We start from the raw sequence: 115,343 nt of genomic DNA, 5'->3' as shown, positions 1-115,343 counted from the left end.
TTTACCCATGGCGCTTCCTGGAATCACAAGCAATGGGAGCCGCAAGTTCAGTTTTTTGCCGAGAGATATAAGACGATTGTTTGGGATGTCAGAGGGCATGGTTACTCCTCACTTCCGGAAGGAAAGGTTGACTCGGAAACGTTCAGCAAAGACTTAATAGCTTTGATGGATCACCTTGAGATAAAGCGAGCCGTGCTATGCGGATTGTCCATGGGTGGTCATATCTCCCTGCAAACCGCGATTCGGTTTCCTGAAAGGGTAGAGGCTCTTGTATTAATCGGTACTCCGTTCACCAACGCATTTAACTGGTTCGAAAAATGTTTTGTCCCCTTTAACCGTTGGTCTTCCCGGATGATCCCGATCCGGCTAACCGGTTGGATCCAGGCGGCCATGCTCTCGAAGTATAATCCGGATAACCGAGCATACATTGAGGAAGCATTCAATATGCTGACACAAGAGAGATGGCTGCGCTTATGGGATGCGATCACCCGGATGGAGAGCCGCGAGCATTTGGACCATGTACAATGTCCCGTTTTACTGCTTCAAGGCGAACATGACACCATGATCAAAAGGCAGCAGAAATATATGCACTCGAAAATAAGAAACTCGGAGCTGCACATCATTCCGAGAGCTCACCATGCAACGAATCTTGATAATCCGAATGCCGTAAATGAACAGATATCCAGGTTTTTAGTCAAGCATCGCAATGAATTTTGATCGTTCCCCCTACTTCGTCTAGATCAGTGCTCAAATTTCTTACCGAATTGAATATTTTATAGTAAAATAAAATTTGCCGGTTCAATTTAAGAGTAGAGTCAAAGACTCTATCGGGTGAGGAGTTATTAAGCACGTGAAAAAATTATATGCATCATGGTTCGGAAGCTACTGGAGCCCCTATCTGGTCATGGCTTTGGCAGGTATTCTCAGTGCGGTCTATTTTGGGATCACCAACACGGTTTGGGCCGTAACCGGAGAGTTTACCCGTCTTGGAGGCCATATTCTTGAATTCTTCGGGGTGGACGTATCGGACTGGGCCTATTTCGACCTTGTCCATATGAACGGAACGACTTGGACCCGAACCGATGGTTGGATCGTGTGGGGGATGTTTATTGGAGCCCTTATTACGATTTTGCTTAGCAACAACTTCAAGATCCGGATGCCGAGACAGAAGCGGCGGTATGTGCAGGGATTCGTGGGCGGCATCATAGCGGGCTTTGGAGCCCGTTTGGCGCTGGGCTGCAATCTCGCGGCATTTTTTACCGGTGTACCTCAGTTTTCGCTGCATTCCTGGATCTTTATCGTTGCTACGGCTGCGGGCACGTTCCTGGGCGCCAAGCTGGTCAATACGAGGTGGTGGAAAGGCAAGCCAGTTCTGAAGATGGGCGGTACAACGCCGATAGCTAAGACCGGGAAAAGCCGGCAGCCCCTTCTTGGAGCGGTTCTCGGTTTAGCGTACATAGCCCTCATCGTATATTTCTATGCCACTGGACGCACCATGCTTGGAACAGCCGCACTCTTCGGAGCGGCATTCGGAATCCTGATTGAGCGGGGGCAGATCTGCTTCACTTCCGCTTTCCGCGACCTGTGGATCAGCGGCCGGGCTACGATGACCAAAGCGATTGCCGTCGGCATGGCGGTCAGCTCTGTCGCTACGTTGATCATTATTCTTGTATACGGTTTAGACCCCATTACGAAAATTGCGGCACCTAGCACCTTTATCGGCGGATTGCTGTTCGGACTGGGGATCGTCATGGCCGGCGGCTGTGAAACCGGGATGATGTACCGCCTGATGGAAGGGCAGGTCGTGTTTTTGCCAGTGTTTATCGGCAACATTATCGGAGCTACCGCTTTGGCGTTTGCTTGGGATCACATGGGGGTATATAACCTGCTTGTGAAGAGTGGCGCGCCAGTCAACCTGATCACTGAGATGGGTCCGGCGGCTGCATTACTTGTAACACTGCTAGTACTCGGGGCCGGGTTCGCGGTCGCCGCATATTGGCAGAAGAACTACCGCTACGGCGTTGGATTCAAGAAAGGAGATGCAACTCATGTCCGTTGATTTCACACTGGATCTCCGGGGGGAATCTTGTCCTTACCCGGTCATTTACACCCTCGAAACACTGCGCGATATGAAAAAAGGGCAGACGCTTCAGGTCATTTCCGACTGCCCGTCCGCTTTCCGGAATGTGCCGGAAGAGGTCGTCAAGCACGGCTACAGCATGGCACAAGAGCCGGTCAAGAACGGCCAGGAATTCAGCCTCTTTATCCAAGTGTAAGAGAAATAACGCTAAATCAATGTTCAATAATGACGAAAGCCTCCCACATTCGACAGGGAGGCTTTCTCGTGTTATTAGCGGGACTTAATTCCCGAATAAGCTTTGGATCAATTGGCTGGCGAGGCCATAGCCCAAAGGGCGGACGGTTAGATGTTGCTTCCGAGCATCATCGACGAATAATCCGAGACCCGGTTTTCCTTCAACCCATCCAAAACAGCCTCACGCGTTGAATGGACCAGATAAACATCCCATATAAAAAGTCGAAACAGAACAATGATCGCAATGATGATGATAACGATTATGCCGTACCTCTTAGATTGAGTTTTCTCTTTGTCCACCTGAATGTCCGTTTGCTACAAATCTTTCCAATCATAGATATTGTTACCATACACAATACAATAATGGGTCCGTAAAGCTCATCATCGCAAGGCTCTAAAAGAGCCATTCCTCTGCTTATTAGGGATACGGGTTCATGATAGGAATCGTTAGGACATAAAAGCTTTTTTTGTTGGTGCAGCTGATGCGGACATCCGTGAATGCAAGCAGCAAAGCAATCGGGGGCCTACAGCTACACATGCATTGTCAACGTCAAGCGCTTTCTTTGTGCTGTACGACAAGAAGTGCCGGATGTATACTTTAGAGAAAAATTAGGTGGAGGGAGGTTAAGCAGGAGATGAATTCCAGAATCAGTAACCATCTATACTTACGCCGAGAGGGGGGAGCTCATGAAGCTGCAGGCGTCCGGGAAATCATCCACTTGGTTTGTGTATCAAAAAATCGTGATCGTATTTATCGTATTATTGCTGCCTCTCATTACCATGAGCCTCTGGCTCAACTTCAAAGGAATGTCCGTTTCCAAGGATGCGATCTTGGATTCTTCATTCGCGGGGGCCTCTTTTTACTCCAAACAGCTGGACAAAGAAATGTATTTTATCCGGAATTTGCAGCTGGAGCTGCTCAATGACCAAGATTTGCAGAAGCTGGGCTTTCGGGGCGGGACCCTGGATAATTATGAAGAGGTGGCGCTGATTGACCAAATCCGGGACCGGCTTGCCACGTTAACGGTATCGAGCGAATATGTTCTGAATGCCGGCGTTTATGTGGAATCCGTGGGAAAAACCATCTCAACCTTCTCCGGGGTTACCAATACGCCGAATGTTGAAATGGAGCTGATTTCATCGCTGCTTTCGGTGAAATCCAAGCCTTCGTTTTATCGAAGCGGCGACCGTATCTTTTTTATCGAAACAGAGAACAACGGCAAGATCTGGTCCTATATCGAAATAGCCAGGCCTAAGCTCCTTGAGGCTTTAAAAGAAATCGCCAAACTCTATCCCGAATCCGAGGTGCTGCTTGGAAATAAGGAGCTCGGCTCCATTCTGGCAACCGAAGCGGAACCAGCGCAGACGACAGGCATCCTGGCGCTCGCCGGCAGTGGAGATTTGAATAGCCTGGAAACGCCCACCAAGGGCAGCATGCATGGCGTTGACTATTTTATTATTCAAAATGACGTCAGCTCCCTCGGATTGGAGCTGATCATGTACGTAAACCAGAATGAAATTACGCGCCCGCTGAGCCAGTTTATTACTTGGTTTTACACGTTGTTTATTATTGCACTTATCGTGCTGATCCTGTATTCGTTCTCCGTCAATTTGATGATTCACAGGCCGCTGTCCAAGCTTGTCAAGGCGTTTCATATGATAGAGACCGATAATTTGGATATTACGATCGAATCCAAATCCAAGGACGAGTTCCACTATGTGTTCAACAGCTTCAACAATATGACCCTGAAGCTTAAACACTCCATCGAAGAAAATTATGAGCAAAAAATGGCGCTGCAGCTCTCCCAGCTTAAGCAGCTTCAATCCCAGATCAATCCGCATTTTCTATACAACAGCTTCTTTAATATTTACATGATGTGCAAAGTAAACGACGCGGAAAGCGCAGCAGAGCTATCGCAGAAGCTGGGGAGCTATTATCAGTACATTACGAGAAGCGGTTCGGACGATGTTCCATTCGTCAAGGAATACCGCCATGCGCTTGATTATTGCGATATTCAGTGCATCCGTTTCTCCAACCGGATTGCATACGAGGATGGAGGGCCGTCCGGAATTCCGCCAGCCTTTTCGGTTCCTCGGCTCATCATTCAGCCGATCGTGGAGAATGTGTTCGAGCATGCGTTCGTGGACGGCATGGACGATGGGAGGATCTATATCAACGCGGATTACCGGGATGGCAGGCTGCGGGTAACGGTGGAGGATAATGGGAGGATGGTAACGGATGAGCTGATCGCGCAATTAGGCGAAAGGCTGGGAGACGATTCCAAGCAAATGGAGAAGACGGGTTTAATGAATGTGCATAACCGACTTCGCCTTAAATACGGGCCCGAAAGCGGGCTGTTCATTTCGCGCAGTGTCTATGGCGGTCTTAAAGTAGAGCTGATCATAATCGACGTAAGTGAGGAGGCTTCGTAATGTATCGACTGTTGATCGTAGATGATGAACCGGTGATCACGAACGGTCTGGTTCAGTTATTTGAGGAAAACCCGGAATTTGAGCTGGATGTCCTTAAAGCGTATTCGGCCAAGGAGGCGCTTGCGATTGCCAAAAAGATGAAGCTGGATATCCTTGTCAGCGATATTCGGATGCCGCAAAAAAGCGGGCTTCAGCTGGTGGACGAGCTGATGTATTATTGGCCGATGTGCCGAATCATCTTTTTGACGGGATACAGCGAATTTGAATACGTGCACGAAGCGCTGCGCAAAAATGTGGACAATTACATCCTGAAAACCGAAGGCATCGATCCGATCTTTACTGCTGTCCAACAGGCTTGCCAGAGGCTTGATGAGGAGAATCGCCGCAGAGTACAGGAAGACAAGTTGAAGCAGCATGCAAAAATCGCCAGGCCCCTGCTGAAAAACGAACGGATGGAGCGAATCCTAGACGGGGAGCCGATCCGTGCACTATTGACCGATACGCGTTATGAAGGATTGGACTTTCGCATTTGTCCAGACCTGCCTTCGTTATTTGTGATGGGGTGCATAGACGAATCGGCGCATTCGGCATCCAGGGAGATGATCTCATCCATACAGGGGATATTTATGAATGATTTACCGTCCTCGTTTAGCTGCGAGCAAGCGGTTTATGAACGAACACTCATTTGGCTTCTTCAACCGGATGCAGAATTATTGGGCCGCTTCCAAGAAGGGGAGAGCGAGGGGACGATTTCGTGGAGCGGAGTCACGGGCTATATGAAAGGGATCCTGGAGTCTATACAAAATGAATGCGACGAATTGCTCGGGGTACAGGTATCCTTCGGAATTTCAGGGAACCTGAAGGAAGCGTGGGGGACGATCCGGGAGCAATACGCAACACTGCGGATGATCTTGAAGCAAAAGCAAGCGTTGGGTCAAAGCATGGTGATCACTGACATTTCGAAAGTCGGAGAACCGATTGGGAACACGGGCGAACAAGCGCGCCATCGCGAGGGTGATACGAAATCATTGGTCATTGCCCAGATTCAGAAATACATACAGGATCATCTGGCCGGGGATGTCTCCTTGACCGCGATCGCGCAGGAGGTGCATTTTAATCCATCCTACCTGTCCCGCTACTACAAGCAGATGACGGGGCAGAATTTGCTGGAATATATTCAGGCCAAGCGCCTTGAAGCAGCAATCGACTACATGCGGAACACGGACTTAAAGCTGCAGGAGATCGCTGCCCGGGTCGGTTTCGATTCGCATTCGTATTTCACGACGTTTTTTAAGCGGAAGATGGGCATGTCTCCTCAGGAATACCGCAGTTGACGGAGCCGGGTTATCGCGCAGCCTTGAAAACAAGTAAATAAATTGAAAGCTATGTAAAAATCTTAAAATTGATAGCGCTTTCTTCCGGCATATATAATTGGACCCAAGAAGTAAAGACCAAAGCAGTCTACAAACGATTCGAAGGGGGAAAGCCATCGACATGAAAAGAATCAAGCCATGGAAAATGATTTTGCTTGCCACATTGTCGTTATTTGTCATATCTGCATGTTCAGGTCAAGGTAAAGAGCCAGCAAGTTCCCAGCCGCAAACCGAGACCAAAGAAGAGGGCGGCACGGCGGCGGCTCCGCCTGATCCGTTGGGGAAATATCCCGAGACGGTAACCGTAACGGAGGTAATGGGCTTCAATCCGCCCGAAGATCCCCGGACGCCGAAGGGCATTACGCCGGAGCAGAATGCTTATCTTAAAGATTTGAAAGAAATGCTGAACATTGAAGTGAAATACAAATGGACGGTCCCATCCAGCCAATTTAGTCAAAAGTTCTCGCTTGCCTTGGCTTCTGGCGACCTGCCGGATATTTTGGAGCTGGACGGTAAAAATTTCGAAAAGCTGAAGAAGCAGGGGATGCTTGCCGATCTGACCGAGGCCTACAACGATTACGCATCGCCGACATTAAAGAAGTATATGGAGTCTGACGGCGGTTTCGCCATGAAGACGTATTCCCAGGACGGCAAACAGTTAGGAATCCCGGCTTTTGAGGACCCTTTCTTATCGACGCAGCTGCTCTGGATTCGCAAGGACTGGCTCGACAACCTGAAGCTTGAACCTCCTAAAACCATGGACGAGCTGGAGATGGTCGCCAAAGCATTTGTCCAGCAGGATCCGGACCAAAACGGCAAGAACGACACCTACGGACTCGTGCTGCAAAAGAATTTGTTCTTCTGGGGCTTTGACGCAAGAGGATTCTTCAACGGCTTTGGCGCGTATCCGTCCATGGGCGATGGTCAAACGGCATGGATTCAAGACGGCAGCGGAAAGCTGATTCCGGGTCTGATCCAGCCGGAGGTAAAAACAGCGCTTGGCAAGCTTCAATCCTGGTACAAAGAAGGCATCCTGGATAAAGAGTTTGCGCTCAAGGACGAGAACAAAGCGGTCGAGGACATTACCGCAGGCAAAGTCGGCATTTCCTACGGGGAATGGTGGTATCCGAACTGGCCGCTGAACCTGAATGTGGATAAAGATCCGAACGCGAATTGGATTGCCATTCAAATTCCTGGTTTAGACGGTCCGGGCAAATCGCTGGTGCCTAAAATCCGGGGTGACAAGGTATATGCGGTGAACAAGAAAATGAAGAACCCTGAAGCCGCTATCAAAATGATCAATTTCTATATTGAGATGGGGAATAAGGAGTATTTGAATCAGAACCAGGCAGAGAAGGGATATGTATACAACTGGTTCAGTCCGCGGATCTATAACCCTGCCCAGATCGAAACCATTTACACCGAAGTGAATAAAGCGCTTGAAGCGAATCAGACGGAAATTACGCTGGATGATGAAAATTACAAGAACGTCGCCGACGTCTTCAAGGCCACCAAGGATTACTTGGCTGGTGATACATCGAACGCGAGTAAAGGCGTGAACTGGGGACAATATTTCAGCCGTGCAGCGAAGGACGGCGGCTGGGGCTTGACCCGCCAGATCAAAGAAAAACAGGCGTTTGTCAACCACGAGTTCTACGGTCTTCCAACGGCCACGCAGGTGGAGAAGGGGGCCCAGCTGGATAAGCTTATGCAGGAGACCTTCACCAAAATTATTATGGGGTCTTCCGTGGATGAATTCGATAAGTTTGTTGCCAGCTGGAAGTCGCTTGGCGGCGACGAAATTACGCAAGAAGTCAATGATTGGTACAGCCAGCAAGCCGTAAAATAGTCGTTCCAAAGCGGGGAGGAGGCGTTACCGGTTACCGGCGCCTCCCCCCCGTTTTACAAATTCATAGAGCTTACGTTGCCATATCCTGAAATGTCCGGGAGGTCCAGCTGTGAGAACGCTGAAAAAAGAATACTTGCTTCATTTGATGTTGCTGCCCGGTGTTATCGTGACACTGATATACGCCTATGGGCCGATGGTAGGCCTGGTGATGGCGTTTCAACAATTTGAGCCGCTGTCCGGCTTCTTTCACTCCGAATTCGTTGGATTTGAAAATTTTCAGTACGTGTTCGGGCTGCCGGATTTTAAGCAGGTCATGTGGAATACGCTCGTCATTTCCGTATTTAAGATGGTCCTGCATCTGCTTGTGCCGTTAATACTCGCCCTGCTGCTTAACGAGGTCACCCGAAAGTGGTTTTCCCGGTTTGTGCAATCCGCCATTTTCCTGCCATTCTTCCTATCCTGGACGGTTCTCGGCGGCGTCATCATCGAATTATTCTCGCTTAGCGGTCCGGTAAACGGGTTACTGACCGCCTTTCATCTGGAGCCGATCATGTTCATGCTGGATAATGACTGGTTCCGTGGGATCATCATCGGCTCGGACGTCTGGAAGGGCATGGGCTATAACATGATCGTGATGCTCGCAGCCATCGCGGGGATCAATGCCAATCTTTATGAGGCTGCTGAGGTCGATGGTGCCGGAAAATGGAAGCAAATGCTCCATATCACGCTGCCGGGCATGGCTCCGATCGTGATTCTTCTTGCCGTGCTAAGCCTGGGGGGAATCCTGAATGCGGGCTTCGAGCAGATCCTGATTATGTATAATCCGACGGTTTATGAAGGCTCGGATATTATCGATACGTTCGTCTACAGGCTCGGCATGTTCAGCCAGCAATTCGGACCGGCGGCCGCCGTCGGGCTGTTTAAATCGGTCATTTCGCTTGTCCTGGTGTCCGTGACCTATTATGCGGCTTACAAATATAACAATTACCGGATCTTTTAGGCTGGGGGGAGAGAAATGCACAGACCAACGATGAGCAGAAGACTGTTTGTCTTGTTGAATACGCTGCTGCTTACGACGATCACTGTACTTGGCATTATTCCATTCATTCACTTGCTTTCGATTTCCTTAAGCTCGAATACCGCCGCCATGGCTGGTGAAGTGAAGCTGTGGCCGGTTGGTTTTAATGTAGATGCTTATCGGTACCTTGGAGAGAAAGTGGAATTCTTCCTCTCGTTCGGCGTTTCACTGGAGCGGGTCGTTCTGGGAACGGCTGTCAATATGTTCTTGATATTCATTACGGCATACCCGCTATCGAAATCGAAGGAGCAATTCAAGCACAGGACGCTTTATGTGTGGTTCTTTGCCATTACGATGTTTTTTGGAGGCGGATTAATTCCGACTTATATCACGGTTAAAAATACGGGACTGATTGATTCGATCTGGGCTTTGATTCTCCCAGGCGCGCTTAACGTATGGAATATGGTGCTGATGCTGAACTTCTTCCGGACGATTCCCAAAGAACTGGATGAAGCGGCTACGATTGACGGGGCAGGACACTGGCGGGTGTTATGGAGCATTTATCTGCCTGTATCCCTTCCGTCCATTGCGACCATCGGCTTGTTCACCATTGTGGGTCACTGGAATTCGTGGTTCGACGGCATCCTGTATCTCAACTCGCCGGAGAAATACCCGCTCCAGACGTACCTGTCGACATTGATTATGTCCATAAACTCGCAAATGACGTCCATCTCGATCGAACAGCTTAAGGCGATGGAGAATTTAAGCGAGAAAACGCTCCGAACGGCCCAAATCTTTATGGGTGCGCTTCCGATTATGCTCGTCTATCCGTTCCTGCAGAAATATTTTGTTAAAGGAATAACCGTCGGCAGCGTGAAGGAATAAAGCAGCGGAGCAAGCAGGAAGGGGAGAGCTATTATATGAAAAAAGTGTCGGTTGCATTAATCGGAGCCGGGCTTCGCGGAATCAATTATTTGGAGTATGCGCTGCAGCATCCCATGGAGCTCGAAGTCACCGCCGTGGCGGAGCCGGTTCGGGAGCGAAGAGAGAGCTTTAAGCATAGGCATTGGATCGACGATGCCAATTGCTTCGAGGATTGGGACGCATTTTTTGCCGCGCCCAAGATGGCTGACGCCGTCCTGATCTGCACCCAGGATAAGCAGCATTTCGAGCCGACGATGCGCGCGCTGCAGGCGGGATATCATGTGCTGCTGGAGAAGCCGATGTCGCCGGATCCGGAAGAATGCATACGGATGGGGGAAATGGCTTCAAAGGCCGGAAAGGTGTTTTCGATCTGCCACGTGCTACGGTATTCGCCGTTCTTTCGGACGCTGAAGGAGCTGCTGGAAGAGGGCGTGATCGGCCGCCTGATGTCCATCCAGCATAATGAAAATGTGGGATACTGGCATCAGGCACACAGCTTTGTAAGAGGGAATTGGCGCCGCAAGGATGAATCCAGCCCTATGATTCTGGCAAAGTCCTGCCACGATCTGGACATCTTGCTCTGGCTGGCGGATGCGGACTGCGTTCGGGTATCCTCCTTCGGTTCACTCACTCATTTTACGGCTGCCGAAGCGCCGGAAGGAGCGCCGCTGCGCTGTCTGGACGGATGCCCGGCGGCGGATGAATGTCTCTACTATGCGCCAAATCTTTATTTAACGGCGGATACGAACTGGCCGACATCTGCCATCAGCGACGACATGAGCTACAGTGCGCGGTATAAGGCGCTGCAGGAAGGACCGTATGGCCGATGCGTTTATCATTGCGATAACGACGTGGTTGATCACCAGGTGGTGAATTTAGAGTTTTCGAACAGCGTCACGGCAGCATTTACGATGAGTGCCTTTACAAGGGACGTGAGCCGGACGATCAAGCTGATGGGAACGCGCGGTGAGATCCGGGGGGCCATGGAAAAAAACGAAATCGAGATCATTCATTTTGGCAGCGGAAAGGTCGAAAGGATTTCCTTTGACGATATGGGCGGTCATGTCGGCCACGGGGGCGGGGACATGCGCTTGATCAAGGATTTTCTGAAGCTGGTCCGCGACGGTGGTCAAACGCAAGGGCTTACCTCGGCGGACCGCTCTGTGCAGAGCCATCTGATGGCCTTTGCAGCCGAGCAATCCCGAATCGAGGGATCGATTATTCGTCTTGAAGAGTTTCGACAGCGTTATACCGCCAAATGATTCACATAGAAATGACAAAATGCCGGTCTTTAAGATCGGCATTTTCATTATTAATCGTTGCTTAATCGTCTATCGACATGGATTGGTTAATCAATCGTAAGTGGCTGGTTCGTCAGGGATCGAATCCAAGGTATCGCACTTAACATCGTCCATCGCATGACCGGATTTTTCATCGTAAATCGTTTCATCATGGACTTCGATGCTTCAACCTCGTGGAATGCATATTTACTCATTTCGTGATAATAATTGTAGATCGCTGTTTCAAAATCCGCTTCCTGTTTCATCGCAGCCTCAAGCTTGTCGGCGAGGAGACCTGCATCTCGCAGGGCCGTGTTGCCCCCGTGCGATCCAGTAGGAGGCATGACATGGACTGCATCACCCATAAAAATAACGCGTGAGTTGGGCCAACGGGAGGGTTTCCTTCCAGCTTTGAATTTAACTCCCATCGTATAATCTACGTCAGCATGCTCGATTAGACGCCGGATCGCCGGGTGGAAGTCTCGCGAAACGTTTTGGGCCACCCGAAACAGCAGGTCGGGGTCAGAGGTAGTTTGATATTCCGAGAACCTTTCTTTGGGCATGAGAACAGCCCACATGATATAATCATCAACCATAGGAGGCGGCTGGACGATTCCCATTCGGGAGAACGCAGCTTGGGGAGCTTCGCGAAAGGCCATCGTCGTAAAAAAGATGCCGTCGCCTGAACGACCGATGGCGTGGATACCGCTTGTTTTGAGACCTTCGGGCATCAATGGTCTATCTTTTTCATGAACCAATCTAGTACGGCCATAAATCGCCCAATGGTTCACATCTTCCGGTTCACAATCCGGAAGGTATTGTTTGCGTAGGGATGAATGTACTCCATCTGCACAAACGATGAATGCTGCATGTGCGGAAGTTCCGTCGTTGAAGTGAAGGACGGCCCCATCCGGGTTAGATTCGGAATGGACCACTCGTTTCCCAAAATGCACCCGTTCTTGAAGTCCTTCCAGCATGATCGTGCGCAATGTTTGGCGATCCGCTTGGCGAGGGATCCGTAAGTCGGTGCCCGTTGGGTCTCCTTTAAACGTGAGTTTGAATATTTCGCGTAGTTTCCCATTGGTTAATCTAAAATAACTATCAAGGTCAGTAGGCGAAGTAGTGGCCAGAAACAGCTCGAATAAACGAGGAGGAAGACATCGCTTTATGGCGGCAATCCCGTGTTCATCTACCGTAATTCGATACCCTTGGCGACGGGCGTCCACAGCTTGATCGCGTTCATACACTTGCACTTCCATCCCGGCCCGAAGCAGTGCTTGAGCTAAGCATAAGCCGCTTAAACCTGCGCCCACAATGGCGACCGAAACTTTGGGAACATTACTCGCTGTTCCTGTCTTCGGGCTAATATCCATCTTGTCTGCATGCATGATAAGACACTTCCTTTCCGGGAAATAAACAATGTCTCAATTACTTCATTATTGATACAATACAATATGGAACAGTGACCTTAACCCGGCGCAGGAAGGATCATGAACTAGGTCTGTAGAATGGTTTTGTTGGAATGAAAACATGCACGCAAGGAGAGCGGGATGATTGACCGAATCAAGAAATGGGCTAGAAAGCTAAAAGGAAAGATATTCGTGCTCTATTATGCTTACAAGGATCCTCGGACCCCGTGGTACGCCAAAGTATTTGCCATTTGTGTTGTAGCCTATGCGTTTAGCCCCGTTGATCTGATTCCAGATTTTATTCCTATTCTAGGCTATCTGGACGATGTGATCTTAGTTCCACTTGGAGTAGCCATCGCACTGAAAATGATACCTCCTGATGTCGTCCAAGAGAACGAAGAGAAAGCCGAGCAACGTATAAAAAACGGTAAACCGAAGAATTGGCTTGCAGGAAGTTTTATTATTCTCCTATGGATCGCGGCATTCCTTTGGGTTTCGCTGATCATATATCGGTACATGGTGGACTGATCGAATAAAAGAGCGTTGCCAGCGGCAGCTGCTCTTTTTTTTCGATCTATATTAGAGGCTAGCGTTGCTGCGTTCACGAATCGCAAAAATGACGATCATCGTTACGAGTAGATTGGCAATTTTATTTTTCCTAAGCGCTGACTTCCCAATGGTGCAAACCCATGATATCATCTAATTAGACATATATTAAATTAAACGATCGTTAAATTTAATATTCAGGAAGGAGTGCTGGAATGAGCACGGACTTTTACCTGGTTAGACATGCTGAAAAGCAGAAAGGAACTGGAGATGTTTCCATTTCTCCATTAGGGATACAGCAGGCTCGGATGACAGCAACATATTTTCGTAAAATGCCCATAAGCAGAATCTGCTGTAGTCCTCTTCAGCGAGCCAAGCAGACCGCTGGGTTCATTGCAGAAGCCGTGAATCAAACCATATTGGAAGATACCCGGTTACGGGAACGAGCAAACTGGGGAGACCTCCCTGGACAAACATTTCAGGAGTTTATCGAGATGTGGAATCACTGCACCTTGGAAAGAGATTTTGTCCCCCCAGTCGGCGACTCTGCAAGAAGGGCAGGCGAGCGCTTGTCTTCCTGCATAGTGGAGCTTTCGGCTCAGCACACAATCGAGCGGATCGTTATCGTGACGCATGGCGGGTTAATCACAGACTTTATGGTAAACGAATTTTCCCAAGATGAGTTGAATGCCTATCACCCGGACTTTGTTCAAACGCAGAGTCGACTGGTCCCTGAGTGTTCTATCACTCATATAAAATACGTTGATGGGCGATTTGTATTAATCGATTTCGCAAATATAACGCACTTACATCTTTTGGGATAAAATCTGTTGGAGTTCTTCTATACGCTGAAAACAGGCTGCCCTACATTCGGCGGCTTGTTCGCCGAGCGGCCCTAAACCCCAATAATTGCAACATGATGGCAAACGCAGTCCTAAAGCGCACTATTGACATTCGGAGCTTGCAGCTGTAATTTGTGAATATAAAATAAAAACATTCATAAAATCATAAATAAATTCATGAAGGATGTGAACAGCGACATGCCAAAAAAGTTTTCCGAGCAGGAACGCGAATGGATCCGTCAGAAATTGCTTTCGGAGGGGCGGCACCAATTTGAAACAGCAGGTCTTCGCAAAACGAGCGTGGAGGATTTGACGAAGGCTGCCGGCATTGCCCAAGGCTCGTTTTACATGTTTTTCGCTTCGAAAGAGGAGTTATATTATGAACTTCTGCTGGAAGAGGAACAGCGTATCCGCAATACTGTGCTGGATTTATTCCCCCCTGATGAGGTTTGCAGCAAGGAAGGCATCAAGCGGTTTCTTTCCTATTCATTAAGAATGATGGATGAAAGCCCGCTCCTCCGGAAGATGATGGATCGGGGCGAGATGGAAATGTTGTTCAGGAAGTTACCCAAGGTGCAGCTGGAACGCAATTTTAGCGAGGATCAAGAAGCGCTCTTGCCGATCATTACGTCTTGGCAAAGAGCGGGCATTTTATCCGGTACGCCTTCTGAATCGATTGTGGGGATGATTCGATCCTTGGCCTTGCTGACGCTGCACAAGAATGACATCGGAGAAGCCCAATATACGGCAACGATCGAGCTGCTGGTCGAATTGTTATCGGCTGGTATGCTTGCGGCATCAAGGCCTTTTAAAGGAGACGAGCCGGTATGATCGAAGTTAGAGGGCTTCATTTTACCTATCCGAACCGGAGCGAGCAGACCCTGCGCGGACTGGATTTTGTGATTCCAACCGGGGAAATCTTCGGATTCCTCGGTCCTTCCGGCGCGGGTAAAAGCACGACGCAAAAGCTGCTGATCGGCGTGCTGAAGGGCTATCAGGGAAGCGTAAAAGTAATGGGCAGCGAAATCAGGGATATCGGTCCCGACTATTACGAACGAATCGGGGTTGCCTTTGAATTCCCGAACTTCTACAGCAAATTTACGGTTCTTGAGAATTTAAAGCTCTTTCGTTCCCTCTACAAGGGAAAAACCGAGGATCCTATGCATCTGCTGGAACAAGTCAATCTTGCAGATGCTGCAAACATGAAGGTGTCCCAGCTGTCCAAAGGGATGAAGATGAGGCTTAACTTCTGCCGGGCGCTGCTGCACGATCCGGATATCCTCTTTCTGGATGAGCCCACCTCCGGCTTGGACCCGGTGAACGCGAAACGGATGAAGGAATTGATTCTGGCGAAAAAGGCGGAGGGGAAGACCGTCCTCATCACAACGCATAATATGCAAGCGGCAGAGGAGCTTTGTGATCGAGTAGCATTTATTGTTGACGGTGAAATCAAACTGATCGATTCGCCAAGAGAATTGAAGCTGCGGAAGGGAAGGAAGGAGCTTCGCGTAGAATTTCGCAAGAACGGCCAGCTGAAGGAAGCCTTATTTCCTCTTGACGGTATTGGCGGGAATGATCAATTTCTTAAGATTATAAAGAATGATATGCTCGAAACGATTCATTCGCAGGAGGCATCCCTTGAACAAATTTTTATCGAGGTGACGGGGAGGCAGCTGATATGAAAGGCTTATCCCTGTTGATATTCGACCTGCGTTTTCAATGGCGTCATGGATTCTATTTCGTTTATGTATTCGTTTGTTTTTGTTATTGGATCTTGCTTAGGTTCATTCCAGAAATCTATAAGGAGACGACAGCCATAGCGCTGACCTTCAGTGACCCTGCAGCTTTAGGACTTATCATGGCAGGCGGGATGGTTTTGTTGGAGAGGGACCAAGGCGTCCACGATCCGCTGTTCGTCACGCCGGCTCATATTCGGGATTATTTGCTGGCGAAAGCCGGATCGCTGTCCGTCTTGTCCCTTGCGGCAGGATGGGCCATTCATGCGGCAAGCGGCAGCCTTCCGCAGTCACCGCTTGCTTTTTCTGCAGGCATCGTCCTGACGTCAACCTTTATGACCTTGCTATCGATAGGCGTGGCGGCACGACACCGTACCATCAATGGTTTTATTCTGATGGTGCAAGTCTACGCTTTGCCATTTGTCCTTCCATTGCTGGGCTACTTTCATTTATGGCATACGGATCTGTTTCTCCTGCTTCCGACCGAAGGGACACTTCGATTACTCGGTTCTCCTTCTGGCGGCCTGTCCGTAAATCACCTTCTTTACTCCGCATTCATCCTATTGATCTGGAATTCCGCAGCATATATCTGGGCACACCGCTCTTATTCACGCCATGTGCTGATGAGGATCGGAGAAGGAGGGGATGGCAATGGAAAAATATAAAGCCCTGATGATGAAGGATTTTCGGCACGCATTGAAAGACCCCGTGCTCATGGCGGCTATGATCGGTCCGCTGGTGCTTATCTTCCTGTCCAGGTTCGGTTTTCCTATAGCCGTTCATTGGCTTGACATGCATTATTCGTTTAATCTTGAGCAATATCGCGGCTTTGCTGCCTCATTGTTAGTTGTGACGATCCCGATGTTAACAGGGATGCTTACGGGGCTGCTTATCCTCGACGAACGGGATGAGAATATGATAGCCTATTACGCGGTTACGCCGCTGATGCGTAAAGGTTATTTGCTGTATAGAGTGGCGCTTCCAACCCTGCTGTGCATCGTTTTATCCGCAATCTATTTGCAATGGTCTACGATGTCGGTCGTTCGATGGGAAACGCTGTATGCTTTGCTGCTGCTGGCATTGGAATCGCCGTTGTTTACGCTCTTTCTCGCCGCATTCTCATCAAATAAAGTGGAGGGACTGGCCTTATCCAAAATCGGAGGGTTGTTCATCATAGGCCCTGTGGTGGTTCATTTTGTTCCGGGAGCTTGGCAGGTGCTTGGGGCTTTGCTGCCTAGTTATTGGCCGGCAAAGGTCCTCGATCTGATCATGCATGATGAACCATTCCCTGCATTTGTGTTCTTCTTGCTGGGCTTGCTATTACATCTAGCGTGTTTGTTTCTCATGATCAATGTGTTTAAAGCCAAGCAAGCATAGATCTCTCTTGCTAGCATAGGGACGAAAAACAGTGCTGCGGGTGGAGGTGGCGCTTTTATGGTAAACTTTTTAGATAAGAAGAAGTTCAGGCAAGTAAGGAGTGGAGCAGTTGTTTGCTGAACAGCGGCATCAAATCATTATTCAGAAATTGAATCAAGACAAATCGATCCGGGCTTCGGAGCTCATGGAGCATTTCGGGGTTTCGTTCGAGACGATTAGACGGGACCTTGAATACTTGGAAAACGAAGGCCATCTGCGGCGGGTGCACGGGGGGGCGATTCCTAGAGATCCGGATTACAGCCACGAAATTCCGCTTCCGATCCGTGAATCGATCTTTATGGAAGAGAAGAAGGAGCTGGCTCAAATCGCGGTTCGTTATGTGACTGAAGGGATGTCCGTCGCGCTGGACCCGAGTACGACAAACACTGAAATAGCGAAGGCGCTCAAGACGAAATTCGACCGATTAACGATTATTACGAACTCGCTTCCGATCGTGAATGAACTCGTGTCGATGCCGGGGTATACGGTCATCATGACCGGTGGCGTCATTCGTCATGAAGAGCTGAGCATCATCGGCGACCTAACGGAGGAATTTACAGCTCGCTTTCACGCGGATCTATTTTTTATGAGCATGAGCGGGGTTACGTTAGAAGCAGGGATTACGGATAACGCCATCGGCGAGGTTCAGGTGAAAAAAATCATGCACGCTAACGCCAAGCGTACCATCGCCCTCGCAGACAGCAGCAAGTTCGGACAAAACTCGTTTATCAAAGTATGCGGGGCAAGCGAAGTCGAGCGGTTTGTAACGGATTCGAAAATCGACAGAAATATTGTTGATCAATTCAGCAAGAGCGGCATTGAGATCGTATATAAATAGGCAGGAGCGGTGAACGATTCTTGGTTTTATGCAAACCCGGAATCGTTTTTTTGTGTGTGATTGATTGCGTTTATGTGGTATTATTTGTATTAATCAAAGGAATGAGATAAACGATCGCTTCACTAAGGGAGGAGAGCCTCAAAATGAAAATCCATTTTCTCGGAACGGCTGCTGCGGAAGGATTCCCCAATCCGTACTGCCGCTGTGACGTCTGTTGCAAGGCGAGATCGCTTGGAGGAAAAAACATCCGAACGAGAAGCTCTGTATTGATTGATGGCATAATCAAGGTCGACTACTCCGCAGACTCCCATATGCAGGCGCTCCGTGACGGGATCGATTTGGGTGCGGTTGAGCATCTGTTATTCACGCATACGCATTACGATCATTTCCAGCCATCGGATCTGTACAACCGCGTTGACGGGTTTGCACACGGTATCGATCACCCCTTACATATTTATGGCAACGATGCGGCGATTAGCCAAAGCATACCAGCGATTGGCCCGGATGCTGGAGACCGGTTCGCCTTCCACTTATTGCGTCCCTTCGAGACGATTTTCTTGGGCGATACGCAAGTTACTCCTTTGCTCGCGAATCATGACCGTATGGAAACATGTTTGTTGTTTTATATTGAAAAAGGGGGCAAGACGCTGTTTTACGGCAATGATACGGGCTGGCTGCATGACGATACATGGGAATGGCTGAAAGGCAAAGCGATCGATATGGCGATTCTTGATTGTACGCATAGCTATACAAACAATGACCGAAATCCAAATCATATGGGCATTGAAACCGTGCTGGAGGTCCAGCGCGTGTGGCGGGAGGAAGGCAACCTTGGCATGGATGGCCAGGTTTACGTGACTCATTTTACGCATAACTCCGGCTTTTTGCATGATGATTTTGAGCGTGCCTTCGAGCCTGCCGGCATCAAGGTTGCCTACGATGGCTTGATCGTCGATCTATGACGGGCGGAGACAGCGCCAAAGAACGGCGACAGATTGTAATTGTAGGTATCGTTACTGCACTGACCCTCTTCGGTGATTCGATGCTGTACATCGTATTGCCGGTATATTGGAAGGAAGCGGGACTAGACGCGCTATGGCAGGTCGGCGTACTGCTGTCCGTCAATCGTCTTGTCAGGCTCCCTCTTAATCCACTAATCGGGTGGCTGTATCACCGCATGTCGCTTCGAACCGGTCTGTTTATGTCGGTCGGGCTGGCGGCGCTTACCACGGTGGGATACGGCATATTCAAAGGGTTCGTTCTCTGGGTAGCCCTCCGTGCCATTTGGGGGATTGCATGGTCCTTGCTGCGAATGGGTGGATATTTGACCGTCATCCGCTATTCCGATGATACGAACCGGGGACGCTTCATGGGAACGTATAACGGATTGTGGCGTCTTGGCAGCTTGGTCGGCGTACTGTTCGGAGGATTGCTCGTGCCCATGATCGGCCTGTCAGCCGTCTCCATACTATTCGGGATCATGGCTTTGATCGGGCTTCCGCTCATCGCCGTATCCATAAGCAAGGGAAAAGCTTCGGGAATGCATCAACTGGATCCTCCACGCGGAGTGAGGAACACGGTCTGGTCGCTGCAGGTGAAAAAAATCGTGATAAGCGGATTAATGATATCGTTACTGCACGCTGTGTTCGGCGCGACGCTCACGTATCTCATCGATACAAGCCATCCCGGCGGGATCCCTTGGTTCGGTTTGATAATCGGCAGCACTGCGTTAGGCGGTGTATTGACGGCGCTGCGCTGTGCATGGGAGCCGTTCCTGGCCAGATGGTTCGGACGTCATACCGATGGGCCGAGAGGAAGGCTTCCTCTGTTTATGGTATCGCTGGCGGGCGCAGCGGCCGGATATGCTTTGCTGCCTTGGCAGCTGCCAATCGGCATTTGGGTCGGAATTGTAATTTTCGTCATGATTACCAGCACCGCACTTGGCACCATTATGGACGCGATGGCCTCCGACGCAGCGAAGAATACATCCGTGATTACCGTCATGACCGCATATTCCGTGTCAACCGATTTAGGGGCGGCGATCGGCCCGACGTTGATTTATTGGGTGGTCGGCTTGCAATATGGCATGACATCCATGTATCTAGCGTGCGCAGCTGTATTCATTTTGATTGGTTTATGGTACCGGCAGGACGGTATGAGAAAAGGGAGGGGATTCCTTGGAGAAGAAGCTAACATTTCGTGAGGACGGATCGTTTGTCATCGTGCAGTTTTCCGATGTGGAGTTTATTGATGAGGAGGATGTGGATCCGGAGACGCCGATGCTCGACTCGATGACGAAGGCAACGATGGACAGGATCATTGCGCTTGAGCAGCCTGATCTTGTTGTATTCGCGGGAGATTTGATTGCAAGCGCAAGGAGCAAGGATCCGCTGCAATCATTCCGCAGCGCGGTTGCTGTCGCTGAAGACAACCGTGTGCCGTGGGCGGCGGTGTTTGGCAATCATGACTCGGAGGGGAATGTTCCCCGAAAGAGGATGCATGAGGAGCAGCTCCATCATGCATATTGCGTCGCCAAACCGGATCCTCCGGGAGTAAGCGGAGCGGGTAACTATGTGCTGACGGTTGACGATCCAACGGGGAAGCCGGCTGCTGCGTTGTTCTTCCTCGACAGCGGCGATTACTCACCGATTGAAGCGGTGGGTGGGTATGACTGGATTCGCCGTGATCAAATCGATTGGTACGTCTCCGAATCCCGGCGATTGGCCGAACGGAACGGCGGGACGCCTTTACCTGCACTGGCATTTTTCCATATTCCGCTGCCGGAATACAAAAAGGTGTGGGAGACGTCAGTGTGCGAAGGCCATTGCAGTGAATGGATCAGCTCGCCCAAAGTCAATTCCGGCATGTTCGCCGCCATGGTAGAAATGGGAGATGTTATGGGCACATTTGTCGGCCATGACCACTCGAACGATTATTCCGGAGTGCTGCACGGCATCCGCCTTTGTTACGGCAGATCTACTCGTTATGTCAGTTATGTGGAAGGTGTGAGGAAGGATAAATTCCCGACGGGTGCACGAGTTATTCGAATCACAGCGGGCGAGCGGCAGTTTGAGACATGGATCCGCCAGAGCGACGGATTGATCGGGGAAATGCCCTTACATGAGCCGGGTGCTCACTAAGAGAATCTACTAGTCCCTATCCTCTTAAATAGGACGACTTCGATGAGAGCAGCTTGCCCTGGCAGCTGCTCTTCCTCTATATTAAAAAGGAAATTTCTACTGCGAAATGGATTCGTGACATAATATAGGAGGCAGAAGATGGTCGGGACGATTATAATATGTTTTTTGGTACTACACATCATTATGGCTGCAATCATGGCGGTTTTTCCTGGAGATGAAGGCATGAGAAATACCATTGGGCTTCAAGCCTACACCCCCAAGCCGAAATCATTTTGGGACTACATGTTTAACGTGCTGGTCTTTCTCATTGCGGGTGGAGCTTTATATATGGAGCGTATCAATGATCGGATTGCACAGAAGTCTTGGCTGGTTCGGATCGGCATCCGAATTATGGTTCTTGTTATAGCTATCATCAGTGCATTTATCCTTGCCCTCATCTTTTCATTTTGAATTCCAAGGTATCTATAATAGATGTAATTAAAGTGGGCTTCATCAAAGCCTGAAGTTAGGGAGTTCTATGCTCTGATGTTGAGTTATGAACAACAGAAGTCGCCAATAGTGGCGACTTTTTTACGTACTGCGTGCAAGTAGACTATCCCATGTTCTCAACTAAAAAAAACTTTATGCACCTCCGCTCACTGGGATTTGAAACATTAGTTGCATAAGCCAACTATATGCGTGTATTATGTATGTAGTTGGCAAATAAAACTAATGGAGTCGAAGTACATGAAACCTGAAGTTCTTCAACATGGAGCATACGGAAAAGAAGTTACAGCAATTAATCGCCATTTGCAATTATTGCTTGCTCCACGGCTCGCTGCTCTTCAGCTGGGCTTTGGTCAGCATATGTTTTTGTTCATGCTGTCAAAGAAGGAAGGGGTGAATCAGAAGACGCTGAGTGAGCAGCTGCTGCTAGACAAGACCACGACGGCAAAGGCGATCCGTAAGCTGGAGCTCGAAGGCTATGTTCGCAAAGAGATGGATCCTGCGGATTTACGCAACCATCAACTTTTTCTTACAGATGCGGGGAAGGCTGTCGTGCCGAAGATTGAGGAGGCATTAGCGGAGGTGATGGAAATTGGCATCGAAGGGATGTCCGCAGAGGAATATGGGGAATTCATGCGGCTGCTGAAGATCGTGTTGAACAACTTTGACAAGCATGCTCAATCCATTCGTCAACATACTGAATGACATGTGGGATGTATATGCGTATAACCGTAATCGGCTCAACGAGTCCAACCGGACTGGAGGTTTTAAGGAACGGCATCGCCAGAGGTGATGAACTGGTCGCGTTCACAAGGCGGCCGAACGTATTAAAGTCTTTTCAAGGTATAACCAAGATAGTAACCGGAGATGGAATCCACCTGTCAGACCTCCAGCATGCGATCAACGGAAGCGAAGGAGTGATTGCCATCGTCGGTGGAAAGGCCAATGTCGCCGCTGTTATTCAAAATGTCATTCAGGCCATGCAAGAAGCCAAAGTCCGGCGACTGGTGTTTGTCAGTTCCTATTTACTTGAAGCTAAACGTCCATGGCCCACCGTTCTCGTTGCAAGATGGATCTTTCGCCGCGACTTGGCAGAACTGCGCGAAGCTGAGAATGTAATCCGAAGTTGCGGGTTGAACTGGACGATCTATCGGCCGACTCAGCTAAACGACAAACCCGCCACGGGTCGTTGGAGAATCCAGGAACGAGGGAACGATTTCAAATCGGGCCCGTATCAAATCAGCCGGGCGGATTTAGCAGCTGCATTGCTGGACGCTGTTACGAAGGATGCATACGATCGAGGTATTTATAGTGTAACTTGGGGCAAGTAACAAGGAGGAAACGAAATCGCCATGGATTACCTGTATCTATCCCTGTTAGTCATTCATATTTCTTCGGCCATATTCGGTGTTGGACCGGTGTTTTTATTCAATATGATTCTGAAAAGAGCGAAGACGGCCGATCAGCTGCGGTATGCTCACCACATCGTGGAGAAGTTAAACAAAAATGCGAATCTTTCATTCGGCATCCTTCTCGTCACGGGCTTGATTTTGGGCTGGATGAGCCCCTACTTGTTTCGGCAAATGTGGTATATCGCGTCGATTGTGCTGTTCCTAATCTCAGGCTTTTACGCGATTCTGGTCGTTGAACCGATCTTAAAGAGACTTCATCAAATCGCGAGCCAGTCAACCTCGGGAGAAGTTTCTCAGGAATACAAGCAGCTGTTCCGAAAAAAACAAGCCCGCGATACGATTGCGAACCTTATGGCCATCGCGATCATTCTTCTTATGATCATCAAGCCCGTATTCTAGGGAAGCAACGATATACACAGATCAAGTCGCGATTCATCGCGGCTTTTTTTATTCTGATTGCTAGTAACCATCCGTGCACAGCGGCTGGCCTGCATTATCTTATGAGCTGTGAAGAAATCGATTGGTGATTTCCAATGAAGAATTTGACACATGAATGCTAAGTGTATATATTATATATATACGGTATATACTCAATTAACGGCAGTGAGGTGAATGATCATCAACATTATTTTGTCTAACGCATCGAGCGACCCGATTTACATACAGATCATGAATCAGATCCGGCAGAGCATCCTGAACGGTGATTTGAAGGCCGGCGATAGTCTTCCCTCGATACGGCAGCTGGCCAAGGATCTGCAGGTTAGCGTAATTACGACTAAGCGCGCTTATGAAGAGCTCGAGAAGGAGCAGCTCATTGACACGGTTGTAGGCAAGGGATGCTTTGTGTCAGGAGCAAATAAAGATTTTATACGGGAGCAGCGAATGAAACGATTAGAAGAGAAAATGATGGAAATCATTCGGGAAAGCAAGGAATTAAGTTTGAGTCAGCAGGATGTCATCGAACATCTGACATTATTGTTTGAGGAGGAACAGACGCCATGAATGCCATAGAAATACGAAATCTAACCAAAGCATACCCGCTATTCACCGTTGATGATGTATCTTTGGATGTGAGGCAAGGATATATTACCGGCCTGATTGGCCCGAACGGCGTTGGCAAGAGCACTTTGATCAAGATGATGCTGGGCATCGTCCGTCCGGATTCCGGAAGCGTGAAAATACTGGGCTGCGAAATGCCTAAACAAGAAATCGCCATTAAGCAGCGGATCGGGATCGTATCGGATGACTGCTTCTACTATGAGCATCTGACGATTCATGATACGAAAAAGCTGGTCGCTCCCTTCTACGACAAGTGGAATGACAGCAAGTTTAAGGGATATCTCGACCAATTCGAGCTGTCTCCCAAGAAGAAGATTGGAGATCTATCCAAAGGAATGAAGATCAAGCTTGCCCTTGCCGTTGCTCTATCGCATGAGGCCGAGCTTCTTATTATGGATGAGCCGACTTCCGGTCTCGATCCGGTGTTTAGAAGGGAAATGCTTGATCTGCTTGCGGATATGATGCAGAACGAGAGGAATTCCATCATTTTCTCGACCCATATCACGACGGATCTGGACCGGATCGCGGACTATATTACCTTCATCAATCGCGGGAAGATTGTATTTAATGAAGCGAAGGAAGATGTGCTTGAGCGATACGCGCTCATAAAGGGGGATATGGAGCTGCTTGATTCGGATATCCGAAAAGAATTCATCGGGATTCGTGAGACAGCCGTCGGTTTTGAGGGCTTAGTCGATAACAGGCACAAGGCTGCACAATTGTTCGGGAATCACGCTGTATTGGAAACCCCTTCCCTGGAAGACATCATGTATTTCACGGCCAAAGGAGGACGGGTTCATGCTTAATCTGCTGCGCAAGGACTTTATCGCCTTAAAAAGCTCCTTGTGGATGACTTTATTTTATCTGGCGGTGTTCAGTATCGCTTTTATACCAAGGAGCGACTTTTCCATTTACTTTGTCGGGATCTATACTGCATTCGCCTCCGTTAGTCTTGTGACGATGATCGATATCAAGAACAATAATCATCATTTTCTGGTCACGCTGCCGGTCAGCCGCAAGCATATTGTACAGGCGAAATACATCACGGCGATCCTGTTTATGCTGTTTGGCGTCCTTGGTTCCTTTGGTATCCATTGGTTTGTAAAGCTTGCATTCCCGCAGCTTAACAAGCCGGATTATACCGTCTTGGACATCCTGGTTCCAATGGGGATACTGCTAGTATTAACTTCCATATATATGCCTTTATTCTATGCACTGAGTAAAAAAGGAGCCGGCATTATTAACGCTGTATTTTTAATCGCGCTCATTATTATGGCACAGCCCACTGCGTTCATGATGACATTGCTGAATGAGAATCACATGATGAGCAGTAATCTATTATTTATGGCTGCAGCCGGTATCTTACTGCTATTCATTGCTTCCTATTATGTGGCGGTCACCCTGTTCTCGAGAAAGGACATGTAAGAAGCTGAGCCACGCCTGCCCATTGTCCCGGCCACTTTTGCAGAACCAAGCTTTTCCTGCAACGGGGGTCAACTTTTACTTATAAAGGAGATTACGCATTTTGAAAGATACATTACATACAAGCCGCCCTCATCGCAGAAAAGAATGGATGTATATTCTTGCAGGACTTGTAGTTCTGCAGCTGCTATTCATCGCGTTCGATCATGCTTCGTGGACGCCGTTTAAAGTGAAGGAAGGGTCCTGGTTTGAAGACCTTTCGCAAGCCAAGCTATTTACGGAATGGTTCACGCCGTATAAAACAGCGTCGCATAATCTATTCACCGCAATCTTCGCCGCTACGTTGCTTCCAGCAGGTTTAATAGGGGCCGTGAAGGATCTATCATCTAGAAAATGAACGCACTGCAAATAGGAGGAGCTGGGCTCTGTTCGGGATATATTTATGAGGCAACTAACACCCCATATAACTCGTTGTTCATAAGTGATTGTTAAAGGACATCCCGGGCGGTTCCAGGGTGTCCTTTTCGACATTGCGAGGGCTTAGCGGCTTTGATATCCTCGAAAAAATGTGCATATAATAGGCTATATGAAGGGAGGAGCAGCGTATTCGCTACCTTTATGAATTTATAGAGCATCAGGAAGATCTGCCTATCAAGCTCTTCGTGAACAGCGTAAAGCATATTCATTTTCACTGGCATAAGGAGGTGGAAATCGTCTATGTTCTCCAAGGCTCCGTCATCATGTACCTTGATCAGAAGCAATATACGCTCCATGAAGATGATGTCATTGTCGTGAACAGCATGTCGGTGCATCAGATCGAGCGGACAAGCCAAGACAATGTGCTGCTGACGCTGCAGTTCGGTCCTGAATGGTTGAATAATCAAGCATTTATTTCTTGTAATTCTGCTGCCGATCCGGAGCAGCACCGGCAGCTGCAGGGCATCAAGCAAAATCTCGCCCAGATGGTATGGGAGATCAACAAGAAGGCGCCGGGTTATCAAAGCTACGCGATGGGAACCCTGCAAACGTTGTGCGGCGGCCTGCTTCGGTATTTTGCGGATGGAACGAATCCCGCAGCCGACGAGGGCAGCAGAGAGTACGACTATAAGAGGCTGAACAGGGTCCTTACGTATGTAGACCAGCATTATAATGAGAAGATTAGTCTGCAAACCATGGCAGATCTGGAGCATTTAAGCCTGCATTATTTCTCGCACTTCTTTACGGATAAAATCGGCATCCCCTTCCAAAAGTATTTGACGTTGGTACGCTTGGAGAAGGCGCAAGCCGAGCTTGCCGGAAGCGAGAAAAGCATAACGGAAATCGCGCTCGATTGCGGCTTTGCCAACGTGAAGCTGTTTAATAAATATTTCAAAGAAAAGTACGGCTGCACCCCGAGCTCCTATCGCGATGCCTTGCTTGCCGAAGAAGCTCATCGGCCGGACCGCAAGCCGTTAACTTACGACGAGTCCTCAAGCGGCGACTATTATGAGATGGATACATGGAATGCCATGGGTACGTTATATCGGTATCTGGATGCTAGAGCAGACACGAAGCCCGATTCGCTAAACCCACCGCCTCCGCTTGCGGCGGAGCGGCAGTTGATCGAGATCCAAGCCGATGGGCCTTCGGCAAGATATGAACAGCACTGGAATGTAACGACGACCGCAGGCAGGGCAATCGAAGGATTGCGGGAAGATTGGCGCCGGCAGCTGCGTGAACTGAAAGGGCATATTCCGTTCCGGTATATCCGTTTCCACGGCATATTTAACGATGAGATGATGGTGTACAGCGAGAAAGAAGACGGAACTCCTGTATATAATTGGTCATATGTCGACAAGCTGTATGATTTTCTCCTGGAGCAGGGAGTGAAGCCGTTTGTCGAGCTCAGCTTCATGCCGAGCCAGCTCGCCCGTTCCAAGGAAACGATATTTTGGTGGAGAGGAAATATTTCACCGCCTGCCGATCAAACCAAGTGGGACGCGCTGGTTCGGGCGTTCGTGCGCCATTGCCTGAATCGATATGGGGCGAAGGAAGTGGAAAGCTGGTATTTCGAGGTATGGAATGAACCGGATTTGTCCGGGGTGTGCTGGGCCGGAAGCAAGGAGGAATACTTTGCTTTTTATGCATCGACGGTTCGCGCGATCAAGTCGGTCTGGCCTCAGCTTAGAACAGGGGGGCCAGCGATGGGCTATGGCTCGCTCTGGAATGATCCTTGGGCGGATGAGTTTATGAACTATTGCAGGGAGCATGAAGTGCCTCTCGACTTTTTTTCGTTCCACATTTATTCGGAATACCCGCGGCTTAAGCATGAAAGAGAGTTTCTGACCAAGATTATGCCTGCTTCATTTTATAGGGAAAGCATTGACCGTTTACGGGAGAAAATGAAAGCTTCCGCCTATGGCGACTTGGAGCTTCATATTACGGAATGGAATTTCTCCATGTACGACCGCAACTTGCTGCATGATACGATGTTTATGGCACCGTTTGTTATTTATCATGCGCTGCACACGCTAGGTGTGGTTAAAGCCTTGGCCTTCTGGTCCTTTACCGACGTCTTCGAAGAAAGCACGGTGCCGACTTCACCGTTCTATGGAGGCTTTGGCTTGATCAACCGGGACGGCCTCAAAAAGCCGAGCTATTATGCCTTAGAGCTGTTGCAAAAGCTGGGTGACGAGCTTCTGGTACAAGGGGACGGTTATGTTGGAACGCGAACCCGGGACGGCAGCATGCAGTTCCTGTTCTATCACTACGTGCACGTGGATCCGCTGTTTTCAAGCGGCGACTGGTCCGAATTGACCAGCACGAACCGTTACGATGTCTTCGAGGAAAAAGGAAGCCGCATATTCGAATTATCGCTGAGCAAGCTTACCGGAACGTTCAAATGTACAAGTTATCGGCTGGACCGGCAGCATGGGTCGGTGTTTGACGAGTGGATACACATGGGGGCTCCCGAGTTCCTTACGGAGGAAGAGCTTGTCTATCTTCACAAGCGAAGCGGGCCCGGCATAAGGACAGAGCTTCTCCAGCAGGATAACTGGCGGAAAGAAATTGTACTCCCGCCTCATGGCGTCATGCTGCTAACGTTGGACAGGCAGTATTAGCATGAATCGAATCATGGATCAACAAACATCCCTTTTTTAAAAGGGGTGTTTTTTGCTGTTTATTTTTGAGGGTGAGACGCAAGCTAGAACGAAAGAGACGAACTAGGCAAAAAATGCCCCCCTTAACGACAACTTAAAACAAGAAAGCGTTGCCAAGAAGGCCCTATACTAATGATACAGCCGCACGAGAATGACAGGAGGGAAAACAAGATGAAGCGTTTCATGAAATGGATGACAGAATCGTTTGCGCCTCGATTGGAGGCGTTTACGAACAATGTTTGGGTTTCATCTATTCAAGACGCCATTATGGTCGCGATTCCGATGATATTTATCGGCTCAATCATTACGTTGATTTCGATTTTAAAGGATTTCTTCCCGGGGATGCCGGATCTATCACCGATCACGACATTTAGCTTCGGTCTGCTAGGTTTATTCATTTCTTTCTTAACGCCTTATATGGTAATGGAAAAGAGGGAGCGCCACAAAATCAAGCTGCTGGCAGGAATGACAGGCTTATCTTTATTCATCATGCTGCTTAACCCGACCATGAACGAGGATGGAACCGTCAAGTTTATCCTTGAACGCTTTGGCGCGACGGGCATGATTACAGCACTGCTTGTGGGGATATTCGTAGCGGTGATCATGAATGTCTGCGGTAAATTCTCCTTCTTTAAAACAGAGAGCTCGCTTCCTGAGTTCATTAAGGAATGGTTCGATTTTCTCATTCCGATCGCGATCATTTTAACTACAGGATGGGTTCTGGTTTACCAGCTGCACTTTGATATTTTTGCGCTCATCGTAAATGCATTTGAACCTCTTAATGCTGTGGGGCAAAGTCTCATCGGGTTCGTATTGTTTAACTTTATCGGCGTTGTTCTGTACTCCTTCGGGGTCAGCCCGTGGGTGTTGATGCCGATATGGTATACCATTTGGATTCCGGCTATCGAGGAGAATGCCGCTTTAGTGGCAAAAGGACTGGACCCGGTCAATATCAATACCTTTGAAACCTTTTTCTCGGGATGGCTGGGCATCGGAGGTATGGGAGCTACTTTGCCGCTCGCCGTCTGGTTCCTGCTTGCCAGATCGCAAAAGCTGAAATCCGTCGGTAAAGCAACGATTATCCCCTCCCTGTTTAATATTAACGAGCCGATCGTCTACGGAGCGGTTGCTTTCAACCCGCTGCTCATGGTTCCGATGTGGATTAATGGTCTTATAACGCCGATCATTGTGTATTTGGCGCTCGATATGGGGCTGGCGAGAATTCCAAGCCAAATCTTTCAATTGTGGTATACCCGATCGGGCTGTCTACCTACATGATGTCCGGACTCGGCGGTCTTGTTCTTCTGGCCGTTGTCTTATTGATTGTATTCGCGGTATGGTTTCCGTTCTTCAAGCTGTATGATGCGCAAGAACTCAAGAAAGAGCGGGAAGCAAGCTCAACAAGTCATATATAAAGGATGGATACCAAATGAACCGATCAATTCATGAATTAATTCAAGAAATGACGCTCACGGAAAAAGCATCCCTCTGTGCGGGATTGAATATGTGGATGACCAAAGGCATCGAGCGATTGAACATTCCAGCTGTGCATATGTATGACGGAACCAACGGGATCCGGAAAACGAACAGCGATGAAGAAATGGGCATTACGTCCGAGAATGTTCCGGCAACCTGCTATCCTACCGGTTCGGCCATCGGCTCCTCCTGGAACACCGAGCTGCTGCATGAAGTCGGGGTAGCGCTTGGACAGGAATCCAAGGAAATGGGCGTGGAGCTGCTGCTCGGACCGGGCATTAACATGAAACGGACGCCGCTTGGCGGCAGAAACTTCGAGTATTACTCGGAGGACCCTTGCTTAACAGGCGAGCTTGGCGCAGCCTTCATTAACGGGCTCCAAAGCGAAGGCGTGGGGGCTTCCCTCAAGCATTTCGCTTGCAACAATCAGGAGAACGAGAAAATGGTCACGAGATCGGAGGTCGACGAACGGACGCTCCGCGAAATTTATCTTAGCGCCTTCGAACGGATCATTAAGAAATCGGATCCATGGACCGTCATGTGCTCATATAATTTGCTCAATGGCAGTTATACAAGCGAGAACGAGCATTTGCTCCATGATATATTGAGAGAAGAGTGGGGCTACGAAGGTGTCGTGCTGTCGGACTGGACTGCCGTCAATGACCGGATTCGCGGGCTAAAGGCTGGCCTTGATCTTGAAATGCCAGGGCCGGCTCACTACAATACAAAGGCAATTGTGGAGGCTGTGGAGCGCGGAGAACTCTCCGAAGAGAAGCTCAATCAGAGCGTTGCCCGTATTCTAAAGCTTGTAGAGCGAGTGACAGCCCCGAAAGAAAATGCCTCCGGTGCTGATCAAGACTATCACGCTCTTGCGAGAAAAGCAGCAGCCGAAAGCATCGTGCTGCTTAAGAACGAGAATGGCATTCTCCCTATTCAGCCTGAATCCACGCCATCGATTGCAATCATCGGACGTTTTGCCAAGAAGCCAAGAATTCAAGGGGCAGGCAGCGCCGAAGTCACGCCAACGCGGGTCGATATTCCATGGGATGAAATCAAGGAGCTGGCGGGAGAGACGGTTACGCTAAGCTATGCAGAGGGATACCCCGCTGATGACTCCATTCGCGAGGACCTGATTAAGGAGAGCGCGTCGTTGGCGGCGACATCCGATCTAGCCGTATTGTTCGTCGGCCAGCCGGAATATGCGGAATCCGAGATGCATGATTTGAAGGGAATTAACCTTCCTGAGCATCAAGTGAAGCTCATTCAAGCCGTTGCAGCCGTTCAGCCGAACTGCGTTGTGGTAACAAGCAGCGGGAACGCGCTGGCGATGCATCCATGGGTGCAGCATGTGCCCGGGGTCATCCATTCCTGGTTGACGGGGCAGGGGATGGGCAGAGCCATTGCCGAAATCCTGTTCGGGCACACAAACCCTTCCGGCAAGCTGTCCGAGACCTTCCCGGTCAAGCTGTCGGATAATCCATCGCATATGCGGATTCAGGGAGAAAACGGCAAGCTGTATTATCGTGAAGGACTGTTTATCGGCTATCGTTACTACGACCGGAAGGAGATGGCTCCGCAATTTCCGTTCGGACATGGCTTGTCGTACACGACATTTAAGTACACGGATCTTGAAGCGGCACAGCATGAGAAGGGAGTTACCGTTTCCCTCCAAGTAGAGAATACCGGAAAGCGCACCGGGAAGGAAACCGTTCAGTTGTATGTGCACGATGAGGAATGCAAATGGGTGCGTCCCGAAAAGGAGCTTAAAGCTTTTGCAAAAATCGAGCTCGCGCCGGGCGAGAAGCGGAAGATCGTCTTTGAGCTTGAAGAAAGAGATTTTGCCTATTACAACACGAAATACAATCGCTGGGTAGCAGAAAGCGGATATTTCCAACTCCGCGCAGGCAGCTCGTCCCGTGATATCCGAGTGACGAACCGACTGTTCTGCGACTTCGGCAAGGAAGAAATCACGTTCCATAAATTCAGCCTGCTCAATGAATGGGTGAGCGACCCGATCGCAAAGGACGTATTGGAAGAGTGCATCAATGAAATGAACAAGCACGTGAAGGACAAAGTATCTCTCCAAGATGAGTTCCTGGGATTTTGGGAGGACTTCCCGGTCATTAAAATCTTCCAGATGTTCGGGCAAAGCTGGATGATGGAGCGGTCTCCGGATGAGATCGTCAGCGAGCTTATCGGACGTGTTAACGAGAAACGGCTCCAGAAGCAGCAAGCGTAACTCTTATAACTTCCTCATGCTGTCAAAAACTATATAGGCAATTCGTTTAAGAGGATGTCATCACATGACATCCTTCTTTTTATCATGGAGGCAACCGGCCATCATTACTGATTCTCGCCAAGATGAAGGACTTGGATGAAGAATAATTTAGCCGGCAAGTTCCCATAATACTGGATAAAGTTAAGGGAGGGACTGTCATGCTGGGCCGGTTACTAAAAAAAGCGCTAAAACGAAGCCGTCCGAAGAATTCGACACAGACTAGAACCGACGCACCAATTGAGATCCGCATGACTCTTCAAGAGTCCATTCAAACCTTAACTCATATCATGGGGAACAGTACGGACTTTATGGTTAGAAAAATATCAGGGCGAGAGGATCTTCCGGAGATTGCTATTTGCTATATTGAAGGGCTGGTTGATACGAATCTGCTTAATCGGATTCTGGAATCTTGGTTAACCGTAACGCTAGAAGCTGATCAAATGCCAGGTATCGAATCCTTACTGAATAAAATATTGCCAGCAGGCCCAATTAGCAAATTACATACAACCCAATCCATCATTTCGGCTGTTTTGGATGGGAAGGCTGTCATATTAGCAGATGGTATGAAAGAAGCCTTCTCTGCTTCGATCGAAAGCCTGGAGAAGCGCTCGATCGAAGAGCCGAGTTCACAAACCGTCATTCGGGGACCTAAAGACGGATTTACAGAGGATATTTCGACGAACCTGTCCCTCATCCGGAGAAGGCTTCGAACGCCGAGCTTACGGGTTCAATCGATGGTAATCGGCAGTTATACCAATACCAAAGTCATCATGGCGTATATCGAGGGAATTGCTGATGAAAGCGTGGTATCAGAGATCAGGGCTCGATTGCAAAGCATAGAAACCGATAGCGTTCTGGAAAGCGGGTATATTGAGGAGTTTATACAAGATAATACGCTCTCCCCGTTCCCAACACTGATCAATACGGAGCGTCCCGATGCGGTAGCCGGAGGTCTGCTGGAAGGACAAGTGGTTATTCTGGTGGATGGCACGCCCTTTGTGTTGCTGGCTCCAGTCACCTTTTTTAGGTTCCTCCATTCCAGCGAGGATTATTATCAACGGTATGATCTCTCCACTTTTTTACGCGGAATCCGTTTTTTCTCCTTTGTCATATCCTTGCTGTTACCGTCACTGTATATTGCGATTTCAACTTTTCATCAGGAGATGATTCCGACAACATTATTGATCAGCCTGGCAGCGCAAAGGGAAGGAACGCCGCTGCCCGCACTCATGGAAGCGTTCATGATGGAGATTACGTTTGAAATTATTCGTGAAGCGGGCGTGCGGATGCCCAGGGTGATCGGACCGGCTATTTCTATCGTAGGAGCACTTGTTTTGGGCCAGGCCGCTGTACAGGCGGGACTCGTATCGGGGGCGATGGTCATCGTGGTTTCTTTTACAGCGATTGCCAACTTTGCTATACCGGCATTTAGCATGGCAGCTGCCATCCGAATCATTCGTTTTGTGTTGATGCTGCTGGCAGGCACCTTCGGTTTATACGGGATTTTGGCAGGGATCATCCCTATCTATGCTCACCTGGTTTCCTTGACTTCATTTGGCGTTCCTTATCTTTCGCCGGTTACCCCTCTGCGCTTCGCCGATTTGAGAGACCTGTTTGTTCGTTTGCCATGGCCATTCCTTAAGACAAGACCCCAAGATATGAATCGACGAAATATGGTCAGGCAGGGAATGAACCGACCGCAACAGGGGAAGAAGTGAACCGTACGAAAGTGAGGTGCATTATGCGTAGATTCGGTTTATGCTCGATCCCGCTCGTTCTGGCGTTATTGCTGACAGGATGTTGGAATCGAACGGAATTAAATGAAATCGGCTTGATTTCCGCTCTTTGCATAGACCGAAGCGAAGAAGGCTGGATCGTAACCTACCAGTTCATCAACCCCTCGGCGATTTCAGCCGGAACCGGCGGAGCTAGTAAAGCGGGCGGAGGAGAGTCACCCGTCCATGTATTTTCCTCCGAAGGCCCAACGCTTCGGGAAGCGATTGATGTAAGTTACACAGAATCTCCCAGACGATTGTATTTTCCTCATGCAGATGTTCTCGTTCTCGGCAAAGAGGCAGCAAGGAAGAGCATTACAGATGTTATAGATTTTTACTGGAGAAATACCTACTTACGAGAGAATGTCAGCGTGATGATAACGGAAGGGCAGGCAAGTGAAATGCTTAAGCAGCTTATTCCACCGGAACGTCTTCCAGGCACTGCAATGGCTCATATCTCAAGGCAAACGGATCATTTCAACAGTAATTTCCCATCGATTAAGATGTATGAGCTGACACGGAGTCTGGATTCTCAATCCGGTGTAGCCGGTGTTCCTCAGGTTGAAGTGGTTGGGGAGTCGCAGTCAAGGATCGAATCGATGGATCAGCTGCATAAAACCTCTACTCCCGCCAAGGTCAGAATTACAGAATTGGCCGTCTTTCGAAAAGACCGGAGCGTCGGGACGTTAACGCGCAATGAGAGCATCGGAATATCTTGGTTAACGGACAAAATCCGAATCAGTGCATTATCCATAACCTGCCCAGGCTCCAATAAAGGAACTGAGAAATTCTCCTTTCAAACGTTTTCCGCGAAAACCAAAACCCGAGTCCGTAAAGAAGCGGATGGGTTTACAATGTTGGTCTCCGTTAAAGCAAAAGGCAGGATCAGCGAGTCCAACTGTCCTGAAAATCTGGCGAATTTATCCAATCTGCGCGCTGCGGAAAAAGAGATTGAGGAGGTGATTAAGGATTACATGAGCAAGGGGTGGGAAGCCTCCAAAAGGCTTCAAGCCGACCTGCCTCATTTTGCAGATCAAATCCATCGCAAATATCCGAAGGAATGGAGTAAAATCAAGGATCAATGGGAGAAGGAAGGAATGCAGTCCACCAGGCTTGTTCTGCAAGTTAACGTTACCATTGGTCAGACAGGCATGTCTCAAAAGACGTTCAAACCGGATGGAGGCTAGCCGCTTCATATTTAAATGGATGCTGAAACAAGAAGGGAACCATGGAGATGAAACAATCCATACGAGTTACCGATTTGGTATGTTTTCTAGCGGTATTTGAAGTCGGAAGCACGACGTTGTTCTTCTTGGGGGCTGAAGCGAAACGGGATGCATGGATCGCCATGGGCATTGCCGCTTTGATCGGATTGCTCCTGCTGGCCATGTATCTGTTAATCTACCGGTCCAATCCTGGGCTTGATTTATATGGCTTGTGCAGAAAGTATTTTGGCAAAATCATCGGCTCTGCGGTTAACCTAAGCTTTGCCGGTTATTTTGCATATGAAGCCTCCCGTAATTTAAGGGATCTGGGCGAACTCACGCTATTAACGTTACTAGACCGAACGCCGCTAATGTTTATCATGTTGACGGCAATTATCGTGGTGGCTAATACCGTAAGATATGGCCCCAAAGTGGTGATTTGGATGTGCGCGGGTTTTTTGCCCATCATTATTTTGAGCTACTTCACGATTTATACGCTGCTTGTTTCTTCGGGGCTGATTCAATTTGAGCTGATGCTGCCTATTCTGGAAGAGGGATTCCGTCCTGCCTGGACGGCCGCCGTCCCGGAAATCGTATCCTTTCCGTTCGGGCAAACGTTATTGTTTTTGCTCTTTTTTCCTCTAGTCAAGAAAAAAGAAAAATTGAGTCGGAGCGTGATCATTACTTACGTAATTACGGCGATTTGCTTAATTATGATTAATCAAATCAATATCCTCGTATTAGGCCCGACTCAAGCAGCAAACAGCACGCTGCCGCTTCTGCAGGTGGTTCAGCTTATAGATATTGCTGAAGCCTTTGAACGGTTCGATGTTCTATTTGTGATCGTGTTAGTTCTCGGTTTGGGTACAAAAATGGCTGCATTTTTCATGGGAGCCGCCATGGGGCTTCATAAAATTACAGGGCTATCTTATAAAATGTGGACGGTCGTCGTTGCTGTAGTCATATTTGCGTTAGCGTTTATATCCCCCAATTATCCTCACCATATTTGGCTCGGCATTAAGGTTGTCGTTACCTACGTAACTCCGATCTTTCAAATTGCCTTGCCGCTGATTCTTGTGCTTGTGATATGGATTCGAAGCATGTGGACGAAGCAGCGTCAATGAATGAGACCATGGAAAAAGATGTTATTTCAGTGCCGGGAATATTATAATGGAGTCGAACGACATCTTATGGCGGTAGGAGGGACCTTCTTGAAATTAACCGAGCTGATTGAACATTTGGCCATTGCTCAAATCCAAGGGAATGCTGACGTTGACATCACGGGGATCAGCATGAATTCGAAAGATTTGCAGCCTGGGGAGCTGTTTGTTTGTATACCGGGGATTCCGGGATTACAGGAAGACCGACATCAGTATGTAGAAGATGCGGTAAAAAAGGGCGCAGCTGCAATCGTTGTCGAACGTGATGTTGAATCGTCTGTACCGACAATTAAGGTGCCGAATGCCAGATATGCGTTAGCCCTGCTGTCGACTCATTTTTACGGGTATCCAAGCTATAATCTTAAGCTGATCGGGGTAACGGGAACTAAAGGAAAGACAACCACAAGCTATATGATAGAGTCGATTCTTGCACAAGCCGGTTTCCGTACAGGGTTAATGGGAAATATCGGCACGAAGATCGGTTCGAAGATGTTTAAAACCGACATCAACACGCAGGACCCTCCCATTCTGCAATCGAATTTACGAAAGATGAAGGAGCAATCAACCGATTATTGCGTCATGGAAGTGAGTTCCCAAGGTCTGCATATGGGAAGAGTGCTCGGTTGCGATTTTAGAACCGCTGTGTTTACTAATTTAACGCATGACCATCTGGATTATCACAAAACAAAGGAAGATTACCTTGCGGCAAAAGGCATGTTGTTTTCCGGTTTAGGCAATTCGTTCGCTCCGGATCCCGCCAAACGAAAATATGCCATTTTAAACGCGGATGACGAGGCTTCCCGATATCTTAGTGGGATAACCGCCGCACAGATTATTACATACGGGATTAAAAACCCTGCAAATGTCATGGCTAAAGATATGAAGTTGACCCCGAAAGGAACGAAATTTACAGTTGAATCGTTTGCGGGAGTTGCCGAGATCGAGCTGAGACAGGTTGGCATGTTTAATGTGTATAATGCGCTTGCTGCTATAGCTGCAGCTCTTGCAGAACAAGTTCCATTTGATGTCATTCAACTAGGGCTGCACGGTTTGAGCAACGTTTCCGGCCGAATGGAAGTCATCGATGAACAGCAGGATTATCTTGTGCTTGTTGACTACGCTCATACTCCGGATAGCTTGGACAATGCACTGTCCACCTTACGTGAATTTGCGGATCAGAGGATCATCACCGTGTTCGGATGCGGCGGGGACAGGGATCGAACCAAACGTCCCGCGATGGGGATATTGGCGGCGAAGCACAGTGATCATGTAATCATCACTTCCGATAATCCTCGTACGGAAGACCCGCACGGAATCCTTAAAGATATTGAGCTTGGCGTGCTGGAGTACGGGATGTCGTCCGAATCCTATGAAATGATTGCCGATCGGCGGCAAGCGATCATTCGGGCAGTGAATATGGCACGCTCCGGAGATATCGTCATCATCGCGGGGAAAGGCCATGAAACGTATCAAATCCTGAACGACCAAACGATCCATTTCGATGATCGGGAAGAGGCCAAGGCTGCGATTCGTAACCGGAATCATTAGCATATAACATATCAAGGTCCCTATCCAAAGCGCTGATAGGGGCTTTTTGATTCTTATCCACAGCTTATAATGACCCATGACCCGGATTCCATCATTTCAAAGGCGGCCCCTTTAATTCAATGGCTAATAGAGAAGCAAAGCTAGGCGCCCCGCATCATTTGTTTGTTGCAAATTGATGTAGAATCATTTATCATAGACTTCACAGGTCCATAATTGTGATAATAAGAGGAAGGGAGGGTAGACAAAATGCAGTTCTCCAAAAGTACGGACTACGCCCTGCACGCATTAATTCATTTGGGTCTTCCGGAGCGCGACACCAACGTCGGAATCAAGGAATTATCCGCAACGCTTGGGGTTTCCGAAAGCTACTTGTCCAAGATTATGTCCAAGCTAAGACAGGATGGAATCGTCCGTGCCGTCCCTGGGGTGAACGGCGGCTACGAGCTTGCCAGACCCGCCGATCAGATTACATTTCTTGATGTGATCCAAGTAATCGAAGGACGACAGCAGTTGTTTGAATGCTCGAATATGAATTCGCGGCAGCATCAGTTGTTAGCTCAAGAGGGAGCTGCACAGCAGGAACAACCAGCGAGAAACGGATGTCTGGTGGAGAAGGTGATGGAAGGCGCTGAGGAGCATCTGCACCAATACTTACGGGAGCATACGATTCAAACGGTACTGGATGAGGCTCTCAAGCACCGCAGCCATGAATCGCACAAGAAGTGAACCACTTCTTGCGGCTTAATTATGGACATTACAGATCTATGGAGGTAATTAAAAATGACAACAAAACAGTTTCTTGATGTAGCGATTATTGGCGGCGGCCCGGCAGGATTGAATGCTGCGCTCGTACTGGGACGGGCAAGGAAAAATGTAGTGGTGATCGATGAAGGTCGTCCCCGCAACGCCGTGACCCGTGCGACCCACGGATTTCTTACACGCGATGGCATCAGCCCTGGCGAATTCCGGCGAATTGCCAAGGAAGAGATCAGCAGCTATCCTTCCGTAACTTTCGTGGGGGATGCGGCCGTTGCGATTACGGGCTCGGATGGTCATTTTCAAATTACAACTGCCCAAGGGAACACCATTACCAGCAAAAAAGTGCTGTTTGCCGTTGGAATGAAGGATCAGCCGCTCGATATTCCGGGACTGGCAGAGGCTTATGGGAAAAGCGCGTTTGTATGCCCATACTGCGACGGATGGGAGTTAAGAGACCAGCCGCTAGTCATCATTGCCAAAGGAGCAGATGCCATGCACTTGGCTCCGTTAATATCCGGATGGACCAAGCAGTTTACCATCTGCACGAATGGCCCCGATGAGCTGACCGATGACCAACGCGAAGAGATGCAGCAGCATCAAGTACCTGTGTTCGACTCACCGATTCGGTTCATTGACTCAAGCGAGGGAATCGTGCGGCAAGTCGTTCTCGAAGATGGGACGTCCATTCCATGCAGGGGAATATTCTTCAAACCGACGCTTGTCACGGGCTCGGATCTTCCGCAAGCCATGGGATGCAGCATGACAGAGATGGGGGCCGTTGTCGTGGATGACTTTGGGAAGACAAGTGTCCCGGGCGTTTATAGCGCAGGGGATGCGGCATCCCGGCTTCACCAAGCGGTTGCTGCAGCCTCCATGGGAGCCTTTGTTGCAGCGGCTATGAACAACGAGATGAATTTGGAGGCTTGGAGAAGGAATGGCTGATGCCATACTAATCGGTATGTTCCATTGCTATAATGAACAACAGAACCGACGGGTGAGAATCGTGCTACAAAACATCCTATTGACAATCCTTAACAGGTAATGATAAGCTACGAAAAAGTCCGATAATTCCAATTGGAATTATTAAATTACACAGTTGAAAAACATAAAGTCGACCATACCATTGGAGACGTAGGAGAGCTGCAGCATTTCAGCTAATTCCTGCGTTTTTTTGTTTTTCACGTATAAGAGGAGAGGGGGCTTACTTCGAGAAGAGCGTGAAGAAGAATACATAATGGAGTTAAAAAAGATGCAGCAGTATATAGAAAAATTATCCTGAAACGATGATTGAAATTGGTTTGATACCAATACCAAGGGACTTTATAAACATGAAAAGGGTGGTTTATATGAGAAAACAACGGTATTCAGGGTTGATAGTGCTTTGGTTATTGGCGCTATCCGTCGTTCTGGCGGCATGCTCCTCCAGCCCGCAAAGCACGCAGACGGAGGCTGCGTCTACTCCCTCATCGACCCCTTCCGCGAATGAATCGTCATCGCAAGCGAATCAAGGAACGGGAGAACATTTACTTCAAGAGCCATTGCCTGCACAGGATTTGTCCAAACTACCGGATCGAGCCAAGCAGCGAAATGATGCGATTATCGTCACCTTGACGAACCCGAGCGGTGCGTTTACTCCATATTTTACACAGGTGGGATATGACGGCAATGTGAACTCCGTGCTATATACCCCGCTGGTCAGGGTCGATACGAACGGCTTGCCGGTCCCGGGACTCGCCGAGAAATGGGAGGTTTCCGAAGATAAGCTGACTTATACGTTCTTTCTTCGCGAGGGTTTGAAGTACAGTGATGGATCGCCAATGACGACAGAGGACGTCGAATTTACGTGGACCTTGCTTCACGATCCATCCTACGACGGCCTCAACAGCGTAGTGGAAACCAACATCAAAGGCGGGAAAGCATACAAGGAAGGTAAGGCCGATTCCATCGAAGGTATTCATGTGATCGATGAGAAGACAATATCCGTGACGCTGGAAGAGACCAATGCGACTGCACTGACGGTGCTGGGCGGCCCGATCTTATCCAAAGCCTACTATGGAAAGGACTATAAGTTCGGCAATCTGGATTACATTAAAAACCTGCACGCCAACCCGATCACGAACGGGCCATACAAGCTGGAGAAGTTCATTCCCGGCCAAGAAGTGCGTTTTGTTGCGAACGAACACTATATTTTCGGAAAGCCGAAGACGGAGTATTTCATCTATAAGACGACCGAAGGAGACACTTGGCAGTTTATTGAAACGGGAGAGGTCGATTACGGCAGCTTCTCCGCTACGACGGATAATATCGAGAAGCTAAAGGGCCTCGGCTTCTTGAATTTGATCCCAAGCACAGCGAGCAATTACGGATACAATCAATTCAATTTGGAGAGGGACCATCTGAAAGACAAGCGCGTCCGCCAAGCCTTGACTTACGGGCTGAACCGCCAGCTGATCTATGTCGATTCCAGGCAAGGTGCAGGATCGCTTGCCAATATTCCATCCTCTCCAATCCTGTGGTCCTATACAGAAGAAGGGATTAATCCCTACCCGTACGATCCGGAAAAAGCAAAGCAATTGTTAGATGAAGCCGGCTGGAAGGTCGGTGCGGACGGCATCCGCGAGAAGGACGGGAAGAAGCTGCAGATCAACTATCTGGGATCGAAGAGCCCGAATACGGATATTTTTATCGCCGTTGCCAAGGAGAACTACAAGGAAATCGGCGTCGATTTTATCCCTGAGCAGTTCCCTGATTTCAATACGCTCGTTTCAAAGGTGAACGGCGGGGATTTTGACATGGCCTCATTCTCTACGACGATTATCAGTGATCCTTCCCAGGGCGTTAGCAGCTTTATTAAAGGGGAGACAAAAGGCTATAACAATCCTCAAATCGACGAGCTTTATGCGAAAGGTTTAGCAACAGACGACATAGAGGAGCGCAAAAAGATTTACCACGAAATGTTCAAAATTCTTAACGATGAGCTGCCGATCATGTTTACCAACTATACCAAATCGGTGATTGCCATCAATGGCCGCATTGACGGGTTCGAGCTAAACCCGCTGGCGGGGATCGCCCACAGCTTGCCCGACTGGGAGCTTAAATAAGTACGCTTCAGCCAGCAAGTGGCTGTGAACCGCTTGATAACAAAGACATCTCCAGCCTGAGCTTTTCAGGCCGGAGATGCTTGATTGAAGGAGAGAACATGAGAACCTATTTGCTCCGAAGATGTTTATATATGCTCTTAATTTTGATTGGCGCGTCCTTGTTGATCTTTTTCCTGTATTCTTTAACGCCCGGCGATTACGTCGACAACAATTTGAGCTTAAGCGAGGAGCGCAAGGCAGAGCTTAGGGAGATACATGGGCTGAACAAACCGATTCTCGAGCGATACGTAAATTGGATGGCCAATATGTTCAAAGGCGATTTCGGATATTCCCTGGCACAGCAGCGTCCGGTCCTCGATCTGTTTCAGGATTACATATGGAATTCCTTTTTGCTAGCGGTGGTCTCAACGTTCTTTACCTGGTTCTTTGCCGTTGTCGTCGGCGTACTGACGGCCTACAAACAGTATTCGCTGCTCGATACGCTGGTTATGGTCGGCATATTCGCCGCTATGTCCATTCCTTCGTTCTTTATCGGGCTGTTCCTGATCAAAGTGTTTGCCGTCGATTTGAAAATCCTTCCGCCGGGAGGAATGATTACGACCGGCAGCCGTGCCGTAGGCTGGGAATATGTCGCCCAGGTTCTGCATCATATGCTGCTTCCGGTTGCCGTCATGGTGCTGCTCGGCGTAGGCTCGTTGACCCGGTACTTCCGCAGCAACATGTTGGAAGTCATTAAGCAGGATTATGTCCGTACCGCCCGGGCCAAAGGGTTGAAGGAGAGAACGGTTCTTTATCGACACGCGTTGAAAAATGCGATGCTGCCTGCAATTACTTTAATCGGCTTTGAGCTGCCAGGATTGTTCGGGGGCTCCATCATTATCGAGAAGATTTTTAACTGGCCGGGAATCGGTCAGCTGTACATGCAGTCGTTTACGGTCCGGGATTATCCGCTCTTGATGGGTTTTACGATGTTTCTGGCCATCTTGACGGTCGTCGGTACATTCATCTCCGATATCCTCTATCATACTTCCGACCCTCGGGTCAGGCTTTAGCGAAAGGAGGAGCTGCACATGTCTATTCCAACGACGGCAGGACGTCCGGAAAAAGCCATCCGCGCCCTGGATGTATCCGATTCGTTATGGCGGCAATCGATCCGCCAATTGCGCAAAAACAAGCTGGCGGTCGCCGGCTTCGCTTTTATCGCGTTTATGTTTCTGATCTGTTTTATCGGCCCGTTATTCTCGCCCTATGCAGACGGCAAGATCAACCCCGCCAATATGCACCAGCCTCCGAGCGCCAAGCACTGGCTGGGAACGGATCTGCTCGGCAGAGACGTGCTCACAAGGCTGCTGCAAGCCGGCAGGATTTCGCTTACGGTAGGTCTCGCATCCATGGCGCTGTCGATGACCATTGGAACGGTTCTCGGTATCGTTTCGGGTTACTACCGCGGCGTTGTGGATCAGATCATTATGCGGGTTGCCGACCTGTTGTTCACGATCCCCGGACTTCCGATCCTCTTCATCATGGGGGCACTAATGTCGGATTGGAAGATTCCGACCGATTATCGGCTGTATCTCGTGATGCTGATGCTGAGCATTATCGGATGGCCGGGCGTGGCGCGCCTTGTCCGAAGCCAGATGCTGACATTAAGGGAACGGGAATATATGCAGGCTGCCGACGTGCTCGGCCTCAGCGATAAGCGGAAGCTGTTTCGCCATTTGCTGCCCAATGTATTTCCGCTGCTGATCGTAATCGCTACATTGAGCATTGGAGGGGCGATATTGTCGGAGTCCGCGCTCAGCTTTTTTGGGCTTGGGGTTATGCCGCCGACGCCGACCTGGGGAAATATGATCGATGCGGCCAACAATGTGATCGATTTCGAGAAGCGGCCCTGGCTGTGGATCCCTCCCGGACTGGCCATCTTTTTGACGGTCATTGCCATCAATATTTTCGGCGACGGGCTCCGAGACGTTCTCGACCCTAAACAGAATACAAGCAGGTGAACGGAAGATGAATTCATTAATCGAGATTAATAACTTAAGCACTTATTTTGAATCCGGCGCAGGAACGGTCAAGGCGGTTGACGATATTAGCTTCCGCATCCGTGAAGGGGAAACGGTATGCATCGTGGGGGAATCCGGCTGCGGAAAGAGCATCACGGCGATGTCGATCATGGGGTTGGTGGATGAACCTCACGGGAAAGTCGTTGGCGGTCAAATCCGGTTCGGAGACAAGGATCTCTTGAAGATCAGCAAAGAAGAGATGCGGCGCATCCGCGGCAACGACATCTCCATTATTTTTCAGGAACCGATGTCCTCCCTTAATCCGGTCATCACCATCGGCAGGCAAATTATGGAGCCGCTCATGCTTCATCAAAAGCTGAACAAGAAGCAAGCTTATGCCCGGGCGCTGGAACTGATTGAGTTAGTCGGCATTTCGAGGGCTGAACAAATTGCGGCTTCATACCCGCATCAATTGTCGGGAGGCATGCTGCAGCGGATCATGATCGCGATCGCAATCTCCTGCGGCCCTAAGCTGCTGATTGCCGACGAGCCGACAACGGCGCTGGACGTAACGATCCAGGCTCAAGTTCTTGAAACGCTCCGTCAAAGCAAGGAGCAATCCAATATGTCGATCATGCTGATCACGCACGACCTCGGCGTGGTGGCGGAGATGGCGGACTATGTGATTGTCATGTATGCCGGGAAGATCGTTGAGGAAGGGGATGTCGAGGAGCTGTTCGAGCGGCCGAAGCATCCATATACCCGGGGACTGCTAAAATCAAAGCCGATCATCGGTCAACGAGCAGAACAGCTGTATTCGATACCAGGGCAGGTCCCGAGTCCGCTTGAATTGACGGAATCGTGCTATTTCCATGATCGGTGCGAATCCTGCATCCCGATCTGCCGAATCCGGCAGCCGAAGCTAAGCGAAGTGGCAGCCGGTCATTTAGCAGCCTGTTGGCTGTATGAAGAGGAGGCGGAAGCGTGAGCGAAGCATTGCTTGAGGTGCGCCGTTTGAAAAAGTACTTTCCGATCAACGCGGGGCTGTTAAACCGGACGGTCGGCTACGTTAAAGCCGTGGACGATATCAGCTTCACGATCCAGCCGGGAGAGACCTTCGGTCTTGTCGGCGAATCCGGGAGCGGCAAGAGCACCGTTGGACGGACCATTTTGCGGCTGCATGAGAAAACGAGCGGGGACGTGCTTTTTAAGGGAATCCCCTTTCACGGGCTGCCCAAAACGGAGGTCCGCAAGCTTAGACCCAAGATGCAGCTGATATTCCAGGATCCGTACAGCTCGCTCAACCCTCGCATCCGTATTGGCGATGCCATTGGCGAATCCTTGCTGGAGCATGGTTTGGCGGAGAAGGATGAGCTTCGCGACGTTGTGCTCGATGTGCTCGAGGCGTGCGGTCTTTCCTCCTATCATTACAGCCGGTTTCCCCATGAGTTTTCCGGCGGACAGCGGCAGCGGCTCGGCATCGCCCGGGCTCTGGTGCTGAACCCCGATTTTATTATTGCCGATGAGCCGGTCTCGGCGCTCGATGTCTCCATTCAAGCCCAAATCATTAATTTGTTCCAGAAGCTTCAGCATACCCGGGGATTGACCTATTTGTTCATTTCCCATGACTTAAGCGTAGTCGAGCATTTGTGCAACCGGATTGGGGTTATGTACCTCGGCTCGATGATGGAAATGGCTTCACGGGACGAACTGTTTAGCCGGCCGCTCCATCCCTACACGAAAGCGCTGCTCTCGGCAATTCCTGTGCCGGTGCCGAGACTGAAGCGGGAGAGAATTGTTCTCAAGGGCGATATTCCGAGTCCGGCCAATCCGCCTTCAGGCTGTAAGTTTCATACCCGCTGTCCGCTTGCCACAGCCCAGTGCAAAGAGCTAGTGCCCGAATTCCGTCTTGTCGGCGACGATCACTATGTTGCCTGCCATTTGGTGTAACACGGGGGGTGATTGCGGGCAATCTCTGTTTTGACTAATGGTTAAACGAATAAATGCTTCGGACGATAGAAGCACGAAGAAATGATAAAGCCAATGAAACAACGAACGGGCATGCTCCTTTCGCTTGCGCTCATTCAAAAAAACCGCGAAACATCGCGGTTTTTTTGCGTGTAACCTTCCTGCTTGATTCCATCGTTAACCAGTTTTTTACTTTGTACATCCGGTCCGTCATGATAGAATATGAACTTCACTGTGAAAATAAGGAGTGCAAGGAATGGATTTTCAATGTTTTAAGGCTAAAAAAATCAAAAACCAACGAGTCATGTCGAGAGGCTGCCGCTTCATATACATGGATCAGAATGATGTGTCTCGGAAGAATGGAGGGAGCATGTGAATTCGAAAGTGAAAGCCTATCTCCCGATGTTATGGATTCTGGTCATTCCGGTACTGAACATCTTTTACGCTGTACTAAACCAGGCGCATCTGCCGGTTTACAGCCTGATGACGGATCTGGATGCCCAAATTCCGTTTGTGCCGATGTTTATCATCCCTTATCTGATATGGTACCCATTCATCATCATCGTTCTGTTTATGCTCTGTATCAGGGAGCGTAGTGTATATTACCGGACGCTGCTAACCCAGTGTCTCGGTTTGGTTGCTTGCTATATCATATTTTATCTGTTCCAGACGACGGTTGAGCGTCCGACCGCCATGGGGACTGGGATTTTCGAAGGCTTAGTGAACCTGGTGTACAGCACCGATAATCCTTATAATTGCTTTCCCAGCATTCATGTGTTGACCAGTTATTTAATGATCAAGGGTGCAATGGCTTGTGCATCCTATCCTAATTGGGAACGGACAGCGGTGAAAGTATGTGCCTGGATGATCATTGCTTCGACCCTGTTCGTGAAGCAGCATGTCCTTCTGGACATCGCCGGTGCCATCGCGGTGGTCGAGCTGCTATGGTATGGGGTAGGCAAGCTATCGTTGGGTCAGCAATCGAAGTTCAAGGGAGAAGTCGTTCGTCAAAATTTAACGGCTGATTAATAAATTATTTCTAGATATATCAAATGGTAAATGTAAGTCTCAGGCGACTGCACGAAGCAGTCGTCTTTCTTTTTGATCCTTACGATAAAGTCACCAACGTTGCATCATAAAGTCATGAAGATAGTGGCCCGGCAAAATCAAATGGCTATAAAATGGGGATGTAAAGGTTTACATGTCGTGACAAAGGGGTTGGAACATGAGAGACACGTCTCATTTTATGAAGAGTTTGAAGAAGTATAAATGGCTGCTGCTGATGACGTTGCCAGGGATCGTCTATTTATTCATCAACAACTATATCCCGATGTACGGCGTGATTCTAGCATTTAAGAACTACAATTATGTCGATGGCATTTGGGGAAGTGCATGGGCCGGATTTGATAATTTTAAATTTTTGTTCAACTCACAGGATGCTTACATCATTACCAGGAATACCTTCCTTTACAATTTCGTCTTTATTGTGCTGAATCTGGTCTTAGCGGTTCTGGTTGCGCTGCTGATTAATGAGATTAAGAATAGAGCGATCAGCCGATTCTATCAAAGCACATTTCTGCTGCCGCACATTATCTCTATGGTCGTGGTTGCCTATCTGGTCTACAGCTTTCTAAATGTAGATAGCGGCCTTGTGAACAGATTATTGATCAATTGGTTTGGTTCCGAGGCGGTTTCTTGGTATGGTGAGCCCAAGTATTGGCCATACATACTGGTCATCGTCAATGCATGGAAGAACGTAGGATATCTATCCATCATTTACTTCGCTGCGATTATTGGTATAGACAAAGAATATTATGAAGCCGCCACGATCGACGGAGCAAGCAAGTGGAAGCAGATGTCCCGGATTACCATCCCGCTAATTTTGCCTGTTATCATCACCATGACCCTGCTTGCGGTTAGCGGCATTCTGCGGTCGGATTTCGGATTGTTCTATCAGGTTCCAATGAATACTGGCGCTCTGATCCCGACAACGAACACCATTGATACTTTTGTCTATCGTGCGATGATTCAATCGGGGGATATAGGCATGTCAACTGCAGCTGGATTCTATCAGTCCGTTGTTTGTTTTGTACTGATATTAGTAGCGAATACAGCCGTAAGACGGATTAATAAACGAGACGCTTTATTTTAACAGAGGGGAGGTCAATGTAGTGAAGGAAGTGAGCGCAAAAAAATGGATCGGCGCATCCTCGATTCACCTGTTTTTTTTGGCATTTACATTTGTATCATTAATTCCGTTCATTCTTGTCTTTATGGTGTCCATTTCGAGTGAGGATTCCATCCTGCAGAACGGATACTCGCTGTTTCCAAGTCAGATCAGCTTTGCAGCCTATCAATTTTTATTCAACGATTTTTCGGAAATCGCGAAAGCTTATGGGGTTACGATCTTGTCCACCCTGGTCGGTACTGTCGTAAGCCTCTTTATAACAGCCCTGTTCGCTTATCCGTTATCCAGACCCGAGCTTCCGTTTCGCCGCACCCTTTCGTTTTATATTTTCTTCACCATGCTGTTCGGCGGAGGAATGGTGCCTTGGTATATCACTTATGTGAACATGTTTGATTTGAAAAATACGATTATGGCCATGATCATTCCCAACTTGCTGTTAAGTGCCTTCAATGTACTGCTTATGCGCAGCTTCTTCGCCTCGTCCATTCCGGAATCCGTGGTTGAATCCGCGACGATTGACGGCGCAAGCGAAATGAAGATCTTCTTTAAAATCGTTGTTCCGCTTTCTTTGCCGATTATGGCGACGATTGGCCTATTCAACACGTTAGCTTACTGGAACGACTGGTACAACTGTATGCTGTTCATCGATAAACCCGAGTTGTATAACATCCAGTACCTGATGACAAAGACACTCACGAATATTCAGTATCTTCTGATGAAATCCAATAGCTCGGCCCAGGTCGGGGAACTGCTCGCCACCATGCCTAGAGAAACGGTCCGCATGGCCCTCGCCATTGTTGGGATTGCTCCATTGATGTTTGCCTACCCGTTCTTCCAGAAGTATTACATAAGCGGAATTACAACCGGTGCCGTGAAAGGTTAGCTTTAAAACCACTGTTCAATTGAGGAGGTGGGGCAGGCGATTCGCACTTTAATAACGCTCTTTGAGAGAAGATAAATGTTGAGAGGAGAATTCAGGGATATGAAAAAGGCGCATTACCTAGTGCTTATATTCATGCTTTGCGGAATACTGGCATTAACAGGTTGTAGTAAGGGAGCTGCCGGTACCACACCGACTCCAGCGGATCAAACAGGAAATAATTCGGATTCCTCGCTTAGCCCTTATAAAATAACGCTTGTTTACCCGGCAACGGCTCCTAAAGATTTACTGCTTGTTCAGGAAGAAATGAGCAAATATCTGACCGAAAAGATCAATGCTACGATTGAGCTCAAACCCATTGAGTGGGCTTCATGGGATGATAAAACCAATTTGATGAAAATCTCCAATGAACCGTTTGATCTGATGTTCACAGCCAGCTGGTTCTCGTATGCGAAGGATGTTGCTAAAGGGCAGTATCTGGAACTCGATGATTTGATGGCCCAATATGGCAAAGATATTCCGGGCATCCTCGGCGAGGAATTTATCAAGGGATCCAGAATCGGAGGCAAGCTGTACGCACTTCCCACCAAGAAAGAATTCGGGCAGGGGTTCGGGTTCCTTCTAGACAAGAAGCTGGTAGATAAATACAAGTTCGATATTAGTGGCGTCAAGACGCTGGAAGATATGGAAGCGATGTTCAAGACGATTAAGGACAATGAGCCTGGTGTGACTCCAATCGTTTCAAGCAAATTCACAAATATTTGGGATGCAGCCAATTACGATTACATCGTGGCCAATCTCGCGGTACCACGGGGAAGTAAAGAATTGAAAGCCGTTGATACCCTGGAAGACCCAAAATTCATCGACTTCTACAAACGAATGCATCAGTGGAATCAGAACGGCTGGTTTGATAAGGATATTCTTACATCAGACGCTGACCAAGGGATGAATATGATCAAGGCAGGCAAAGCCTTTGCGGTTGCCCAATCCTTAAAGCCAGGGAAAGACAAGGAAATGAGCATATCATCGGGTGTAGAGGTTGTGCAGGTAGAGACGGCGGAGCCGTTTACAACGACAGGAGACGCGCAGGGCGCGATGCTCGGAATATCGCGTACTTCTAAGGATCCGGCAAGAGCGATGATGTTCTTGAATCTGCTATACAGTGATCCGAAGCTGCTCAATATGCTGTACTGGGGTATCGAAGGTAAACATTATGTCAAGAAATCCGATAATGTGATTGATTATCCTGAGGGTGTGAATGCGGACACGCAAGGCTACCCAAATCCGGGAGGCTGGATGTTCGGGAACCAGTTCAATTCTTATTTATGGGTAAATGAAGATCCGAATAAATGGGAAGAGTTCAAGAAGTTTAATGAACGTACGGAGCATTCGATTGCGCTCGGGTTTGCTTTTAATCAAGAGCCGGTTAAATCAGAGATGGCATCCTTAGCGAATGTCGAGAAAGAGTTCGGGGCTACGCTGAAATCGGGAGCCGTTGATCCTGAGAAGATTATTGCCAAATGGAAAGAAAAACGGAAGTCCGCGGGCTTTGATAAAGTGAAAGCCGAAGTGGAAAGGCAACTGGCTGAGTGGGCTGAGACTCAGAAGTAATAGGGATTAAGGAAAAAGGGGGATTCCAGACCGGGACGATCGATGTGTGTCCTTTATGGGATTCCTTTTTTACCAGTATATCAATATACTCAAAGTGTAGAATGAACTTGTCGAATCACGCAGCTCATTCTGCTAACCTTTTATAGAGCAGGAGTAGTATATGATGTTGAACATTAGAGACTCGCTTCGTTTTAAGTTGATCATCGGATTCTTCACCATTGCCGTACCTCTTGTCGCCCTCCTCCTCTACAATAATCATTACGCGTCCAATACGATTCGAGAACAGGTGGCGGACTCCAATAAAAATTCGATGATCCTTTATTCGCATCAGATCGAGGCAGCTCTGAACAAGGAAACGAATTTCTTGTACAATATCGCGGTTGAAGATCCTAATATTGCGGCACTCTCGCAGCTTCTCGATGATCCTGACGAGTACTTTCTTGCCAAGGCCAGAATTTTGAACACACTTACGCGATACCACCGGTTCGACAACAGCGTCGATCTTCAGTTTATCTACTCCGTTCAGAAGCAGGATCTATTCTATACGCCGATCAGGACCTCGTCCTATGACGAGCTGCTGTCCATCCAAACAACCATTGAACAGCTGGTTAAGCAAGTAAAGCCGGACAGCAGCTATTTCGGGGAATGGAAAGCCATTGAGTATAGCCGGCATAAATACGCGCTGATCAGACTGGTCGATACGGGAGATGATTTTTATCTCGGTGCATTCGTAAAGCTGGAGAATTTGATGATACCGCTGGATATGATCCATCTGGAAGCTGGCTTTGCCGGATTCGTGAATAAGCGGGGTGAAATGGTAACCAACACATCAGCTATTGGAACGCAGCGTCTGGACACTGCCCTCGCCTCCGAATCCAATCAAGTGTATCAAATGGTGGGGAAGGATGATCGAAAATACATCGTGGTCATGGATCAAATTCAGGGCACCGATGTCATTTTAAGCGCCTTCATTCCGGAATCGCAGATGCTGAAAAATCTATTTCACTTCCGGAGAGGGATTATCATCATATCCATCGTGGCGTTAATTATTCTGGTGATTTATTTGGTTTATCTCAATGAGACGATTCTGAAGCCTATGAACGATCTTGTACGCGGAATGCGCAGGATCAAGCATGGGGATTGGACTACACGGCTTCATTCTTCTAAAGCAAAGGAATTCACCATCATTAATGAAACTTTTAACAGCATGGCCTCCCAGATTCATGAGCTGAAGATCAGCGTATATGAAGAGCAGATCAAAGCGCATAAGGCAGAGCTCAAGCATTTGCAACTTCAGATCAACCCTCATTTCTTACTGAATTCCATTAATATCGTTTACAATCTGGCTGAAATCAAAAATTACAGCGTGATCCAGCTCATGTGCATGAATCTCGTGAAGTATTTCCGTTTTACAACGAAAACGAATCAAATCGCCGTAACCATCGCGGAAGAAATGGAGCATATGGAGAGCTATATTAAAATACAGCAGCTCCGGTTTCCGGCGCGAGTCAGCTATGAAATACATATTGCCGAGGGTGCAAATCAAGCGGCAATTCCGCCGCTCTTAATTCAGCCTTTTATTGAAAATGCGATCAAACACGGCTTTGATTTCATGGATTATCCATTTCATATTGACATCCGTATTACTTTGCTTGAGGAACATCAATTGGAAATTGTAATTTCAGACAACGGGAATGGCTTCTCTCGGGAAGTGCTGCAGCAATTGCAGTCGGGCAGTTACCTAGAGAATCAGAATGGAGAGCATCTAGGGATTACCAATGTGCAATATCGGCTTAAACATATTTTTGGACAAATGACTCGACTGGAGTTCGATAATATGCCGGATTCCGGAGCAAGGGTACGGATTGTCATTCCTTTCCGAACGGTAGAGCAGTTTTCGTCATATTGATATGGGGGGAGTCGCAATGTATACGGCACTTATTGTAGATGATGAGATCTATGCGGTGATGGGGATCAAGAGCGGCATCCATTGGCAGGAACTGCAGGTGTCCGAAGTGTATGAGGCATATAATATGCGAGACGCATTGCAGGTATTTGAACGTACGCGGATTGATATTATGATCTGTGATATTGAAATGCCCAAAGGGACAGGAATTGAGCTGCTGGAGCGGGTGAATGATATTTCTCCCGATACGGAGACCATTTTCCTGACGGCTCACTCGGCTTATGATTTCATGAAGCGAGCGATTCAGCTGGATGGCTTTGATTATTTATTAAAACCGATCGAATTCGATGTTCTTCAAACAACCATTGCCAAAGCGCTGCATGCTATAAAAGAGGAAAGAGAGCTCCGTCATATGAGAGAGCACTATAAACCTTATTATGAGCTGTGGCGGAAGAAAAAAAGTCTCATTACGGATAAGTTCTGGAACGATGTGTTCTCGGGCAGAATCGTCTGTACTCCAGCGAATGCTGCGGATGTTCTTGAAGAGCATGATCTCAGTGGACTTCAGGATGCCGTCATTCTCCCTGTGCTGGTGAGCGTGGAATCCTGGCAGCGTGAGTTCAGCACAAGGGATGAGGAGATGATGGAATACGCCATCCGCAAAGGAGCATCCGAAATGCTGCTGTCCGCCGGCAATGGAGAGGTCATTCAGACCAAGCAAGGGGTAAATGTTGTGCTTCTTGTTGGAGAGGGTGGAACGAAGGAAGATACTGCCCATGAGCTGAAATTGCGATGTGAGAAGTTCATTCAAGACTGTTATAACTATTTCGGTTGTAAAATTTCCTGTTATATCGGGAATCGCTCCTCACTGTATGAAATTGCGGATACGTATAGGCAGCTGCTGGAGATGGAGTACAACAATCTGAACAAATCCAACCAAGTGTATATGCTCGCTTCATTAGGCAGCCATTCAATGAAGACCATGATCCCGCGAATATCGACCTGGACCCTTCTCATGGAGCATGGGCAGTTGGAGGAGATCCGGCGAGAGATACGCGGTAGAATCGCAGAGTTAAGCGATAAACCTAATCTATCGCTAATGGAGCTTGAAGGCTTTCGGCGAGAATTTATGCAAATGGTCCATTATATTCTCCATAAGAACGGACGATCTGCCTTTGAGCTGTTTAAGGATGAGGAAGGAATGCTTCTGTACACGCAGCCCCGCAACCTTGAACAATTGGAAGCTTCTGCGCTTCAAACGGTTCAGATCATTCATGATCAGTTACATTTGAAACCGTCTGTGATTGAACGAGTACAATCTTATATACAAGAGCATTTAAGCGAGCCGATTACAAGAGAGCAGCTTGCCGGTTTCGTGCATCTCAATCCCGCTTACCTATCGCGCTTATTCAAACGCGAGGTCGGGGAATCGATATCGGACTACATGCTGCATGTCCGGATGTCACAGGCCAAAGACTTGATCGCGACCTCATCCATCCCAATTTCGGATGTAGCCAAAACGTTTGGATATCATAATTTTTCGCATTTTTCCAAAATGTTTAGAAAAGTGTACCATGTCTCCCCTCAAGAGTTCAGACTTCAGTCCAATCCTAATGTTCTATAAGTAGAGAGCAGCTCCTTTAGCCTATCGGCTTACCATTAGGGAGTCGGTAGGGGAGCATCATGCTGAACTTCGTCAAGGGAGACTAGCTCGACAGATTGTAAAGTAGAAAAAAAGACCCGTGCAGGGCTAAACCGAAGAAGAGCCCACGTCGAACGTGGGCTCTGGTCATGATGCCATGTTTGAATGAGCTATTTAGAATTCACGTAGCTGCTTAACGAGATCCGAAGCAAACGTATCCATAAACCGGAGGCGTCCATTCGCTTGGATGATCAGCCCTTCATTCATGCGGTGGTCCAGCCATTCGGTAATCCATCCAGGAGCATAGCCGCCTTGGCCGAATTCCCCGCCAAATGCAATCATTTGACTATAGTTCGCCAAATATTGATCTCGATTCGTATCCGGGTAAGACTTCACGTATAGCCAAAACTGCACGTCATACATCAGATAAGATAATTCATCCGCATGAAATGAAAAGTGACCTTTCTCTTCAACAATACGGGTACAGATGCTGCGGATCTTTTCATTAATATGCTCCACTTCCGTGACTTGAGCGCAAAGCTCCTCAAGCAAAGGCGAGAATTTCCCGTGGGCGACCTTGTACAAATCCGCTTCCTTGTCCTCCTCCGAGGTATCATATTCCTCCTCGCTTACGAGCCCCCGGATGAACGCCTCGAAGTTTTCAGCCAGGAACGTAATCTCATAATCATCTTCCTGATCGACATGGATCACCTCGGGTTCACCATCTCTTCCGCATGCCCGGTAGTCGAGCATCACGACATCATGCCCGGCAGAAGGACAATCGCAGATCACTACGCCAATGTCTGGGTAGCCCCATTCCTCGATCATAAACCGACTGCCGAGATCACCGCCAATCGAATAGCTTTTCTCACGGCCAATTCCCATGATCCCCGTAATGGCAATATGGTCTTCCGCCCAAGAAGTGGGCTCCTCGGTCGGGAAGCAGGTGTTCTTCGGAACCCCTCCGTTTTGCTGCTTCATCAGCGCAATATAAGCGGAGGGGAGCTTGTATCCAAGCTCTTCCTCGATGGAGGCGATCAGCTCATCCGTCGGCGGGGCGGATTGGTAGGAATCTCTTGCATACTCGCTGTCGTCCCAAAAATCAGCTAACGGCATGTTGTCACACGGGGGAGCCTCCGGCACCGACCCGCGGGACGCCAAGGCTTTTCTTTTGGCAGCGATTCGGCGCTCTTCTCTGTCCTGCTTCTCCGCTTTTTGCAAACTCCAGCTTAGCAATAATTCGGTGTGCTCATCGCCGGGCTCCAGTTGATCAGAGGTAGCTAATGCCTGAGCAGCTTCTTTATATCTTTTCAAATGATAGAGAGCGTAACCTACCCGATAATGCCACAGCGGGTCGTGCTGCCCCGCATCAGCAATTTTATCGAATTGGCGGAGTGCATCTTCATATTGTCCCAGGTTGTTATACGCTCTGGCCAGTCGACTGACGGCCTCGTAGTCCCGTTCCTCCTCGGGAACGGTTAACAGCACATCCACGATTTGCTGATGTTCGTCTTCATCATGCCATTGGTTCAATTGCTCCGTAAGGGTTTGTTCCATTCCAGCCTCCATAATATAATCATATTTTTTCATTAAAAAATCGTCGAGAGCCATGCAGCGCCTCCGCCAGCGATCGTCAACACTGCTCCTGCCGCCAGTCCCCATTTATGCTTTGTACCAAGCCCAAGGTGCCCAATGAATCGCGGCAGGATCCAGAGGAAAGCAAGAAGCGAGAATGCACCTTGAACAGCACCCCAAATTACTAGATTCTTGGCTTGATTCAAGTAGGCATCAGCCTGATCTGAAGAGGTAAAGGCAAGCGATGCACCGTTCCGGGCGTTCCAATATGTAATGACCATAAACACAATCAAGGTGAGTAATGTCGAAAAGACGGTTGACGTAAATCTAAATACGCCGCCGCTTGTTTTCGAAGATTTGGCTTCAGGCAAACCGATCAGGAAGAATACAAGACCTACCAATACCACCCCACCAGCTATAGTACATAGAACGCCGTTCACGATACCTCCCGCCATTAAAAGCATAATAATCATACGCTGCTCCAATCGTTGTGAATGATAGACTCGCTTGGCTACGATAAGTATAAGATTAATGTACTTTATGCCATTTGTGCAAATATATCCAATCCACTCACTTTTATTCGGCGCCTATCTATTGAAAGATATTCATTCTACCGATATTGAAAGAGTACATATCTTTCATATTTCAGGAGGAATCGATCATGAAGAAAACAGTCATCTTACTATTCAGTGCGGCAATGATACTCGGGACCACCGCTGGTACAGCATTAGCCAAACCGGGAAACACGCCGCCTGGCCATTCAAGTCATGATGTCAAAGCTAACGAATCCAAAGAAACCAAAGAATCTAAAGATAAAAATAAAGATAAGGATAAACAAATCGAAGCGAATCAAGACGGGGGTATCCAGTCTTCTGATCCGGTTAAGCAAGAGGAAAAGCCTGATCAGGAGCCGGCATCCACGGAAACGGAAAATGGGGACAGCAGTACAGCCGATAAGTCGGAGCCCAAGGAGAAGGGCCATAAAGGATACAAAGGTCTGCTCAATGCTATTCAAAACGTAAAAGATAAGCCGGCTGGTACTGTTCTGGCCAATATTTTGCTTTCAGAATATGAGGCTGAGCTGACCGACGAACAGAAGAAAGAACTTGAAGCTATAGTTGAAAAGGACGACGCGCTGGAGAAGGCGGCGGATATGCTCGATAAGAACGGTAATGTAACCGACGCTGTGTATGTACAGGAAGAAGCGATTAAAGTGAATTTTAAAAACCTGGACCTGTATAAAACTTTAGGAAAGCTCAATGACAAGGCTGGTAAAAAGAATGGAGTCAAGCTATATGTTAACGGCGTTGCTGCTGACACCGAGCCTTTTGTCAAAAAAGGCAATACCTTCGTTCCTTTCCGCGCCATCGCTGAGGCACTGGATGCCGAAGTTGCATGGGATCCTCAAGATCGCACGATCATCGTCACAAAGGATGGGGTAATTATTCAACTTCTGGTGGGCAGTAAAGCTGCAAAGGTAAATGGTAAAAACGTGACCTTGGATGCGCCAGCCACCGTGACAAAGGGCAGCACCTATGTGCCGGTACGTTTTATAAGCGAGGCATTGAATGCCACCGTAAAATGGGAATCCGAAAGTAAAACGGTTGTTGTCTATGAAGAGGGACAATAACCTAAGTAACATGGCCCCTCTATTTTGCTGAGGGTGGATGTTCATTGGAAGTGTAAAGAAAGCGAAGCCGTTGACCTTGGGAGGTCAGCGGTTTTTTTTGTTTATGGATAAAAACTTATAAATTGGCATGATTTTGATAAAAGGAGGCACTCTATAGGCAACTTACTTATCTAATGCAGCGAAGGAAACACATGTCGATTATTAAACCGTCTCAAATTGCACACTCGATTTATGAGATGATGGAGAAGCGCTTCAGCGGACGGGTATTAAAGGGATCATCCTTAACTGGACCAAAGGTGAAAGGGCTGAATGGGGTGGATTTTTTCGAAAGTAAAGAATCGTTGACAGCCATCGAATGGATCTTAAGGGGAATTGTCAGCTTTATTTTTTTGCTGATTGCTGCCAAATTTCTAGGCCAACGCTCCATTTCTCAATTAAGGTTTCTCGATTTCATTCTTGCTCTAACGCTCGGCAATATTATCGCTCACCCGCTGTCCGATGAGGAGTTGGGTTTAAAAGGGTCCATGATCACGACGATCGTCCTCATTGTGCTATATATCGCAACGACATGGCTCGGGCTGAAGTGGCCGTTCTTTAAACGGTATTTGGATCCGTCGCCAATCACGCTCATCAAACAAGGCCTCATTCAGTTTGAAAACTTATCGAAAGCAAGGATCTCTATAGATTATTTATTCTCCGAGCTTAGGAAAGAAAAAGTAGAGGATGTCCAAAAAGTAGCGCTGGCATTATGGGAGCCAGGAGGAACCATATCCGTCTTTATGGACACCCCCTACCAACCGGTGACACCGGCTAACCTGAAACTAGAGACGCAGCCGTTCACGATCCTAAGACCGATCATTGTAGACGGCAAGGTCGATATGTCCCTTCTTCAGGAAATCGGAAAGGATACCGGTTGGCTGCTTACACAAATCGCGCCCATTTCGAATATTCAGGAGGTGTCGTTAGCGATCGTTGAGAACGAGACCGTACGGGTGTTTTCAAGAGCAAAAGGTTAAAGAAGCAGGTGTATATTATTAATGGAAGAGAGCCATGATAGGGGCTCTCTTTTTTATAGGTTAATTCAATGACTCCAGTTATTTTTTAACAATCATTAAAAATAATTCTTGAACACTCATTAAATAAATGGTAATATACAGCAAAAAGAAAGGGAGGACTCACGTTGGCACGCCATAAAGAATTTGATACGACGGAAGTATTGACCAAAGCGATGGAGTATTTTTGGAGACATGGTTTTGATGGATCCTCCATCAATGAGCTGGTTCAGCATGTTGGAATCAAGGCCCAAAGCCTATACAACACGTTTGGAGGGAAACGGGATTTATATTTATCGGCCCTCAAGCTTTATGTGAATCGGAGCACGGTTGTTGCCACGCTCGAACAGACTCCATCCGGAAAGCAAGCCATCATCAAGGTATTTCATGATTTATTATCCAGCCTTTCACAGCCCGATCATCGAGCGAAGGGCTGTTTCATGGTGAACACTTGCGTAGAACTAGCGTCGCATGATGCCGAAATCGCAGACTTTGTTGAGAAAGAAAGCCATCGCGTGGAAGACGCCTATCTCCTCGCATTAAGCCGCGCCAAGGAACAAGGCGATCTTGGCGACCGATACCAAGATTTGAGGGCTCTGGCGCGATATTTAAACAATGCGCAAGCCGGGCTGATCGTTACCGCAAAAACGGTTTCGGATCCGGCTGTTCTTGAAGATATTATCCGGGTGACGCTTTCGATTTTTGATTGAAAGCGAACCTCTCTTTTTTTTGAGTTTATTTTAATGATCATTCAAGAAAAATAGAGCATGAGGTGATCCTTTTGAGAAATTCACTAGGCATTTATTGGCTGGCATTCGGCGTCTTTATCATGGCAACAGCCGAAATCGTGGTTTCCGGTATCTTAGCGATGATATCCGAAGATTTGAAGGTGTCGGTTGGGATGGCAGGTCAGTTGGTGACGGTTTATGCATTGGTTATTGCTATCGGCTCTCCGGTCTTGATGGCAATTACGGCAAGGATTGAAAGAAAACGGCTCCTTATTTTATCGTTCCTAACATTTATCATTGGCAACGGCATCGGGTACTTAAGTCCTGATTTTTCGATCCTTGTGATCGCTCGTATTGTCCAAGCGGCAAGTGCGAGCGTGTTTACGGTCGTAGCCCTGACGATGGGATCCAATCTTGCGGCACCCGGCCGGCAGGGAACAGCCATCGGTACTATTCTTATGGGAGCAGGTACGGCATTAGCTGTCGGCGTTCCTTTGGGAACACTGATCGGTGGGCATTGGGGATGGCGCTTTGTCTTTGTTTTTATTATCATGCTGGGATTGCTCTCCGTAATTGGCATTGCTTATACCGTGCCGATATCAAAGCATCAGGAGTCTTTATCCTTGAAGCAGCAGCTTGGGGTACTGAGAAATCGACGCATTGTAAGCGGGCTGCTCATTACTTTGTTCTGGGTTACCGGTTATCAGATGATGTTTACGTATATCACACCCTTTCTCCAGGAAACCGCAAATCTTGATGCGACCCGGATTAGTGCCGCGTTATTTGTAAGCGGGATCTTCGCTATAGCAGGCTCAAGAATAGGAGGCTTTGGGTCCGATCGCTGGGGTATATTCCGGATGCTGATGGTGAGTTTGTTGTTTCACGCAGCGGCGCTGATCGTTTTTCCATGGGCAGCGACAACATTCATCGGGGCAATAATGATCCTCGCGATCTGGATCGGTTTTGCCACCATGACGACGCCTGTACAACAGTACTATTTGATTTCGCTTTCGCCTGAATCATCCGGGCTGGCGTTAGGGATGAATAACTCCATTTTCCAACTCGGAATGGCTGTCGGTGCCGCTACAGGAGGGTGGATCGTCCAACAAACCTCCGTAATGGATCTAGGATTCTACGGTGCGATGAGTATCATGCTCGGTGTTGGTTCGGTCTTATACTCTTTTGCTATAAAGAAACAACCCAAAACGACACGCGGCTGACACAAGAAAAATCGATCAGCCTATTTTGGGAACTTTCTTCCTTCATGTGGAGTCTGTTTGAGTAAGGGGGGAGGAGCTTGAAGGAAATGCAGCCGCAGCTTTCTGCAGAGCTGAACATATCGGATATACGGGGGCTTATGGAATCCTATGGAGAGGACGTTTGGAATTACGCTTACGTCATTACAAAGAATGCGCATACGGCGGATGATGTTGCACAGGATGTGTTTATTAAAGCCTACCAACATGCTGCCTCCTTTCGTGGGGAGGCTTCGATGAAAACCTGGCTGCTCAAAATCACACGCAACACCGCGTTGTCCTATCTAAAACGGGCGTTCTTTCGCAGAGTGGTCCTCCTTGGAGAGCGATCGCCGGAAGATGGATTGGGGAGGATGACGAGGGACTCGTCATCGCCATCTGCAGAGGAGGAGTATATGGAGCGGGAGATGGCGGATGAATTGTGGAAGCAGGTTATAAAGCTGCCCGGTAAATATCGCGACCCGCTTGTGTTGAGCGTGCATTATCAACTATCCATGGAGGAAATATCCGTTATTACAGGTCTGGCGCCAGGAACGGTAAAGTCCAGAATTTTCAGGGCTAAAAAGAAGATAGCCGCCGAATGGAAAGGAGCGAAGGATGATGAATGAATGGAGGTCGGATTGGGATCAAAAGATGGCACGGCCGCCATTTAAGGAGCGGCGGTTTACGGCAGATATGATGGAGGATGTGGAGAAACGGCTTGAGAATGTTAGGAAGAAGCGAAACCGACGTGGAAGGGTTCGGTCTGCTATCATAATCGTACCTGTGATGCTGCTTGTCTTCGGTGCCGGGAGCATTTGGATCGGTGACCAGACAGCTCATTCTCCTAAGCAGGTAACCCCAAGTCTCGCCATCCAAGGGGGAGGAGCGTTTCAATCCAGCTTCGAGCCCGGTGCAGGTGGCGATTACGATTGGTGGAGCTCTTCAGATCATGAGACGAAGCAAGGCAATGATCGCACGATCGTAACGCTGGGGATCGCATTCATGAAACGGGAGCTTGGAGTCTGGGGAGGCCCGACGCCGGACATCTGGGAGCATCCGGAGGTCAAAGCTCCGCTTGAACGCTATGATGTATCGAGTCCATGGGTATATGAAATGTACGTGGATCAGATTCGTACGGATGAGATGCAAACCGTATATCAGCTGCGTCTGCGCCTGAGGGATTCGATTCCGATGGTCTATGAGGAAATGATCGACGTTACCATTCAAAACGAGACACACCGAATCTCGCTGATTGAGCATAGAAATAAGGATGAAACGGGGATACCGTTGGAGGAATACGAGCCACAAAGCTAAAGGGATAAAAAATGGTTCAGTATTCTGCAAATAACTGCAGTGCTTATGTTCGTGCATACGTCCTGCCAAACGATAAAAAACCGGAGCGGATGCTCCGGTTCTTTGGATGGTGAATGCACTGGTTAAAGCGGACGGATGGCATCCCCTATAACCTCTCGACACTAGATCAGTTGACGAAGCTGATTTACGTAAAAGGCCAGTTCGCTCTCAGACTCGAGATCACGCATTAAAGCCCGGAGCAGGAACAATCGCGGCTGCTCCTGCACGGCTTCATCGCGCAGCATGGCCGCGACCTCCGTCAATTCTTGTTTTCTCTGGTTAGGCACGGCGATGTCCGGGATCAACGAGGCGATCATTTCAATCAGCGCATCTCTTCTCGATCCGCGCGAAGCAAACAACGACCGGAGCTCCATGCCCGAATACTCGGTCATGAGCTCATCCGTGAGCAGGGAAGGGGAGGATCGCTGGTTCAGCCCATGCACCAGATCGTCCATTCGTTCCGCAATGAACAAAGCAAGCGCCTGCTTGTCCATCGGCTTGTATCCGAATAACAGATGGAAGGTATATTCGCGGATGAATCCGTTAAATATGGCGGTGGCGTCCCACTTCCAAGGCTCAATCGCCGATCCGTATTGGCGGCGGAGAATATCCTGATAATACAGGAACATGCTTCTGCGAATGCGGCTTAATACGTCCTCGATGATTTCGCTGCCGAGCGGGGCAAGCTCGTTGTGATCCCTGGATATGTAGTAACCGTGCTCCACGTAAAAATCGAACTGATACGCAATTTCGGCCAAAAAGGTATCTCTTTTGGACAATTGCTTTTTCCTGATTCGGTCCACCTCGTCGACCATAACCTGCTGCCGCCGCTCCAAAATGCTGACATACAACTCTTCTTTCGAGGAAAAATGCTTGTACAGCGAGCCCTTGGCAATGCTGCAGTCATCTGCGATATCCTGGATGGATGTCGCCTGGTAGCCCTTCTCCGCGAAGAGCCGGACCGCCGATTGAAGAATTTTCTCCTTAATCATGCTCATCCTGCCGCCTCCTTCAATGACATAAAACATCAATATATATTCGATAATCGCCCAAGGATTCGGGTTCGTGGGCCTAAAGGTTGCATGTATGGAACACCCGGGCGTAGTATACGAATTTCATTGTACCAGTCCTGGCGCAATAAATACATGACACCCTGATAAGATCCGAAGGATAACAATATGGACCGGCATGTGCACCCGAGCGTAAAGGAATGATGGGCTGCACATAATGTTATTTTAACACGATGAATGACGACACCATGAGACGGCCAATCTGGCGGCTTATCCCTTGTAACCAAGTCTTATTATGACGATGGAAACCTGAATGAGGCAGCATATTGTGGCAACGGATGCCTGCCTGATGCAGGCACATCGTGACGTGCTTAGCGTGAAACTTCAACTCGCGCCCGGACTGGAGACCTCAGCGGCGACAGGCTGCGGCTTCCGGATGAAGAAGCTGAGCGCAAGCCCCGCACATGCAATACATGCGGCAGCGAAGAAGGTATCGCAAAACGGAGTCAGGCTTGCCTCCAGCACATTCCCGTTCGTTCCGGAAAGGGTCAGGTTAGCCTTCATGCGGGAGGCTAGGAAGCCGGTAAAGCCCGATATGGCAAACGAGGCGATGACCTGCTGCGATGCGCTGGTGAGTGGAGTGACCCTGCTGACCAAATGCCGAGGTGTTGCATTTAATACATAGGTATTTAACGACATCATGGACAAGCCCATCCCCGAGCCCTGCATAAACAAAACGACTAGAATAAAGAGCAGCGGCGTGTCCGTTCGGAGAAAGGTCATCGCAAACAATCCGCTCGTCATCAAGGCCATGCCGGCAATGAGAGGCGGACGGGCACCGACTTTATCGAAGATTCTGCCCGCTAACGGCATGAATATCATAGAGCCGATGGCCTGCGGCAGCAAGATAAGACCCGTCGTGAACGGTGAGTATCCCTTGATTTGCTGAAGCAGAAGCGGAAAGAGCAGCACCGTTCCATACATCGCGGCCTGCATGAACCAGGATGTGATAATCCCGCGTCTGAAATCAGACGATCGAAAAACTCTCAGCTCCAGCAGCGGTTCGGCTTTCCTCCAGCAAGAAAGAATAAACACAAGAAGCACTGCGCCTCCGATGATGAGACCGGATAACGTTCGGGCAGAACTCCAGCTCACCCCGCCTTCGCCAACGCCGAACGTGATCAATGCAAAAGCCAACGGCCCGAGGATTAACCCCGTCTTATCCAGCGTCGGCGCCTTCTGTTTCGGAAAGACAGGCAAATATTTCTTCCCGATTACGAGGCCCAGAAGACCGATCGGCAGATTGATCAGAAAGATCCATTGCCAGCTTACGTATTCCACCATCCAACCGGACAGCACCGGACCGAGAGCGGGAGCCAGCAGCAGCGGAATGCCAAGCATCCCGATAATGGAGCCTCGTTTCTCGGGCGGGGCAATACGGTAGACCATGGCCATGCCGATCGGGGAAACCATCCCCCCGCCCAGGCCCTGCAGGATCCGAAAGAGGATCACCTGCTGAGGCGTTTGAGCGAAGGCGCATAAGACCGATCCGAGGGTAAACAAACCTATAGAGATCAGAAATACACGTTTCGGACTGAATTTATCCGACATCCAGCCTGCTAAAGGAATGACTGCCGACAAGGATAAGGTATAGGCGGTAATCGACCATTGGATGAGATGAAGCGAGCTGTCGAAATAGTTCACCAATGTAGGGATGGCGACGTTAACAACCGTACTGTCCAGAAGAACCATGAAGGTTCCGATCACAACCGCGACCAGCGAAGCTATGATTTTGTTCATGGGCAGCGGTCCTTGCTCTTGAGGGATATGAGCTGATGTTGGATTTGACATGAGCGTGCACCTGCTTTCTAAGTAGTATAAAGATTTAAAAGGGCGAATAACACTTCCAGCTGCCAAAAATAAGAAGTTGATTCGCTTTTGTGACCAATAAGTTTTATTAAAAACTAACTGGTCACAACTAGGGAATATCATATCGACGGAATGACTGCGTGTCAAGAGAAAGGAAGGCAAACGATCGTCTTGACTTCGCTGGGACATTCCGGTAAGATTGGGAGTAACTTTACTAAGGGGAATGTTTTATGTCTGCGAGTGTTCTTAACTAATCAAATTCCATACAAGGACTTTGGCTTGTATTTATCCGCTTTACGCTACCCGTATGTCCATTCCGGGGCGTTATTTGCTGGCGGACCGAAGTCGCGGAATTAGTTAAGAACAACGGATATAACCAACCTTAGGGATACCTTTTTCTAGGCGTATGCGTCCGTACTCTTCGTACGGATTTTTTTATTTTTTGACGCGCTTAGTGAGGGTTATACGAGGACAGGGGTGAACGTATGTTCACTTCTGTCCTTTTTGCTTTTTACCACTAGAAGGGGTGATAGGACATGAATCCATACGTAGCACAAGCAAGTCAGCACATCCGACTGCAGGAAGGACCGATGGCTATTGAACGATTCCTGATCGAATGCTATTTGAATCCGGGGATATCAACGAAAGGGCTGGCGCGCGCAGCCTTGCTTCCGACGCCGGTTGCCGCCGCCATCAAGAAGGAGCTGATTCGGGCAGGGGCGCTTGTTCAGGATCGCGGCGTCCGGTGCACATTCGAAGGCCGTCAATCGGTTGAACGCGAATGGGGATACGCGGGGCTAGAGCGCGATTGCCATCAGTCGATGCTTCTCGGACGGGAGGATACGGACGACTGGAGGGAGATCCTATCGGTTTTGCAGCAAATCTTCTCTTCGCGGCCGCAAGTCAACGTTCAGATCGACCAATCTTCCTGCACCCCCGAAACCAGCTTGCGCAGGGCTGTGCTTGGCTTGCAGTATCACACCCTGATCGGTAAGCAAATCCTGTGCGTAGGTGATGATGATTTGGTGAGCATTTCGATCGGGCTGCTGCTGCAAAAGCTGTTTCCATCCGGTGATCACACGGCAACAAGCGTGCACGTCGTTGATATTGACGAACGCTTCATCGGCTTTATCGAGAGTATCGCAACTGAACGAAAGCTGCCCATTGTGTGCCATCTTCATGATGTCAGAGAGCCGCTGCCCCGGGAACTGCATGGTCAATTTGACTGCTTTTATACCGATCCGCCCTACACGCTGCCAGGGATGAATTTGTTCGTCTCACGGGGAATCCGTGCCCTGAAGATGGTCCAAGGACTGCCGGTTTTTCTCTCGTTCGCCCACAAATCTCCGGAGGTTATGCTGGCCATGCAGCGCGAGTTCGTTCGAATGGGCTTAACCATCAACGCCAATTATCCCAGCTTCAATGCTTACGAGGGAGCGGAGCTGATCGGAAACCGGAGCCAAATGTTTGTGCTTCGCACGACCGATCATATGTCGGCAGAATTTGCAGGCCGATATCCGGATGCCATCTACACGGGTGAGATCAAGCGAACCGTTCGCACATACAGCTGCACGCAATGCAAGCAGCAAGTAACGGTTGGAGCGAATCAGCAAGTCGCAACCATCGAGAAGCTGAAGAACGCCGGCTGCCCCCGCTGCAGTAACGACGACTTCGAATTGATCGAGAGAAGATCTTGTTAATCGTTCATACAATTTAGTGGAAAAAGCGCATGACGAGACGTTCTTTCGCGTGATGAAGGTGGGCGGCTCTCGTCCAGCAGAATAGGGAGCTTTAGCAAAATAAATCCTAAAGTCCATGAACGTTAAAGCTGCATCAAGTCTTTCGCAAAAAAAAAGGGAGCGCCGCATTAGGCGGCGCTCCCTGCACATTAGTCCGTTACGGCTCCTCTGGAGGCGGAGGATACCAGCTTGGCATATTTGCGGAGGACTCCGCTGGAATGCTTTAATGGTAACGGCGTCCATTGCTTGGCTCTTGCTTCAAGCTCCTCAGAGGTTACCTGCATATTGATTTCCTGTGTTTCGCTGTCGATGGTGATGATGTCCCCCTCGCGCAAGAGGGCGATCGGTCCGCCAACCTGTGCTTCAGGCGCCACATGTCCGACCACGAAGCCATGCGATCCCCCGGAGAATCGACCGTCCGTTAAGAGGGCGACCTCGCCGCCAAGCCCTTTGCCGACAATCATCGCCGTGACAGACAGCATTTCAGGCATTCCCGGCCCGCCTTTTGGACCGCAGTAGCGGATAACCACCACATCCCCTTTGTGTATGCGGTCGTTCAGAATGGCTTCCGTAGCTTCTTCTTCACTGTCAAACACGCGTGCAGGACCGGTGAATGTAAGCTTGGCGAGTCCGGACATTTTGGCCACGGCGCCTTCCGGCGCCAAATTGCCTTTCAGCAGTACGAGCGGTCCGGTAGGCTTCAGCGGCCGGTCAAACGGCCGGATCACATCCTGGCCGCTCGTAAGCGGCTGAACCTCTGCCAAGTTTTCGGCGAGTGTTCGCCCCGTGACGGTCAAGCAATCCCCATGCAGAAGACCGTGCTCCAGCAGCAATTTCATCACGGCAGGAACGCCTCCGACATTGCTCAAATCCTGCATCATATATTGACCGCTCGGCTTAAGGTCCGCAAGATGCGGAACTTTTTTGCGTATACGCTCAAAGTCGTCGATGGTCAGGTCGACCTCAACCGAATGGGCGATAGCCAATAAATGCAAGAATGCATTGGTTGAGCCTCCCAAGGCCATAACAACCGTAATCGCATTTTCGAAGGCTTTTTTCGTCATAATGTCCCGGGGATAGATCCCCATTTCCAGCAGCTTAACGACCGTTTCTCCAGCCTTGACGCATTCATCGGCTTTATGGCTTGCTATGGCTGCCGTGGAGGATGAACCGGGCAGACTCATACCGAGTGCCTCGGCCGCTGCGGCCATGGTATTAGCAGTATACATGCCGCCGCAGGCGCCGGCACCCGGACATACGTGGCACTCGATCTGATGGAGCTCCTCCGGGGTCATTTTCCCGTCATGATATTGTCCGACCGCTTCAAAGGCGGTCACGATATTGACGTCGCGTCCATTGAGCGATCCGGGCTGAATGGTGCCTCCATAGACGTAGACTGCGGGGAGATTCATGCGTCCGATGGCCATGAGACAAGCCGGCGTGTTCTTGTCACAGCCGCCGATGGCAACGAGACCGTCGAAACGTTCGGCGTTCACCACGGTTTCGATGGAATCGGCAATGATTTCCCGGCTTGGCAGGGAGAAGAGCATCCCTTCATGTCCCATCGAAATGCCGTCAGACACGGTAATGGTATTGAAAATTAGGGGAGCTCCGCCGCCGGTCTGGACGCCTTTCTTGGCTTCCTTGGCCAGTGCGTCGATATGGATATTGCATGGCGTGACCTCGCTCCAAGTGCTTGCCACCCCGATCATCGGTTTCTTGAAATCCTCATCGTTGAATCCTACCGCCCGGAGCATGGCCCGGTTCGGGACCCGGTTCACGCCTTCGCTGATGACCTTGCTGCGAATGCGCAAATCTCGCTGATTGGCATGCGTCATTGTTACATCTCACCTTCCTTGGTATTTTGGATGAAAGCATACAGTTCCTTCATCGGTCGAATCAGATTCTGCTTCATCACCGAAGAGGCCAGCGCTCTATCCTTGTTCTCAAGCGCCTGAATTATGCGGGCATGCTCCTCGACCGAGGCGGACGTTGCGGATACCGGCTGGGCCAGGAAAACATATTTGAACCTCCGGATGTGGATTTGAAGGGAGGCGCTGAAGGAGGCCACATAGGAGTTATCCGAGGTTTGGAAGCGGCAATAACGAAAACGTATGTTCCTCTCGATGGACTTGTGATATGATTTTCTAAATGAATAGGGAGGATATACGTATGAATGTTGAAGGATTTGTTGCTGAACTTACCTCATGGTTCCGCACCCATGCTCATCCGGATAAGGCCGTTGCAATGTCCGCCTATATGAAGAATCGGTACGCATTCTTAGGTATCCAGACGCCGGAGCGGAACGCTCTATTGAAGACCTTTCTTCAAGCGCATGGAAGACCGGGAAACGAACAACAGCTGGAACAGATTGTAAAGCTGCTGTGGGCACAGCCCGAGCGAGAATTTCAAAATGTGGCGATGACATTGTTGGATGCCCGCGGGAAGCGGACCGAAGAGTCACGAATCAAGCTTCTGGAATCGTTGATCATTGATAAGTCCTGGTGGGATACGGTAGATTTTCTTGCCGGAAACTTGTCCGGAAGCTATCTGACCCATTACCCGGAGCAGATCGAGGGTTACCCGGATCGGTGGATCCGGTCGGACAATCTCTGGCTTCGCCGTTCAGCAATTCTCTTCCAGCTTCATTACAAGGACCGGACCGACAAGGAGCGGTTATTTCAGTATATCCGCATATGTTGTCACGAAAAGGAGTTTTTTATCGCCAAAGCGATCGGATGGGCGCTTCGCCAATACGCGAAAGTAAATCCTGACGACGTGCTTGCGTTCGCAGCAAATGAATTCCTTCAGCCGCTCAGCAGACGCGAAGCGTTGAAACTGCTGACGGCAAGGACCTGAAGCAGCAGAGTCCATTAGTAATCGTATCCCTGCACGAATCGTCGATGCAAACTCTTCTCATCTCGGAAGAAGTCTTATTCCATAAGAAAAAGAGCAGCTCATTACCGATTCGAGCTGCTCGATTCCTTTAGGGTGACTCGATGGTTTAACCCCCCGCGTTTACCGTCTCAATCCCGGCATGAAACGCTTCCGAATCACCGTTTTCCAAGCCGAATAACGCCTCCTGCAACGCGAAAGTGCCCTGGTAAAAGAGAACGCGGTCCATAAGCTGATGAACCTCCGGATATACGTCGAGCACAAGCTTGAAAAAGGACTCTCCATATGATGCGCGCAGCGCCGCATAATCAACGGCCGGGTCGCCGATACCGGCTTCATCAAAATCCAATATGCCGCAAATTCGCATTTCATCCGGATCATACAGTAGGTTTGAAGTGCCAAAATCGCCGTGAATCAAAGCCGGAGCGATTGGCGAATCGGACTTCGCATGAAGAAACTTCCCGAAATGCCGATCCGTCCATTGTCTCGCTTCTGGCTTCAAATAAGGGTACAGCTTGGTTTGGATTCGCTCGTATAAGTCCGCCCATTCGGCATATGGATCAAACGTTCGAAGCTCCCCTTTATAAAGGCCGTCAAGGTTCATGTTATGAAGGTGGCGCAAGAAACCCGCCAATTGCCCGGCCAGCCGCCGGCGTACGGCGTCATCCCCGATCTGCTGCAGTCGTTCCGCTTCCAAAGGTTCCCCGTTCAGCTTCCGATAACTGATGAAGGGCCGGTAAATGGCTTCATCGTCCAAGCAGCATAACACGGGCTGCGGTACATCCAGCGGGAGGCGATCGGCAATGAAGCTCAAAAGGTCGGCTTCATGCTTCAAACGGGTTGTTCCTTCTTTATACTTGGGGAAACGGAAGATAAGCTCCGAGTTGACGAGCTTGAGGACATTGTTTTGTCCGGAACCGATGGGCTCCACCGAATGAATCTCCAGTTCAGGACAAGCACGGCGGATGGATGCCAGCGCTAGGTCTAGCTCCATTCTTACAAGGTCCAGCCCGGGCGCAAAGCCGTCCGGAATCGTTCCAAGCTCGGTAAACCCAAACCGCTCAAAGAAGCCTCGACTATGGGGAGATGTCTCAATCTTTACGATGGAAAAATGCGGTTCAGCGCTGATGCGGCGCAGCCGTTCCGTAAGAAGCTTTGTCCCGACTCCCGAGCGGTGCAGACTCCGATCCACCATGCCCCAGCAAAGTACAGCAATGCTTTCATCATCTCTGCCTGTCGCATATCCACCGCAGGCAATGACGGAACCCCGCTCATTCTCCAAGACAAAGTATGGCCCTGGAAGTTTCTCTAAGAACAATGCATAGTCTTGTCGTTCCTCAGCCGCAAAGTACTTGGGCACGTTACTGTCAAATACGGCTAAGCAGGCCTCGTGGTCTTGGTTCTTAAAGGGGCGCAAGCGATACGAGGACAATGTATTATCCATGAAATGATCACCTCTCTATAAAACTCTTCCTAATTATACCAAAGCCTTACAAGCAGGTAACGGAGAATTTCAATCTTAGCCCAGAGCGTGAGCTCGATCGGGAACGGATCAAAAATATATATGATTTTCAAACCAATCCTCAGGGTACCCTTGATCCCGTGCTTCATTTATCATCATAAGGGACGGGCGTTGGATACAATGTAATACTGTTCTTACTAACATAAGGGGTGGAGTGGGAGGATGACAGCATCAGGCAAAACCGTATTGTTTCAGGGCGATTCCATCACGGATGGAAATCGCGGGCGCGACGGCGATCCGAATCATATTCATGGGCACGGTTACGTGTATCTTATTGCTGCTGAGCTTGGATTTGAACTGGCGGATTCCCGGCCGCGGTTTATTAATCGGGGGGTTAGCGGCAATCGTGCATCAGATTTGTATGCGAGATGGAATGAGGATGCCATTTTTCTTCAGCCAGACCTGATCAGCATATTGGTCGGCGTCAACGATGCAGGAAGGGTGATTGAAGGAGCTCCGGAAGGAGCCAGCGATCGATTCGAGAGGGCATACCGTCATATTCTTGAGGAGACAAAAGAACTTCTTCCTGGAACGGGACTCGTGTTATGCGAGCCGTTTGTGCTGAAGACAGGGGCTACCGTGCAATGCTGGGAAAGATGGCGTCAAATGATCCAAGAATACAGCAGTGTTGTTAGGCAATTGGCACAGAATTATGATGCTTTGTTTGTTCCGTTGCAGAAAGCCTTCGACGATGCCGCAGCTCGAACAGGAGCGGATTATTGGATCTGGGACGGGATCCATCCGACGACAGCGGGCCATCGATTGATTGCACGTGAATGGCTGAACGTCGTTCAGAACAGCCCGCTCGCAATTGGTTAACCACGGGCAACGAGGCAAGAGAGAACTCGGATGCCGTTTCGGCGATCTTAACAGACACTGGAATGGGCGGGCGATATATTAGAAGAAAGCAGAAAACTCCCCCGAGAATTAAACACGGAGGAGTTTCCTTTTTTAAGCATGATCCTTGCGCATTTGTTTGAAATACCAGAAAAACATGAGAAGATAGAGGGCTACCGCAACGATGCTAAGTCCAATCCATTTCATATCCATGGTCTTCACGGCGCTTCCCATCAAGATGGCTAGCATTTTCTCAATCGGGTCCGAGTCAATGGACGAGAATAGAGCGTTTGCAGACAGGCCCGCCGGAATGCTGTTCATGGCTCTGGACGTCTCCGTCACAAATTCCGCGATAAACGTTGCGCCCCATAGGAACAAAGGAATAAGAACGGTTCCAATGATGGTCATTCGCAGTACCCGGCCTTTCGTTATAATCAACAGGGCAGGGGCCAGTACGGTTAACAGAATACCTCCAAGCGGAAGCACTTTGTTGCCCGGCAAAAAGATCGAAATAATAAGCAGGATCGGTGCCAGAATGTTCGCAACCGCCCACAGCTCGGCTCTTGGCGCAAGGATCGGCCAATCGATGCCAACGAGCAATGTTCTGCCTTTTAAGCGCTTGCTCATTTGCTTCGTAATGCCGTTTGAAAGCGGTTCAATGGCAGGGCCGAACCATCCGCCTACCAGCGCGAACAACTCAAGCGCAACGCCTCCGGTAAATGCCAAGGTGAAGATCTCGGCAGCCGACTGCTGGCCAAGAAGTCCGATAAAGATGCCTAAATAAGCGCCAATGGCAAATTTGCTTCCCCAGAAACCGATTTTCTTATTCAGAACCTCGGCATTGAAATCATACTTATCGATGAATGGAAGGCACACGTCAATGATTTTATTAAAAATCATCACAACAGGAGCAATCAACAAGCTCGGATGCGCTGTCGTGGTGATATTCGTATCATCGTAATCAAGGAGCTTATTGATCGTCGGCTTCATGACATCGGCATTGATCAGCATCAGTGCATAGATCATCATGACAAACAAGGTCGTCAGAATGAAATTTTGATTCGAGTAATACAGCGTTAACAGCCCGATGACCGATAAATTCCAGATATTAAATAAGTCAACGTTCAACGTGGTCGTCATTTTGGTAATCAGCATAATAAAATTGACAACCAGGCAGACAAAGGCAAAGTAAAGCGTATACACGGAGCCCCAAGTAATAACGGCGAGCGGTGCCCAGCCAAGGTCCGTAATCGACAAGGATACGCCCGTAGATTCAACAAACTGCTCGAGCGCAGGAGCAAAGGAGCTGGTCAACAGTGAAATGACCGCGCCCATACCGGTCAGCGCAACCGCCATCCGAAGGCCGCCTTCCAAAGACTTCGAGATGGATACGCCGACTAGCAGCGAAAGCACAGTAATAATGACAAACATCATGGCGGGTCCGCCGAGATTGATGAAGCCGTTAAATAGATTATTCATCGTATCAATAAACATCAGGTCACTTCCTCAACAAGGTCGTAACCGGTTACGTGACTTGAGGGATAGTTGAAATCTAGCACATGCAAAAAAATTATGCAAGGGGTTAAAATTAAATTTGACAGAAAAAATGATCCATGCTTAACTAGTCAGTAACCGGTTACGTAAATGAGGGATACTAATTTATGACAACAATTCGAGATGTAGCAAGAGAAGCAGGGGTTTCTGTAGCGACAGTTTCCAGGATTATCAACAATAAGGGAGAAGCTAGCCCCGAAACGATTGCCCGTGTAGAACAAGTCATTAAACGATTGAATTACAAGCCTAACCTGCTTGCGAAAAGCCTTTCCAAGCGAACTTCGGATTTGATCGGCCTATTGGTGCCTACGCTCAATAACCCGTTTTTTCCGGAGCTGGTGAAGGAGATCGAGACGGCGGCTAACGCGGAAGGGTATAATATTTTCTTGTGCAACAGCGACGATCAACGCTCCAAGGTCAAATATTACTTGGACTCGATGGTGGACCATTATGTAAGCGGTGCTATCATCAACTCGCTGCATGTCAATGCCGATGACTTGGCCATGCTAGAGGCGCGAGGCATTCGGACGATTACGATCGACCGGGCAAATTTCGAGCATGCCTATTCGGCTGTCACGGTGGATCATCAGCTTGGTGCATGGAAGGCGGCGAATCATCTTATCTGTGATTCCGGATGCAGCAATATCGTATTTTTATCCGGTCCGAAAGACGAGAAGAGCTCCAATGATCGCTTTGCCGGGTTCCGGAAAGCGGTGGAGCATGCGCCGCATCCTGTACATACAAGCATCGTTTACGGTGACTTCAGCATGGAAAGCGGTTATCACCAGATCAAGCAATACATTTCGTCTGGCAAGCCGTTTGATAGCATCGTCAGTTCAAATGATGCCATGGCCATCGGAGCGATTCACGCTTGCAATGAATTTAATATACGCTTGCCTGAACAAGTAAAAATCGTTGGTTATGATAACATCAGTTCCGGTTCCTTTATTACGCCTACGCTTACGACAGTGGATCAGAAAAAATCAGAGATCGGAAAAATCGCTGTTCAGGAGCTGTTACGGCTGATTCAGGACAAGAACGGGCAATCGAAACAATATAACCTGGAACCTGATTTAATCATAAGGAACTCCTCCGCTACGACGTAAAGGAGCAGTAAACCATGTATAAATTAGGTCCATCATTAATGTGTGCGGATCTTGGCAACCTGGAGTCCCAGATTTCGGAGCTGGACAAGGCGGGCGTCGATTTTTACCATATCGATATTATGGACGGGAATTTCGTTCCGAACTTCACGCTCGGCCCCGACTTTGTCCGGACGGTCCGCAAATTGACGGACAAGCCGCTTGATATTCACTTGATGGTTAACAAACCGGAGAATTATATCGAGTTATTCGCCGATTGCGGAGCGGACATGATCTCCATTCATGAAGAAGCGACCGCACATCTGCAAAGCTCTTTAACCAAAATCAAAAGCTTGGGAATTCGGGCTGGGGTGGCAATAAATCCTGCAACCTCGCTCGATTTTCTTAAGTATGTCTATAACGTAACCGATTACGTAGTTCTCATGACCGTGAATCCCGGATTTGCAGGACAAACGTTTATTCCCGCGATGTATGACAAAATCGCTGAGCTTCATGCATTCATTCAAAGCACAGGCATGGACATCGAGATCCAAGTCGATGGCAATATCGGCGCCGGAACGATTCCGAAATGCAGGGAGGCCGGAGCTTCCATGTATGTGCTGGGAACAAGCGCCGTATTCAATGATGCCGGCTCCATTCAGGATAATGTCGCAAATACACGCAAGCTTTTCAACTAAACGAAAATCCGAGATAGGGGAAATCACCATGAAGAAGAACTATGATATTTTGGTTGTTGGCAGCATCAATATGGACGTCATCGTGAATACGGACAAGTATCCTGCCTATGGAGATACCGTGTTTTGTAACTCGATCAATATGACGCCGGGGGGAAAAGGTGCGAATCAGGCGGTGACGGCTGCTCAGTTGAATAAAAAAACAGCTTTGATCGGCGCAGTCGGCAAAGATAGCGCAGGCAGTCAGCTGCTGAGAAACCTGGAGGTCAAGAATGTAGATGTCAGCCATGTTCTCGAAGTGGAAACAAGCGGAACGGGTACATTTGTTGCGATGATTGATGTGCGCGGCGAGAATACGATGGTAGGGACCAAAGGGGCGAACGACCACATTTTAAGAAAAGACATTGAGCAGATTTTTGATCAGCTCGATGCCAAGATCCTGCTGGTCCAAATGGAAACCAGTAAGGAATCCATACTTGCCGCCATGCAGGAAGCCCGCAAAAGAAAGATGTTCGTCATTTTGGACCCGGCTCCGGCTGAGGGTATATTCGAGGAGGCATTTCAATACGCAGACCTCATTTTACCGAATAAACAAGAGACCAAAGCCATTACCGGAATCGATGTAGTCGATCAAGAAACTGCGCTGCAAGCTGCCATCAAGCTCAAGGAGATGGGAATCCCGCAATCGGTCGTGAAAATGGCGGAAAACGGAAGCCTCGTCTACCACAATGACACACCGACGTATATCGAGGCCATCAAAGTCCATGCCGTCGACACGGTAGGGGCGGGAGATTGCTTTGCGGGAGCGCTTGCCAGTTCGCTGCTTGAAACGAACGATCTGGTTGAGGCCGTAAAATTTGCTAGCGTTGCGGCAGGCATCAAGGTTTCCCGATCCGGCGGTCAGGATGCAATTCCAACATTACAAGAGGTATTGTCTTACCATTCTACTTGTTAATAGATTGAAGATTTTCTCATACACATACAGAGACAGGCGATCGTGTGATCGGCTGTCTTTTTTTCATTAAACATCTATATAGAGTAAAGGCGTACACAAGTTAATAGATGCAAAATCGCGGTTATTTTCTATTCCTTCGTGGTCTTGCGAAGCTGTTCGATGAGGCCACGCAGAATTTGATTGGAATGAAGGATGTAATCGAGTATGGTCTCCAGCTGATCTTGATCGTACTTCGAATATAAGTCAAGCATGGCATCGTTTAATGGAGCGAAAACCTCTTTAATCGCATGCAGTTGCGAATAGACGGGCTCGGCATAAACCACCCTGAGATCGCCGGGATCCTTGGCTCTGCGGATGAAGCCTGCCTTCTCCAATCGGTTGAGGACGCTTGTTATCGCCCCCGTGGTTAGGCCGGTCCATTCGGCGAGCTGTCCCGCCGTGACCCTTCCTTTGCTCAGGATCAGATCCATACATTTATGATCCGTAATGTTAAGACCCAGATGCGCCGCGACCGCTTGATGGAACATGACGGTTTGCGTAGATAATTGTTTGGAAGCCTCGGTAAGCGACTGCTGCAGATCTTGTTGTGTCGGTTTCATACGATACCACCTTTAAACATAGCGATACATGAAGTATACCATAACAGCTATCTTGCATTAAAAAAACACCGCTGGTATCAACATCTCCATCCAGAGTCCAGGTGAAGAATCAGTCTTGAGACCAATGCGGCATCCCCTCATTATTGTAAAATGAACATAATGATTTTGATCATCATATATCTTAATGATTAAGATAATTAGATGGGGGGAACAGTCTTGTTCGAATCACTAATGGGATTTGAATTTCTGCTATTACTGTGTTCCATTGCGGTCTGGGGGGGAACTGGATTTGTAGTAAATCATCTTAAATATGTTAGAGGACGCGACCCGAGCTACCGGCGTTGGGTAAGGGCGGCGCAACTCGGTGTGGCCATCGGCAGCAGCCTGATCATCCTGTGGGCAGCCGTCATCCTGATCATTATGCTTCAGTTCGGCTGGCTGTACGTCATGGACCGAGTCATCGTCGTTTTACCGCTGCTTGGCCTGCCGTTGGCTGCCGTACGGATGGTTGCGCGGCCGAAGCTGTCGCGGGAATCGATGGATCGTCACGCCAAGCAATCGGTCATAGTCACCGTTCATGTTATGTTCGTTGGAGCTGTAATTGCATTGTGGCTTGTGGCGATTGACATCCCGGCTATCCCTAACCTGAGGGATTTATTGATATACGGCGGGGCCTTAATCCTTTCAGCACTATTGCTTAGCCTTCATCACGGCAGGAGATTAAGAATTGTAGATAACCGCCCGCCCAAACGTATCCAAAGAATTGCTAGGGGCGCATTGTATTCCATTCTTGTGCTTGGAACCGCGCTCGCCGGATTGGTGATATCCATGAGAATGAGTGAATTACCCGGCACGATGCCCATGGTTCACCATCGCACCGCCGATTTTGGGGGAGGTGATATCCTTGAAGACGATCATATGCACGCCCACCACCAGGGGCAAGTTACCGGGACGAGTGGAAATCCAGTGAGCGTCACGGAGCTCAAAGGTCCCCAAACAGGTATTCCCGACAAAAAGTATGTATTGAGCGCCGAGACGAAGACGCTCCGTCTGGCTTCCGGCGAAGCCATCGAAGCGTGGACGTTCAACGGGCAGATCCCGGGACCCGCGCTTGAAGCGGATGAGGGTGATCTGGTCGAAGTACGGTTAGTGAACAAAAACATTGCGAGCGGCGTTACGCTTCACTGGCACGGCGTTGATGTTCCGAATGGCGAGGATGGCGTTGCCGGAATGACCCAGGATGCCGTGATGCCCGGCGAGTCGTATACCTACCGTTTTGTCGTCAATGAAACGGGAACCCACTGGTATCACTCCCACCAGCAATCTTCCATTCAAGTGCAAAAGGGACTGTTCGGTTCATTCGTCATTCGTCCGTCCAATCAGCAAGATTCGGAAACGATGGATGCGACCGTGATGGCCCATCATTGGGTGACGCCGGGCGGCAGGGAAATTGCAGCGCTCGGTTTGGCCGATACGTTCCAGCGGCAGAAGGTAAAACCGGGAACACCCGTACGGCTTCGGCTCGTTAATGCGGGGAACTTGACGCAGACCTTCACATTGAACGGCGTATCTTATAAGGTAGCCGCCGTCGACGGCTATGAGCTCAATGAGCCGGGAACGCTGACGGACAGCTTATTGCGGATCGGTGGGGGAGGGCGCTATGATGTCATTTTCACCATGCCAAAGACGCCGGTCACTTTGACAATGATCTCGGAACCAGATCCGATCGGCATTGTATACAGTCAGGATGGGCAAGGTGAACCGGACATACTCCAGAAAGGCACGGTGTTAGACATCACAGCGTATGGATCGCCAGCAGACACTCCGTTCAATCCTTCGACCGACTTCGACCGATCGTTTACGGTGATTTTAGATCAGACGTACTTTGGCACTTATAACGGAGAAGCGGGACAGCAATGGGTAATCAACGGAAAGGCGTTTCCGGAAACCCCAACTCTCATGGTCAGGGAGGGAGATATCGTAAAAACGACCTTCGTCAATCGGAGCTTTGCCGACCATCCTATGCACCTACATGGGCATCATATCCAGGTCCTAAGCAGGAACGGCGAACCGATCAGCGGAAGCCCGCTCGTCCTGGATACGTTAAATATTGAACCTGGCGAGTCGTTCGAAGTCGCATTCTTGGCAAATAATCCCGGCCTATGGATGGATCACTGCCATAATCTGGATCATGCACAAAAAGGAATGACCATGCATGTGGCATATGAGAATGTCTACATGCCATTCGCAATAGGCAGCGATACGGGCAATCATCCTGAATAAGCATTTATGAACGATGGGTTGAACGATAGGATTCAAGATAAATTCACGTAATATATCTTAATGATTAAGATAAAGGAGATGGAAGGAATATGAATACGAACAATAACAAGGTAGCGGTGATCGGGTGCGGAATTGCAGGACCGGCAATGGCATTATTTCTAAAGCGAATCGGCTGGAATCCTGTCATCTATGAGGCAGCCACGACGCACGACGACTATGCAGGCTTATTTCTAAACGTGGGCCGCAACGGCTTGCGTGTCCTGAAGGAATTAGGCATCGATCAACCGATTCGCAGCGAAGGCTTTGAAATGCGAGTGATGCGGTTTCGTAACGGGAAGGGCAAGCCGCTCGGTGAGGTCGGTCATATGGAAGGAGAGCCGCAAGGATACACCGTAAAGCGCGGATTCCTGCACCGCGTCCTGCGGGATGAAGTCATCCGACAACAAATTCCCCTTGTGCTTGGAGCCAAGCTTGTGCGTATGAAGAGCGGAAACGCGGAAGCGGAGCTGGAGTTTGAAAATGGGATGACGGAAACCGTGAGATTCGTCGTCGGTTGTGACGGCATTCATTCCTCCTTGCGCAAAAGCCTGCTGCCGGATGCGCCGCAGCCCCAATTCACGGGACTCATAAGCATTGGGGGATTCTCCAAAGGGGTAAAAGTACCGTTTGTGCCGGGCGTACAACAGATGGTGTTCGGCAACCGAGCATTTTTCGGATATATTGTTCAGCCATCAGGTGAGGTATTCTGGTTTGGAAACGAGGAGGTTAAGGGAATACCGACCCGCAGAGACATGTTAGCAATCTCTCAGTCGGAATGGCACCGCAGAACCACGGAATTATATAAGGGCGATGATCCGCTGATCCTGGACATCATTCGATCAACACAGGGAGATATCGGTGCGTTTCCAATCTACGATATGCCGCCGCAGCCGACGTGGCACAAAGGTCCGGCCGTATTCATCGGGGATGCCGTTCATGCGACATCTCCGAATGCCGGTCAAGGCGCTTCGATGGCATTGGAGGATGCGATGATGCTGACGAAATGCATACGGGATATCGACGATCTTGAACTTGCGTTCACCACGTTCCGGTCGCTCAGGCATGAACGCGTAGAGCGAATCGTGCGATATTCTCGCACCTTAGGACAGCGTAAATATGCATCCAACCGGGTACAGGCCTTTTTTCGGGACACGATGATGCCCCTGTTCTTGAAATCCGCCAATAAAGATTCGCATGGCTGGATGTACGATTATCGGATTGACTGGGAAGAGCGTGTGCTTCAAAATGCGGGGGCATCCCGATAAGGCTGAATGAGCAGATCATTAGATTATCTAGATTAGTATAATCGGAAGTTTGTAATGCCTACTTGGATGAAAGTATGCTAGCATAGCAAGGAGGTGTTGTGAATGAATGATATCCAATTATTAAATCAGCAGGATGCGCTTCAACATGAGGCGGATGAGGTCGTCAAGGAACTGAGGCTGGAAGAGCTTCTGGCAACAGCAGGAACCCCGGTACGAGTAGGCAGCTCCGCGCTCGGATTAATGGTGTGGAGAGACCTTGACATTACCGTGGTCTGCTCGAAGCTCCAGGTTGATGAAATTGCCCGAATTGCTTCCAGGCTGATGACGAGTAACGGTGTGCGAGAGCTTCGATTCCTCAATGATTCGGGCGATTTTAGGACAGATGCTAGTTACCCTGATGGTCTATATCTTGGGGTAAAGTATACCTCGTCAAAAGGAAAGGACTGGGCAATGGACCTATGGTTTGTCGATGAACCGGATCAGCAGCCTGATCTTAAGCATGTGGCAACGATGCCTGCTCGTCTAACACCGGAGCTGCGTCATGCAATCCTGCAGATTAAAAGCAGCTGGGCAGCACGTCAGGAGTACGGAAAAGAGGTAAAGAGCTACGATATTTACACAGCAGTCTTAGAGGATGATGTACGTACGCCGGATGAGTTCGAAGCTTGGTTACGAACAAAAGCTTGATCCTTCATGGATAAAAGTCGCGAATATCGCGGCTTTTTTTGTATTTATTACGGACTTCCCCGTCCTATTACGCACACCGTATGGCTGCGCTTAAGATGAAAAATGCTCCTTCCTGGAGAAATGCTTATCTCCATATTCAGCGCCATCTCCAGCTTGTTTGCTTGGTATTTTCCGTATGGAGGCTTCCGCTTGCTCAGTTTCCATGCTATGATAAGCATACTTATTAAAGTAGTTTAATAAGTATTGGTAACGGAGGTGATCTTACCGTGAGCGAGAAGATATCAACGCCGAAAGACATGAAGAAGGAAATACTCCGGGGCATTCGAGCCACGCTTCTATCATGCGGCAGTGCAACGAAGGTCGAGCTGAGCGAAAAGCTAGGAATCAGCTTTCCGACGATCACGAAGTTTATCCACCAGATGGAGGAGGCAGGCGAACTGCTGACGCTTGGTCTCGACGAATCCAGCGGCGGCAGAAGAGCTCAACGTTACGCATATAATCCTGATTATCAGCTCAGCGTCGCCCTTTTTCTTGAGAGAACGGAAACGCAATACACAATATACAACAGCATGGGCGAAGTGAAGGAAAAAGGGATCTCTCCCGGCTTTCTGCTAGACGGTATTGAGACGTTGGCAGAGCAAATCGAATCCTTGATCAAGCGGTTTCCTAGGATCGGTTCGCTGGCTTTTGGCGTCCCGGGATCAGTGAACGGCGGGCGGATCATATATATTCCGGGCTATGAGAAATATCATGATTTTGACTTGAAGGATCATTTTGAGACCCGTTTTAAGCTTCCCGTCGTCGTGGAGAACGATATGAACGCAGCTGTATTGGGCTATTACGACAAAATGGACGTTCAAGACAATCCTTCGCTCGTCTATTTGTATTTCGGCCAGAACGGGCCGGGAGCAGGGATCCTGGTCAACGGAAACGTCGTTCGGGGAAGCACGTCCTTCTCGGGTGAAGTCTCATTCGTGCCCCTGTATGACAGGCGCAATTTCCAACAAGCGATCACTTACGTCGAAGGAACGAATGCTGCCATCAATGAGGCTGACAGGATTGATGCCGTGAGCCGCCTGATTGCTTCATTAACGGCGATTCTGAACCCGAATGCCGTCATCTTTAACCGTGATGAGGTAAACGATCGACTTCTTACCGCGATCTCGGCAAGAAGCGCTTCTTATATTTCGAAGGAGCATCTGCCGAAGCTTACGGCCAGCGATTGGCAGGAAGACTATTTGAACGGATTAAAGAGGCTGGGGCTGAATCTGCTTATTTCTGCAGACCATTGAAATTGAAAACGGGAGAGTACATGAATGGGGACTATATTGCTTCTAGTTATTTATTTGGCGTTTATCAGCCTCGGGCTGCCGGATTCCATGCTGGGCGCTTCATGGCCGGTCATGCGGCTGGACTTGAACGCGCCGCTTGGGATAGCGGGGCTGTTATCGATGACCGTTACGGTCGGGACGATCGTATCGAGCCTGTTAAGCGGAGTCGTTGTGCGGCGTTTCGGTACGGGGACCGTGACACTTGCAAGCTGTGTGATGACGGCCAGCGCACTCATCGGATTTTCATATGCGCCATCTGTCGTGTGGTTAATCGTCAGCGCCATTCCGCTCGGACTTGGCGGAGGTGCGGTCGATGCAGCGCTCAACCATTACGTTGCAGCACGATACAAGGCACATCACATGAGCTGGCTGCATTGTTTTTGGGGTGTCGGCGCGACAGCGGGGCCGATGATCATGGGCGCGTTCTTATCGGGAAATGCATCCTGGAGAGACGGCTATCTGGCCGTGGCAGGCATTCAATTTGCACTTGTGATTATCCTGGTCTTTACGCTTCCTTTATGGAGGGCGCGGGCCGGGAAAGCGAGTACGCGTTCGGAAGTGGAGCATTCGGAGACGGCATCTCCTTCGGGCAGGGAGGTGGCGTCCAAACCGCTTCAAGTGAAAGGCGTCAAGCTCGCATTGGCATCGTTCTTATTCTACTGCGGGGTTGAAATGACAGTGGGCTTATGGGGCAGCAGCTATTTGGTGAAAGAGCGGGGACTGGCCGCTGACGAAGCCGCGCTGTGGGGTTCGATTTATTTTGCAGGCATTACGATCGGAAGATTCATCACCGGATTCATTACATTCAAATTAAGCAATCGGCTGCTCATTCGAGGCGGACAGATCCTGACGCTTACCGGGGTGCTGCTCCTGCTGCTGCCGCTTCCGACCGGTTGTGCGCTGGCCGGATTGCTGATCATGGGACTGGGACTCGCGCCAATCTATCCATGCATGCTGCATGAGACGCCGGTTCGATTCGGCCAAGAGCATGCCGGAAAAATCATGGGTTACCAGATGGCCGTTGCCTACACAGGCAGCACGTTGCTTCCGCCGCTTCTGGGACTGCTGGCCGGGTTCGCAACGATCGGAGTCTTTCCGATCTATATCGCCGTTTCGGCAGCAGCCATGATGTTGTTCTCCGAACGGTTGAACGTTCTATTGAACCGTCGACACGAGCGCTCGGCAGATATCCATCCGCTATAAGCGGGGTTAGCCATCCGAGCATTATAGATACTTGGAGGAGTTCTCGATGAACATGGACGAAAAGTTATTTCGTTATTATCTTGAGTTAAAAAGTCCCGAAGCCGGCGAATGGAATTCTTCTCCGCCATGTCTGTATACAGAAGTGGTGACAAGAGATTATGTGCGAAAATCGTTCAAGCCTACTGAGGTATTCAGGTATGCAATGTTGGAATTGGTACTGGGGATTGGGATGATTACCTTGGATACTGGCTTAAAGGAAAAGGAGTATTAACAAGTATTGATATCGACAATGATATATGTGAGATATTTGCCTATAGGCAAAAACGCGAAGGGCATCGCAATCCTTCTAAGGTTTTATGTAAAAGCATTTTTGATTCCGACTTGCCTAGAGGGGAGTTTGACATTGTAACTTTAATAGGTTCTGCGATCAACGAGACCGGCGACTTCAACAGATGCTTGGATTCTTGTTTCAGCTTACTGAAGCAAGGAGGATACCTTATGTTTATGGCAAGCCTTAAATACTCCTTCCTGGAAAAGCTGGAATTTTACATAAAGGGAACTGCGTTTCAGATAGAACAAAAGAATGTATACGATGAGTTCCCGGAGTACCCTTTTTTCATTTGCAAGATTAAAAAATAGAAGAGTACAAATAACCGTCTTAGATTGATGGTTATTTTTTATTCAGATTAACAAGAGTATTTACGAAACTTATTTATCAGCATTTTCCTGCAAATCCTTATGTTACAATTGAATTTGTCTTGTTAATTGTTGTTTGATGCTTCTGGGAAACCACAGATGCAGCAAAATAAAACAAAGGGGGGATGCTCCGTGAGCAAGCGCTCATGGTATGTGTTTTTGACGCTGTGCGCGTTGATCGTCATTAGCGGGATAGTTTACGATGCGTATCAATCCAAAGCTTCGTTCAAGGAGCTATTGCTCGATCATTTGAAGGAGTCCGAGAAGATCATCGAGATGAATGTCGGTAAGAATCGCTTCCGTTCGGACGAATCGCTGACTAAGATTACAGATCAAGCCACGATTGACAGGTTTATGGACAGCCTTTCCGAAATTAAGCTGCGAAAGAGTGATGTCTGGAATTACGATAACGACGAGTATGAAATACGGTTGTACACGTCAAATTACAGGACGTTCGGAGTATTCTTTTATGGCCCCGATCACATTCGAATTTACAACAGCGCAGTCAGACATAAAAGATATGGCTGGACTTATCGAATCGTAAACGATTTCGATCGGAGTGTCCTTGAGGGGCTGCTTAAGTAATTATGGCTATAGGGGGCTACATGCGTTGATTGAAAAGACCGTTCCCTCTTGGCTAAATATAACTAATTGATATTACTGCTTCAGCAGCAGATGAGTTAATTCCCGGCCTCCCTGCAGAAGTTGAACAGGATGTATCGGATGCATGCAGTTATTCCCTGTTATCCTATGGAGGAAAGGAGGGTCATTGGATGAATGTGCTTGAACATTTGAATGAAGCATTAGACTATATTGAACAGAATCTTGAGAACCAAATGGATGAACGTGAGATCGCTAAACGAGCCTGCTGCTCCATTTTTCACTTCAAAAGGATGTTTTCATACTTGGCAGGTATTCCTCTACAAGAATATATTCGTCGCAGACGTCTTACGCTTGCAGCGATTGATCTGCAGGACAGATCAGTCAAAGTCATCGACACCGCCATGAAGTACGGTTATCAATCGGCCGATGCATTCACCCGAGCTTTTCAGGCATTACATGGAATTACACCGACTGAGGCGAGAACTGCCGGGCATTCCTTAAAAGCATATCCTCCCATGACCTTTCGATTATCCATAGGAGGTAGTGAGCCCATGAAGTATAGAATCGAGCAAAAGGACGCATTTCAAGTGATCGGGATAAGAAATAGAGTCACACCCATCGCCTCGGGTGAACATCCTGGTGTAGTGCAGGTTTGGAAATCGACAGACCATGAACGGTATGCCAAGCTGAAATCGCTAAACAACCAAGCACCTTACGGAATATCGCATGTTCATCTCGGAGAAGGAGGACTGTTTGGGAAGCAAGATTTTGATTATTATATGGCTGTTGCTTCAACAGCATCTTGTCCTGAACACTTTACACACTTTATTGTGCCTGCAATGACTTGGGCCATATTTGAAGTGGAAATTCCATGGGAACAAGAAAAGTGGCACCGGATTTATGGCGAATGGTTTCCTTCCTCGGGATATGAGCAAGTTGAGGGACCCATGATCCAAGTCGGTCCTGAAATCGAAGCTGGTTTGGAAAAACAGGTGTTTACGGAAGAAATCGAGGTCGAGTTATGGATTCCCGTGGTTAAAGTTCGTTAGAACCATTTGAATTTATAATAGGAGCGATATTCAATGATGAACTTGCGACTGAAGGAAATGGACTTGGAAGCCTTTGTCTCATTTATGCAGAAACTTTCGGAGGATGATCGGTTACGTACTTAAATACCGGTTATACGCTCGCTGTATTGTCGAATTACGATGTGGATCGCGGTGTGAAAGGGGTTCACCTGAAATTTGAGGAGATGCTTTTTGCCGATTAGATTGGTTATTAGAAACGGGATACCATAATTTTAACACTGGCGAGCCTATAGAGGGATTCTCTAAGCTCGTCAGTGTATTTTTATATCGGATTAGCGGCGAATCGATTCATCGAGCAGTTCCGGGATGGTAACCAACGTAACATTTTGATTTCGAAGGCTTCTGATGATGTCCGGTAACGCTTGAACGGTCCCGGATAAATCCTCGCCAACTCCTCCGGCAGCATGCTGCAAAATAATGGACCCTGGCATAGTGTGGGCCAGAATGTTGCTTTTGACTTGCTCCGCGTTTAATCCTTTCCAGTCCAATGAGTCGACATTCCAGTTCACGATGATTTTGTGTTGGCTTGCCAGCCATTGAATTTGTGGCTCATTGATGTTTCCGTATGGAGGTCGAACGAAGGTTGGCCGATAGCCCGTAAACGACTGAATCAATTTGTCTGTCCTGTTAATTTGACTCCGGAAATCTTCATCACTTAATTTGGGCAAATTCGCATGATTATACGAATGGTTTCCTAAAATATGACCTTCTTCAACCATACGCTGTACGATTTCGGGGTGAGCCTCAATCCGATTGCCAACGACAAAGAACGTTGCTCTGACGCCTTCTCGTTTTAAAGCATCCAAAATCTGAGGGGTATATACGTCATCAGGCGCATCGTCAAAAGTTAAAGCGACCTCGCGCTTGGAAGACGGGCCATGAAGCCAGAACGTGCTTTGGTACTTTGCCCTTAAGTCCGCAAGAGACATGGGTTTCGTGGTCCGAACAGCCTTTTCAGAACCATCTAATAAATTTGGAGTATTGGATGACTGTGTCAGGTTGTTGGCAACCGTATTTTGTCGCTGTTGGGGGACAGGTTGGGCTCGGCTGCCGCATCCAGAGCATATGAGGATTATCAATAGCGGCAGAAACCACCGTAATTTCATAATTAAATCTCCTCAGGTTATATTTTGCTCCTAATATTCCCCGGATTTTTAGCTTGTTATTCAATAAGAACGAAACGAACTGCTGGTCGTCTATAGTTTGAAAGAGTTCGCTTACATGTATTTTACTTGTATACAATTAACGGGATATGATAAGATGATAGCGTATTGAAAGCGTTTACTGTCTTTGGAAAGGGAAAATCCAATCGCAAAGGAGAGAGTTTAGTGAGAAGCAAGTGGAGGAGTCGGGTTGCCGCAGCCGTAACGTTTATCATGATGTTTGCAAGTTTCGCGTGGGCAATGCCGGTAACGTATGCTGCAAATGTTGACTCGACCAACGTTATGATCAATGGCAGCTTTGAGGAGCCGGAGCAAGATGGGCGCGTGCCGGGCTGGCAGCCCGAAGAAGATGCAGCTGCCCTTACCGTAAGCGAGTCCGTATATGCGGACGGGGAACGAAGTCTTCAAGTGGAGCGCCTGTTACCAACTGCAGGCTCCGGAGCGGTGAGCGATGCCTACGCGATCGAGCCATTCGGAAATGTCGTCATGACGGCAAGTGTGCTTTCGGATGAAGGCAAGGGAGGCAAGGCCGACCTCAGGTTTTATGATGCAGACGGTAAGCTTGTCTCCATAGTCAGCGGTCTGGTCGGAGAACCCTCTGAGAAATGGCAGAGTTTACGCGTAGCTGCTGCGGCGCCTAAAAATGCTGCAGAGGTCAAAGTCGCCTTCAATTTTAATGGCGATCAAACCGGCAGGTATTTCGTTGACAGCGTCGCATTGCAAACGCATGCGTCCTCACCGTACTTAACGAATTTGGGGCCGCAATCGTCGAGTCTAACCCTGATGACCGCAGCCTTCGGTAAAGACAAGAATGGCCAGGATGCTTTGTTCACGGTCGCACAGGGTGATCCGGCACAATTCATCGTAATGGATGTTGCTTCCAGAGAAGTGAAGGCTACACACCCGCTTGTAGCACTTGACGGTAGCAACGTATCGGCAGCTTGGGCGATTGTGACAGCATCCGACGGAAAGGTATACATCGGCAGTACACCGAACGGGACGTTGTTTCAATATGATCCTGCTGAGGACACAATGCGGGTGATCGGCAAACCGGTACCTACCGATACCGTAATCTGGACGCTTGTAGCCGGGGAAGATGGCAAAGTATATGGAGGAACGGGATATTCCCAAACGCTGTTTGAATATGATCCCGCTTCCGACCAGACTCGAATTCTTAAATCCTTCAAGTCATCATCGAAAGAGTCGCATATCCGCAGCCTTGCTTACGATTCCGATCACCAAGCGATCTATGTGGGGGGCGCCGATGTCGCCAAGCTTTATAAATACGATCTCGCAAGCGGAACATCCACCGCGCTTCATCCGCCTGAGTTTAATGGCATGACCTCGGTTTATGACCTCCAGTATGCAGGGGGCAAATTATTCGTACGCGTGGATCCGGGACCCGTTATGTTCGTCTATGATCCTGATGCTGCCAGCTGGATCGTAAATAAAAATACGGCCTATAACGCCAGAGGATTCTCACCGTTAGCGCCTGACGGCAAAACGGTATTCTACACCTATTACGAGACTCTTCCGGGAGGCGCGCAGCAGTGGTCCCTTTATTCATACGACGTGAATACGGGAGCTTACGGCTCGCTGGGTGTGGATGTCAAAGGAGCAGGCGTCGCTTTTGGTTATGTACAGCTGGATCAGTCCAAATATCCGGGCTGGACCTTGGTCGGGTTGGCCGGAAATAGCGGCAGGGCATTTTATTACAATCTGGAAACCGGTATGATTGAGACGCCTGAGCTCCCGTTCCCGCCACAATTCGTAGAATTGTTTAACATCGGGAAGAGCATAGACGGGCAGATCTTGTCTGCCGGCTTCATCTCCGGCGGGGGCATGGGGATCTACTCGCCGACCCGCAACGAAACCAAACACTATCCTCAAATCGGCCAAGTCGAGGGATTCGGCTCTTTGAACGAAAAAATGTATTTTGGCGTTTATCCTAGAGCGACCATCTTTGAATACGATCCGGCCAAACCTTGGAACCGGACGGATCCTTCGGTACCGAATAACCCGCTGCGGCTTGGTCAGTTGGGTTTGGAGCAAGACCGGCCTGTAGCAATGCTCGGGGTTGAGGAAGAAAACCTGCTATACATCGGTTCCTATCCAATTGCAGGCAAAACAGGCGGTGCTCTAACCGTGTACAACCCGGATACCGGGAAGTTTGATGTGAAACGGGACATCATTGCTGGCCATTCGATCAATTCGCTGCTTTACAAAAATGGAAAGCTCTTCATGGGCACAGGCGCCATGACCGGCGGAGAGGGAAAGCTTGCCATATACGATACAGCATCCGGCCGGGTAGAACTGGAACAGGTGCCTGTTCCGGGGAAAAAAGCAGTAACGTCTTTGATATGGGGGCCGGACGGTAACGTTTGGGGAATGGCATTAGGGGCTCTGTTCATTTATGATCCGGAGCGCCGAGAAGTTATTTACAGCAACGACCTGTTTCCAGCCGCGGATTATACGCACAGCAATCCCCGCTTGACCGTTGGAACCGACGGCAACGTGTATGGGACTATTTTTACGGGATATGTTGCCGACCGTACGTACACGAGCAAGCTCTTCAAAATCGATGCAGCAAGCAAAGCACTTTCCATCTTGTTGGAAAGCAATGCGGAAAAGCTGGCACAGGACGACTTTGGCAACTTGTATTTCAAATACGGCAGCGAGCTGATGAAGTACAGCGACCCTAATTTAGTCGTACAACTAGACAAAGTGCAGCTTGAGGCCGAATCGCTCCAGCTTCACCCTGGAGATGAAGTCCGTTATTCCTACGAAGTCTTTCTTGAGAGAGGAAGAAAGACTAAGGAGTTATCCGGCGCTCACATTGAGTATGTGAGCAGCCGTCCGGATAAGGCGGAGATCGACCCAAAAGGAAAGATTATCGCCAAGCAACCGGGGCAAGCCGAGTTGTCGATCCGTATTACATTAAACGGGGTAACCGTTGAATCTAATAAAATCAAGGTGAAAATAACCGGACCTTTTTAAAACTGTTCATGACAGATAGCAATATGAGGCCGTTGTCCTGGACAACGGCTCTTTGCTTTATTGTCCAGTGATCCCAGTGATCCATTAGACAGCGAACTTGAAGAATGGAATTACCAAACGAGTTGAAATTATGGAAGTTTTCGCGTCGGATGGGAGTTGTCCTTATTAGTTATAAAACGGTATTTTAGTCCCGGAGGACAAGCGACAAAAGTTATTGACTCTAATGATTTCCGTTGTCGTAATTAGGGCAATGGATATAGGTTCGACATTGAAAAATAGAACTATTGTCTTGATTAACCATCGTCCAATATCCAAGTAACAACAGAAGAATACACAGGGATTTAGGACAATGAATACCGATTCTATTAGGGTAATGGCGTAATTTGTGGAATTATGCCGAGGGACAAAAAACGTGTGTAAGCCTCTGTTCTTAATCGATTTTATTAGTAATAACGTATCCCTGTCTTCTGTTAAAAATAGTGATAATACATAGTTAGGTGAAGTTTAGTGAAAACGGTGCACAGATAAAATTAGTAAAAATTAACTATCGCGACCTAGAGTTATATGATGGTTATCAATATCATCAAAACCATTCTTGAAACACAATATTGAACAAAAGACCTATCGATTTTCAATTGGAAACAAGATACAGTAAATGTAAATCGAATACATAATATAATCATGGTTTACAAATTAAATACTATTTTTGTACGACAATAGCAAACCCACCGAAAGGTGGCGACGCAAAGCTATAGGGGCTAATGCGGGACCTACTGCAACCGCAATGCCAGCCAGTTGCCGAATACAACGGGAAACCTCCGTTTTATTCATTATTTTGAATTGATGAAAGGGGTTTTTTTGACGTTCCAAAAAACAACGGCAGCTTCGCTATAACAAAAAAACTAGTCTGGTGTTGAAGGGGGACGCTATTTCATTACAGAATGCTAAGAGGATTTTTCTGTTCGTTAACAATCAGACATTAATGAATCGATAATCCGGGAGGTAGATGGTCATGGAACAAACGACAAGTGAAGTAACAATTGAGGAATTGCCAGGAGGGGGATGGACCAACGATGAAAGAAACCGGGTTAGTTTTTCCCTTGATTTTGCAACGACCCGAAAACTCCATGAACTGGCGTTCAATTTCGGAATAACTGTGGATATGGCACTTATGGCTTGTTATGCGATTCTGCTTGCCAAATATACCGGCGAGGATGATCCTGTAATCGGGTATCTGTTGGAAAGACAGATGTTTCCTATACGTTACTCTCCTACTGTACATAAGCCATTAGGTAAGTTTCTGTTAGAGGTCAAGCATACCACGATGCAAGCACTCGAGGATCGGAATATGCGAAAGAATCTGAACGGCAATCCGTTCATCAAAGCGGCCTTTACTTGGCAAAGTGCCAATACCACTCCAGATGAATCCGATCAGTTGGGGACGTTTGAGCTTGCTTTGACGGCTTTTAAGAAGGAATCTATCATGATGCACATTGAATATTCGGCCCGGTTGTACAGAAAAGAAACGATCGAGCAGATGGGCGGCCATTTGAGCCGAATTGTGCATGAAGTGTTTAATTTCCCCGAGAATGCGATTGCCGACATACGCATGATGTCGGAAGTAGAGGAGAGACAGATTCAGGCTTTCAGCAGAACTAAGACGGACTATCCTTCCGGCCAAACGGTCCATTACTTGTTTGAGGAGCAGGTGCGCTTAAACCCCGATCGCCCGGCGGTCATGACCGAGGAGCATCGGATGTCCTATCGGGAATTGAACGAACACGCGAATCAGCTTGCAAAAGCACTGCAGTGTCACGGCGTTAGGCCGGAGAGCGTCGTTGGCATTATCGCGGACCGGTCTGTCAGCATGATTGTCGGGCTTACAGCCATATTGAAAGCGGGCGGCGCATATATGCTCATCGAAGCCGATTCTCCGCGTGAAAGAATCGAATATATGCTCGAGGACAGTCAGGCGGGATTTTTGCTGGCCCCTTCCAGTTGGAAGCCTGACATTGCATTTAAAGGAAAAGTAATTTATTGGGACAACGCGCAGCAAAACCTCGACAACGGTTCCCATACGATATCTGCTGTAACCTCGCAAAGTTTAGCGTATATCATCTATACTTCCGGATCAACGGGGACACCGACAGGGGTCATGGTTGAGCATCGCAACATCGTAAGCCTGGTCAAGAATACCAATTATTTCAACTTTTCCAAGGAGCATCGAATTTTGCAAACCGGTAAAATTGCATCCGATGCGTCGACCTTTGAAATTTGGGGATCCCTTTTGAACGGATCTACCTTGTATTTGATGAATGACACGGACTCATTTGACATTCGCAAATTGAAGGAAACCATCATCGACCACTTTATTACGGCTTGGTTCCTGACTACGGCTCAGTTCCATAATCTGGCCGAACTGGATCCGGGCATCTTTCGTACGGTAGACACCTTGCTAATCGGCGGAGAAGCGTTATCGCCGAAGTACGTAAATGCCGTAAGGAAGAGGTGCCCTGATCTGCGGATGATCAATATGTACGGTCCGACGGAAAACACGACGTTCTCCACTTATTTCCCGATCGAACGTGAATTCGAATCCGCCATTCCAATTGGCAGACCAATATGCAATTCCTCCGCTTATATTCTTGATAAACAGTTAAATCTTCAGCCGATCGGAGTAGTGGGAGAGCTTTGCGTCGGAGGAGACGGTATCGCACGGGGGTATGTGAACCGGCTGGAATTGACAGAAGCCAAGTTTGTGGAACATCCGCTCCTTGGGGAACGGTTATATCGAACGGGGGATTTGGCCATGTGGCTGCCGGATGGCAATATCGAAATGATCGGGCGAATCGACGATCAAGTGAAGATCCGAGGGTATCGAGTGGAACCGGGAGAAATCGAGACTCGGCTATTGGAACACAATGGAATCTCGAAAGCCGCGGTAGCCATCAAAGCCGACAGAAGTGGAAATCCGATAATATGTGCGTATTTTGTTGCGAAACAGATGTTGTCCGAAACGGAAGTGATGGCGTATTTAGCCCGAAATTTACCTGAATATTTCCTGCCCTCTCTTGTAGTACAAGTGGAAAGCTTGCCGCTCACCCCTAACGGGAAAGTCGATAAAAAAGCTCTGCCGGACCCTGATTTTCTTCGTCCGATGCTCGTTAACTGACACGAAGCGATAAATGAATCGAAAGCAAATGCTTAATAAGATTTGGCTGGACAAGGATGCCGAGCAAATCGAGACCGCATATTTGACCAAATCCGTCGATCCTTTATGTACAGTCAGCTCCAATGATGGATGGGAGGACTCCGTTTCCAATAACCGAAGCGATTATACGGGAATGAATTGTCTACCCGGCGCATCATAGCCGCAAAAAGGGGCCGTTTCTCAAGATCTAAGATCATGTGGAACGGCCCCTATTTTCAGTATGTTTTACTATAAAACGTAAAGAGAATGGCATAGATCTCTATAATCTGTTGTCCTGGGTGGGTAAGCTACTCTTTAACCGAACCCAGCGTAATCCCGTGAATGAAGAAGCGCTGGAGGAACGGATAGACGATGAGGACGGGCAGCATCGCGATGAAGATCTTGGCGGCATCGAGTGTCCGGTTGGACAACTCCGACAAGCGGCGGTACTGGTCCTCAGACATCGTCGATGGATCGACCGAGACGACAAGCTGCTGGATATACGTCTGGAGTGGATAGAATTGTTCACGGGACATGAAGATCAGACCGTACAAAAATTCATTCCAGTGATACACGATACTGAACAGCGAGACGGTCGCCAGCACCGGCACGGCCAGCGGGATGTAGATCTTGAACAGGATGTACCATGGTCCCGCGCCGTCGACCAGGGCGGCTTCATCCAGCTCCTTGGGCAGGTTGCGAAAGAAGTTCATCGTGAGGATGACGTTGAAGACGAGGGTCTGCGCACCGCCGACCAGGACAAGTGCCCAGATGCTGTTCAGCATGTTGAGCTCTTTGACCGTCAGATAAAGCGGGATCAGGCCGCCGTTGAATAACATCGTGAAAATGAGAATCCACATGAACACATTGCGCCCCTTGAGCTCTTTCGCTGTCCGCGAGAGCGGATAAGACATGAGCACAACCATGATAAAGTTGAGCGTAACCCCCAGCAGCACTCGATGGGTCGAGATCCAGAAGGACCGGAAGAACTGATTGTCATTGAGAATCTGGGCATATGCGTTAAGATTGAAATCGACCGGCCATAGCCAGACCTTGCCGGCCGCAGCGGCTGAGTTGGAGCTAAGCGAAAGGGAGAGCGTGTACCAGATCGGCAGGATGCAAGACAAAGTTATGCCTATCAGGACAACAATCAGTATAATATCCGTCACGCGGTTGCCGAACGTCCGATCTCTGACCACGGTCAGCACCTCCTACTCTAGTTGGAATGGGATGCGTTTGTATAGCTTTGCATCAGGATGAATCCTTAGAATATGCGATAGTTAACAAAACGGTAAGCCAGATAATACGAGACGGATATCAGCAGGAAGCCTACAACGGACTTTAGCAGGCCGACGGCGGTCGCAAGTTCATATTGCAGGTTGAGCAAACCTGTACGATAGACCCAGGTGTCAATAATATCACCTGTCGAATAGACGAGCGGGTTATACAGATTGAAAATTTGGTCGAAGCCCGCGTTAAGCACATTACCCAAGCTAAGTACCGTAAGCAATACGGCTGTAGTGCGGATCCCGGGCAGCGTAATATGCCAGAGACTTCTCCAGCGTCCTGCGCCATCGATGTTAGCAGCCTCGTACATTGCCGGGTTGATTCCGGTAAGCGCAGCAAGATAGATAATGGTACCAAAACCGAATTCCTTCCAGACGTCACTGCCGACTACAAGGAACGGAAACAGCTGGGCATCGGCAAAGAACAGTTTGGGCTGGAATCCGAACAAAGCTGTCAGTTGATTAACGGGTCCGTTATAGGAGAACAGATCGAGTACAATGCCCCCCAGAATAACCCAGGATAAAAAGTGAGGCAGATAGACAATGGTCTGAATCCAGCGCCTGAGAATCATTAGACGCAGCTCATTGAGCATCAGTGCAAACAGCAGGGGCGCAATCAGGTTGGCGACAATCTTCATGGACGCGATGACTAGCGTATTGCTGAAGACTTCCTGTGTATCCTTCAGCAAAAACATATACTTGAAGTGTTCAAGCCCCGCCCAATCCGAGCCCAGTATTCCTTTGCCTGGATTAAAATATTGGAACGAAATGATGATGCCGAACATCGGAACGATGCTGAAGACGAACAGCCATAGAAATCCCGGAATCAGCATCAGATAATAATGTTTGGCGAAGCCTTTCATTCGCATGACAGCACTCCTTTCCCCGCATCCTGCATCGAGTGTTCCAGAGCTCCTGACAGGTGCCTCAAGCTCTGGCTATATGATTCGTTATGAAGCCTTAAGATGATTACTGCGCAAGCGCATCCTTAACCTCTTGGGTAATCTGGTCGCCGCCTTGACGCTTCCAGTTTTCGACGAAGGTGTCGAATGTCTCTAATGGAGCCGCACCCATGATGATGCGCAGAAAGGTCTCATCCTCTAACTTGCGCAGATTCACCCAACGGCTCTCCATTAGTGGCGTTTGCTCATACAGAAGACTGGACACCGCCTCAAACTCGGTATCAACCAGCGGCCTGCCGCCCACCATGATGGAGTACGCTCGAGTCCATGCTCCCCAATTCGCTTCCGGGTTCCATGTTGATATATCCATAGAATCGTAAGGCTCCTTTTTGATCGTCTTGATACTTGCGATGTCCGAAGGCAGCAGTTTGTAGGCTTTGTCATTCGCAAAATCCTCTGCGGTTTTATTGCCTGCCAGCACATCACGGAGGGCTTTGACCGTAAATTCAATTTCATCGGATGGAGCGTACACCACGCGGAGCGGATAATAACCAGGCCCGCCTTTGCTCGGGTCAAAGGTGTTCTCCTGCTCGTTTTTAAACAAATTGTTTAGTAATTTCATAGGAACTTCCGGATGCTCGTAATTTTTCCGAACCACCACAAACTCAGTTGAAGGCGTGGCAGCATGTGGTCTAAATTCGCCATTTTGATTTAAAGGCAGGGCGTAAGCTTGCCAGTTGGCTTCGGGATCGTTTTTTACGGCATTGGTTAGCGGGCCGTAAGCCATCCACCAAGGCGCAAAGAACATTCCGGATTTTCCAGCGATAATGGGTTCATCCGCTTTGTTACGAACACCCATCTCTGGATCAATAAGTCCCTTGGAATACAAATCTCTCAAATTAGCTAACGCCTCGCGAGTCTCCGGCAGGATCGACCCGTACACAGGGCTGCCATCCTCGCCCTCGAGCCAGTATCCAGGGAACGCGTCATGCGCGGAGAAAATGGGGTCAAAACCGTACAAATTGTTCTTCGACTCAAGGAAGTTCGCATACAGCTTACCGCCGCTCTCCGGTCCGGTAATCCCAATCGTGTCGCGCTTACCGTTGCCATCCGGATCATCTTCGACGAAAGCACGGGCGACGTCCTCAAGTTCTGCCATCGTGGTTGGCGGTTCAAGGTTCAGCTTATCCAGCCAGTCTTGCCGGATCCACAAGAGGTGAATGCCATCGGCATTGGCTTGAACACCCGGAAGGGCCATGATTTTGCCATCGAAGGTTACTGCATCCAAGGCAGCACCGTTGGTGTTTTCAATGATGCTCTTTATATCCGGGGATGCATATCGCTCATACACCTCCGTTAAATCGGCAATCTGATCGGCTTCGACCAATTGGCGCAGCTCAACGGCATTAACGACCATAGCATCCGGCAAATCGTTACTTGCAATAGCGAGACTAATTCTCTGGCGAAGATTCTGGCCGGTGGCAGCAAATTGATGATCGACGTCCACATTAAGCGCTTCCTTAATCTGACGAGTGTATTGATTGTCCAGCGGCGTGTCGCCAGGCGGCAGCTCATTATCGGTGGGATCGATTTCAATACTGATGCTGATCTGGACAGGCTCTTCGTAGCGGCCAAATGGATCAGCGGGTTCGCTTGACTCCGCGCTTTTCTCCGGTGCAGCCGGCGTGTTATTAGTTGTGTTGCTGCAAGCACCTAGCACGAGAAAGCAGGCCAGTAAAAGCGCTAACGGTTTTGACTTGTTTTTCATAATTACACCCCTTCTACCAGATTGAATGGAATAACTATCCTTATGGACCATTTAACTGTAACACAATGAAACCGCCTTCAAGGATAGAAGGTGGTTTCTAAATGAGGGGGTCATTTGTACAAAAATTTACGGCTGCTCCGGATGGTTGGACATTTCACCTACTAAGGAGAAGACATTTGTCTACCCGTGATTTTTTCATTGGAAAGATAACAGCTTAGGCATCTGATTTATTGAAATCTTTGCTCAATAATCATTTTTATTTGTGTTATATTCTAGAAAGATTTTTCACCTGTTTCTGTTTATGCACGTCATAAGCAATACCATTCAAAGAGAGGAGGAGTCTAGTTCAATTGGAAGACCCAATAAAATGGAGCAGGACCCAGGAGAGCACTCGAATCTGCAGTCATTCTTACTGAGAAAGTATGGATGGGGGTGAGACGATGGAACCGGAAAAGGATTGGAAATCCGGCCTGAAGCGATTGACCTTGAAAAATAGAATTCTTTTACTGTTCGCCGCAGCAACATTGATCCCGTTCATCTGCACCTGTTATCTTTCCTACAACACCATTACATCCATTCTGAATACGAAGCTGCAATCCGGCATTCAAAGCAATTTAAAGCAGGTCAGATTGTCGCTTGAGAACACGCTGAACAATCTGAACCACGTTTCCCAACAACTGACCTTCAAGGGGAATGTCGGTAGGCAGCTTGAAAAGTTTTTGACAGCGAAGCAGCCATATGACCGGAGTTATCTGACGGACGAGATCAAAAGTCAGCTGAATCTCATCACGTTCACTAATCCCAATGTAGGATTAACGTTGTATTATTTACGCGACGATCAGACCACTCTTTTTGAGAATACCGGCATGAAGCAGCCATTCCATATCGATAATCTTCCAATCCTCGCAGAGTATTATGGCATCACCTATTTTGGACCGCATATCAGTCAAGACCGTTTCAACAATCAATATGTGCTTTCCGCGTTGCGAAAGGTGGATTTGCCGGAGAGGGAGGATGCCTATGTCTACATTGAGTCCGGTTTCAAGCTGACGCAGAGCATTCTTGATTTGGATGAAGTCAGCAAGCATACCAATCATTTAATTCTGGACAACAACGGAAGAATTTCTTACAGCGAACTTCAAGATATCTTCCCTGAAAATTCATTTTTTTCGGACACACTATCGCCATCCCTGGTAACAGGTATTACGTCCGACTATTATTGGTATCGACAAGTCAGCAATCAGGGCTGGAGCGTGGTCTCGCTTATTGCGAAATCCGACTACAACCGCGAGAAAAACCGCTGGATGATGCAGATGCTGGGGCTGGCGCTGCTGTTCGCCGTAGTCAGTCTGACGATTGGCTGGCTTCTATGGAAAATGGTGTACCGGCCGCTGTCGCGCTTCCATAAGGAGATCAAATCGATTGCGGGCAGCAATTTTAATGCGGCAGCCACGCAATCGAGCATACCGGAATTCGAGATGTTGTTAAACCAATTTCAACATATGAAGGTTCAGATTACGCAGCTGTATTCTGAAATCAAGGCCAAGGAGAAGCGCAGAGCGGATCTGGAGATTGAGAAGCTTCAGTATCAGATCAATCCGCATTTCTTGATGAACACGCTGGATACTGCTCACTGGCTTGCCGTTATGAACGGTCAGGAGGAGATCGACAGGCTTGTCACTTCGTTGAACAAACTGCTCTACTACAATCTCCGCAAAGGCAACAGTGTCGCGACGATCAGGGATGAGATTGATTCACTGAAACAATATCTCATTCTCCAGCAAATTCGATACAATTTTCAGTTCGATGTCAAAATTTACGTGGACGACGCATTGCTCGAAGTGACGGTTCCCAGATTCATTCTGCAGCCGTTGGTTGAAAATTCACTCTATCACGGGCTGGATGACAACGGCAGAATCGAGGTGGTGGTTAGAAAGAATGACAGACTCGAGATCGAAATTCGGGATAACGGTGGGGGGATCTCTGAGGAAACGATTGAGGCATTGCTTGAGCAGGAACAGACCGAGCACCATCGAGTGGGAATGGGAATCGGACTGAATTATGTCAAACGAATGTTAGCCTTTCATTACGAAGGGAAAGCGAGTCTTTCGGTAACAAGCGAGCTTGGCAAAGGTACCCGCATCATCATTTCGATACAAATCGGGGAGGGGAAATCAACAAAATGATCCATGTTCTCATCGTAGACGACGACAAGCTTGTACGTAAGGGACTGATGTCCTTTTTGCCTTGGGAATCGTTCGGAATGAGAGTTGTAGGCGAAGCTGCCAACGGGGAGAAGGCGCTTGATTTTCTGAAGGCGAATCGGGTAGATCTGTTAATGACCGATCTGGCCATGCCCGTGATGTCGGGCATCGAATTAATTCGGATTGTACGCAAGTTATATCCGGAAATCGCGATCGCCGTGCTGACGCTTCATCAGGATTTTGAATACATCCAGGAAGCGCTGCGCCTGGGCGCCATTGATTACATTGCCAAGGTAGAGCTTGAAAAAGAACAGTTCGAAGAAGTATTTCAGCGCATTCACTCGCGCATTATGGCAGAGAAGCAGAAGCACAAGAACGAGGCGGATTCGATCGTAGAAGTTAATTCTTGCGAAACGGCCTATGCGCTATTGACGTATCCGGATGAGCCAATTACAAGCAGAATGGTTGCGGATTGCGTATCCTTGGGCTGGATAGCCGAAACGGAAGGCTCTATTCTGTTGTGGTTGACCGATCTTACCAGGGAGGTTCAGCCTCAAAGTCCCTATGAAGATGCGCCGTTGCCGCCGCTTCCAAACGGAGTGGGAAGCACCGGATGGCATTTGGTACGGCTGCGGCATACTGCCGGTTTATCTCCCTCCGATCTGTTTCAACGGATCCGCGCCTACAGAAGAAGAGATTTTTTCTACGACTGCGACGGCCATGAGCCCTATCCGATTGAGAAGTCTGTCATGGACCTGCTGGTGGAACAACCTGAACCGGGAGAAGAAGAGACGGAGACTGTGAAGGAATTACTGCATGCCTTCACATGGGTCCATGACGACGAGGCTTTTGATAAGCTTTGTAGCCGATTCAAAGAACTGCGTATACCTGTCTCCAAATTAATGCAATGGATCTACGGTTTTATGGTTGACTGGAACCGGCTATTTAGAGCGATACAACCTGATGAGATCAAGATGCCTGACACATTTACGTGCTGGCGGGAGGTGGTGGACTGGCTGAAACATTTCAGGGAAATGGGGATAACTCTGTCAGGCAGCCTGCAGCTGAGCCCGGAAGTGAGCGGCAGCATTATGAACGCGGTCAAGATCGTACACGACGAACTTGATACTCCGTTATTCGCCATCGATGTAGCGAAGCGGGTCAATTTGAGCCGAAGCTACTTTTATCAATGTTTCAAAGAAATCGTAGGCTATTCCTTCAATGAATATCTGCGCAAGGTACGAATCGATAAAGCGCGGGAATATCTGGAGCAGACGTCGAGGCCAATTGTCTGGATTGCCAAGCAAACCGGATACGAGGATGAGAAATATTTCAGCAGAACTTTTCGAGAGCAGACAGGCATGCTGCCGAGCGAATATAGACAGCAGAATAAGGTGAGGTAAACGATTGCTTGAAATTCCCGATGAATCCTCCTGTGCCTGTTAACTCATGAAATATATAAATATTTTGGGTGTAAATTATAACTTTTCAGCCTAAAAGTTGAGTCAATACTTTATTCTTCATAATGACGTTTAGGCTGATTTTCCAAAGAATAAATCGAAGAAAATCAAATATGTAGCAAGGTTAATGGAGCCACTTGGAAAGGAGCCAGGTGGCTTAATTATTTCATATACAATTTATCAGTCTACTAACACAAGCTAGCTCGGAGGGAAAGCTGGTAGAGGAAGTGACAGATTTGTCATGCTCCACCCGAAGATTGTCATGTCAATCGATGGCACGGTATTGGAATCTCGCTTTATATTAAGCTTATTAAATATAAAGCGAGGAGAAAGCCATTTGGAAAATCCTAAAGGAAAAGAACTAGCCCGTAGATCATCCCTTCCTAAAAGCTATATGTTTTTTCTTGTTGTCTGTCTGCTCTTGTCCGCAGCAATCCCCAGCATCGCTCGTGCCGAAGCCAATGATCGGATTCATCAAATCGAGCGTTTTATTCAAGAACAACACGATCTAAGTAAAATTCCAGGACTCTCGGTTGTTATTGTAGAGAAGGGAAAAACCGTATATCAAAAAGGATTTGGCTATGCAGACGTAAAAACCAAAAGCGAAGTCACACCCGATACATTGTTTGAAATCGGCTCCACGACCAAAGCCTTTACGGCACTCGCTATCTTACAGCTGGAACAGAAGGGACAATTAAAGCGAACCGATGATGTTCGGACCTATATTCCCTGGTTAGAGTTAAAATATAATGGAGAGCCTCAAACGATCACAATAGATCAGTTGATGCATCACACAAGCGGGATTGCTTCAAACACCATCGTCAAGATTCCTGCAAGCAAAGCCGATAACGCACTTGAGCTCACGGTTAGAACCTTGGTGGATCAGCCGCTAAACCGAAAACCGGGCAGCTCATTTGAGTATGCGACCATCAATTACGATGTGCTGGGATATGTAATTGAGCGCGTTACTAAACAGCCTTTTGACATGTACATAAAGCAGCATGTTCTTGATCCAATTGGGATGAAGGACTCCTACGTAGGGCTGCATCAGCTTCAATCCGAGGTAATCGCTACCGGTTATAAACTAGGATTTATGAAGGAACAAGCTTACACCGCACCTGTATACAGAGGAAACATCCCTGCCGGTTATATCATCAGCAATTCAAACGATATCGCAAAATGGTTACATCTCCAATTAGGGTATATTTCAACAAGCGAGATGGACCAGCACCTCATTCAAAAATCGCACGAGCCCGATCTTTCCGTTGAGCCCTTCGACCAGAATACGCATTATGCTGCAGGATGGGGAGTTCAACATGGCTCAGGACAAACATATCTCCTTCATGCCGGCGAAAATCCGACGTTCAGCTCCTATTTCATATTGAAGCCTGACGAACAAGTAGGTGTGGCGATCCTGGCCAATATGAAAACAAGCTATACAACAGCCATTGGACAGGGAGTTATGGATATATGGGAAGGCAGAGAAGTAGCGTACCGCCATGCCGACAGCTATCAGCAATTGGATCAGATATTAACCTATATTTTGGCTGCTATTGCGGCTATAGGAGTTTTGCTCCTGTTTCTATCGGTTAGAGTTATTTTAATGACAATCCGAAAACAACGAATCAATAGGCCTTTCAATTTAAAAAGAGCTTTATGGATAAACTTGCACACATTATTCGTAACCATTGTTATCCTGCTCTTGATCAAGGCTCCGAAAATGCTGCTTGGAGGGGTGACTTGGGGATTTATTAAAGTGTGGGCACCAGCGTCGGTCACCGCATTGTTTTACAGCATACTTGCTTTAAGTGCAATCTATTATATCTATATATTAATGCTAGTCCTCACTAGAAAATCCAAATGACAAATTACCCTGCATAAGAATATGCAACATTGCGGTACGTTGGAAGAGCTTTTTCCATATGTTTCGGCACTCTCTGGTCTACTCCGCCTGCAGCTGCATATATTTCTGGAGAATAAAGGCTGCGGGAGGAGGCAAGGCGGATGAGTGACCCCTTGTATGAACACCGGTTTTGGCTGCAGATTCTTGGCGACCACTGCCGGTTTATTTTTACTGCACTTTCACCGAAGGAAAAAACGGATGTTGCGATTGCTGAACGGTTAAGAGACAACTTCGATGCCCTGCTCGGCGAGGCTAGGCGACCGGATGCATCTGCGTTCATCGACAAACTGACGCAAGAGGCCAGTCATGCTGTGCATGAACTGCGCGAGTTCAAGCTGAATCTGCTGGAACGTCAACTCGCAGGCAAGATAGACCTGCTTCTGACTCCATCTTTCGTGAATCATATGGTGAACGAATTGGAGGAGTACCAGCGAATTCTGGAATCGCTTCTTGAAGGACGCGGCGTTCCCCGTTTTCATGCCTTGCATCACGATCTGCTCTGGCTTCAGGATGCCTTTGGTCATGCGGCAAGCATCGCGGCCGATTTGGATTTTGCGGAGAAGTCCTTGATTGCGAAAAGCATGGCGTTCCAGAAGGATTTTGAAGGCTTTTATCTGAAAGCCGTTGAAATGGTCGGTTATTTACGGACCCATCTTAAGGAATTTCCGGCTATGCACAAATTCCATGCGGATATTGACCTGGAAATAAAGGTGTTCATGCACTTCCTATCGGAGCTTGAGGAGCTTGAATTAACCGGGGAGGTGCTGGATCGGATTAACCCGTTAATGCCTGACCATATGTATCGTGAAGAATGCTACTATCTGTCCAAGCTGGCCGATTTGGGTGAAATAAAGAGCCCGAACTGCGACCCGACTAAGCCCCGTGTTTCTGGTTGATGGAAGCCGGATTAAAAGAACGGTTTCCCAATGTTCTCAAATTTTATGAAGATATATGACGGTAAGCTGTCATATATCTTTTTTTATTCTAGAACTAGGAAGACAACCACAACGAAAGAAGGTAAAAGGAGAGGAAGGGAAACGATGGACCATCCCGTAGAACTGCATAACTACCATACATGGATGGATTTAATTTATCTGAAAAGGCCGATAATTCTAAGAGTAGAGACGCGACCAATTTTATGCTAATCATGCTTAGAAAGGAGAAGGGTTGATGGAAATAGAAAATCTGATCTCGGGAAATTCGAGAGAAGAATTGAGGGCATGGCTGCTGGCACATAGCAAGACAGAGAAATGCTGTTGGGTCATCGTTGGTATGAAACCTAATCCCGAAACGCTGCTGTATTTGGATGCGGTCGAAGAAGCTTTGTGCTTTGGATGGATCGATAGCGTCAAGAAGAAAATTTCTGAAACTGGGCTAGCGCAGAGATTGTCACCCCGAAGTAAAAAAAGCTCCTGGACGGAATTGAATAAAGAACGAGTCCGCCGACTCGAAAAGCTGGGATTCATGAGAGAGGAAGGAAGACGGGTACTTCCCGATATGGACCCCGATTCTTTTAAAATAGATGAGGTTATTGAGCAAAGGATACAAGAGGAGAAGTTAGTCTATGAGAACTTTATGGCATTCCCAGAATTATATAAAAGAGTTCGGATCGACACGATCCAAAGCGTCAAAAATCAGCCGGAATTATTTGGCAGCAGACTAGAAAAATTCATAGTAAACACGAGAGAAAACAAAATGTACGGTTCATGGCATGATCATGGTCGGCTGCTGGACTATTAAGTTGAGCTCCCTTAGCAGCGGGGGGACACGGTTTGAAGAGTGGGAAGTAATTTCTATTGGCTCCGCTGACTGAAGACGATAACAACAATAGTAACATTTTTGCAAGACTAATCATCACGGTTTTCGTTACAAAATCATACATGTGTCATGAGTCGCCAGGTAGGCGGCTTTTGTTTTTTTCAAAGAATGTATTGACAGCATAAACAACCATATTTATAATTCTCCATAACAACTGGTATAGACAACTACATCTCTAGATGTTGGGAGGTGGATGATACGATGAAAGAAAAGAAGAGTGTGATTGATAAGAACAGCGTGATACCACTCTACTTTCAAGTGAAGGAGTATTTGCGAAACGAAATCGCAACCGGGCATTATATACCCGAGCAATTAATACCGTCGGAACGGGAGCTGGCAGAAGAGTTTGAGATCAACCGACTGACGGTTCGCCAAGCGATCAACGAGTTGGTCCAGGAAGGGCTTCTATACAGGCAGCGTGGCGTAGGCACGTTTGTATCACAGCCGAAAATTGAACAGCCTTTGACTTCGCTGACAAGCTTCAGTAAGGATATGGAGAATCGGGGAATCGTTCCGGGAGCACTGGTGGTGTCGATGAAGGTGATCCCGGCAACCAAGCAGGTTGCTTCCCGGCTGCAGATGGATGCTGATGAGGAAGTGCTCGAGTTGGTAAGGGTACGCACCGCAGACGGAGAGCCAATGGCGCTTGAACGTTCCTACCTGCGATACGATCAAGTAAAGCCACTTTATGGTATGGATATGGAGAACGTATCGCTCTATCAGAAGCTAGAGGAGGTTTGTGGAATCAGGTTGGTAAAGGCGATCCAAACGATCGAAGTTGCAAGCGTTTACCCCGATGAGGCGGGCATATTGGAGATCGGACCGCATGAGCCTGCAATGCTGATTGAAAGAATCACGTACACGGAGGGTGCAGATAAACCGCTGGAATTTGTCCGATCTCTATACAGGGGTGACCGATACAAATTCAAGATCGAAATGAATCTATAAACCGGAACTTGCTGACATCTATTCGGGTAACCTTCAACGATTGATCATCAATAAGAAATGTGACCAGGAAGGGGAAAACCATATGCTTGCCTACAAATTTGTCTCGACCATGATGGATCATATTGAACTTATTACGCGTGAAGAAAGCGAGTCCATAAACAAGGCTGCCGAATGGATTGCCGATTCCATAGCAAAGGATGGGCTGCTGCACCTGTTTGGCTGTGGTCATTCACATTTGCTGGTGGAGGATTTCTTTTATAGAGCCGGAGGAATGGTGCCGGTAAATGCCATCCTCGAAACTAGCATCATGCTGCATGAGGGGGCAGTTAAAAGCTCTAAGGTGGAGCGGATGTCCGGTTATGCCGAACATATTCTGGATAACTATATCGTTCATCCCGGAGAAGTTATTATTGTGATTTCCAATTCCGGAATAAACAGTCTGCCAGTAGAAATGGCAATGGCAGCCAAGGCAAAGGGACTGAAAGTTGTTGCCTTATGCTCATCCGCTTATTCCGGCGATGAAACCCGCCACCATTCGGGTCATCGGCTTCGGGATATAGCCGATCTGGTCATTGACAATCATATGCCGCATGGAGATGCGCTGGTAGAGCTGCCATCATCGGGGGTTAAAATGGCGTCGGGGTCAACGGCCATTGGCAGTATTATCCTGAATATGGTGATGACTAGCGTTGCCGAGAAGCTGATCGATCGTGGGATTGAACCGCCAATATATGTAAGCGGCAATGTCTCGGGCGGCTTTGAACACAATCAGGCATATATTGATCGTTACCGCTCGCGGATTAAGCATTTATAACGGCCCCTTGTTACAAGCTGATCGGTGAACGAGGCATGAAGCCTATACGGGTTTCGAAACGAAACGCAAACAGCGTGTACCTTGCGGTACACGCTGTTTAGGCTTATTTTTAGCACAAATTCTCAGCTGTCCAGCTGTTGATTTAAAGTATCCAGCAGCTCGGCCGCCTGGAGCTCTAATGCCTCCTTTGCGGCCGGAGTGATATACGCATTCATTTTCGGATCCTCAAGATCTCGGGTGAATTTCTCAAGATGGTGAATGGCCTGGGCTACTTGTCTTTTGAGTAAATGATGTTCGGTCTGCTTCAGGCTGTTCGCCAATTGATTCTCAAGCGGTTTCAGAATCTCTCCCGAAGCGGCGCGAAGATTGAATTCCTGTTGAAGCTGTTCCATCACTTGTTCCGCTGTTGCACGGACTTCCACCACTACCGAGTTGGAACGGACGCTGACACCGTTCAGAACAACCGCGGCTTGAACTTCAGCCCTTCCTGCACGGATCGCTTGAATGGAACCGGAATCGGACACGGTGATGATGCTTTCGTCAGAGCTCGTGTAGTTGATCGAAGCTTGAGCCAAGTCTGCGGGTTTTCCATTAAACAGGGTTCCGCTCATTGCAAGCTGTGCCTGCTCTCCAGCAGTGAGCACCGACGTATCCAGCTTCAATGCGACTTCTTTCAATGCGACAGGGAGCTTCTTGAGATGGGAGCCTTCCGCATAATAGATTCCACCATCCTCTGCCAAGGTCATGAGATGGACGTTGTCGGCTATTTTTTTGGATTCCATCGTTTCCGGATTGATAACCGTTAGTGTACGTCCGACCGTGGTGTAGAGCAGACCATCGTCGCCAAAACGGAGAAAATAAGGTCTCCATGTACTTCCGGACGGAGTATTCGGATATAGCAGCTTGCTCTTTTCGATCACCTGTGAAGCTGCGTCCATGGCGAACACGGAATATACGGTGGTTCCTGACGCTGTTTTCCCCCAAGTCACACCCCACAAGCGGCCGTCTGGCCCTTCCTTCAGGTCACCGATCAACTGATGTGATGCCATGCCGGGGATCGCAGGAGAGAATTCCTTGACTTTGCTTTTGGTTTTGGGATCAAAAATGAACATTTTGGCTTCCGAAGCCGCGGGGGTAGAGCCACCGCCTCCATGGATCGTTGTTCCTCCATAGACCAGTCCGTCTTTATAGGCAACGGACATCACGCTTTGATTCTCCACAATATCCGGAATGGTGGTCCAGGTATCGGTTGGTTCATCGTACATAGTCAATGCCCCTTTAACGAGACCATAGTCGGCGATTGTTCCGATGAATAGCTGGTCCTCGCCAGTTGCGAAAGCGAACGGCCTGCTCTGACCATCCTCAATATTGAATGCGAGCGAAGGATTGACGTCCTTCTTGTACGGCTGGGATGGATCGTATTTGTAGATGACAGCACCTCCATAGGTGCCGAAATATATTTTATCGTTTAAAAAGCCGATCCCTTCGATTTGTGGAAAGACACGTTCCTGCAGCTCATAGGCATTGGATTTTGGATCAAATATGGATAAGGCTGTATGGAAGCCTCCCATATACAGTTTCCCGTCCGGCCCCATCTCCAGGCTCTGAATATCAATGCCTTCGGCTTCAATTTCAGGCATGATCGTCTCCACCGACTGATCTTCAGGATCAAACAACACGTATTCCAGCTTTTCTGTTACCATGGCCAGCAAGGTTTTGCCGGCTTTATGCCCGGTTTGCGGAGTGACCCAATCATAGGCCCGGACCGTTGAATTTGGCAGAACGACACCCTCTAAAGGGATAATTTCATTGGTCGCCGTATTATAGGTCACCAGTTCACTGTTCACCACGTTCCGGAAATACACCAGATCACGGTCTAGTGGGGAAGGAGGAGAGATCATACTGTCAAAACGGGTTGGTGAAGGCCAAGGGAGAGATTGAAGCACTTCTTCGCTCTCTTCATCCAAAATAAACAGGGTAGTAGCGCCGGAACGTACGAACAGCTTTCCATTATACGACCAGATGTCGGCGATCATGTCATTGGCTCCGGAGTTCGGAAGCTTCACTTCAGATTTTTCACCTGTTTGTCGATCAATCTTGTATAAATAAGCAGGGTTTCCCACCCCGACATAGATATAACGGTCTGTCACCCCAATACCGCGGGCGTACATGACATCCTCTCGAACGCTTCCGAGATCACGGAAATGATTGGAGGCAATATCATACTCGAAGATTTTGGAGTTTGGGTACGTTGCACCGTAAATTTTGCCGTCCGAGGTGGCCGCCAAATCCCAGACCAGCTTTTCCGACGGATTGACGCCTACGGATTCCAACGTTTTCGCAGCAGGGGAATAACGATACAGCATGCCGTTCTCCACGCCGGACAGGTAAACATTGCCGTCGGACCCGAATGCTACACCGTATACCGTGTTCACGCCCTGCACCGGAGAGGAATAGAGGACTTGGCCGGTTGCGGCATCCAGTGCGTAAAAGGTCGAAGGCGTTCCGTTGGTTGCGAAGTAAACCTCACCATTGGCCATCGCAGCCCCGCTGGTTTTGACCGTTTTCGTCGCTGCTCCCAGATCAATCGGATCTCCGAAGGCAATGGGTACATCTGCTGCTGTGGCTGCAGACACCGTCATATGGTCGAAATAGGCGGTACTGTACCCGGCAGTTCCGGAGTACAGCATGATCTTGGCTGTAACGGCACCGGGAGGAGCGACGCCCTCATGCGTAAGATCCAACCAATCGCTGCTTACGGAGGATAGGGAGGCGCGGCTGTTGCTGATTTCCTTATGATTAGCATCGTAGTAGTATACAATCATCGCCACCGAGCCCTGTTCCAGCAAGGTTTTCACCGAGGAGACATAGCTGGTTCCTTCCGTGACCGGAAAGGAAGAACTGATTAATCCCAGTGATTTTGGTCCTCCGTCGACCATCTTTAAAGCATTGTTGCCTTCATAGCTTTTGGAGTCCGTGACCGAAATGGAATATTCGTCCGTCAGTGGTGACCAATAATAGGTCCAGCCCGGAATTTCACTGCCGCTTCCCAAGGCTTCAAAGCCCGCGTTGTTAATGACCGGTGAGGAATTGGAGACCATCTCGGGGGTGCTCTGGGCGAATCCAGAGCCAAGAGGCGCAAGCGAGCTTACACTCATGGAATAAACGAACAGGATGGCCGTTTTTTTTATCCAGGAATTCATGAACTTCCTCCTTTTATATGGACAGTTTCGAGAAGCCATTTGATAGTTGTTGATTGTTCTCTCCTTTCCGGTTCCATCGTGGGAAAAAATTTAAGTAGATTATAGGTGGGGCCATATATAAAGTCAACGTCTTTAAGTCTTCTATAAATACGCTGAGGCAACACCCCTTCAAGGACTTGTTCATCCTTTTATAGACGGAGATATCATCAACTCAAAACCCCAAAACATCCTCTCATAGAGTTACAAGACCTGGACTGCAGGAGATATCGTCCCGTTATCGAAATAAGAGGTCAACGAAATGATGGAGGTAAACCAAATGGCGGCTCAAAATATCTGCCTCTCTTCTTTGAAAAAGGAACCTTCGAGATATCAGTTGTATGGGATGAAGATCGTAAGTGTTCGATAGAAGATAAAATCAAGGTACTCGGATGTAACCTTTCCCTTTAATGAAGCGTTTTATTGTCTAGTGACAAGAAACTGTTACCTATGGGAGGACACGTATGCGTAAAATGAAGAACAACCGATTAACGAACAAAAAAAGCCCTCAACGGCTCCGGCGACTAATCGCGGTTATTGCCGCTGGAGCCCTTACAATCCATGGCGCAATGTCCATACTACCTTCGCAGGCGAACGCAGAAAGTGCTGATATTTCGATCCGTAATTGGCATCCTTCTTCCGTGCTCACTGTTCCCGAGCTGAAACCTTCCTGGACGGCTCAGGTGGACAACTATCTCAAAATGGACGAGGCCTATTCAGGACGCCATGCCGTTGCCAAAGAGGGCAAGGTGTTCACATTTGCCGGGAGCAGGCTGATTGCAATCGATGCGAAGACAGGTAAAAGGCTTTGGAGCTACGGCAAAGACCTGAAACCTTATCTTGTATATGATCATGGCGTTATTTATGGTCTAACTGCAGATCAAAGGCCCTACGCCGTAAATGCGAAAACTGGAAAATTGAAGTGGCAGTCGAAGACATCCATCTTGATTGATGCACGTTACGGAACAGAGGCATTGGTGCCGACATCCGACACGCTGTATGCGATCAAAGGGAGCATGACCTTTGCATTGGATAAGGCAACGGGTAAGCTGCATTGGAAAATGAACGAGCCGGCGGGAGAAGGTAACGGAACAGATTACTTACATGAGGCGGATGGCGTCGTCCTTCGGACTTTCCTTGTCCAAGGCGCGCTCACGTCCATCCAACTGAATGCTTATGACAAGAAGACGGGGAAGAAGCTATGGGAGGATTTCGGTCAGGGAGCAGCGCTTCAAATCAAAGACGGTCTTGTCTATTCGGTTGATTATTACTCGCCACTGTTGTTTGATTATCAGTCGCTGCCGGACCGCAAATTGATCGTCAATGTGTTTAACCTGAAAACCGGTGAAAAGAAGGGTACTCGCGAATATAACTGGAAACTGTCGGGAGAACCGCCATATCAGTATGGTGGAGGTAGCTCGTTTATGACCGGAGGGAAGTTATATGTCGATCAAGGCGATAAAGTGGCCGAATACCATTTTGATACCTATAAAACAGGCTTAGCTCCTCTACGGACGTTTCAACGTCCCTATGGGGAAGAATGGGAGCTGATCGGGCTCTTGCAGGAACGGCTGATTTTCCAGAACAGAAATACCGGCGGATTGGCCGGTTCCAAACTTGTGAATGGCAGAGTGATTGGATGGAACAGCGATGCACCAGCTGCCCAGATTGACGTGTATGGGAAAGGAATATATCGGGCTCAACGTAATGGTACTTTACTTGGCATCAATTTGTTGACGGCTAAGCCGGTTTTTAGAGTAAAGACGGGTGCGGATTTACACGAATCCACCCTAATGACAAACGGTATGATCATTATCCAGGCGGAGGGCAAGCTCCTCGGTGTAAAAGTACCAGCATCGCTGAGATAAACAAAGAGAAGCCATGTAAAAATGATCGTTTAGACACTTTATGACAGGGACTGGAAATGAGGATATCGCACAACACCGTAATCGAGGTCGCGAACGATATCGGCATATATTCTTAAAGAGATAAGGTAACACATGCCTTCTGTCGGCGTTAACCCGAGTGGACTAGATCTTCCCCAATTTGTCTATGCAGGTCTGGGTGGATAGAACCATTAAATACATTCTATTCCTTTAAACCCTCAAGGAAACCGCCTATTCTATGTGTATGCAATAAAATTAGTAAAGCAATCCGAGAGGGGGGATGGGGTCATGGAATCAATCCTTGATCAGCTGAACCATCGGGGAAGGAGAGCGGCTCTTTGTTACCATTCGATAATTTAGAAGGCTATCGCGACGCGGAAGCTTATGATGCGCTGAATGATTTGGATGAGACCATGGAAGGCAAGTTTTTCTTGGACCTAGGCAATCTTTCCGGCGGCCCTGTATTGGATGTTGCATGCGGGACAGGGAGGCTGACAATCCCTTTGGCTCAACAAGGCCATGATACGACAGGGATAGATATTACGGATGAAATGTTAGAAGCTGCAAAACGAAAGGCAGCCGAACTAAATGTCTCAATAAATTGGGTCCACGCTGATGCAAGACAATTTGAATTGGGTAGAACGTACCGGTTTATTTTCACAACCGGTAACTCATTCCAGCATTTTCTTGATAGAGAATCGGTGGATGGTTTGCTTAGAAGCATTCATAGACATCTGGATGAAAACGGCGTATTTGCATTCGAAACGCGCAACCCCATTCTTTCGCGCTTAGCAGTGGACGATGATTCGGAAAGGGATTCAGGTTCATGGGAGGATAAGGAAGGATTTCAATGCAGCAGTACGTACCTTCGCAAGTATGATCATAGAAAACAGTTGGAATTTTATAAGTTTACAAATCGGAGATGGAAGGCCGGGACTGATGTCACGGTAACCGAAGAAAATTTTGCACTTCGTTACTTTTATCCACAAGAACTTGAAAGTTTATTATATTATAACGGATTTAAGCTTGAAGAGATGTACGGAAATTTTGATAAAAGTGTATTCCAAGCCGATAGTCCGCTTATGGTTTGTGTCTGCCGGAAGCGTTAAGAAGGTTGAAGCCTCAAATATTATTGACCTTCTGTAGCAAATACGGTTGAATTTTTTTTGATAGATGCCTTAAGATCTAAAAGATTGCTCATAGGAAGTACATCCCCCACGTGAAGTCGGGATTTGTACTTTTATCTCGAAATTTAGCTCTAAAAAAATCCCATCAAGAACTTCATGACGGGATTTTTTATTTCAATGAATAGGGTTGGATTTGCAGACTGACTCTGTTTACTTCGAAACGTCTTTCAATGGATCCGAATCACGGCGAGCGGCTTTATCGATTTCTCGGTCCAGCTTCGATTGTCCTTGGATTTCTTCAGCTGCTTCCATTTGATCATTTAACTGGTCTTCGATTTGTCCGATTCCATGCGCTTCTTGATGCTGTCTGCTTGTAGCCATTAGGTTCCCTCCAAGTTGTATCTTTATAATCTCTGCATGACTACATTGCACCAAATTGCGAGATCTTATGCAGCCCTGAAATAACGAATTCATGGAATAAACATAACTAATCTAGACTTACTTTTTCCATTTTGATATCATTTGGAAAGACTTAGCTATTTACATCGTTATTTGATTTCAATTTATATTTCAGGATTTAAAGGCCATCCCTTCAGGATGGCTTTTGCTAAATGATGAGGGAGCAGCGAATCCGGGCTTTACGGCGGGTTCCCAAAGATCGATTGATGTATAGAGGTGCCTGGGGGGAGTAACATGCCGAAGCGAATTCTGCTTATCGAAGACGATAGGGAAATCAGCCAGCTGATTGAAAGCCATTTAAAACAGGAAAGCTATGAAGTGCTTATTGCAATGGACGGAGAGGAAGCGGAATCCTGTATTGACAAGGAAGAGTTTGACCTGGTCTTGCTGGATTTAATGCTCCCTAAAGTTAATGGCATGGACGTTCTAAAGCGGATCCGGGAAAAAAGCGTCGTTCCCGTGGTGATTATTTCCGCAAAGGGAAGCGACCTCGATAAGGCGCTTGGACTTGGATTTGGCGCAGATGATTATCTAAGCAAGCCGTTCTCCATGATCGAGCTGACCGCCAGAGTGCAGGCTGCCATTCGCAGGGCAACCCAATATATACGGACCGAAAGTCAGCCAATAGCGGATCGGATTCATTTTAGGGACCTCATCCTTGATTTAAGTACGTTTACAGCACAGGTCCGAGGTCAGAACATAACACTCACCCTCAAGGAATTTCATATTTTGAAATTGTTCTTAACAAATCAGAGCAGGGTGTTCACGAAAGAGCAAATCTATCAATTTGTCTGGCAAGATGATTATTACGGGAATGAAAATGTGATTAACGTTCATATCCGCAGGCTTCGTGAAAAAATCGAGGACGATCCGTCAAACCCGCAATTTATTCGCACTGTTTGGGGAATCGGATATAAATTGGGTGGGTAACCATGATTATCTTTCTAAGCGCATTGATTGCTGTTCTGCTCCTGATGAATATTTGGCAGTATGTTTCCCGAAGAAACTGGAATAGGCACATCCAGGAAATATCGAACAAAATGGCGGACATCATCGAACACCAAACCGCCGAGAAGGTGCTGCTCCAAACCGACCAGCCAGCGGTTCAACATTTGCTCATCCAAATGAACCGTCTTCTGGATTACAACCAAAGAGTGATTGCGGATTACGCCAGAACCAAGGATAGCCTGAAGAAAATGATATCCAACATGTCCCATGATTTGAAGACGCCCCTGACGGTAATTCTGGGGTATGCCGAGAAGCTAAACCATGACGAATCGATCACCGAAGAAGAACGGAAGCAGATGATCCAGCGGCTCAACGATAAGGTGAACAGTCTGGTTGCATTGCTTAACCAATTTTTTGATCTTGTAAAAATCGAATCGGAAGACTATGAAATCCCGCTCAGCAAAATTTCCCTCAATGAGATTTGCCGCCAAAGCGTGCTTGAGTTTTATGAGCTGTTGATATCCCAAGGTCTTCGGGTGGAGCTTGATATTCCGGAGCGTCCCCTTTACATACTTGGCAATGAGCAAGCGCTGCATCGAATATTGAGCAATTTAATATCCAATTCGATCCGGTATGGGAGTGACGGAGGCGTGTTTGGTTTAACTCTTCGGGAAGATGGAGATTCGGTTGCTGTCGATGTGTGGGATCGCGGAAAAGGGATCACGGAAGTCCACCAGGACCGCGTGTTTGAAAGACTCTACACACTAGATGATGCCCGAAATCCGCAATTCCAGGGAAGCGGGCTGGGTTTAAGCATCTCGAAACGTTTAACGGAGGCCATGAAGGGTTCGATTCAGTTAACGAGTACACCGTTTGAGAAAACGATGTTTACGTGCGTTTTTAAACAAGTGTCATATTAGTCCTTCCCAAGAGAGGTGTTCGGTCTGAACGCCTCTTTTTTACGAACTACAGAATGCAACATTTGATTTCAGCCTCACTTAAGAAACTTGTAAGGAATGAGTAAGAAAAATCATCCATTCTCTGCTTTAGGATAGAAGTAATCCAAAGAACGATTATAGACGGGAGGATCAAGCTCGCATGAATGAAGTCATTCGAACCCATGAGCTCACCAAAACGGTAAAAGGCAAAACGATTACCTCGAACGTTAATCTCACGGTAAAAAAAGGAGAAACCTACGGTTTACTCGGACCGAACGGTGCCGGTAAAACGACGATTATGAAAATGCTCACCGGGCTCATCATCCCTACATCCGGAGAGATTATGCTATTTGGCAAGAAGCTTACGGAATCAGCAAAGGACGGGTTAAAGCGAGTAGGAAGCATCATCGAGTATCCGATTTTTTTCGAGCATTTAACGGCGATGGAGAACCTGCGGATCCACTGCGAATATCTGGGCTTTTATGATCGAAAGGCAATCTCCCAAGCGCTGGATATGGTCAATTTACACGGGATTGATGACAAGAAAGTGAAGGATTTCTCGCTGGGCATGAAGCAGCGGCTCGGGATCGTCCGCGCTATGATTACGAAGCCAGAGCTGATTGTCCTG

98 protein-coding genes and 1 riboswitch (2 of these 99 only partly in view) are annotated in these 115,343 nt (G+C 48.4%); of the genes, 82 read left to right on the top strand and 16 right to left on the bottom strand.

Going from position 1 to position 115,343, the window contains the following annotated elements; all coding sequences use genetic code 11:
* The 9 genes from NST44_RS22525 to NST44_RS22485 all read left to right on the top strand — a co-directional run.
* Positions 1 to 717, top strand: partial view of an alpha/beta fold hydrolase gene (locus NST44_RS22525; protein WP_210094886.1) — the 3' portion only. Its footprint begins 69 nt before the window's first position; 717 of the gene's 786 nt are visible here — the last part of the coding sequence; the start codon falls outside the window, past its left edge; it ends in the stop codon at positions 715 to 717.
* 133 nt (positions 718 to 850) lie between these two features.
* Positions 851 to 2,059, top strand: coding sequence for a selenium metabolism membrane protein YedE/FdhT (yedE, locus tag NST44_RS22520; protein ID WP_210094887.1), 1,209 nt, complete (start codon positions 851 to 853; stop codon positions 2,057 to 2,059).
* The gene (gene yedF / locus NST44_RS22515) at positions 2,049 to 2,276 is read left to right on the top strand and encodes a sulfurtransferase-like selenium metabolism protein YedF (protein WP_007131822.1); all 228 of its coding nucleotides are present in this window, start codon (positions 2,049 to 2,051) and stop codon (positions 2,274 to 2,276) included. The genes yedE and yedF overlap by 11 nt, the downstream gene beginning before the upstream one ends.
* Before the next feature lie 725 nt (positions 2,277 to 3,001).
* Entirely contained in the window at positions 3,002 to 4,747 is a 1,746-nt protein-coding gene (locus NST44_RS22510; RefSeq protein WP_210094888.1) for a histidine kinase, read from the top strand.
* Positions 4,747 to 6,081 carry a response regulator transcription factor gene (locus NST44_RS22505; RefSeq protein WP_028406641.1) on the top strand — a complete coding sequence of 445 codons (1,335 nt, stop codon included), beginning with the start codon at positions 4,747 to 4,749 and terminating at the stop codon, positions 6,079 to 6,081. The genes NST44_RS22510 and NST44_RS22505 overlap by 1 nt, the downstream gene beginning before the upstream one ends.
* Positions 6,082 to 6,241: 160 nt before the next feature.
* Entirely contained in the window at positions 6,242 to 7,969 is a 1,728-nt protein-coding gene (locus NST44_RS22500; protein WP_028406640.1) for an extracellular solute-binding protein, read from the top strand.
* Positions 7,970 to 8,078: 109 nt separating this feature from the next.
* Positions 8,079 to 8,969 carry an ABC transporter permease gene (locus tag NST44_RS22495; protein WP_007131827.1) on the top strand — a complete coding sequence of 297 codons (891 nt, stop codon included), beginning with the start codon at positions 8,079 to 8,081 and terminating at the stop codon, positions 8,967 to 8,969.
* Positions 8,970 to 8,984: 15 nt separating this feature from the next.
* Positions 8,985 to 9,872 (top strand): carbohydrate ABC transporter permease, encoded by an 888-nt coding sequence (locus NST44_RS22490; RefSeq protein ID WP_007131828.1) that lies wholly within the window; start codon positions 8,985 to 8,987, stop codon positions 9,870 to 9,872.
* A 35-nt stretch (positions 9,873 to 9,907) separates the two neighbouring features.
* A complete protein-coding gene (locus NST44_RS22485) occupies positions 9,908 to 11,173 on the top strand; it encodes a Gfo/Idh/MocA family protein (RefSeq protein ID WP_007131829.1) in 1,266 nt (421 codons plus the stop codon).
* A gap of 86 nt (positions 11,174 to 11,259) precedes the next feature.
* Here the strand turns inward: NST44_RS22485 and NST44_RS22480 are convergent, their stop codons facing one another.
* A complete protein-coding gene (locus tag NST44_RS22480) occupies positions 11,260 to 12,579 on the bottom strand; it encodes an FAD-dependent oxidoreductase (RefSeq protein WP_051425203.1) in 1,320 nt (439 codons plus the stop codon).
* Between the two features lie 162 nt (positions 12,580 to 12,741).
* Here NST44_RS22480 and NST44_RS22475 point away from each other — a divergent pair, with 162 nt between their 5' ends.
* The 38 genes from NST44_RS22475 to NST44_RS22290 all read left to right on the top strand — a co-directional run bounded on the left by NST44_RS22475 (position 12,742) and on the right by NST44_RS22290 (position 54,119).
* The gene (locus NST44_RS22475) at positions 12,742 to 13,128 is read left to right on the top strand and encodes a YkvA family protein (protein ID WP_210094890.1); all 387 of its coding nucleotides are present in this window, start codon (positions 12,742 to 12,744) and stop codon (positions 13,126 to 13,128) included.
* Positions 13,129 to 13,361: 233 nt separating this feature from the next.
* Positions 13,362 to 13,970 (top strand): histidine phosphatase family protein, encoded by a 609-nt coding sequence (locus NST44_RS22470; protein ID WP_340900638.1) that lies wholly within the window; start codon positions 13,362 to 13,364, stop codon positions 13,968 to 13,970.
* A 216-nt stretch (positions 13,971 to 14,186) separates the two neighbouring features.
* Positions 14,187 to 14,819, top strand: coding sequence for a TetR/AcrR family transcriptional regulator (locus tag NST44_RS22465; protein ID WP_244869095.1), 633 nt, complete (start codon positions 14,187 to 14,189; stop codon positions 14,817 to 14,819).
* The gene (locus tag NST44_RS22460; RefSeq protein WP_210094893.1) at positions 14,816 to 15,670 is read left to right on the top strand and encodes an ABC transporter ATP-binding protein; all 855 of its coding nucleotides are present in this window, start codon (positions 14,816 to 14,818) and stop codon (positions 15,668 to 15,670) included. The genes NST44_RS22465 and NST44_RS22460 overlap by 4 nt, the downstream gene beginning before the upstream one ends.
* The gene (locus NST44_RS22455) at positions 15,667 to 16,389 is read left to right on the top strand and encodes a fluoroquinolone export ABC transporter permease subunit (RefSeq protein WP_210094894.1); all 723 of its coding nucleotides are present in this window, start codon (positions 15,667 to 15,669) and stop codon (positions 16,387 to 16,389) included. Before NST44_RS22460 ends, NST44_RS22455 begins: the two co-directional genes overlap by 4 nt.
* A complete protein-coding gene (locus tag NST44_RS22450; RefSeq protein ID WP_210094895.1) occupies positions 16,376 to 17,101 on the top strand; it encodes a hypothetical protein in 726 nt (241 codons plus the stop codon). The genes NST44_RS22455 and NST44_RS22450 overlap by 14 nt, the downstream gene beginning before the upstream one ends.
* Positions 17,102 to 17,210: 109 nt before the next feature.
* On the top strand, positions 17,211 to 17,978 hold the full coding sequence (locus tag NST44_RS22445; RefSeq protein WP_007131837.1) for a DeoR/GlpR family DNA-binding transcription regulator: 768 nt from the start codon (positions 17,211 to 17,213) through the stop codon (positions 17,976 to 17,978).
* Between the two features lie 143 nt (positions 17,979 to 18,121).
* A complete protein-coding gene (locus NST44_RS22440) occupies positions 18,122 to 18,940 on the top strand; it encodes an MBL fold metallo-hydrolase (RefSeq protein WP_210094896.1) in 819 nt (272 codons plus the stop codon).
* Positions 18,937 to 20,181 carry an MFS transporter gene (locus NST44_RS22435; protein WP_210094897.1) on the top strand — a complete coding sequence of 415 codons (1,245 nt, stop codon included), beginning with the start codon at positions 18,937 to 18,939 and terminating at the stop codon, positions 20,179 to 20,181. The genes NST44_RS22440 and NST44_RS22435 overlap by 4 nt, the downstream gene beginning before the upstream one ends.
* Complete coding sequence (locus tag NST44_RS22430) at positions 20,156 to 21,118, top strand: metallophosphoesterase family protein (RefSeq protein WP_210094898.1); 963 nt, start codon at positions 20,156 to 20,158, stop codon at positions 21,116 to 21,118. Before NST44_RS22435 ends, NST44_RS22430 begins: the two co-directional genes overlap by 26 nt.
* Positions 21,119 to 21,256: 138 nt before the next feature.
* A complete protein-coding gene (locus NST44_RS22425) occupies positions 21,257 to 21,568 on the top strand; it encodes a hypothetical protein (protein ID WP_210094899.1) in 312 nt (103 codons plus the stop codon).
* Between the two features lie 276 nt (positions 21,569 to 21,844).
* The gene (locus NST44_RS22420) at positions 21,845 to 22,309 is read left to right on the top strand and encodes a MarR family winged helix-turn-helix transcriptional regulator (RefSeq protein ID WP_210094900.1); all 465 of its coding nucleotides are present in this window, start codon (positions 21,845 to 21,847) and stop codon (positions 22,307 to 22,309) included.
* A gap of 14 nt (positions 22,310 to 22,323) precedes the next feature.
* Complete coding sequence (locus NST44_RS22415) at positions 22,324 to 22,935, top strand: NAD(P)H-binding protein (RefSeq protein WP_210094901.1); 612 nt, start codon at positions 22,324 to 22,326, stop codon at positions 22,933 to 22,935.
* Positions 22,936 to 22,956: 21 nt separating this feature from the next.
* Entirely contained in the window at positions 22,957 to 23,415 is a 459-nt protein-coding gene (locus NST44_RS22410) for a DUF2269 family protein (protein ID WP_028406637.1), read from the top strand.
* A 219-nt stretch (positions 23,416 to 23,634) separates the two neighbouring features.
* On the top strand, positions 23,635 to 24,018 hold the full coding sequence (locus NST44_RS22405; protein ID WP_040739992.1) for a GntR family transcriptional regulator: 384 nt from the start codon (positions 23,635 to 23,637) through the stop codon (positions 24,016 to 24,018).
* A complete protein-coding gene (locus NST44_RS22400) occupies positions 24,015 to 24,881 on the top strand; it encodes an ABC transporter ATP-binding protein (protein WP_210094902.1) in 867 nt (288 codons plus the stop codon). The genes NST44_RS22405 and NST44_RS22400 overlap by 4 nt, the downstream gene beginning before the upstream one ends.
* Positions 24,874 to 25,500 (top strand): ABC-2 transporter permease, encoded by a 627-nt coding sequence (locus NST44_RS22395; RefSeq protein WP_210094903.1) that lies wholly within the window; start codon positions 24,874 to 24,876, stop codon positions 25,498 to 25,500. The genes NST44_RS22400 and NST44_RS22395 overlap by 8 nt, the downstream gene beginning before the upstream one ends.
* Before the next feature lie 100 nt (positions 25,501 to 25,600).
* Positions 25,601 to 25,894, top strand: a complete 294-nt coding sequence (locus NST44_RS22390) for a YfzA family protein (RefSeq protein WP_028406806.1) — start codon at positions 25,601 to 25,603, stop codon at positions 25,892 to 25,894.
* A 265-nt stretch (positions 25,895 to 26,159) separates the two neighbouring features.
* On the top strand, positions 26,160 to 28,598 hold the full coding sequence (locus tag NST44_RS22385; RefSeq protein WP_251535089.1) for a GH39 family glycosyl hydrolase: 2,439 nt from the start codon (positions 26,160 to 26,162) through the stop codon (positions 28,596 to 28,598).
* 210 nt (positions 28,599 to 28,808) lie between these two features.
* Positions 28,809 to 29,915: a PTS sugar transporter subunit IIC gene (locus NST44_RS22380; protein WP_312889625.1), complete on the top strand. Its 1,107-nt coding sequence runs from the start codon at positions 28,809 to 28,811 to the stop codon at positions 29,913 to 29,915.
* A 151-nt stretch (positions 29,916 to 30,066) separates the two neighbouring features.
* The gene (locus NST44_RS22375) at positions 30,067 to 32,352 is read left to right on the top strand and encodes a beta-glucosidase family protein (RefSeq protein WP_210094904.1); all 2,286 of its coding nucleotides are present in this window, start codon (positions 30,067 to 30,069) and stop codon (positions 32,350 to 32,352) included.
* 197 nt (positions 32,353 to 32,549) lie between these two features.
* Positions 32,550 to 34,109, top strand: a complete 1,560-nt coding sequence (locus NST44_RS22370; RefSeq protein ID WP_210094905.1) for a spore germination protein — start codon at positions 32,550 to 32,552, stop codon at positions 34,107 to 34,109.
* A 23-nt stretch (positions 34,110 to 34,132) separates the two neighbouring features.
* The gene (locus NST44_RS22365) at positions 34,133 to 35,353 is read left to right on the top strand and encodes a Ger(x)C family spore germination protein (RefSeq protein ID WP_210094906.1); all 1,221 of its coding nucleotides are present in this window, start codon (positions 34,133 to 34,135) and stop codon (positions 35,351 to 35,353) included.
* Between the two features lie 41 nt (positions 35,354 to 35,394).
* Positions 35,395 to 36,495, top strand: coding sequence for a GerAB/ArcD/ProY family transporter (locus tag NST44_RS22360; protein WP_245256010.1), 1,101 nt, complete (start codon positions 35,395 to 35,397; stop codon positions 36,493 to 36,495).
* Positions 36,496 to 36,582: 87 nt separating this feature from the next.
* On the top strand, positions 36,583 to 38,079 hold the full coding sequence (locus NST44_RS22355; protein WP_210094907.1) for a UDP-N-acetylmuramoyl-L-alanyl-D-glutamate--2,6-diaminopimelate ligase: 1,497 nt from the start codon (positions 36,583 to 36,585) through the stop codon (positions 38,077 to 38,079).
* A 246-nt stretch (positions 38,080 to 38,325) separates the two neighbouring features.
* Complete coding sequence (locus NST44_RS22350) at positions 38,326 to 38,805, top strand: RrF2 family transcriptional regulator (protein WP_210094908.1); 480 nt, start codon at positions 38,326 to 38,328, stop codon at positions 38,803 to 38,805.
* A 54-nt stretch (positions 38,806 to 38,859) separates the two neighbouring features.
* Positions 38,860 to 39,780: an NAD(P)/FAD-dependent oxidoreductase gene (locus tag NST44_RS22345; protein WP_210094909.1), complete on the top strand. Its 921-nt coding sequence runs from the start codon at positions 38,860 to 38,862 to the stop codon at positions 39,778 to 39,780.
* Positions 39,781 to 40,184: 404 nt separating this feature from the next.
* On the top strand, positions 40,185 to 41,939 hold the full coding sequence (locus NST44_RS22340) for an ABC transporter substrate-binding protein (protein WP_007131860.1): 1,755 nt from the start codon (positions 40,185 to 40,187) through the stop codon (positions 41,937 to 41,939).
* Between the two features lie 98 nt (positions 41,940 to 42,037).
* Positions 42,038 to 42,991, top strand: a complete 954-nt coding sequence (locus NST44_RS22335; protein WP_210094910.1) for an ABC transporter permease — start codon at positions 42,038 to 42,040, stop codon at positions 42,989 to 42,991.
* An 18-nt stretch (positions 42,992 to 43,009) separates the two neighbouring features.
* On the top strand, positions 43,010 to 43,942 hold the full coding sequence (opp4C, locus tag NST44_RS22330) for an oligopeptide ABC transporter permease (RefSeq protein WP_210094911.1): 933 nt from the start codon (positions 43,010 to 43,012) through the stop codon (positions 43,940 to 43,942).
* 7 nt (positions 43,943 to 43,949) lie between these two features.
* Positions 43,950 to 44,930, top strand: a complete 981-nt coding sequence (locus NST44_RS22325) for an ABC transporter ATP-binding protein (RefSeq protein ID WP_210094912.1) — start codon at positions 43,950 to 43,952, stop codon at positions 44,928 to 44,930.
* Positions 44,927 to 45,892, top strand: a complete 966-nt coding sequence (locus NST44_RS22320; protein ID WP_210094913.1) for an ABC transporter ATP-binding protein — start codon at positions 44,927 to 44,929, stop codon at positions 45,890 to 45,892. Before NST44_RS22325 ends, NST44_RS22320 begins: the two co-directional genes overlap by 4 nt.
* 390 nt (positions 45,893 to 46,282) lie before the next feature.
* On the top strand, positions 46,283 to 46,939 hold the full coding sequence (locus NST44_RS22315; RefSeq protein WP_210094914.1) for a phosphatase PAP2 family protein: 657 nt from the start codon (positions 46,283 to 46,285) through the stop codon (positions 46,937 to 46,939).
* A 196-nt stretch (positions 46,940 to 47,135) separates the two neighbouring features.
* Positions 47,136 to 48,062 (top strand): ABC transporter permease, encoded by a 927-nt coding sequence (locus NST44_RS22310; RefSeq protein WP_210094915.1) that lies wholly within the window; start codon positions 47,136 to 47,138, stop codon positions 48,060 to 48,062.
* Positions 48,063 to 48,081: 19 nt separating this feature from the next.
* The gene (locus tag NST44_RS22305) at positions 48,082 to 48,981 is read left to right on the top strand and encodes a carbohydrate ABC transporter permease (protein WP_210094916.1); all 900 of its coding nucleotides are present in this window, start codon (positions 48,082 to 48,084) and stop codon (positions 48,979 to 48,981) included.
* Positions 48,982 to 49,284: 303 nt separating this feature from the next.
* A complete protein-coding gene (locus NST44_RS22300; protein WP_244869098.1) occupies positions 49,285 to 50,589 on the top strand; it encodes an ABC transporter substrate-binding protein in 1,305 nt (434 codons plus the stop codon).
* Positions 50,590 to 50,749: 160 nt separating this feature from the next.
* A complete protein-coding gene (locus tag NST44_RS22295) occupies positions 50,750 to 52,498 on the top strand; it encodes a sensor histidine kinase (RefSeq protein WP_210094918.1) in 1,749 nt (582 codons plus the stop codon).
* Positions 52,499 to 52,514: 16 nt separating this feature from the next.
* Positions 52,515 to 54,119, top strand: coding sequence for a response regulator (locus NST44_RS22290; RefSeq protein ID WP_210094919.1), 1,605 nt, complete (start codon positions 52,515 to 52,517; stop codon positions 54,117 to 54,119).
* 192 nt (positions 54,120 to 54,311) lie between these two features.
* Here NST44_RS22290 and NST44_RS22285 read toward each other — a convergent pair whose 3' ends face one another.
* Positions 54,312 to 55,694, bottom strand: coding sequence for an SMI1/KNR4 family protein (locus NST44_RS22285; RefSeq protein ID WP_210094920.1), 1,383 nt, complete (start codon positions 55,692 to 55,694; stop codon positions 54,312 to 54,314).
* Between the two features lie 32 nt (positions 55,695 to 55,726).
* Positions 55,727 to 56,185, bottom strand: a complete 459-nt coding sequence (locus NST44_RS22280; protein WP_144878533.1) for a hypothetical protein — start codon at positions 56,183 to 56,185, stop codon at positions 55,727 to 55,729.
* 188 nt (positions 56,186 to 56,373) lie between these two features.
* Between NST44_RS22280 and NST44_RS22275 the strand changes: the two genes are divergently transcribed.
* From NST44_RS22275 to NST44_RS22250, 6 genes are all read left to right on the top strand, one after another.
* Positions 56,374 to 57,342, top strand: coding sequence for a copper amine oxidase N-terminal domain-containing protein (locus tag NST44_RS22275; RefSeq protein WP_210094921.1), 969 nt, complete (start codon positions 56,374 to 56,376; stop codon positions 57,340 to 57,342).
* A gap of 314 nt (positions 57,343 to 57,656) precedes the next feature.
* Positions 57,657 to 58,358 carry a DUF421 domain-containing protein gene (locus NST44_RS22270; RefSeq protein WP_144878555.1) on the top strand — a complete coding sequence of 234 codons (702 nt, stop codon included), beginning with the start codon at positions 57,657 to 57,659 and terminating at the stop codon, positions 58,356 to 58,358.
* 164 nt (positions 58,359 to 58,522) lie between these two features.
* Positions 58,523 to 59,104 carry a TetR/AcrR family transcriptional regulator gene (locus tag NST44_RS22265; RefSeq protein ID WP_210094922.1) on the top strand — a complete coding sequence of 194 codons (582 nt, stop codon included), beginning with the start codon at positions 58,523 to 58,525 and terminating at the stop codon, positions 59,102 to 59,104.
* A 71-nt stretch (positions 59,105 to 59,175) separates the two neighbouring features.
* Entirely contained in the window at positions 59,176 to 60,342 is a 1,167-nt protein-coding gene (locus NST44_RS22260; protein WP_210094923.1) for an MFS transporter, read from the top strand.
* 77 nt (positions 60,343 to 60,419) lie between these two features.
* Positions 60,420 to 60,986 carry an RNA polymerase sigma factor gene (locus tag NST44_RS22255; RefSeq protein ID WP_210094924.1) on the top strand — a complete coding sequence of 189 codons (567 nt, stop codon included), beginning with the start codon at positions 60,420 to 60,422 and terminating at the stop codon, positions 60,984 to 60,986.
* Positions 60,976 to 61,674, top strand: a complete 699-nt coding sequence (locus NST44_RS22250) for a hypothetical protein (protein ID WP_210094925.1) — start codon at positions 60,976 to 60,978, stop codon at positions 61,672 to 61,674. Before NST44_RS22255 ends, NST44_RS22250 begins: the two co-directional genes overlap by 11 nt.
* Before the next feature lie 161 nt (positions 61,675 to 61,835).
* Here the strand turns inward: NST44_RS22250 and NST44_RS22245 are convergent, their stop codons facing one another.
* The gene (locus NST44_RS22245; RefSeq protein WP_028405710.1) at positions 61,836 to 62,711 is read right to left on the bottom strand and encodes a TetR/AcrR family transcriptional regulator; all 876 of its coding nucleotides are present in this window, start codon (positions 62,709 to 62,711) and stop codon (positions 61,836 to 61,838) included.
* A 396-nt stretch (positions 62,712 to 63,107) separates the two neighbouring features.
* On the bottom strand, positions 63,108 to 64,574 hold the full coding sequence (locus NST44_RS22240) for an MDR family MFS transporter (RefSeq protein ID WP_210094926.1): 1,467 nt from the start codon (positions 64,572 to 64,574) through the stop codon (positions 63,108 to 63,110).
* A gap of 554 nt (positions 64,575 to 65,128) precedes the next feature.
* Here NST44_RS22240 and NST44_RS22235 point away from each other — a divergent pair.
* Complete coding sequence (locus tag NST44_RS22235) at positions 65,129 to 66,292, top strand: bis-aminopropyl spermidine synthase family protein (protein WP_144878539.1); 1,164 nt, start codon at positions 65,129 to 65,131, stop codon at positions 66,290 to 66,292.
* A 188-nt stretch (positions 66,293 to 66,480) separates the two neighbouring features.
* Here the strand turns inward: NST44_RS22235 and ilvD are convergent, their stop codons facing one another.
* Both ilvD and NST44_RS22225 read right to left on the bottom strand, forming a co-directional pair.
* Positions 66,481 to 68,169: a dihydroxy-acid dehydratase gene (ilvD, locus tag NST44_RS22230; RefSeq protein ID WP_210094927.1), complete on the bottom strand. Its 1,689-nt coding sequence runs from the start codon at positions 68,167 to 68,169 to the stop codon at positions 66,481 to 66,483.
* 2 nt (positions 68,170 to 68,171) lie between these two features.
* Positions 68,172 to 68,459 (bottom strand): FCD domain-containing protein, encoded by a 288-nt coding sequence (locus NST44_RS22225; protein ID WP_280516313.1) that lies wholly within the window; start codon positions 68,457 to 68,459, stop codon positions 68,172 to 68,174.
* A 44-nt stretch (positions 68,460 to 68,503) separates the two neighbouring features.
* Here NST44_RS22225 and NST44_RS22220 point away from each other — a divergent pair, with 44 nt between their 5' ends.
* On the top strand, positions 68,504 to 69,190 hold the full coding sequence (locus NST44_RS22220) for a DNA alkylation repair protein (RefSeq protein ID WP_210094928.1): 687 nt from the start codon (positions 68,504 to 68,506) through the stop codon (positions 69,188 to 69,190).
* A gap of 145 nt (positions 69,191 to 69,335) precedes the next feature.
* Here the strand turns inward: NST44_RS22220 and NST44_RS22215 are convergent, their stop codons facing one another.
* Complete coding sequence (locus NST44_RS22215) at positions 69,336 to 70,670, bottom strand: GNAT family N-acetyltransferase (protein WP_210094929.1); 1,335 nt, start codon at positions 70,668 to 70,670, stop codon at positions 69,336 to 69,338.
* 240 nt (positions 70,671 to 70,910) lie between these two features.
* Here NST44_RS22215 and NST44_RS22210 point away from each other — a divergent pair, with 240 nt between their 5' ends.
* Positions 70,911 to 71,567: an SGNH/GDSL hydrolase family protein gene (locus tag NST44_RS22210; protein ID WP_251535058.1), complete on the top strand. Its 657-nt coding sequence runs from the start codon at positions 70,911 to 70,913 to the stop codon at positions 71,565 to 71,567.
* Positions 71,568 to 71,699: 132 nt separating this feature from the next.
* Here NST44_RS22210 and NST44_RS22205 read toward each other — a convergent pair whose 3' ends face one another.
* Positions 71,700 to 73,079: a PTS transporter subunit IIC gene (locus NST44_RS22205; RefSeq protein ID WP_007131889.1), complete on the bottom strand. Its 1,380-nt coding sequence runs from the start codon at positions 73,077 to 73,079 to the stop codon at positions 71,700 to 71,702.
* A 167-nt stretch (positions 73,080 to 73,246) separates the two neighbouring features.
* On the opposite strand from NST44_RS22205, the gene NST44_RS22200 reads away from it, so the two are divergent.
* The 3 genes from NST44_RS22200 to NST44_RS22190 are packed head-to-tail and all read left to right on the top strand — an operon-like array spanning position 73,247 to position 75,871.
* Entirely contained in the window at positions 73,247 to 74,245 is a 999-nt protein-coding gene (locus NST44_RS22200) for a LacI family DNA-binding transcriptional regulator (protein ID WP_144867752.1), read from the top strand.
* A gap of 14 nt (positions 74,246 to 74,259) precedes the next feature.
* A complete protein-coding gene (gene rpe, locus NST44_RS22195; protein WP_007131891.1) occupies positions 74,260 to 74,919 on the top strand; it encodes a ribulose-phosphate 3-epimerase in 660 nt (219 codons plus the stop codon).
* A 28-nt stretch (positions 74,920 to 74,947) separates the two neighbouring features.
* Positions 74,948 to 75,871 (top strand): ribokinase, encoded by a 924-nt coding sequence (locus NST44_RS22190; RefSeq protein WP_144867750.1) that lies wholly within the window; start codon positions 74,948 to 74,950, stop codon positions 75,869 to 75,871.
* Positions 75,872 to 75,999: 128 nt separating this feature from the next.
* On the opposite strand, the gene NST44_RS22185 is transcribed toward NST44_RS22190, so the two are convergent.
* Complete coding sequence (locus NST44_RS22185) at positions 76,000 to 76,470, bottom strand: MarR family winged helix-turn-helix transcriptional regulator (RefSeq protein WP_007131893.1); 471 nt, start codon at positions 76,468 to 76,470, stop codon at positions 76,000 to 76,002.
* Positions 76,471 to 76,686: 216 nt separating this feature from the next.
* Between NST44_RS22185 and NST44_RS22180 the strand changes: the two genes are divergently transcribed.
* The 9 genes from NST44_RS22180 to NST44_RS22140 all read left to right on the top strand — a co-directional run bounded on the left by NST44_RS22180 (position 76,687) and on the right by NST44_RS22140 (position 85,626).
* Entirely contained in the window at positions 76,687 to 78,753 is a 2,067-nt protein-coding gene (locus tag NST44_RS22180) for a multicopper oxidase family protein (RefSeq protein WP_210094931.1), read from the top strand.
* An 89-nt stretch (positions 78,754 to 78,842) separates the two neighbouring features.
* The gene (locus NST44_RS22175; RefSeq protein ID WP_144867746.1) at positions 78,843 to 80,057 is read left to right on the top strand and encodes an FAD-dependent oxidoreductase; all 1,215 of its coding nucleotides are present in this window, start codon (positions 78,843 to 78,845) and stop codon (positions 80,055 to 80,057) included.
* A gap of 102 nt (positions 80,058 to 80,159) precedes the next feature.
* Positions 80,160 to 80,744, top strand: coding sequence for a hypothetical protein (locus NST44_RS22170; protein ID WP_144867744.1), 585 nt, complete (start codon positions 80,160 to 80,162; stop codon positions 80,742 to 80,744).
* 266 nt (positions 80,745 to 81,010) lie between these two features.
* Entirely contained in the window at positions 81,011 to 82,036 is a 1,026-nt protein-coding gene (locus NST44_RS22165) for an ROK family transcriptional regulator (protein ID WP_007131897.1), read from the top strand.
* Positions 82,037 to 82,060: 24 nt separating this feature from the next.
* Positions 82,061 to 83,278, top strand: coding sequence for an MFS transporter (locus NST44_RS22160; protein WP_144867742.1), 1,218 nt, complete (start codon positions 82,061 to 82,063; stop codon positions 83,276 to 83,278).
* 46 nt (positions 83,279 to 83,324) lie between these two features.
* Positions 83,325 to 83,549 carry a hypothetical protein gene (locus NST44_RS22155; protein ID WP_244869101.1) on the top strand — a complete coding sequence of 75 codons (225 nt, stop codon included), beginning with the start codon at positions 83,325 to 83,327 and terminating at the stop codon, positions 83,547 to 83,549.
* The gene (locus NST44_RS22150; RefSeq protein ID WP_340901459.1) at positions 83,468 to 83,917 is read left to right on the top strand and encodes a class I SAM-dependent methyltransferase; all 450 of its coding nucleotides are present in this window, start codon (positions 83,468 to 83,470) and stop codon (positions 83,915 to 83,917) included. The genes NST44_RS22155 and NST44_RS22150 overlap by 82 nt, the downstream gene beginning before the upstream one ends.
* A gap of 189 nt (positions 83,918 to 84,106) precedes the next feature.
* On the top strand, positions 84,107 to 84,559 hold the full coding sequence (locus NST44_RS22145) for a hypothetical protein (RefSeq protein WP_210094932.1): 453 nt from the start codon (positions 84,107 to 84,109) through the stop codon (positions 84,557 to 84,559).
* A 188-nt stretch (positions 84,560 to 84,747) separates the two neighbouring features.
* Positions 84,748 to 85,626: an AraC family transcriptional regulator gene (locus tag NST44_RS22140; protein WP_210094933.1), complete on the top strand. Its 879-nt coding sequence runs from the start codon at positions 84,748 to 84,750 to the stop codon at positions 85,624 to 85,626.
* Between the two features lie 311 nt (positions 85,627 to 85,937).
* Here NST44_RS22140 and NST44_RS22135 read toward each other — a convergent pair whose 3' ends face one another.
* On the bottom strand, positions 85,938 to 86,771 hold the full coding sequence (locus NST44_RS22135) for a polysaccharide deacetylase family protein (protein WP_210094934.1): 834 nt from the start codon (positions 86,769 to 86,771) through the stop codon (positions 85,938 to 85,940).
* Positions 86,772 to 86,993: 222 nt separating this feature from the next.
* Here NST44_RS22135 and NST44_RS22130 point away from each other — a divergent pair, with 222 nt between their 5' ends.
* Entirely contained in the window at positions 86,994 to 89,825 is a 2,832-nt protein-coding gene (locus NST44_RS22130) for a hypothetical protein (protein WP_213614022.1), read from the top strand.
* 708 nt (positions 89,826 to 90,533) lie between these two features.
* Positions 90,534 to 90,628, top strand: a riboswitch (cyclic di-GMP riboswitch).
* A 209-nt stretch (positions 90,629 to 90,837) separates the two neighbouring features.
* Positions 90,838 to 92,997, top strand: a complete 2,160-nt coding sequence (locus NST44_RS22125) for a non-ribosomal peptide synthetase (protein WP_210094936.1) — start codon at positions 90,838 to 90,840, stop codon at positions 92,995 to 92,997.
* Between the two features lie 326 nt (positions 92,998 to 93,323).
* Here the strand turns inward: NST44_RS22125 and NST44_RS22120 are convergent, their stop codons facing one another.
* The 3 genes from NST44_RS22120 to NST44_RS22110 form a co-directional block, all read right to left on the bottom strand.
* Positions 93,324 to 94,214 (bottom strand): carbohydrate ABC transporter permease, encoded by an 891-nt coding sequence (locus tag NST44_RS22120; protein ID WP_340900622.1) that lies wholly within the window; start codon positions 94,212 to 94,214, stop codon positions 93,324 to 93,326.
* Between the two features lie 65 nt (positions 94,215 to 94,279).
* Positions 94,280 to 95,170 carry an ABC transporter permease gene (locus tag NST44_RS22115; protein WP_210094939.1) on the bottom strand — a complete coding sequence of 297 codons (891 nt, stop codon included), beginning with the start codon at positions 95,168 to 95,170 and terminating at the stop codon, positions 94,280 to 94,282.
* 100 nt (positions 95,171 to 95,270) lie between these two features.
* Positions 95,271 to 96,971, bottom strand: a complete 1,701-nt coding sequence (locus NST44_RS22110; RefSeq protein WP_210094940.1) for an extracellular solute-binding protein — start codon at positions 96,969 to 96,971, stop codon at positions 95,271 to 95,273.
* A 440-nt stretch (positions 96,972 to 97,411) separates the two neighbouring features.
* Here NST44_RS22110 and NST44_RS22105 point away from each other — a divergent pair, with 440 nt between their 5' ends.
* The 7 genes from NST44_RS22105 (at position 97,412) to NST44_RS22075 (ending at position 106,118) form a co-directional block, all read left to right on the top strand.
* A complete protein-coding gene (locus NST44_RS22105) occupies positions 97,412 to 99,157 on the top strand; it encodes a sensor histidine kinase (protein ID WP_007131908.1) in 1,746 nt (581 codons plus the stop codon).
* Positions 99,154 to 100,578: a response regulator transcription factor gene (locus NST44_RS22100; RefSeq protein WP_213614024.1), complete on the top strand. Its 1,425-nt coding sequence runs from the start codon at positions 99,154 to 99,156 to the stop codon at positions 100,576 to 100,578. Before NST44_RS22105 ends, NST44_RS22100 begins: the two co-directional genes overlap by 4 nt.
* A 451-nt stretch (positions 100,579 to 101,029) precedes the next feature.
* Complete coding sequence (locus NST44_RS22095) at positions 101,030 to 102,499, top strand: serine hydrolase domain-containing protein (protein WP_445670730.1); 1,470 nt, start codon at positions 101,030 to 101,032, stop codon at positions 102,497 to 102,499.
* A gap of 140 nt (positions 102,500 to 102,639) precedes the next feature.
* Entirely contained in the window at positions 102,640 to 103,434 is a 795-nt protein-coding gene (locus tag NST44_RS22090; RefSeq protein ID WP_340900620.1) for a DUF2935 domain-containing protein, read from the top strand.
* A 274-nt stretch (positions 103,435 to 103,708) separates the two neighbouring features.
* On the top strand, positions 103,709 to 104,278 hold the full coding sequence (locus NST44_RS22085) for a YdeI/OmpD-associated family protein (protein ID WP_340900619.1): 570 nt from the start codon (positions 103,709 to 103,711) through the stop codon (positions 104,276 to 104,278).
* 279 nt (positions 104,279 to 104,557) lie between these two features.
* The gene (locus NST44_RS22080) at positions 104,558 to 105,304 is read left to right on the top strand and encodes a GntR family transcriptional regulator (RefSeq protein WP_007131913.1); all 747 of its coding nucleotides are present in this window, start codon (positions 104,558 to 104,560) and stop codon (positions 105,302 to 105,304) included.
* Between the two features lie 82 nt (positions 105,305 to 105,386).
* Entirely contained in the window at positions 105,387 to 106,118 is a 732-nt protein-coding gene (locus NST44_RS22075; RefSeq protein ID WP_340900618.1) for an SIS domain-containing protein, read from the top strand.
* A 122-nt stretch (positions 106,119 to 106,240) separates the two neighbouring features.
* On the opposite strand, the gene NST44_RS22070 is transcribed toward NST44_RS22075, so the two are convergent.
* Positions 106,241 to 109,321 carry an FIMAH domain-containing protein gene (locus NST44_RS22070; RefSeq protein ID WP_340900617.1) on the bottom strand — a complete coding sequence of 1,027 codons (3,081 nt, stop codon included), beginning with the start codon at positions 109,319 to 109,321 and terminating at the stop codon, positions 106,241 to 106,243.
* A gap of 500 nt (positions 109,322 to 109,821) precedes the next feature.
* Here NST44_RS22070 and NST44_RS22065 point away from each other — a divergent pair, with 500 nt between their 5' ends.
* Positions 109,822 to 111,225, top strand: coding sequence for an outer membrane protein assembly factor BamB family protein (locus tag NST44_RS22065; protein ID WP_210094946.1), 1,404 nt, complete (start codon positions 109,822 to 109,824; stop codon positions 111,223 to 111,225).
* 356 nt (positions 111,226 to 111,581) lie between these two features.
* Positions 111,582 to 112,352: a class I SAM-dependent methyltransferase gene (locus tag NST44_RS22060; RefSeq protein ID WP_210094947.1), complete on the top strand. Its 771-nt coding sequence runs from the start codon at positions 111,582 to 111,584 to the stop codon at positions 112,350 to 112,352.
* A 228-nt stretch (positions 112,353 to 112,580) separates the two neighbouring features.
* Here the strand turns inward: NST44_RS22060 and NST44_RS22055 are convergent, their stop codons facing one another.
* Positions 112,581 to 112,751 (bottom strand): hypothetical protein, encoded by a 171-nt coding sequence (locus NST44_RS22055; RefSeq protein WP_007131919.1) that lies wholly within the window; start codon positions 112,749 to 112,751, stop codon positions 112,581 to 112,583.
* A gap of 312 nt (positions 112,752 to 113,063) precedes the next feature.
* On the opposite strand from NST44_RS22055, the gene NST44_RS22050 reads away from it, so the two are divergent.
* The 3 genes from NST44_RS22050 to NST44_RS22040 form a co-directional block, all read left to right on the top strand.
* Positions 113,064 to 113,759: a response regulator transcription factor gene (locus NST44_RS22050; protein WP_340900616.1), complete on the top strand. Its 696-nt coding sequence runs from the start codon at positions 113,064 to 113,066 to the stop codon at positions 113,757 to 113,759.
* Between the two features lie 2 nt (positions 113,760 to 113,761).
* The gene (locus NST44_RS22045; RefSeq protein ID WP_007131921.1) at positions 113,762 to 114,697 is read left to right on the top strand and encodes a sensor histidine kinase; all 936 of its coding nucleotides are present in this window, start codon (positions 113,762 to 113,764) and stop codon (positions 114,695 to 114,697) included.
* Between the two features lie 178 nt (positions 114,698 to 114,875).
* Positions 114,876 to 115,343: the 5' portion of an ABC transporter ATP-binding protein gene (locus tag NST44_RS22040; RefSeq protein ID WP_007131922.1), read on the top strand. 456 nt of this gene lie beyond the right edge of the window; the window shows 468 of its 924 coding nt (coding positions 1–468); the start codon lies at positions 114,876 to 114,878; its stop codon lies off the right edge, out of view.

Origin of the sequence: Paenibacillus sp. FSL W8-0919 (assembly GCF_038003785.1) — a bacterium.
Lineage (GTDB): Bacteria > Bacillota > Bacilli > Paenibacillales > Paenibacillaceae > Paenibacillus_AQ > Paenibacillus_AQ lactis.
Note: the sequence above shows the minus strand (reverse complement) of the source record. Positions and strands in the feature narration are given on the sequence as shown.

Excerpts from the sequence above, each read along its gene's own strand:
- NST44_RS22125 (WP_210094936.1), top strand. The coding sequence starts at position 90,838 with ATGGAACAAACGACAAGTGAAGTAACAATTGAGGAATTGCCAGGAGGG.
- NST44_RS22325 (WP_210094912.1), top strand. The coding sequence starts at position 43,950 with ATGAATTCATTAATCGAGATTAATAACTTAAGCACTTATTTTGAATCC.
- NST44_RS22090 (WP_340900620.1), top strand. The coding sequence starts at position 102,640 with ATGAGTGACCCCTTGTATGAACACCGGTTTTGGCTGCAGATTCTTGGC.
- NST44_RS22115 (WP_210094939.1), bottom strand. The coding sequence starts at position 95,170 with ATGCGAATGAAAGGCTTCGCCAAACATTATTATCTGATGCTGATTCCG.
- NST44_RS22435 (WP_210094897.1), top strand. The coding sequence starts at position 18,937 with ATGACGGGCGGAGACAGCGCCAAAGAACGGCGACAGATTGTAATTGTA.
- NST44_RS22245 (WP_028405710.1), bottom strand. The coding sequence starts at position 62,711 with ATGAGCATGATTAAGGAGAAAATTCTTCAATCGGCGGTCCGGCTCTTC.
- NST44_RS22395 (WP_210094903.1), top strand. The coding sequence starts at position 24,874 with ATGCTTAATCTGCTGCGCAAGGACTTTATCGCCTTAAAAAGCTCCTTG.
- NST44_RS22505 (WP_028406641.1), top strand. The coding sequence starts at position 4,747 with ATGTATCGACTGTTGATCGTAGATGATGAACCGGTGATCACGAACGGT.
- NST44_RS22460 (WP_210094893.1), top strand. The coding sequence starts at position 14,816 with ATGATCGAAGTTAGAGGGCTTCATTTTACCTATCCGAACCGGAGCGAG.
- NST44_RS22375 (WP_210094904.1), top strand. The coding sequence starts at position 30,067 with ATGAACCGATCAATTCATGAATTAATTCAAGAAATGACGCTCACGGAA.
- NST44_RS22210 (WP_251535058.1), top strand. The coding sequence starts at position 70,911 with ATGACAGCATCAGGCAAAACCGTATTGTTTCAGGGCGATTCCATCACG.
- NST44_RS22510 (WP_210094888.1), top strand. The coding sequence starts at position 3,002 with ATGAAGCTGCAGGCGTCCGGGAAATCATCCACTTGGTTTGTGTATCAA.
- NST44_RS22140 (WP_210094933.1), top strand. The coding sequence starts at position 84,748 with ATGAATGTGCTTGAACATTTGAATGAAGCATTAGACTATATTGAACAG.
- NST44_RS22055 (WP_007131919.1), bottom strand. The coding sequence starts at position 112,751 with ATGGCTACAAGCAGACAGCATCAAGAAGCGCATGGAATCGGACAAATC.
- NST44_RS22485 (WP_007131829.1), top strand. The coding sequence starts at position 9,908 with ATGAAAAAAGTGTCGGTTGCATTAATCGGAGCCGGGCTTCGCGGAATC.
- NST44_RS22095 (WP_445670730.1), top strand. The coding sequence starts at position 101,030 with ATGTTTTTTCTTGTTGTCTGTCTGCTCTTGTCCGCAGCAATCCCCAGC.
- NST44_RS22205 (WP_007131889.1), bottom strand. The coding sequence starts at position 73,079 with ATGTTTATTGATACGATGAATAATCTATTTAACGGCTTCATCAATCTC.
- NST44_RS22190 (WP_144867750.1), top strand. The coding sequence starts at position 74,948 with ATGAAGAAGAACTATGATATTTTGGTTGTTGGCAGCATCAATATGGAC.
- yedF (WP_007131822.1), top strand. The coding sequence starts at position 2,049 with ATGTCCGTTGATTTCACACTGGATCTCCGGGGGGAATCTTGTCCTTAC.
- NST44_RS22065 (WP_210094946.1), top strand. The coding sequence starts at position 109,822 with ATGCGTAAAATGAAGAACAACCGATTAACGAACAAAAAAAGCCCTCAA.
- NST44_RS22360 (WP_245256010.1), top strand. The coding sequence starts at position 35,395 with ATGGAGATGAAACAATCCATACGAGTTACCGATTTGGTATGTTTTCTA.
- NST44_RS22465 (WP_244869095.1), top strand. The coding sequence starts at position 14,187 with ATGCCAAAAAAGTTTTCCGAGCAGGAACGCGAATGGATCCGTCAGAAA.
- NST44_RS22365 (WP_210094906.1), top strand. The coding sequence starts at position 34,133 with ATGCGTAGATTCGGTTTATGCTCGATCCCGCTCGTTCTGGCGTTATTG.
- NST44_RS22300 (WP_244869098.1), top strand. The coding sequence starts at position 49,285 with ATGAGCAAATATCTGACCGAAAAGATCAATGCTACGATTGAGCTCAAA.
- NST44_RS22075 (WP_340900618.1), top strand. The coding sequence starts at position 105,387 with ATGCTTGCCTACAAATTTGTCTCGACCATGATGGATCATATTGAACTT.
- NST44_RS22490 (WP_007131828.1), top strand. The coding sequence starts at position 8,985 with ATGCACAGACCAACGATGAGCAGAAGACTGTTTGTCTTGTTGAATACG.
- NST44_RS22350 (WP_210094908.1), top strand. The coding sequence starts at position 38,326 with ATGCAGTTCTCCAAAAGTACGGACTACGCCCTGCACGCATTAATTCAT.
- NST44_RS22410 (WP_028406637.1), top strand. The coding sequence starts at position 22,957 with ATGGATTACCTGTATCTATCCCTGTTAGTCATTCATATTTCTTCGGCC.
- NST44_RS22455 (WP_210094894.1), top strand. The coding sequence starts at position 15,667 with ATGAAAGGCTTATCCCTGTTGATATTCGACCTGCGTTTTCAATGGCGT.
- NST44_RS22290 (WP_210094919.1), top strand. The coding sequence starts at position 52,515 with ATGTATACGGCACTTATTGTAGATGATGAGATCTATGCGGTGATGGGG.
- NST44_RS22295 (WP_210094918.1), top strand. The coding sequence starts at position 50,750 with ATGATGTTGAACATTAGAGACTCGCTTCGTTTTAAGTTGATCATCGGA.
- NST44_RS22380 (WP_312889625.1), top strand. The coding sequence starts at position 28,809 with ATGAAGCGTTTCATGAAATGGATGACAGAATCGTTTGCGCCTCGATTG.
- NST44_RS22440 (WP_210094896.1), top strand. The coding sequence starts at position 18,122 with ATGAAAATCCATTTTCTCGGAACGGCTGCTGCGGAAGGATTCCCCAAT.
- opp4C (WP_210094911.1), top strand. The coding sequence starts at position 43,010 with ATGTCTATTCCAACGACGGCAGGACGTCCGGAAAAAGCCATCCGCGCC.
- NST44_RS22175 (WP_144867746.1), top strand. The coding sequence starts at position 78,843 with ATGAATACGAACAATAACAAGGTAGCGGTGATCGGGTGCGGAATTGCA.
- NST44_RS22085 (WP_340900619.1), top strand. The coding sequence starts at position 103,709 with ATGGAAATAGAAAATCTGATCTCGGGAAATTCGAGAGAAGAATTGAGG.
- NST44_RS22070 (WP_340900617.1), bottom strand. The coding sequence starts at position 109,321 with ATGAATTCCTGGATAAAAAAAACGGCCATCCTGTTCGTTTATTCCATG.
- NST44_RS22200 (WP_144867752.1), top strand. The coding sequence starts at position 73,247 with ATGACAACAATTCGAGATGTAGCAAGAGAAGCAGGGGTTTCTGTAGCG.
- NST44_RS22340 (WP_007131860.1), top strand. The coding sequence starts at position 40,185 with ATGAGAAAACAACGGTATTCAGGGTTGATAGTGCTTTGGTTATTGGCG.
- NST44_RS22135 (WP_210094934.1), bottom strand. The coding sequence starts at position 86,771 with ATGAAATTACGGTGGTTTCTGCCGCTATTGATAATCCTCATATGCTCT.
- NST44_RS22280 (WP_144878533.1), bottom strand. The coding sequence starts at position 56,185 with ATGATTATTATGCTTTTAATGGCGGGAGGTATCGTGAACGGCGTTCTA.
- ilvD (WP_210094927.1), bottom strand. The coding sequence starts at position 68,169 with ATGACGCATGCCAATCAGCGAGATTTGCGCATTCGCAGCAAGGTCATC.
- NST44_RS22335 (WP_210094910.1), top strand. The coding sequence starts at position 42,038 with ATGAGAACCTATTTGCTCCGAAGATGTTTATATATGCTCTTAATTTTG.
- NST44_RS22500 (WP_028406640.1), top strand. The coding sequence starts at position 6,242 with ATGAAAAGAATCAAGCCATGGAAAATGATTTTGCTTGCCACATTGTCG.
- NST44_RS22420 (WP_210094900.1), top strand. The coding sequence starts at position 21,845 with ATGAAACCTGAAGTTCTTCAACATGGAGCATACGGAAAAGAAGTTACA.
- NST44_RS22285 (WP_210094920.1), bottom strand. The coding sequence starts at position 55,694 with ATGGAACAAACCCTTACGGAGCAATTGAACCAATGGCATGATGAAGAC.
- NST44_RS22370 (WP_210094905.1), top strand. The coding sequence starts at position 32,550 with ATGCTGGGCCGGTTACTAAAAAAAGCGCTAAAACGAAGCCGTCCGAAG.
- NST44_RS22100 (WP_213614024.1), top strand. The coding sequence starts at position 99,154 with ATGATCCATGTTCTCATCGTAGACGACGACAAGCTTGTACGTAAGGGA.
- NST44_RS22170 (WP_144867744.1), top strand. The coding sequence starts at position 80,160 with ATGAATGATATCCAATTATTAAATCAGCAGGATGCGCTTCAACATGAG.
- NST44_RS22415 (WP_210094901.1), top strand. The coding sequence starts at position 22,324 with ATGCGTATAACCGTAATCGGCTCAACGAGTCCAACCGGACTGGAGGTT.
- NST44_RS22310 (WP_210094915.1), top strand. The coding sequence starts at position 47,136 with ATGAGAGACACGTCTCATTTTATGAAGAGTTTGAAGAAGTATAAATGG.
- NST44_RS22240 (WP_210094926.1), bottom strand. The coding sequence starts at position 64,574 with ATGTCAAATCCAACATCAGCTCATATCCCTCAAGAGCAAGGACCGCTG.
- NST44_RS22275 (WP_210094921.1), top strand. The coding sequence starts at position 56,374 with ATGAAGAAAACAGTCATCTTACTATTCAGTGCGGCAATGATACTCGGG.
- NST44_RS22185 (WP_007131893.1), bottom strand. The coding sequence starts at position 76,470 with ATGAAACCGACACAACAAGATCTGCAGCAGTCGCTTACCGAGGCTTCC.
- NST44_RS22110 (WP_210094940.1), bottom strand. The coding sequence starts at position 96,971 with ATGAAAAACAAGTCAAAACCGTTAGCGCTTTTACTGGCCTGCTTTCTC.
- NST44_RS22450 (WP_210094895.1), top strand. The coding sequence starts at position 16,376 with ATGGAAAAATATAAAGCCCTGATGATGAAGGATTTTCGGCACGCATTG.
- NST44_RS22470 (WP_340900638.1), top strand. The coding sequence starts at position 13,362 with ATGAGCACGGACTTTTACCTGGTTAGACATGCTGAAAAGCAGAAAGGA.
- NST44_RS22480 (WP_051425203.1), bottom strand. The coding sequence starts at position 12,579 with ATGCATGCAGACAAGATGGATATTAGCCCGAAGACAGGAACAGCGAGT.
- NST44_RS22080 (WP_007131913.1), top strand. The coding sequence starts at position 104,558 with ATGAAAGAAAAGAAGAGTGTGATTGATAAGAACAGCGTGATACCACTC.
- NST44_RS22400 (WP_210094902.1), top strand. The coding sequence starts at position 24,015 with ATGAATGCCATAGAAATACGAAATCTAACCAAAGCATACCCGCTATTC.
- NST44_RS22155 (WP_244869101.1), top strand. The coding sequence starts at position 83,325 with ATGAACATGGACGAAAAGTTATTTCGTTATTATCTTGAGTTAAAAAGT.
- NST44_RS22220 (WP_210094928.1), top strand. The coding sequence starts at position 68,504 with ATGAATGTTGAAGGATTTGTTGCTGAACTTACCTCATGGTTCCGCACC.
- NST44_RS22105 (WP_007131908.1), top strand. The coding sequence starts at position 97,412 with ATGGAACCGGAAAAGGATTGGAAATCCGGCCTGAAGCGATTGACCTTG.
- NST44_RS22250 (WP_210094925.1), top strand. The coding sequence starts at position 60,976 with ATGATGAATGAATGGAGGTCGGATTGGGATCAAAAGATGGCACGGCCG.
- rpe (WP_007131891.1), top strand. The coding sequence starts at position 74,260 with ATGTATAAATTAGGTCCATCATTAATGTGTGCGGATCTTGGCAACCTG.
- NST44_RS22050 (WP_340900616.1), top strand. The coding sequence starts at position 113,064 with ATGCCGAAGCGAATTCTGCTTATCGAAGACGATAGGGAAATCAGCCAG.
- NST44_RS22425 (WP_210094899.1), top strand. The coding sequence starts at position 21,257 with ATGGTCGGGACGATTATAATATGTTTTTTGGTACTACACATCATTATG.
- NST44_RS22345 (WP_210094909.1), top strand. The coding sequence starts at position 38,860 with ATGACAACAAAACAGTTTCTTGATGTAGCGATTATTGGCGGCGGCCCG.
- NST44_RS22160 (WP_144867742.1), top strand. The coding sequence starts at position 82,061 with ATGGGGACTATATTGCTTCTAGTTATTTATTTGGCGTTTATCAGCCTC.
- NST44_RS22215 (WP_210094929.1), bottom strand. The coding sequence starts at position 70,670 with ATGGATAATACATTGTCCTCGTATCGCTTGCGCCCCTTTAAGAACCAA.
- NST44_RS22045 (WP_007131921.1), top strand. The coding sequence starts at position 113,762 with ATGATTATCTTTCTAAGCGCATTGATTGCTGTTCTGCTCCTGATGAAT.
- NST44_RS22235 (WP_144878539.1), top strand. The coding sequence starts at position 65,129 with ATGAATCCATACGTAGCACAAGCAAGTCAGCACATCCGACTGCAGGAA.
- NST44_RS22475 (WP_210094890.1), top strand. The coding sequence starts at position 12,742 with ATGATTGACCGAATCAAGAAATGGGCTAGAAAGCTAAAAGGAAAGATA.